This window comes from Clostridium sp. HCS.1, assembly GCF_047900555.1.
Lineage (GTDB): Bacteria > Bacillota > Clostridia > Clostridiales > Clostridiaceae > Clostridium.
In genome coordinates this window covers 2,210,829-2,326,171 of record NZ_CP170704.1, presented here as the reverse complement: position 1 = coordinate 2,326,171, position 115,343 = coordinate 2,210,829, and the positions used below count along the sequence as shown (strand labels likewise).

The 115,343-nt window shown below is 27.4% G+C and carries 114 protein-coding genes, 1 tRNA gene, 1 riboswitch and 3 other annotated features (2 of these 119 cut by a window edge); of the genes, 87 read left to right on the top strand and 28 right to left on the bottom strand.

Features of this window, described 5'->3' with window-relative positions; genetic code table 11:
• Positions 1-748 carry the 3' portion of an ABC transporter ATP-binding protein gene (locus tag ACFYH6_RS11080; RefSeq protein WP_416179940.1) on the top strand. Its footprint begins 104 nt before the window's first position, so only the last 748 of its 852 coding nucleotides appear in the window; its start codon lies off the left edge, out of view; it ends in the stop codon at positions 746-748.
• A gap of 1 nt (position 749) precedes the next feature.
• Positions 750-1,376 carry an ABC-2 transporter permease gene (locus tag ACFYH6_RS11075; protein ID WP_416179939.1) on the top strand — a complete coding sequence of 209 codons (627 nt, stop codon included), beginning with the start codon at positions 750-752 and terminating at the stop codon, positions 1,374-1,376.
• Between the two features lie 77 nt (positions 1,377-1,453).
• On the opposite strand, the gene ACFYH6_RS11070 is transcribed toward ACFYH6_RS11075, so the two are convergent.
• The 4 genes from ACFYH6_RS11070 to ACFYH6_RS11055 form a co-directional block, all read right to left on the bottom strand.
• The gene (locus tag ACFYH6_RS11070; protein ID WP_316344041.1) at positions 1,454-1,717 is read right to left on the bottom strand and encodes a DUF1294 domain-containing protein; all 264 of its coding nucleotides are present in this window, start codon (positions 1,715-1,717) and stop codon (positions 1,454-1,456) included.
• 66 nt (positions 1,718-1,783) lie between these two features.
• Positions 1,784-2,656, bottom strand: a complete 873-nt coding sequence (locus ACFYH6_RS11065) for a carbohydrate ABC transporter permease (protein ID WP_316344040.1) — start codon at positions 2,654-2,656, stop codon at positions 1,784-1,786.
• Positions 2,656-3,522 (bottom strand): sugar ABC transporter permease, encoded by an 867-nt coding sequence (locus ACFYH6_RS11060; RefSeq protein WP_316344039.1) that lies wholly within the window; start codon positions 3,520-3,522, stop codon positions 2,656-2,658. Before ACFYH6_RS11060 ends, ACFYH6_RS11065 begins: the two co-directional genes overlap by 1 nt.
• A gap of 70 nt (positions 3,523-3,592) precedes the next feature.
• On the bottom strand, positions 3,593-4,882 hold the full coding sequence (locus ACFYH6_RS11055) for an ABC transporter substrate-binding protein (protein ID WP_316344053.1): 1,290 nt from the start codon (positions 4,880-4,882) through the stop codon (positions 3,593-3,595).
• A 256-nt stretch (positions 4,883-5,138) separates the two neighbouring features.
• Here ACFYH6_RS11055 and ACFYH6_RS11050 point away from each other — a divergent pair, with 256 nt between their 5' ends.
• The 3 genes from ACFYH6_RS11050 to ACFYH6_RS11040 all read left to right on the top strand — a co-directional run bounded on the left by ACFYH6_RS11050 (position 5,139) and on the right by ACFYH6_RS11040 (position 8,193).
• The gene (locus tag ACFYH6_RS11050) at positions 5,139-6,458 is read left to right on the top strand and encodes an APC family permease (RefSeq protein WP_316344038.1); all 1,320 of its coding nucleotides are present in this window, start codon (positions 5,139-5,141) and stop codon (positions 6,456-6,458) included.
• A 175-nt stretch (positions 6,459-6,633) separates the two neighbouring features.
• Positions 6,634-7,413 carry an EFR1 family ferrodoxin gene (locus tag ACFYH6_RS11045; protein ID WP_416179938.1) on the top strand — a complete coding sequence of 260 codons (780 nt, stop codon included), beginning with the start codon at positions 6,634-6,636 and terminating at the stop codon, positions 7,411-7,413.
• Between the two features lie 117 nt (positions 7,414-7,530).
• Complete coding sequence (locus tag ACFYH6_RS11040; RefSeq protein WP_416179937.1) at positions 7,531-8,193, top strand: TIGR01906 family membrane protein; 663 nt, start codon at positions 7,531-7,533, stop codon at positions 8,191-8,193.
• 141 nt (positions 8,194-8,334) lie between these two features.
• On the opposite strand, the gene ACFYH6_RS11035 is transcribed toward ACFYH6_RS11040, so the two are convergent.
• Together ACFYH6_RS11035 and ACFYH6_RS11030 are read right to left on the bottom strand one after the other, a co-directional pair.
• Entirely contained in the window at positions 8,335-9,501 is a 1,167-nt protein-coding gene (locus tag ACFYH6_RS11035) for an iron-containing alcohol dehydrogenase (protein WP_416179936.1), read from the bottom strand.
• A gap of 79 nt (positions 9,502-9,580) precedes the next feature.
• Positions 9,581-10,957: an aldehyde dehydrogenase gene (locus ACFYH6_RS11030; protein WP_416179935.1), complete on the bottom strand. Its 1,377-nt coding sequence runs from the start codon at positions 10,955-10,957 to the stop codon at positions 9,581-9,583.
• A 153-nt stretch (positions 10,958-11,110) separates the two neighbouring features.
• Between ACFYH6_RS11030 and ACFYH6_RS11025 the strand changes: the two genes are divergently transcribed.
• From ACFYH6_RS11025 to ACFYH6_RS11015, 3 genes are all read left to right on the top strand, one after another.
• Entirely contained in the window at positions 11,111-11,383 is a 273-nt protein-coding gene (locus ACFYH6_RS11025; protein ID WP_316344902.1) for a metal-sensitive transcriptional regulator, read from the top strand.
• Between the two features lie 130 nt (positions 11,384-11,513).
• Positions 11,514-11,770 (top strand) — a binding site (T-box leader).
• A 46-nt stretch (positions 11,771-11,816) separates the two neighbouring features.
• Positions 11,817-12,830 carry an aspartate--ammonia ligase gene (gene asnA / locus ACFYH6_RS11020; protein ID WP_416179934.1) on the top strand — a complete coding sequence of 338 codons (1,014 nt, stop codon included), beginning with the start codon at positions 11,817-11,819 and terminating at the stop codon, positions 12,828-12,830.
• 160 nt (positions 12,831-12,990) lie between these two features.
• A complete protein-coding gene (locus ACFYH6_RS11015; RefSeq protein WP_316344900.1) occupies positions 12,991-13,179 on the top strand; it encodes a ferredoxin in 189 nt (62 codons plus the stop codon).
• Between the two features lie 41 nt (positions 13,180-13,220).
• Here the strand turns inward: ACFYH6_RS11015 and ACFYH6_RS11010 are convergent, their stop codons facing one another.
• Complete coding sequence (locus ACFYH6_RS11010) at positions 13,221-13,700, bottom strand: threonine/serine exporter family protein (protein WP_316344910.1); 480 nt, start codon at positions 13,698-13,700, stop codon at positions 13,221-13,223.
• Positions 13,701-13,714: 14 nt separating this feature from the next.
• On the bottom strand, positions 13,715-14,479 hold the full coding sequence (locus ACFYH6_RS11005) for a threonine/serine exporter family protein (protein ID WP_416179933.1): 765 nt from the start codon (positions 14,477-14,479) through the stop codon (positions 13,715-13,717).
• Between the two features lie 209 nt (positions 14,480-14,688).
• Between ACFYH6_RS11005 and glyA the strand changes: the two genes are divergently transcribed.
• The 4 genes from glyA to ACFYH6_RS10985 all read left to right on the top strand — a co-directional run bounded on the left by glyA (position 14,689) and on the right by ACFYH6_RS10985 (position 18,579).
• Positions 14,689-15,924: a serine hydroxymethyltransferase gene (gene glyA, locus ACFYH6_RS11000; RefSeq protein WP_416179932.1), complete on the top strand. Its 1,236-nt coding sequence runs from the start codon at positions 14,689-14,691 to the stop codon at positions 15,922-15,924.
• A gap of 74 nt (positions 15,925-15,998) precedes the next feature.
• Entirely contained in the window at positions 15,999-16,754 is a 756-nt protein-coding gene (locus ACFYH6_RS10995) for an exodeoxyribonuclease III (RefSeq protein WP_316343115.1), read from the top strand.
• 91 nt (positions 16,755-16,845) lie between these two features.
• Complete coding sequence (locus ACFYH6_RS10990) at positions 16,846-17,799, top strand: RsmB/NOP family class I SAM-dependent RNA methyltransferase (protein WP_416179931.1); 954 nt, start codon at positions 16,846-16,848, stop codon at positions 17,797-17,799.
• Between the two features lie 63 nt (positions 17,800-17,862).
• Positions 17,863-18,579: an N-acetylmuramoyl-L-alanine amidase gene (locus ACFYH6_RS10985; protein ID WP_416179930.1), complete on the top strand. Its 717-nt coding sequence runs from the start codon at positions 17,863-17,865 to the stop codon at positions 18,577-18,579.
• A 121-nt stretch (positions 18,580-18,700) separates the two neighbouring features.
• Here ACFYH6_RS10985 and ACFYH6_RS10980 read toward each other — a convergent pair whose 3' ends face one another.
• Positions 18,701-19,222, bottom strand: coding sequence for an excisionase family DNA-binding protein (locus tag ACFYH6_RS10980; protein ID WP_316343112.1), 522 nt, complete (start codon positions 19,220-19,222; stop codon positions 18,701-18,703).
• Positions 19,223-19,473: 251 nt separating this feature from the next.
• On the opposite strand from ACFYH6_RS10980, the gene modA reads away from it, so the two are divergent.
• Genes modA through ACFYH6_RS10965 form a run of 3 tightly spaced genes read left to right on the top strand, consistent with a single transcriptional unit; the run spans position 19,474 to position 22,018 of the window.
• Positions 19,474-20,259, top strand: a complete 786-nt coding sequence (gene modA / locus ACFYH6_RS10975; protein ID WP_416179929.1) for a molybdate ABC transporter substrate-binding protein — start codon at positions 19,474-19,476, stop codon at positions 20,257-20,259.
• A 9-nt stretch (positions 20,260-20,268) separates the two neighbouring features.
• The gene (gene modB / locus ACFYH6_RS10970; RefSeq protein ID WP_316343110.1) at positions 20,269-20,940 is read left to right on the top strand and encodes a molybdate ABC transporter permease subunit; all 672 of its coding nucleotides are present in this window, start codon (positions 20,269-20,271) and stop codon (positions 20,938-20,940) included.
• Between the two features lie 10 nt (positions 20,941-20,950).
• Positions 20,951-22,018 carry a sulfate/molybdate ABC transporter ATP-binding protein gene (locus tag ACFYH6_RS10965; RefSeq protein ID WP_416179928.1) on the top strand — a complete coding sequence of 356 codons (1,068 nt, stop codon included), beginning with the start codon at positions 20,951-20,953 and terminating at the stop codon, positions 22,016-22,018.
• A gap of 176 nt (positions 22,019-22,194) precedes the next feature.
• Here ACFYH6_RS10965 and ACFYH6_RS10960 read toward each other — a convergent pair whose 3' ends face one another.
• Complete coding sequence (locus ACFYH6_RS10960) at positions 22,195-23,316, bottom strand: amidase domain-containing protein (protein WP_416179927.1); 1,122 nt, start codon at positions 23,314-23,316, stop codon at positions 22,195-22,197.
• A gap of 152 nt (positions 23,317-23,468) precedes the next feature.
• Here ACFYH6_RS10960 and ACFYH6_RS10955 point away from each other — a divergent pair, with 152 nt between their 5' ends.
• Genes ACFYH6_RS10955 through ymfI form a run of 3 tightly spaced genes read left to right on the top strand, consistent with a single transcriptional unit; the run spans position 23,469 to position 26,120 of the window.
• Positions 23,469-24,413 carry a metallophosphoesterase gene (locus ACFYH6_RS10955; RefSeq protein WP_316343107.1) on the top strand — a complete coding sequence of 315 codons (945 nt, stop codon included), beginning with the start codon at positions 23,469-23,471 and terminating at the stop codon, positions 24,411-24,413.
• A 14-nt stretch (positions 24,414-24,427) separates the two neighbouring features.
• Complete coding sequence (locus ACFYH6_RS10950) at positions 24,428-25,360, top strand: dipeptidase (protein ID WP_416179926.1); 933 nt, start codon at positions 24,428-24,430, stop codon at positions 25,358-25,360.
• A 16-nt stretch (positions 25,361-25,376) separates the two neighbouring features.
• A complete protein-coding gene (ymfI, locus tag ACFYH6_RS10945; RefSeq protein WP_416179925.1) occupies positions 25,377-26,120 on the top strand; it encodes an elongation factor P 5-aminopentanone reductase in 744 nt (247 codons plus the stop codon).
• Positions 26,121-26,224: 104 nt separating this feature from the next.
• On the opposite strand, the gene ACFYH6_RS10940 is transcribed toward ymfI, so the two are convergent.
• A complete protein-coding gene (locus ACFYH6_RS10940; RefSeq protein ID WP_316343104.1) occupies positions 26,225-26,635 on the bottom strand; it encodes a hypothetical protein in 411 nt (136 codons plus the stop codon).
• Between the two features lie 190 nt (positions 26,636-26,825).
• On the opposite strand from ACFYH6_RS10940, the gene ACFYH6_RS10935 reads away from it, so the two are divergent.
• The 8 genes from ACFYH6_RS10935 to ACFYH6_RS10900 all read left to right on the top strand — a co-directional run bounded on the left by ACFYH6_RS10935 (position 26,826) and on the right by ACFYH6_RS10900 (position 41,713).
• Positions 26,826-29,021: a DNA topoisomerase III gene (locus ACFYH6_RS10935; protein ID WP_416179924.1), complete on the top strand. Its 2,196-nt coding sequence runs from the start codon at positions 26,826-26,828 to the stop codon at positions 29,019-29,021.
• A gap of 177 nt (positions 29,022-29,198) precedes the next feature.
• The gene (locus tag ACFYH6_RS10930; protein ID WP_416179923.1) at positions 29,199-30,746 is read left to right on the top strand and encodes a deoxyguanosinetriphosphate triphosphohydrolase family protein; all 1,548 of its coding nucleotides are present in this window, start codon (positions 29,199-29,201) and stop codon (positions 30,744-30,746) included.
• Between the two features lie 87 nt (positions 30,747-30,833).
• A complete protein-coding gene (locus ACFYH6_RS10925) occupies positions 30,834-33,917 on the top strand; it encodes a metallophosphoesterase (RefSeq protein WP_416179922.1) in 3,084 nt (1,027 codons plus the stop codon).
• A 498-nt stretch (positions 33,918-34,415) separates the two neighbouring features.
• The gene (locus tag ACFYH6_RS10920) at positions 34,416-36,473 is read left to right on the top strand and encodes an SPFH domain-containing protein (protein ID WP_416179921.1); all 2,058 of its coding nucleotides are present in this window, start codon (positions 34,416-34,418) and stop codon (positions 36,471-36,473) included.
• Between the two features lie 512 nt (positions 36,474-36,985).
• Positions 36,986-38,722, top strand: a complete 1,737-nt coding sequence (locus ACFYH6_RS10915) for an ABC transporter ATP-binding protein (RefSeq protein ID WP_416179920.1) — start codon at positions 36,986-36,988, stop codon at positions 38,720-38,722.
• The gene (locus ACFYH6_RS10910) at positions 38,723-40,510 is read left to right on the top strand and encodes an ABC transporter ATP-binding protein (RefSeq protein WP_416179919.1); all 1,788 of its coding nucleotides are present in this window, start codon (positions 38,723-38,725) and stop codon (positions 40,508-40,510) included.
• A 266-nt stretch (positions 40,511-40,776) separates the two neighbouring features.
• Positions 40,777-41,397 (top strand): hypothetical protein, encoded by a 621-nt coding sequence (locus tag ACFYH6_RS10905; RefSeq protein ID WP_416179918.1) that lies wholly within the window; start codon positions 40,777-40,779, stop codon positions 41,395-41,397.
• On the top strand, positions 41,390-41,713 hold the full coding sequence (locus ACFYH6_RS10900; protein ID WP_416179917.1) for a hypothetical protein: 324 nt from the start codon (positions 41,390-41,392) through the stop codon (positions 41,711-41,713). Before ACFYH6_RS10905 ends, ACFYH6_RS10900 begins: the two co-directional genes overlap by 8 nt.
• A 122-nt stretch (positions 41,714-41,835) precedes the next feature.
• Here the strand turns inward: ACFYH6_RS10900 and ACFYH6_RS10895 are convergent, their stop codons facing one another.
• Both ACFYH6_RS10895 and ACFYH6_RS10890 read right to left on the bottom strand, forming a co-directional pair.
• Positions 41,836-43,344: a sensor histidine kinase gene (locus tag ACFYH6_RS10895; protein WP_416179979.1), complete on the bottom strand. Its 1,509-nt coding sequence runs from the start codon at positions 43,342-43,344 to the stop codon at positions 41,836-41,838.
• Entirely contained in the window at positions 43,340-44,014 is a 675-nt protein-coding gene (locus ACFYH6_RS10890; RefSeq protein WP_316343097.1) for a response regulator transcription factor, read from the bottom strand. The genes ACFYH6_RS10895 and ACFYH6_RS10890 overlap by 5 nt, the downstream gene beginning before the upstream one ends.
• A 203-nt stretch (positions 44,015-44,217) precedes the next feature.
• On the opposite strand from ACFYH6_RS10890, the gene ACFYH6_RS10885 reads away from it, so the two are divergent.
• Genes ACFYH6_RS10885 through ACFYH6_RS10875 form a run of 3 tightly spaced genes read left to right on the top strand, consistent with a single transcriptional unit; the run spans position 44,218 to position 47,200 of the window.
• The gene (locus tag ACFYH6_RS10885; protein WP_416179916.1) at positions 44,218-45,459 is read left to right on the top strand and encodes a M16 family metallopeptidase; all 1,242 of its coding nucleotides are present in this window, start codon (positions 44,218-44,220) and stop codon (positions 45,457-45,459) included.
• A 13-nt stretch (positions 45,460-45,472) separates the two neighbouring features.
• On the top strand, positions 45,473-46,108 hold the full coding sequence (recX, locus tag ACFYH6_RS10880; RefSeq protein WP_416179915.1) for a recombination regulator RecX: 636 nt from the start codon (positions 45,473-45,475) through the stop codon (positions 46,106-46,108).
• 21 nt (positions 46,109-46,129) lie between these two features.
• Positions 46,130-47,200, top strand: coding sequence for a transglutaminase-like domain-containing protein (locus tag ACFYH6_RS10875; RefSeq protein WP_416179914.1), 1,071 nt, complete (start codon positions 46,130-46,132; stop codon positions 47,198-47,200).
• A 57-nt stretch (positions 47,201-47,257) separates the two neighbouring features.
• Here the strand turns inward: ACFYH6_RS10875 and ACFYH6_RS10870 are convergent, their stop codons facing one another.
• Positions 47,258-47,614, bottom strand: coding sequence for a tetratricopeptide repeat protein (locus ACFYH6_RS10870; protein ID WP_416179913.1), 357 nt, complete (start codon positions 47,612-47,614; stop codon positions 47,258-47,260).
• 225 nt (positions 47,615-47,839) lie between these two features.
• Here ACFYH6_RS10870 and ACFYH6_RS10865 point away from each other — a divergent pair, with 225 nt between their 5' ends.
• The 3 genes from ACFYH6_RS10865 to ACFYH6_RS10855 all read left to right on the top strand — a co-directional run bounded on the left by ACFYH6_RS10865 (position 47,840) and on the right by ACFYH6_RS10855 (position 51,962).
• Positions 47,840-48,784: a carbohydrate kinase family protein gene (locus ACFYH6_RS10865; RefSeq protein WP_416179912.1), complete on the top strand. Its 945-nt coding sequence runs from the start codon at positions 47,840-47,842 to the stop codon at positions 48,782-48,784.
• A 58-nt stretch (positions 48,785-48,842) separates the two neighbouring features.
• On the top strand, positions 48,843-48,968 hold the full coding sequence (locus tag ACFYH6_RS10860; RefSeq protein WP_316343091.1) for a CPC_1213 family protein: 126 nt from the start codon (positions 48,843-48,845) through the stop codon (positions 48,966-48,968).
• 53 nt (positions 48,969-49,021) lie between these two features.
• Positions 49,022-49,243, top strand: a binding site (T-box leader).
• 76 nt (positions 49,244-49,319) lie between these two features.
• Positions 49,320-51,962: a valine--tRNA ligase gene (locus ACFYH6_RS10855; protein WP_416179911.1), complete on the top strand. Its 2,643-nt coding sequence runs from the start codon at positions 49,320-49,322 to the stop codon at positions 51,960-51,962.
• A 127-nt stretch (positions 51,963-52,089) separates the two neighbouring features.
• Here ACFYH6_RS10855 and ACFYH6_RS10850 read toward each other — a convergent pair whose 3' ends face one another.
• The 3 genes from ACFYH6_RS10850 to ACFYH6_RS10840 form a co-directional block, all read right to left on the bottom strand.
• Positions 52,090-52,947, bottom strand: a complete 858-nt coding sequence (locus tag ACFYH6_RS10850) for an IS3 family transposase (protein ID WP_416246479.1) — start codon at positions 52,945-52,947, stop codon at positions 52,090-52,092.
• A gap of 11 nt (positions 52,948-52,958) precedes the next feature.
• Positions 52,959-53,285 carry a transposase gene (locus ACFYH6_RS10845; protein ID WP_316345662.1) on the bottom strand — a complete coding sequence of 109 codons (327 nt, stop codon included), beginning with the start codon at positions 53,283-53,285 and terminating at the stop codon, positions 52,959-52,961.
• A gap of 170 nt (positions 53,286-53,455) precedes the next feature.
• Positions 53,456-53,887, bottom strand: coding sequence for a hypothetical protein (locus tag ACFYH6_RS10840; RefSeq protein ID WP_416178620.1), 432 nt, complete (start codon positions 53,885-53,887; stop codon positions 53,456-53,458).
• 112 nt (positions 53,888-53,999) lie between these two features.
• Here ACFYH6_RS10840 and ACFYH6_RS10835 point away from each other — a divergent pair, with 112 nt between their 5' ends.
• The 5 genes from ACFYH6_RS10835 (at position 54,000) to ACFYH6_RS10815 (ending at position 58,992) form a co-directional block, all read left to right on the top strand.
• On the top strand, positions 54,000-54,893 hold the full coding sequence (locus ACFYH6_RS10835; RefSeq protein ID WP_416178619.1) for an ATP-grasp domain-containing protein: 894 nt from the start codon (positions 54,000-54,002) through the stop codon (positions 54,891-54,893).
• Positions 54,890-55,678, top strand: a complete 789-nt coding sequence (locus tag ACFYH6_RS10830; protein ID WP_416178618.1) for an ATP-grasp domain-containing protein — start codon at positions 54,890-54,892, stop codon at positions 55,676-55,678. Before ACFYH6_RS10835 ends, ACFYH6_RS10830 begins: the two co-directional genes overlap by 4 nt.
• Positions 55,679-55,680: 2 nt before the next feature.
• On the top strand, positions 55,681-56,994 hold the full coding sequence (locus ACFYH6_RS10825; RefSeq protein ID WP_416178617.1) for a bifunctional folylpolyglutamate synthase/dihydrofolate synthase: 1,314 nt from the start codon (positions 55,681-55,683) through the stop codon (positions 56,992-56,994).
• A 94-nt stretch (positions 56,995-57,088) separates the two neighbouring features.
• Positions 57,089-57,799 (top strand): purine-nucleoside phosphorylase, encoded by a 711-nt coding sequence (deoD, locus tag ACFYH6_RS10820; RefSeq protein ID WP_416178616.1) that lies wholly within the window; start codon positions 57,089-57,091, stop codon positions 57,797-57,799.
• A 251-nt stretch (positions 57,800-58,050) separates the two neighbouring features.
• Positions 58,051-58,992: a ribonuclease Z gene (locus ACFYH6_RS10815; RefSeq protein ID WP_416178615.1), complete on the top strand. Its 942-nt coding sequence runs from the start codon at positions 58,051-58,053 to the stop codon at positions 58,990-58,992.
• Positions 58,993-59,009: 17 nt separating this feature from the next.
• Here the strand turns inward: ACFYH6_RS10815 and ACFYH6_RS10810 are convergent, their stop codons facing one another.
• Positions 59,010-59,999 carry a DUF4003 family protein gene (locus ACFYH6_RS10810; protein ID WP_416178614.1) on the bottom strand — a complete coding sequence of 330 codons (990 nt, stop codon included), beginning with the start codon at positions 59,997-59,999 and terminating at the stop codon, positions 59,010-59,012.
• A gap of 167 nt (positions 60,000-60,166) precedes the next feature.
• Between ACFYH6_RS10810 and ACFYH6_RS10805 the strand changes: the two genes are divergently transcribed.
• The 21 genes from ACFYH6_RS10805 to ACFYH6_RS10705 all read left to right on the top strand — a co-directional run bounded on the left by ACFYH6_RS10805 (position 60,167) and on the right by ACFYH6_RS10705 (position 80,583).
• Positions 60,167-61,147 (top strand): ABC transporter substrate-binding protein, encoded by a 981-nt coding sequence (locus ACFYH6_RS10805; RefSeq protein WP_416178613.1) that lies wholly within the window; start codon positions 60,167-60,169, stop codon positions 61,145-61,147.
• Positions 61,122-61,889, top strand: coding sequence for an ABC transporter permease (locus tag ACFYH6_RS10800; protein ID WP_316343002.1), 768 nt, complete (start codon positions 61,122-61,124; stop codon positions 61,887-61,889). The genes ACFYH6_RS10805 and ACFYH6_RS10800 overlap by 26 nt, the downstream gene beginning before the upstream one ends.
• Positions 61,882-62,481: an ATP-binding cassette domain-containing protein gene (locus ACFYH6_RS10795; protein WP_316343001.1), complete on the top strand. Its 600-nt coding sequence runs from the start codon at positions 61,882-61,884 to the stop codon at positions 62,479-62,481. Before ACFYH6_RS10800 ends, ACFYH6_RS10795 begins: the two co-directional genes overlap by 8 nt.
• A gap of 195 nt (positions 62,482-62,676) precedes the next feature.
• The gene (locus tag ACFYH6_RS10790) at positions 62,677-64,761 is read left to right on the top strand and encodes a molybdopterin oxidoreductase family protein (protein ID WP_416178612.1); all 2,085 of its coding nucleotides are present in this window, start codon (positions 62,677-62,679) and stop codon (positions 64,759-64,761) included.
• Positions 64,762-64,772: 11 nt separating this feature from the next.
• Entirely contained in the window at positions 64,773-65,180 is a 408-nt protein-coding gene (locus tag ACFYH6_RS10785; protein WP_416178611.1) for a 4Fe-4S dicluster domain-containing protein, read from the top strand.
• Complete coding sequence (locus ACFYH6_RS10780; RefSeq protein ID WP_316342998.1) at positions 65,180-66,406, top strand: NAD(P)/FAD-dependent oxidoreductase; 1,227 nt, start codon at positions 65,180-65,182, stop codon at positions 66,404-66,406. Before ACFYH6_RS10785 ends, ACFYH6_RS10780 begins: the two co-directional genes overlap by 1 nt.
• A 338-nt stretch (positions 66,407-66,744) precedes the next feature.
• On the top strand, positions 66,745-67,242 hold the full coding sequence (gene mobB, locus ACFYH6_RS10775; protein WP_316342997.1) for a molybdopterin-guanine dinucleotide biosynthesis protein B: 498 nt from the start codon (positions 66,745-66,747) through the stop codon (positions 67,240-67,242).
• A gap of 6 nt (positions 67,243-67,248) precedes the next feature.
• Positions 67,249-67,384, top strand: a riboswitch (molybdenum cofactor riboswitch).
• 135 nt (positions 67,385-67,519) lie between these two features.
• The gene (locus ACFYH6_RS10770) at positions 67,520-68,722 is read left to right on the top strand and encodes a molybdopterin molybdotransferase MoeA (RefSeq protein ID WP_416178610.1); all 1,203 of its coding nucleotides are present in this window, start codon (positions 67,520-67,522) and stop codon (positions 68,720-68,722) included.
• 8 nt (positions 68,723-68,730) lie between these two features.
• Positions 68,731-69,294, top strand: a complete 564-nt coding sequence (locus ACFYH6_RS10765; protein ID WP_416178609.1) for a molybdenum cofactor guanylyltransferase — start codon at positions 68,731-68,733, stop codon at positions 69,292-69,294.
• A complete protein-coding gene (locus tag ACFYH6_RS10760) occupies positions 69,294-69,785 on the top strand; it encodes a MogA/MoaB family molybdenum cofactor biosynthesis protein (RefSeq protein ID WP_416178608.1) in 492 nt (163 codons plus the stop codon). Before ACFYH6_RS10765 ends, ACFYH6_RS10760 begins: the two co-directional genes overlap by 1 nt.
• 23 nt (positions 69,786-69,808) lie before the next feature.
• Positions 69,809-70,825, top strand: coding sequence for a molybdopterin-binding protein (locus tag ACFYH6_RS10755; protein ID WP_316342993.1), 1,017 nt, complete (start codon positions 69,809-69,811; stop codon positions 70,823-70,825).
• Between the two features lie 9 nt (positions 70,826-70,834).
• Positions 70,835-71,317, top strand: coding sequence for a cyclic pyranopterin monophosphate synthase MoaC (gene moaC / locus ACFYH6_RS10750; protein WP_316342992.1), 483 nt, complete (start codon positions 70,835-70,837; stop codon positions 71,315-71,317).
• A gap of 14 nt (positions 71,318-71,331) precedes the next feature.
• The gene (gene moaA / locus ACFYH6_RS10745; RefSeq protein ID WP_416178607.1) at positions 71,332-72,303 is read left to right on the top strand and encodes a GTP 3',8-cyclase MoaA; all 972 of its coding nucleotides are present in this window, start codon (positions 71,332-71,334) and stop codon (positions 72,301-72,303) included.
• Positions 72,304-72,308: 5 nt separating this feature from the next.
• Positions 72,309-72,764 carry an MOSC domain-containing protein gene (locus ACFYH6_RS10740; protein WP_294188122.1) on the top strand — a complete coding sequence of 152 codons (456 nt, stop codon included), beginning with the start codon at positions 72,309-72,311 and terminating at the stop codon, positions 72,762-72,764.
• 192 nt (positions 72,765-72,956) lie between these two features.
• Entirely contained in the window at positions 72,957-75,062 is a 2,106-nt protein-coding gene (locus tag ACFYH6_RS10735) for a molybdopterin oxidoreductase family protein (RefSeq protein ID WP_416178606.1), read from the top strand.
• Positions 75,049-75,462: a 4Fe-4S dicluster domain-containing protein gene (locus ACFYH6_RS10730; protein WP_294188129.1), complete on the top strand. Its 414-nt coding sequence runs from the start codon at positions 75,049-75,051 to the stop codon at positions 75,460-75,462. The genes ACFYH6_RS10735 and ACFYH6_RS10730 overlap by 14 nt, the downstream gene beginning before the upstream one ends.
• Complete coding sequence (locus ACFYH6_RS10725; RefSeq protein WP_416178605.1) at positions 75,462-76,685, top strand: NAD(P)/FAD-dependent oxidoreductase; 1,224 nt, start codon at positions 75,462-75,464, stop codon at positions 76,683-76,685. The genes ACFYH6_RS10730 and ACFYH6_RS10725 overlap by 1 nt, the downstream gene beginning before the upstream one ends.
• Before the next feature lie 16 nt (positions 76,686-76,701).
• Entirely contained in the window at positions 76,702-77,652 is a 951-nt protein-coding gene (locus ACFYH6_RS10720) for a TDT family transporter (protein ID WP_416178604.1), read from the top strand.
• Between the two features lie 284 nt (positions 77,653-77,936).
• Complete coding sequence (locus tag ACFYH6_RS10715) at positions 77,937-78,884, top strand: TDT family transporter (RefSeq protein WP_316342988.1); 948 nt, start codon at positions 77,937-77,939, stop codon at positions 78,882-78,884.
• Positions 78,885-79,146: 262 nt separating this feature from the next.
• Positions 79,147-80,073 (top strand): cysteine synthase A, encoded by a 927-nt coding sequence (cysK, locus tag ACFYH6_RS10710; protein ID WP_316342987.1) that lies wholly within the window; start codon positions 79,147-79,149, stop codon positions 80,071-80,073.
• Positions 80,074-80,151: 78 nt separating this feature from the next.
• Positions 80,152-80,583 (top strand): Rrf2 family transcriptional regulator, encoded by a 432-nt coding sequence (locus ACFYH6_RS10705; RefSeq protein ID WP_316342986.1) that lies wholly within the window; start codon positions 80,152-80,154, stop codon positions 80,581-80,583.
• A 71-nt stretch (positions 80,584-80,654) separates the two neighbouring features.
• Here ACFYH6_RS10705 and ACFYH6_RS10700 read toward each other — a convergent pair whose 3' ends face one another.
• Positions 80,655-81,278 (bottom strand): heme oxygenase (biliverdin-producing), encoded by a 624-nt coding sequence (locus ACFYH6_RS10700; RefSeq protein WP_416178603.1) that lies wholly within the window; start codon positions 81,276-81,278, stop codon positions 80,655-80,657.
• A 405-nt stretch (positions 81,279-81,683) separates the two neighbouring features.
• Between ACFYH6_RS10700 and ACFYH6_RS10695 the strand changes: the two genes are divergently transcribed.
• Positions 81,684-82,058: a hypothetical protein gene (locus ACFYH6_RS10695; RefSeq protein ID WP_316342984.1), complete on the top strand. Its 375-nt coding sequence runs from the start codon at positions 81,684-81,686 to the stop codon at positions 82,056-82,058.
• A 95-nt stretch (positions 82,059-82,153) separates the two neighbouring features.
• The gene (locus ACFYH6_RS10690; RefSeq protein ID WP_416178602.1) at positions 82,154-82,819 is read left to right on the top strand and encodes a peptidoglycan recognition family protein; all 666 of its coding nucleotides are present in this window, start codon (positions 82,154-82,156) and stop codon (positions 82,817-82,819) included.
• Positions 82,820-82,826: 7 nt separating this feature from the next.
• On the opposite strand, the gene ACFYH6_RS10685 is transcribed toward ACFYH6_RS10690, so the two are convergent.
• A complete protein-coding gene (locus tag ACFYH6_RS10685) occupies positions 82,827-83,075 on the bottom strand; it encodes a TIGR03905 family TSCPD domain-containing protein (RefSeq protein WP_316342982.1) in 249 nt (82 codons plus the stop codon).
• 170 nt (positions 83,076-83,245) lie between these two features.
• Here ACFYH6_RS10685 and ACFYH6_RS10680 point away from each other — a divergent pair, with 170 nt between their 5' ends.
• Positions 83,246-84,139, top strand: a complete 894-nt coding sequence (locus ACFYH6_RS10680) for a YncE family protein (protein ID WP_416178601.1) — start codon at positions 83,246-83,248, stop codon at positions 84,137-84,139.
• Here ACFYH6_RS10680 and ACFYH6_RS10675 read toward each other — a convergent pair.
• Positions 84,136-84,669, bottom strand: coding sequence for a DUF4364 family protein (locus ACFYH6_RS10675; RefSeq protein ID WP_316342980.1), 534 nt, complete (start codon positions 84,667-84,669; stop codon positions 84,136-84,138). The two genes, ACFYH6_RS10680 and ACFYH6_RS10675, sit on opposite strands and share 4 nt — an antisense overlap.
• Positions 84,670-84,798: 129 nt before the next feature.
• Between ACFYH6_RS10675 and ACFYH6_RS10670 the strand changes: the two genes are divergently transcribed.
• Positions 84,799-85,560 (top strand): polysaccharide deacetylase family protein, encoded by a 762-nt coding sequence (locus tag ACFYH6_RS10670; RefSeq protein ID WP_316342979.1) that lies wholly within the window; start codon positions 84,799-84,801, stop codon positions 85,558-85,560.
• A 106-nt stretch (positions 85,561-85,666) separates the two neighbouring features.
• Positions 85,667-86,332 (top strand): single-stranded DNA-binding protein, encoded by a 666-nt coding sequence (locus ACFYH6_RS10665; RefSeq protein WP_316342978.1) that lies wholly within the window; start codon positions 85,667-85,669, stop codon positions 86,330-86,332.
• A 41-nt stretch (positions 86,333-86,373) separates the two neighbouring features.
• Here ACFYH6_RS10665 and dapD read toward each other — a convergent pair whose 3' ends face one another.
• Positions 86,374-87,087, bottom strand: a complete 714-nt coding sequence (dapD, locus tag ACFYH6_RS10660) for a 2,3,4,5-tetrahydropyridine-2,6-dicarboxylate N-acetyltransferase (protein ID WP_316342977.1) — start codon at positions 87,085-87,087, stop codon at positions 86,374-86,376.
• Positions 87,088-87,240: 153 nt separating this feature from the next.
• Here dapD and ACFYH6_RS10655 point away from each other — a divergent pair, with 153 nt between their 5' ends.
• The 7 genes from ACFYH6_RS10655 to ACFYH6_RS10625 all read left to right on the top strand — a co-directional run bounded on the left by ACFYH6_RS10655 (position 87,241) and on the right by ACFYH6_RS10625 (position 94,965).
• Positions 87,241-87,777: a cob(I)yrinic acid a,c-diamide adenosyltransferase gene (locus ACFYH6_RS10655; protein WP_416178600.1), complete on the top strand. Its 537-nt coding sequence runs from the start codon at positions 87,241-87,243 to the stop codon at positions 87,775-87,777.
• Positions 87,778-87,794: 17 nt separating this feature from the next.
• Entirely contained in the window at positions 87,795-88,934 is a 1,140-nt protein-coding gene (locus ACFYH6_RS10650; protein WP_416178599.1) for a pyridoxal phosphate-dependent aminotransferase, read from the top strand.
• A 437-nt stretch (positions 88,935-89,371) separates the two neighbouring features.
• On the top strand, positions 89,372-90,292 hold the full coding sequence (locus ACFYH6_RS10645; protein WP_416178598.1) for an ABC transporter permease: 921 nt from the start codon (positions 89,372-89,374) through the stop codon (positions 90,290-90,292).
• Positions 90,293-90,306: 14 nt separating this feature from the next.
• Positions 90,307-91,266 (top strand): ABC transporter permease, encoded by a 960-nt coding sequence (locus ACFYH6_RS10640; RefSeq protein WP_416178597.1) that lies wholly within the window; start codon positions 90,307-90,309, stop codon positions 91,264-91,266.
• 12 nt (positions 91,267-91,278) lie between these two features.
• Positions 91,279-92,286: an ABC transporter ATP-binding protein gene (locus ACFYH6_RS10635; RefSeq protein WP_416178596.1), complete on the top strand. Its 1,008-nt coding sequence runs from the start codon at positions 91,279-91,281 to the stop codon at positions 92,284-92,286.
• Positions 92,286-93,269 carry an ABC transporter ATP-binding protein gene (locus ACFYH6_RS10630; RefSeq protein WP_416178595.1) on the top strand — a complete coding sequence of 328 codons (984 nt, stop codon included), beginning with the start codon at positions 92,286-92,288 and terminating at the stop codon, positions 93,267-93,269. Before ACFYH6_RS10635 ends, ACFYH6_RS10630 begins: the two co-directional genes overlap by 1 nt.
• Positions 93,270-93,324: 55 nt before the next feature.
• The gene (locus ACFYH6_RS10625; RefSeq protein ID WP_416178594.1) at positions 93,325-94,965 is read left to right on the top strand and encodes a peptide ABC transporter substrate-binding protein; all 1,641 of its coding nucleotides are present in this window, start codon (positions 93,325-93,327) and stop codon (positions 94,963-94,965) included.
• 43 nt (positions 94,966-95,008) lie between these two features.
• Here the strand turns inward: ACFYH6_RS10625 and ACFYH6_RS10620 are convergent, their stop codons facing one another.
• The 4 genes from ACFYH6_RS10620 to ACFYH6_RS10605 all read right to left on the bottom strand — a co-directional run bounded on the left by ACFYH6_RS10620 (position 95,009) and on the right by ACFYH6_RS10605 (position 97,919).
• Positions 95,009-95,173 carry a hypothetical protein gene (locus ACFYH6_RS10620; protein WP_316343016.1) on the bottom strand — a complete coding sequence of 55 codons (165 nt, stop codon included), beginning with the start codon at positions 95,171-95,173 and terminating at the stop codon, positions 95,009-95,011.
• Between the two features lie 104 nt (positions 95,174-95,277).
• Complete coding sequence (dapB, locus tag ACFYH6_RS10615) at positions 95,278-96,036, bottom strand: 4-hydroxy-tetrahydrodipicolinate reductase (protein ID WP_316343017.1); 759 nt, start codon at positions 96,034-96,036, stop codon at positions 95,278-95,280.
• A 9-nt stretch (positions 96,037-96,045) separates the two neighbouring features.
• Complete coding sequence (gene dapA / locus ACFYH6_RS10610; RefSeq protein ID WP_416178593.1) at positions 96,046-96,927, bottom strand: 4-hydroxy-tetrahydrodipicolinate synthase; 882 nt, start codon at positions 96,925-96,927, stop codon at positions 96,046-96,048.
• Complete coding sequence (locus ACFYH6_RS10605; RefSeq protein WP_416178592.1) at positions 96,927-97,919, bottom strand: aspartate-semialdehyde dehydrogenase; 993 nt, start codon at positions 97,917-97,919, stop codon at positions 96,927-96,929. The genes dapA and ACFYH6_RS10605 overlap by 1 nt, the downstream gene beginning before the upstream one ends.
• A 190-nt stretch (positions 97,920-98,109) precedes the next feature.
• On the opposite strand from ACFYH6_RS10605, the gene ACFYH6_RS10600 reads away from it, so the two are divergent.
• From ACFYH6_RS10600 to hslO, 3 genes are all read left to right on the top strand, one after another.
• Complete coding sequence (locus tag ACFYH6_RS10600) at positions 98,110-98,361, top strand: small, acid-soluble spore protein, alpha/beta type (RefSeq protein WP_316343020.1); 252 nt, start codon at positions 98,110-98,112, stop codon at positions 98,359-98,361.
• Between the two features lie 93 nt (positions 98,362-98,454).
• The gene (locus ACFYH6_RS10595) at positions 98,455-99,189 is read left to right on the top strand and encodes a class I SAM-dependent methyltransferase (RefSeq protein WP_316343021.1); all 735 of its coding nucleotides are present in this window, start codon (positions 98,455-98,457) and stop codon (positions 99,187-99,189) included.
• A 16-nt stretch (positions 99,190-99,205) separates the two neighbouring features.
• Positions 99,206-100,090 carry an Hsp33 family molecular chaperone HslO gene (hslO, locus tag ACFYH6_RS10590; protein ID WP_316343022.1) on the top strand — a complete coding sequence of 295 codons (885 nt, stop codon included), beginning with the start codon at positions 99,206-99,208 and terminating at the stop codon, positions 100,088-100,090.
• 50 nt (positions 100,091-100,140) lie between these two features.
• On the opposite strand, the gene ACFYH6_RS10585 is transcribed toward hslO, so the two are convergent.
• Positions 100,141-100,215: transfer RNA gene (locus ACFYH6_RS10585), tRNA-Cys, on the bottom strand.
• A 92-nt stretch (positions 100,216-100,307) separates the two neighbouring features.
• Between ACFYH6_RS10585 and ACFYH6_RS10580 the strand changes: the two genes are divergently transcribed.
• Entirely contained in the window at positions 100,308-100,973 is a 666-nt protein-coding gene (locus tag ACFYH6_RS10580; RefSeq protein ID WP_416178591.1) for an HDIG domain-containing metalloprotein, read from the top strand.
• A gap of 96 nt (positions 100,974-101,069) precedes the next feature.
• Here ACFYH6_RS10580 and ACFYH6_RS10575 read toward each other — a convergent pair whose 3' ends face one another.
• Entirely contained in the window at positions 101,070-101,771 is a 702-nt protein-coding gene (locus ACFYH6_RS10575) for a DUF6873 family GME fold protein (protein WP_416178590.1), read from the bottom strand.
• Positions 101,772-101,898: 127 nt separating this feature from the next.
• Here ACFYH6_RS10575 and ytxC point away from each other — a divergent pair, with 127 nt between their 5' ends.
• The 13 genes from ytxC to ACFYH6_RS10510 all read left to right on the top strand — a co-directional run.
• Positions 101,899-102,789, top strand: coding sequence for a putative sporulation protein YtxC (gene ytxC, locus ACFYH6_RS10570; protein WP_316343025.1), 891 nt, complete (start codon positions 101,899-101,901; stop codon positions 102,787-102,789).
• A 244-nt stretch (positions 102,790-103,033) separates the two neighbouring features.
• Positions 103,034-103,231: a 50S ribosomal protein L35 gene (gene rpmI, locus ACFYH6_RS10565; RefSeq protein ID WP_016206790.1), complete on the top strand. Its 198-nt coding sequence runs from the start codon at positions 103,034-103,036 to the stop codon at positions 103,229-103,231.
• A gap of 20 nt (positions 103,232-103,251) precedes the next feature.
• Entirely contained in the window at positions 103,252-103,611 is a 360-nt protein-coding gene (rplT, locus tag ACFYH6_RS10560) for a 50S ribosomal protein L20 (RefSeq protein WP_008679234.1), read from the top strand.
• A 107-nt stretch (positions 103,612-103,718) separates the two neighbouring features.
• Positions 103,719-105,059 carry a TrkH family potassium uptake protein gene (locus ACFYH6_RS10555; protein WP_316343026.1) on the top strand — a complete coding sequence of 447 codons (1,341 nt, stop codon included), beginning with the start codon at positions 103,719-103,721 and terminating at the stop codon, positions 105,057-105,059.
• 13 nt (positions 105,060-105,072) lie between these two features.
• Complete coding sequence (locus ACFYH6_RS10550) at positions 105,073-105,741, top strand: potassium channel family protein (protein ID WP_416178589.1); 669 nt, start codon at positions 105,073-105,075, stop codon at positions 105,739-105,741.
• 13 nt (positions 105,742-105,754) lie between these two features.
• Entirely contained in the window at positions 105,755-106,537 is a 783-nt protein-coding gene (locus tag ACFYH6_RS10545) for a TrmH family RNA methyltransferase (protein ID WP_416178588.1), read from the top strand.
• 67 nt (positions 106,538-106,604) lie between these two features.
• Positions 106,605-106,819, top strand: a binding site (T-box leader).
• Between the two features lie 70 nt (positions 106,820-106,889).
• The gene (pheS, locus tag ACFYH6_RS10540) at positions 106,890-107,909 is read left to right on the top strand and encodes a phenylalanine--tRNA ligase subunit alpha (RefSeq protein ID WP_291708399.1); all 1,020 of its coding nucleotides are present in this window, start codon (positions 106,890-106,892) and stop codon (positions 107,907-107,909) included.
• Positions 107,910-107,928: 19 nt separating this feature from the next.
• Positions 107,929-110,304, top strand: coding sequence for a phenylalanine--tRNA ligase subunit beta (gene pheT, locus ACFYH6_RS10535; protein WP_416178587.1), 2,376 nt, complete (start codon positions 107,929-107,931; stop codon positions 110,302-110,304).
• A 154-nt stretch (positions 110,305-110,458) separates the two neighbouring features.
• Positions 110,459-111,268 (top strand): DUF368 domain-containing protein, encoded by an 810-nt coding sequence (locus ACFYH6_RS10530; protein WP_316343030.1) that lies wholly within the window; start codon positions 110,459-110,461, stop codon positions 111,266-111,268.
• Positions 111,269-111,496: 228 nt separating this feature from the next.
• Positions 111,497-112,147: a cell division protein ZapA gene (gene zapA / locus ACFYH6_RS10525; protein ID WP_316342404.1), complete on the top strand. Its 651-nt coding sequence runs from the start codon at positions 111,497-111,499 to the stop codon at positions 112,145-112,147.
• Positions 112,148-112,290: 143 nt separating this feature from the next.
• Positions 112,291-114,642 (top strand): DUF3656 domain-containing U32 family peptidase, encoded by a 2,352-nt coding sequence (locus ACFYH6_RS10520; protein WP_416178586.1) that lies wholly within the window; start codon positions 112,291-112,293, stop codon positions 114,640-114,642.
• Between the two features lie 4 nt (positions 114,643-114,646).
• Positions 114,647-115,003, top strand: a complete 357-nt coding sequence (locus ACFYH6_RS10515; protein ID WP_416178585.1) for a hypothetical protein — start codon at positions 114,647-114,649, stop codon at positions 115,001-115,003.
• A gap of 15 nt (positions 115,004-115,018) precedes the next feature.
• Positions 115,019-115,343, top strand: the start of a protein-coding gene (locus ACFYH6_RS10510) for an endonuclease MutS2 (RefSeq protein WP_416178584.1). 2,033 nt of this gene lie beyond the right edge of the window; 325 of the gene's 2,358 nt are visible here — the first part of the coding sequence; it begins with the start codon at positions 115,019-115,021; its stop codon lies off the right edge, out of view.

Below are 115,343 nucleotides of genomic sequence, written 5' to 3'. Positions count from 1 at the left end.
ACCAAATGGATCAGGAAAAACAACTACAATTAAATCTATAATGAATATGGTTAAAGTTGATTCTGGAGAAATTTTAGTTCTTGGAGAGGATATTACTAATAATGTAAAGATTAAAGAGGAAGTATCTTTTGTTGGAGATACCTGTGGATTTTTAGAAGAGGCAAAGGTTAAAAGCATAAAAAAGTCTATTTCTAGATTTTATAAAAATTGGGATGAGGATCTGTATAATAAACTAATTAATAAATTTAATATTGATGAATCTGCAATTTATGGTAAGTTATCTAAGGGGAAAAAGAAACAATTTGAATTAGCTATAGCTTTGTCTAGAAAGCCAAAAGTATTAATTATGGATGAGCCTACAGCAAATCTAGATCCTATAGTTAGAAATGAATTTTTAGAGGTTTTACAAGAGGAAATGGAAAATGAAGATAACAGTATTTTTTATTCAACACATATAACTAGTGATTTAGAAAAATGCGCTGATTATATTATTTTCATTTATAAAGGTAAAATCATTTTAGAGGGAGAGAAGGATTTAATATTAGAAAATCACTCTATTATAAAAGGGAAAAGAGAATTATTAGATATAGATACAGAAAAATTCTTTATATCAATAAAAATAACTGGATATAATTTTGAAGGTCTTACTGATAATAGAATAAAAGCCTTTGAAGCCTTTGGAAATGAAGTAATATATGAAAAACCTACATTAGAAGATATAATGCTTTATTATACAGGGAGGGAATAATATGAGAAGAATTATTAATTTAATATTATTACAGTTTGAAACTGTATTTGCATTAAAAAAATATATGTTATTAATTACTGCTATAGCAATTTTTATGGCAATTATACAGCCTGATATGTTGCCTTTTGCAGGTGCTCTTTTTATAATGGCAACATGTTATAATGCTACATTTTATGAAGAAAAAAGTAAAATAAACTACTTAATATACTCATTACCAATAAGAGGTAAGGAATATATTTTATCTAAATATATATTTGTAGCTATAAATACTTTTATATCAATGGTTATTTCTGCAATTATATATATAGGTATGGTGTATTTTAATATATTAGATAAAACTACTATGGTTCCATTATGGGCATTTATGCTTATGTTATTAGGAATTGGAATATTTATGATGAGCATATTAACTCCATTAGAAATACTATTTGGTTTTGAAAAGGCAAGAATAGTATTAGTTTTTTTAACTGTTTTACCAGTTGTATTTTCAACTAATATAGTAAGTTTTTTACCAACTGTTAATTTAAATAATAATATATTTAAAGTTCTAATAGCACTTTGTGTAGTAACATTAATATTAGCATCATATTTTATTACTTCAAATATGTACGTAAAAAAAGATATATAATAGAAAAGGAATCAAGAAGCTATTTTCTATAGTCCTTGATTCCTTTTAATATTTATAAATTAGTTGTACTTTTACTATTATATATTTAAATAATATATAAGTAGAATTTGAACTATTAAAATAAAGGGAATTCCTAAGGTAAACTTTATATGCTTAGTTTTATGGCGAAAAGTATACATACCTATAAGAGTACCTAGGCTTCCTCCTATTATAGATATTAAAAATAAAGTAGATTCCCTTATCCTCCATTTATGCTTTATAGCTTTTTGCTTATCTATATAAATAATTATAAAAGCAATAATGTTAATTAAGAATAAATAATACAATAATATATTTTCCATAACAATCTCCTTAGTAGTCTTAATAAAATAATTATATAACGGATTAATTATTATAGAAATAAAAAATTATTTTATTGAACCTTGAACAATTCCTTTAATAATATATTTTTGTACAAAGAAGTAGAAAATAATAATTGGAATTATAGCTAATATTAATGCTGCCATGGCTAATTCCCATTGCTTAGAAAAGGCCCCAAAGAAGTTATTCATTGCAAGTGGAATAGTATTAATTTTACCGTTTATAGTTAGGAAAGGTAACAAGAAGTCATTCCATATCCATATCCCGTTTAGAACCATTACAGTTACAGTTATTGGTTTTAAAAGAGGTAAAACTATTTTCGAATAGAGTTGCCATTTATTGCAACCATCAATTATTGCTGCTTCTTCAACTTCTACAGGAATATTATTTATAAAGCCATGATATAAGAATATACTCATACTTGATCCAAAACCAATATACATAAAAATTAGGCCATAATGAGTACCTAGCATACTAAAATTAATAGATTCTATTCTCATTGAACCCATCCATTTAACTAAGGGAAGCATTACAGATTGAAATGGAATTATCATAGCACTTACAAATAAATAAAATATAACTTTACTTGTCTTTGTTTTATTTCTAGCTAATGCCCAAGCTGCCATAGAAGAAAATATTACTATTAAAAATATGCTTACTGCAGTTATTATTAAAGAATTAGTGAAAGCACTGCCAATATCCATTCTTTCAATAGCAGTAGTATAATTGTTAAAATTCCATTCAGTAGGAAAACCTATGGTATTAGAAAAAATTTCACGCCTTGTTTTAAAGGAATTTATTATCATAAGATAAAAGGGAATCATATAAATTAATAATAATAGCCAACCTAACACTTCCAGTATTCCAAGCTTATAATTATAACTATTTAATGTTTTTAATTTACTGCCTCTTAATTTCATTACATTTCAACCTCCCTTTTCTTAGTGAAATAAACTTGAGTTATAGATATAGCAGTTACAAAAATAAAGAATATTATTGCTTTTGCTTGTCCTACTCCCATGCTGTTTGAAACAAAGGCTTCTTTATATATATTTAAAGATAGCATTTCTGTTGTCTTTAAAGGAGTTAATGAGAAATTTAAATCAAATAATTTAAAGGAATTAGCAAGTGTTAAGAAAAGACAAATTGTAATTGAAGGTGCCACCATAGGCAGAGTAATATGTTTAAAGCTTTGAATTCCATTAGCTCCATCAATTCTACTAGCTTCAATTAAATCTGTTGGTACGTTTTCTAAAGCAGCCACATAGATAACCATAATATATCCAGCATATTGCCATGAAGAAACTATAAGCATAGCTATTATTGCTGTTGTTCTTTCTTGTAATAAAGAAGTAGATAATAGAGTAGAGCCTAGTTTAGAACCTACAGATGTAAAAACTGAGTTAAATAAAAATTGCCATATAAAACCTAAAATAAGTCCACCAATTAAATTTGGCATAAAGAAGCCAGTTCTGAGAAAATTCTTTGTTTTTAAATTTCTAGTAACAAAATAAGCTAAACCAAACCCTAATAGATTTATAGTAATAACACTAGCAATAGTATAGATTATAGTTATCTTAAAGGAATATATAAATTGCACATCTTTAAAGAGGTTAGCATAATTAGAGAATCCTACAAAATCGTAATTTGGATTAGCTCCATTCCAATTTGTAAAAGTATAATATATCCCTATAATAAATGGAATTAATACTACCATAATTAGTGCAAATAAAGAGGGAGCAATAAATAGCCAAAACCCTTTATTTATTTTTATTTTTTTCTTCATTTAATCAGCCCCTTTATAAATATGTAAATATCCACAGGTATTTATCCTGCGGATATTTAATTAACTTAAATTATTTTTTAGTCAATGCTTGTATTTCTTCAAGCATTTGAGTCTTATCAATTTCACCCTTAGCATATTTAGAGAAGATAGGTCCTATTTTTTCCATAGAGAATCCATCAGGTAAATTAGTAAATGCCCAAGGAATTGTTTTTCCAGCATTACTGAATTCTGTAATAGATTTTGCTAACTTATCATTAGTTTCAATCTTAAAGTTATTATATGCGGGAATCATTTTCATATCTTCGATTAATGCTTTTTGTCCAGTTTCACTAGTTACCATCCAATCAAGGAAAGCCTTAGCTTCAGTACTTACTGCTGAATCTTTATTTACTGTCCAATACATAGGAACACCAACTGGAATGCTTCCACTTACTTTAGTATCATTATTAATAGCTAGAGGAACAAAACCCATATCAAAATTTGCGCCTAACCCTTCTAAGTCACCAGCTACCCAGTTACCTTGGTGAAGAAATGCAGTTTTGCCTAATGCAAAGTTTCCAACTTGTGTACTATAATCAATTGTATCTAAAGCGGAACCTCCTCCATATTTAATTAATAAATCTACAAGATTCATCCAATCTTTAAAATTTTGATTATTAACAAGGTCAGCAGTACCATCAATATAACTCTTAGTAAATTCATCAGGTTTTTCTTGAGTAGCTAAACCAATATTAAAAGTATGGTTTCCTGTTACCCAAGTTTCCTTTGTAGTATATGAAATAACATTTTCTAAACCTAAATCTGCTTTCATAGAATCAAGTTTTTCTACAGCAGCTTTTAATTTATCAAAGGTATCAATGGATTTAGGATCAATTGATGCTTTATCTAATATTTCTTTATTATATGCTAATCCGTATCCTTCTATAGCAACCGGCATACCATATACTTTTCCATCTTTTTTAACTGTGTCTAAAGTACCTTCAAAGGCATTTGAAACCCATTTTTCTGATGAAAGATCATCTAGTTTATGTTGCCATACCTCTAAATCACCAGCTCCTTGAATCATGAATATATCCGGTTCTGTCCCTTTTTGGAATTCAGCTTTTAAAGCTGCACCATAGTCAGCACCGCCACCAACAGAAGTTACTTCAACTTTCACTCCAGTTTCTTCTTCATACTTCTTTGCAAGTTTTTGTAGAGCATCATTTATTTCAACTTTAAGTTGAAATACTTTTACCACTTTATTTTCATTATTTTTGGTATCGTTTTCTGTTTTTCCAGAATTAGAAGAACAACCCACAAATGTACCCACCATTAATGAAGCAGTTAAAATAGTAGCTAAAACTTTTTTCATTACAATTCCTCCCATAAAATAAAAATAATATTTAATTGCTAATGTAAGTATTTTACAAAACAAAAATAATAAATTCAATGAGTTTGTACAATGTGTATATAATAAGCACAAAAGTTTTGTACTTTTATACTAATTTAAATTTAAATAGTATAAAAAAAATATAAGTATTGATAATTTTTTGTTCTTATTTTTTAATTTATATGATATATTGGACATAGAATTTAGGAATTTTATATTATAACGTTAAAGATGAGGTGGAATAATGAAGAAGAACGAGTATGGTTTATTTACAGCCATAGGAATGATTGTTGGAATTGTAATTGGATCAGGTATATTTTTTAAAAGTGATAATATACTTGTAGCAACAAATGGTAGTATTAGTTTGGGAGTGATAGTCTTTTGTATAGCAGCTCTAGGTATTATTTTTGGAAGTTTAACTATTTCAGAGCTAGCATCTAGAGAATCAAAGGCCGGAGGAATAATATCTTATGCAGAATATTCATATAATGAATCCATTGCCTGTGCCTTTGGATGGTTTCACACATTTTTATATTATCCTACATTAATTGCTGTTGTATCATGGGTAGCAGGTATATATATATGTATGCTATTTGGGATTGAAGGTGGACTAGCCCTTCATACTATAATTGGTTTAGTTATAATAGTGTTGACTTACATATTAAATTTATTATCAGCTAAGCTAGGAGGGTATTTTCAAAATGCATCAACTGTTATTAAAGTTATTCCATTAATATTAATTGCATTTATTGGAGTATTTTTTGGTAATCCTACTTATATTAATGTAGGAGATGTTGTTCATATGGAATCAGCATCTTGGATAGCAGCTATTGCACCTATAGCTTTCTCCTTTGATGGATGGATAATTTCAACATCAATAGGTCATGAAATAAAGGATTCTAAGAAGAACTTACCTAAAGCATTAGTAATGGCACCTTTATTTATACTTTTATTATATGTGCTTTATTTTGTTGGAATAAGTATTTACCTTGGTCCAGAAAAGGTAATGGCATTAGGAGATGCCCATGTAGATTTAGCTGCTAATATGATATTTGGAGCTTGGGGAGCTAAAATTATTTTAACCTTTGTTGTAATATCTATTTTAGGTACAGTAAATGGATTAATAATGGGACATATAAGAATACCATATGCTCTTGCAATAAGAGATATGTTTCCGAATTCCAAAAAAATAAAAAAAGTGAACAAGTCTATAGAAATGCCAGTATATTCAGCTTTAGTTGCTTTTATAATTTCGTTAATTTGTTTATTAGCACATTATATAACTCAAAAGTATAACTTTTTACCAAATGGGGATATTTCTGAAATATCTATAACTGTTAATTATCTTTTATATATATTATTGTATTTTAAAGTATTAAGAATGGGTGTTAGTGGAGAAGTTAAAGGATTATTTAGAGGTAAAATTAATCCTATTTTAGCAACTGTAGGTTCTCTTATAATTTTCTTTGGTAGTTTATCAAATCCATTATTTTTTATTTACTTATTAATTTGCGGACTATTGCTTTTAAGTGCCATTTTATTTTGGAAATTAAGAAATAAGTAGAAAAAAAGATAAATATAAAAGTTTTGAAATTTATTTATCGAGTTAAGAGAGAAATAGAAAGAAAATGAATATATAAAATTATTCCCAAATTATTCCAAGTGGTTTATAATATTATTTAAAATGAACAAAAAGTAGTAATACATAATATTAGATTATTTAATTAGGAGGAATTATCTTGAAGGGAATAATTTTATATTTTAGTGGAACAGGGAATACTAAGTTTATTGCGAATAAAATTGGAGAAGAGTTTAGTAAAAATGGCTGTGAAATAGATATATATTCTATTGAAGAAAAAATTGAGTTAAAGAATTTGTCCTATGATTATTTAATTTTAGGATTTCCTAAATATTTTGAGTATATTCCAAAAATATTTATTGATTATTTAGAGGATAACTTATATGATTCTCCTAATGAAATTAAAACTATGATTTTTTCAACTGGTAAGGATAAATCAAAGACTTACTTTAATGAATTAGAAAAGAAACTTTTAAAAAAGAATTACAAGGTTATTGTGACTAAAAATTTTCAAATGCCAGATAGTTATACTTTAGCTAAGGGTTATAAAAAAAATACGCGTAAGGATATTAGAGAAATATTTGATAATTCTTTAGCAGAAGTAAAAAATGCTGTGGTGAATTTTTTAACTGATAATTATATGAAGGAAGAAGTAAATGAATTATCTGCTACCTTCTATAGGACTATGAATAAGATAAAGACAAAGGATTTTTATAAGAATTCTGTTAACTTTTCTGTAAATATGAATTGTGATAGATGTAATTTGTGTGTTAATATTTGTCCAGTAAAGAATATAGATAATATTGGCGGAGATATTAAGTTTAGAGATAATTGTATAATGTGTTGTAGATGCGTTAATGCATGTCCTAAAAATGCAATAATGTATAAAGAAAAAGAGCATAGTCAATATAAAGAAAATATAGATTTAATAGTTAGTTAAAAATAAATAATGTAAATTATAACTGAAAAAGAAGGCATAAGTCTTCTTTTTATATTTATATAATAGTTTTTATGTTATTATTAAAAATATAAAATTAAAATAAGGGGAAGAGCAGATATGAAAAGTATTTTTAATAATATAAATAAAATTATTTATGGAATGCTTATAGCAATATTTACTATAGGAATATCTACAATTGCTGTTTTAAATTCTAAGTTTATTTATTATTACTCAATAGATAAATACGGATTAGATAAGCTTGGGAATATTTCGAAGGAAATGCTAATAAAGGATTATAGTATCTTAATTAGATATTTACAAAATCCATTTATAGATAAATTAAATTTTAATAATTTTACTATGAGTGTAAATGGAGAAATTCATTTTTATGAAGTAAAGAAAATATTTTTATCTATTTATCTTATTACAATTTGTATAGGATTATTCTTTGCTTTATCCTTTATAATAAAAAAATTTAAAGGAAAGAAAATAAATCTTTATAAGAAACTAAATTATGGAGCAAATACATTATTAGTAATAATAATATCTTTATTATCTGCTATGTTCATAGATTTTTCTAAGGCTTTTGTTATATTCCATAAAATTTTCTTTAATAATGATTATTGGATTTTTGATGAAAGAACTGATCCTATAATTAAAGTGTTACCAGAAGAGGTATTCATGTTGTATTCATTAGTTATTGTAGCACTAGTTATAATAGCAGTAATAGTATATAAATTATATTATTACTATAAGAAGAAAAAACTTAAAAAGTATTAATATAGTCTAACTGTAAAACCTGCACTTATTCTTTGTATAGCTTTAGATAAGAAATTTGAAGAGATATTTTATTTCGATTAATAAGAATAATAAAACTAGAGCTTTTTTGGTAGCTCTAGTTTTATTATTAATTTAAAAATACTATAGAGCTAACTTAAGAATTTCTAAAGCTTCCTTAGCTCTTATTTCAACAAAGTTTCCTACATGGTCACAATGAGCAACAAGCTTTTTAGACATTTCATCAATACGCTCATCAGTAATATTAACATGGCTTAATCTTGTAGGTAGTTCTATTTTAGTAAAGAAGTTTTCAAGAGCTTCAATTCCCTTTAGGGCAGTTTCTTCAAGATTACTAAAATTAGTATCTATATTGAAAACTCTATTAGCAAATTGAACAAATCTGTTTAAGTCGTGCTTATAAACATATTTCATCCAAGCTGGGAAAATTATTGAAAGGCCAGCTCCATGAGCTATATCATAAATGCCGCTTAATTCATGTTCTATGTCATGAGTAGCCCAGTCACCAACTCTTCCCATACTTAGGGAGTCATTATGTGCAACCATTCCAGATAACATTATTTCAGCTCTGGCATTGTAATCATCAGGATTTATATTTAATCTTAAAGCATTTTCCATAATAGTTTTTAAGGTTGCTTCACATAATCTATCTGTTAAATCTACATTCTTTTCATTTGTAAAGTATCTTTCAAGTATATGAGCCATCATATCTGCTATACCACATGAAGTTTGGTATTTAGGTAAAGTAAAGGTAAGTTCTGGGTTTAAAATAGAAAATACAGGTCTTAAGGTTGGATGACCACAGCTTCTTTTGTACCACCCATCTTCATTAGTAATAACACAACCAGAGCTTGTTTCACTTCCAGCAGCAGGAATTGTTAATATAGTTGCAAGCTTTAAGCAAGTATGATTAATAGGAGTTCCTACAAATAAATCCCAAACATCTCCATCATAGTTTACTCCAGCTGCTATAGCTTTAGATGAGTCTATAACGCTACCACCACCAACTGCAAGTATGAAATCAATATTATGTTTTCTACAAAGTTCAATACCTTCTCTAACTAAAGATACTCTTGGATTTGGTTTAACTCCTGAAAGCTCAATAATTTCAATATTTGCTTCTTTTAGTGAAGAAACAACTTTATCATATAAACCACTTGCTTTTATGCTACCTCCACCATAATGAAGTAAAACCTTATTAGTATACTTTTTTATTTCTCTTCCAACCTTTTCTTCAGTATTTTTACCAAAAATAATTTCAGTTCCATTTTTATAATTAAAATTTCTCATAGATCCTCCTTAAAATATAAATATATATATTTTAATAATACTCTAAATATTGGAATCATTCAAATTATAATAAAGTTAATTATTTCATAAGCTTCTTTAAAAGAGATAACTTGTTTTTATATGGTGCATACCTAAAAGGAAGTTCTAGAAATGTGCCTCTTTCTATAACAGATTTATTATGGGAAAAAGTATCAAAGCTAGCCTTTCCATGGTATTCTCCAATTCCACTTAACCCAACACCACCAAAAGGAAGAGTAGATGAGGCAACGTGGATAATAGTATCATTGACTGTAGCTCCACCAGAAGAAACATTAGATAACACTTTATTTATTGAATTCTTATTTTCTGAAAAATAATATAAGGCTAATGGCTTTTCTTTAGAACGAATATAATTAATTGCATCATCTATAGTGGAATATTCAATAATAGGTAAAATAGGTCCAAAAATTTCTTCTTCCATAATTTTAGAATCATTTTTTATATTAGTTAAAATTGTTGGTTCCAAATATAAATCTTCGTCATTATAGCTACCACCAAAATATATGTCACCATCATTTAAATAGCTTTTAACTCTATCTAAGGAGGCTTTATTTATTAATCTAGGGAAGTCAGGGCTAGATTTAATATTAATTCCAAATTGCTTAATAATTTCAGATTTTAATGACATTAAAAAATAATCTTTAATACTTTTTTCAATTAAAATATAATCAGGTGCAACACATGTTTGTCCAGCATTTAAAAACTTTCCCCAAACAATACGTTTTGCAGCTAAATCTAAATTAGCTGTTTCATCAATGATACAAGGGCTTTTACCACCTAGCTCTAAAGTTATAGGAATAAGATTTTTAGAAGCCTTTTCAGCTATTATCTTTCCAACTTTTATGCTTCCTGTGAAAAATATATAATCAAATTTTAAGTCTAATAAATAGGATACAGTTTCCTTACCACCAAGTGGATTAACAACTTTAATATATTTTTCATTGAAGTTTTCATTAATTAACTTTTCTAAAAGTAGTGCAGTGTTAACACTATTTTCGGATGGTTTAATTATTGAACAATTACCTGCTGAAATAGCTCCTATTAATGGTGAAATAATTAATTGAAAAGGATAATTAAAAGGACCAATTATTAATGCAACTCCATAAGGTTCTTTGTATATATAGCTTTTGGCTGGAAAATGAATAATAGGAGTTTTCTTTCTTTCCTTCTTAGCCCAACTTTTTAATTTTTTTATATGAAGATTTAATTCATCGTATATAATACCTATTTCTGTTGCAAAAGCTTCAAAATCTGATTTTCTTAAATCCTTATATAAAGCTTCAATAATAAGATTTTCATTTTCTTTAATTATCATTTTAAGTTTTTTTAATGTATTAATTCTAAAATTAATATCTAGAGTTTCATTGTTATTAAAAAACTCTTTTTGCTTATTAAATATATTTAAAATTTCTTCCATAATACCCTCCGTAGTTAATTAAAATAATATATATATTATACCACTTTTATTCAATAAAATATTAATTAAAATCCTTTAATCAATTGAAAGACAGGTAAATAAATGATAAAATAAAGATACCCTATAGAGGTATATTAATATGGAGGAATAAAAATGGACGAAGAGAATGAAAAGCTGAGAAAAGATATAGTCAATAGACTTAGAAGAATTGAAGGTCAAGTTAAAGGTATTCAAGGTATGATGGAGAAAAATGTTTGTTGTTCAGATGTTTTAGTTCAAATTTCTGCTATTAGATCTGCCATAAATAGAGTTGGTGGTCTAACAATTGAATATTACGCCAATAATTGTTTAAATATAGAAGAAGGTTCAATGGAACAAGAAAGTTTAAAACAACTTATAAAGACAATTAATACTTTCGTAAAGTAAAACTTTTTAAAGTTATTTTTATTAAATAAGAATAATTTCTCAATATCATTTGAAAGTTTGATAAAATATTCTGAAGAGTATTTACAATTTTGCAATAAGGTGATATATTTATTTCAACAAAATAAAATTAATAAAAGCAATGAAGAGGATAAGTAAAATTAATGTATCTTCAAAGAGAGTTCTACCTTGGCTGAAAGTAGAATAAGAAAGTTGATTTGAATAACACCTCTGAGCTATACTCCGAAAGATAACAACTAGTAGGCAGTAATCAGGTTCACCTGTTATAGTGATAAGGTATATAAGTTTACTTATGTACTTGATAAGGTTATTAATGTAAATTAATAATAAATTTAGGTGGCACCATGGAATACTACTTTCATCCTTTTATAGGATGGAAGTTTTTTTATTTTAAAAATAATTAGGGGGAATTATCATGGAAATTCAAGGAATAATAATACCAGAAGGCTATAAAAGCAACACAACATTAATTGAAACAGAGGTCAATATTAAAAGGATTAAGGATTTTTTTGAAAGAGAATTAGCAAAAGAGCTTAATTTAACTAGAGTATCAGCACCATTGTTTGTAGATGCCAAAAGTGGCTTAAATGATAATTTAAATGGAATAGAAAGACCAGTAAAATTTGATTTATTATCTACTGGTGAAGATGTTGAAATAGTTCATTCCTTAGCTAAATGGAAAAGACTAAGCTTATATAGATATGGATTTAAAGTAGGGGAAGGCTTATATACTGATATGAATGCAATTAGAAGAGATGAAGAACTAGATAATTTACATTCAGTTTATGTAGATCAATGGGATTGGGAAAAAATAATTAATAAAGAAGATAGAAATGAAGATAAATTAAAAGAAGTAGTAAGAAGCATTTATAAAGTATTTAAAAGAACTGAGGAATTTGTTCATAAAGACTTAATAGAAGGTGAAGATATATTACCAGAAGATATATTTTTTATAACAACTCAAGAATTAGAGGATAGATACCCAAATTATTCAGCAAAGGAAAGAGAAGATGCTATATGCAAAGAACATAAAGCAGTATTTATAATGAAAATTGGGGATTTACTTAAATCTGGAGAAAGGCATGATGGAAGAAGTCCAGATTATGATGATTGGAATCTAAATGGTGATATTTTATTTTGGTATCCTTTATTAGAAAGAGCTGTAGAATTATCTTCAATGGGAATAAGAGTTGATAAAGAAGCCTTAGATTATCAGCTAAAAGTATCAGGAAATGATGATAGAAGGGAACTGGATTTTCATAAGATGCTTTTAAAGGATGAACTTCCATTTACTATTGGTGGAGGAATTGGACAATCTAGAATCTGTATGTTTTTTTTAAATAAAGCACATATCGGAGAAGTACAAGCTACTATTTGGGATGAAAAAAATATTAACTTATGTAGAAATAATGATATAAAACTATTATAAGCAATTTAATTTGATAAAATTAATATTAATGAAGGTTTTTAGACCTTGAGAAATATTGACAATATTTAATGATTATTTATAATAAATATATAAACATTATTAAATAAGAATAGTAACATTTAGTAAATTAAGTTTAATGTAAATATAAGGAGGCGGGTTTATGAAAACATTTGTTGATGAAAATACTTGTATTTCATGTGGTTTATGTGAAGGAATTTGTCCAGAGGTCTTCACTTTAGAAACAGGAGTTTCAACTCCAAAAGTAGACGAGGTTCCAGCAGAATATGCTGACGCAACAAGAGAAGCTTGTGAAAGCTGTCCAGTAACTGCAATATCAATTGAAGAATAGATATAAAGAAAGCCATACAATTTTCATTGTATGGCCTTTATTTACCTTTTATAATTTTTATTCTTAGATATTTTTTCTAATTCTCTAAATTCTCTCTTTTTCTTTGCTCTCATAAACAATCGTGTTAAAGTAGAAATGAAAATTATTCCAATAGCTAAGGAACCTGCATTAGAAATAGTATTTATACCTAGTTCTATAGATTGCATTATATTACCGTTAATAGCTTCATACATAGTATAATACATGCCACCACCTGGAACTAATGGTATTAAAGCACAAATTATTAGTGAAGTTACAGGGGTTTTTAAAACCCTAGCCATAATTTCAGAATAAATACTAAATACTATTGATGCAATAAAAAAGGAAGAAGTAGTATTAAGACCTAAGCTTTCGCAATATAGACTAATAAACCAACTTAAACCACCACCAAGACCAGCATAAAATAATTTGCTTCCTTTTATATTAAATAAGATACCAAATCCAATTGATGCAAAAAAAGCAAAAATAGATTGTATTAACATAGTTGAAATATCCATTATAAACCTCCAAAGGCAGAAATCCAAAAGCTAAGTACTGCACCAGTACCTATAGCAATTGATACTGCTACTAAAAAAGCTTCTACAGCTCTAGTGGAACCTGCAAGCAAATCTCCAGATATAGTATCCCTTATTGCATTAGTTATAGCAAGACCTGGAACTAAAAGCATTATAGATCCAATAATAGTTTTATCCATATCATTTATTAAACCTAATTTTAAGAAAATAATAGCCATAATAGCAGTTATACCTGCACAAATACTATTTATAAAAAATTGATTTATCTCGAGATCAGAGAATTTTATTGATAAAGATTTTATTATAAGACCAATAAAAAATGCAGCAATTGCTTCAGGTAATTGTCCTCCAAAAAGAAAAACGAAGCAGAAGGCTCCTAAAGCAGATATTATAATTGCTATTTTATTACTATATCTTTCTCCATTATTAATAATTTTAAGCTGTTCCTTTAATTCTGTAACAGTTAAGCCTCTACTAATAATATTTCTAGATAAGTCATTTACTTTATCTACTTTATCCAAGTCTATAGTTCTAGCAGAAACCCTTCTTATTAAAGAATATGTTTTGCCATTATGACAAATAGAAACCATGATACCTGTTGTAGTTACAAAACTTTCAGCTTCTTCAATACCATAGATCTTACATATTCTCCATATTATTTCTTCAGCTCTATAGGTTTCACCACCAGATTCTAACATGATTTTTCCAGCAAAAGTTGCTACGTGAAGTATTTCATTTAAATCCATAATATTATGCCCCTTACAAACTTAAAATTTCTGAGGGTATTATAACATACCATTATTATATAGTATACATTATTAAAAATAATTAATTATATGACATTAAAAATCTACATTTAAATAATAAATTATTACATATTTTCATTGATTATTATTGAGATTATATTTATAATTTATTAAAAGTATAAATTATAATAATATTTTGGGGTGATTAAATGAATTTTGAAAATCTTTCTAGGGAAGATAAAGTTATTGAAGAACTAATTAACAAGGAGTTAAAAAGACAGCAGGATGGAATAGAATTAATTGCTTCTGAGAATTTTACATCTAAAGCAGTAATGGAAGCTATGGGATCATATCTTACAAACAAATATGCAGAAGGGTATCCAAATAAAAGATATTATGGTGGATGCCATGTTGTAGATGAAGTTGAAGATATAGCAAGAGAAAGAGCTAAGGAATTATTTGGAGCAGAACATGCAAATGTCCAACCACATTCAGGATCACAAGCAAATATGGCAGTATATCTGTCAATATTAGAATATGGTGATACGGTATTAGGTATGGATTTAAGCCATGGAGGCCATTTAACTCATGGCTCACCAGTTAATTTTTCAGGGAAATTATATAATTTTGTTTCTTATGGAGTTAATAAAGAAACTGAAAAAATAGATTATGAGGAAGTTAGAGCTTTAGCTATAAAGCATAAACCAAAATTAATAATTGCAGGAGCAAGTGCATATTCAAGAATTATAGACTTTAAAACTTTTAAAGATATATGTGATGAAGTAGGAGCTTACTTTATGGTAGATATGGCACATATTGCAGGATTAGTAGCTGTAGGAGCACATCCATCACCAGTACCATATGCTGATTTTGTAACATCTACTACTCATAAAACATTAAGGGGACCTAGAGGGGGATTAATTCTTTGCAAGGAAAAGTATGCAAAGCAATTAGATAAAACTATTTTCCCAGGAATACAAGGAGGACCTTTAATACATACTATTGCAGCAAAGGCAGTATGCTTTAAAGAAGCCTTAGACCCATCTTATAAAGAATATATTAATAATGTTGTAACTAATTGTAATGTTTTATCAGAAGAATTAATAAAACATGGATTTAAGATAGTATCAGGTGGAACTGATAACCATTTAATTCTTGTAGATTTAAATAATAAAAATGTTACAGGTAAAGATGCAGAAAGTCTTTTAGACTCAATAGGAATAACTGTAAATAAAAATACAGTACCTAATGAAACTAAAAGTCCATTTATAACATCTGGTATAAGAGTGGGTACAGCCGCAGTAACAACTAGAGGATTTAATACTGAAGATATGAAAGAAATTGCTTCAATAATAAATGATACTCTTTCTATAGAAAATCCAAATATAGATAACTTAAAAACAAGAGTAAAAGCTTTATGTGAAAAACATCCTTTATATAATTAAATATAATAATTATTATGTTTTAATAAATATAATTGTTATAATATAAATAAAGTATAAATATAAAGGAGAAAAAAATGAAGTTAATATCATGGAACGTTAATGGAATAAGAGCTTGTGTTACTAAAGGCTTTTTAGATTTCTTTAATGAAGTTAATGCAGATATATTTTGTATTCAAGAAAGCAAACTTCAAGCAGGTCAAATAGATTTAGAATTACCTGGCTACTATCAATACTGGAATTATGCTGAGAAAAAAGGATATTCAGGTACTGCAATATTTACTAAAAAAGAGCCTTTAAATGTTTTCTATGGACTTGGAATAGAAGAACATGATAAAGAAGGTAGAGTAATTACATTAGAATTTGAGAACTTTTATATGATAACAGTTTATACACCTAATTCTAAAAATGAACTAGCTAGATTAGACTATAGAATGGTTTGGGAGGATGCTTTTAAAGATTATTTAATAGAATTAGATAAAAAGAAACCAGTAATAGTATGTGGAGATTTAAATGTTGCACATAAAGAAATTGATTTAAAAAATCCAAAGACTAATTTGAGAAATGCAGGATTTACCATTGAAGAAAGAGATAAGTTTACAGGCCTATTATCTGCTGGATTTACAGATACCTTTAGATATTTTTATCCAGATTTAACAGGAATTTATTCTTGGTGGTCCTATAGATTTAAAGCGAGAGAAAAGAACGCAGGCTGGAGAATAGATTATTTCCTAACATCAAATTCACTGCAAGAAAAATTAGAAGGTGCTAAAATACATACAGAAGTATTTGGCTCAGATCATTGCCCAGTTGAATTAGAAATTAATATTTAATTTAGAAAAGTTACTTTATCAAAAACAATGATAAAGTAACTTTTTACATTATTGGTAAATATAGTATAATAAGAGTGAGTGGGGTGATGCAGTGTCAATTAAAGAAGTCAAAAAATATTTACCAAAGGAGCTTATTGAAATATTAGAAAAAATATATTCAACTAAACAGTTAGATACAATCTATAGAAGTTTTTATAGTGGAAGAAGTACAAGTTTCAGAGTGAATAACTTAAGGGGAAATCAAAGTGAAGTTATGGAAGAACTTATGAGTAGTAAGATTAAGGCAGTAAATCATCCAATAATTAAAAATGCCTTTATAGTTAAAGATAAAAAAGAAAGTGCTTTAAGGAAATTAGAAGTATATAAATGCGGAAAGATATATCTGCAAAATATATCCTCAATGCTACCACCATTATTTTTAGATTTAAAAGAGGATAATGTGATTTTAGATATGTGTGCAGCACCCGGTGGTAAAAGCTTATATATGGCTGATTTAACTAATAATAAAGCTATTATTCTTGCAAATGATGTTAATGAAGTTAGAAGAGAAAGATTAAATTATAATATAGAAAAACAAGGTGCTTCTTCTGTTATAGCCCTTGGTTCAGATGGATGTACAATTGGTAAACGTTTAAATATGTATTTTGATAGAATATTATTAGATGCTCCATGCTCAGGTGAGGGTACAATAAAAATTAATTCAAATAAATATTTAAGCAGTTGGAGTAAAAGAAAGATAGAATTAGCATCAAAGCTACAAAAAAAGTTAGTAGATAGTGCATATAATGCTTTAAAGTCTGGAGGTATTATGGTTTATTCTACTTGCACATTAAATCCCTTTGAAAATGAAGAGATAATAAATTATGCATTAGGAAAATATAAGGATTTAACCTTAGAAAAAATAGATATTAATTTGCAAAATATTATAAGAGGGATAACAAGATATGATGGGAAAATATATAGTGATGAATTAAAAAAATCATTAAGGGTTATACCCAATGATCATATGGAAGGATTTTTCATAGCAAAATTGTTAAAAGCCTAAGAATAATTAGTTTAACTAGAGGAAACTATAATATAAGAATTAATTATAGCTTTGGAGGTTAAAATGAAGAAATTTATAGTAGGTATTATGGTATTAATATTTTTACTTAATATTAATAATGCTGTAATAAAGGCTGATAACAAAGAGAATAATAATTTTACAATTTGTATTGATCCAGGTCATCAAAAGAAAGGTGACAGTAAGCTAGAACCTACCTCTCCTAATTCAAGTAGTAAGAAACCTAGAGTATCTCAGGGTACAGAGGGAATAGGAAGTAAAAAAGCTGAGTATATAGTGAATTTAGAAGCATCACTTCTATTAAAAGATATTTTAATAGAAAAAGGATACAATGTAATAATGACTAGAGAAAGTCATGAAGCTAATATTAGCAATGCTGAAAGAGCAGAAGTTGCCAACAAAGCAAAGGCTAATATGACAATTAGAATTCATTGTGATAGCTTAAAGGATACAAGTAAAACAGGAGCTAGTATTTTAATTCCATCCAAGAACTCCAAGAATACTAAGTCTATATATGAAGAAAGTAATAAATTTGCTAATATATTAAAAGAAAACTTAAAAAATCAAGGTATAAAGGTTAATGGTATTTTTGAAAGAGAGGATATAACAGGTTTTAATTGGTCCACAGTACCAGTAGTTATCTTAGAGATGGGATTTATGAGTAACTATTGTGAAGATAAGATGTTATGTGATCCTTGCTATCAAAAGAAGCTAATGAATATAGTAGCAGATTCATTAGAAATTTATAAGGAAGAAAAATAGAAGTAGGAATTTTTTCCTACTTCTACTTTAATTACTATCTTCAGTTTTGAATTGCATCTATTAATTTTACCATGACTTGGAGCCAGCGGCGAAATAAGTAAAATTAAATAGATGTACTTTTTTATTTATAAACTCTTACGCACATTGTTTTAAAAATAGCGAAAAGTTCGGTTCCTTTTTCAATGGATAAATCTGATAGAGATTTTTTAGTAATTAAAGCAACTAGTGGAATTCCTATATCTAAAATAACCTTTGCACTATTACCATTTATAATAATATCAGAAACAATACCTTTATGAACATTTCTTGCACTACTTATAAATGAGCCCTTACTTAAGATAATATCTTCAGGCCTAATAGAAATTTTAACATTACCTGTAAACTCAGTATTAACTTGAATTCTTACTGATGAAACTTCTGCAAATACTTCATCATCTTCTTTAATTATATTTCCTTCATAAGTATTTTCGTAACCCTTAGCCTTTGAAAGATAGGCTTCATATTGTGAGTTAGATATACGAAGATGCTTTCCCATACGATGTGCATCTAAATCTCCACGTTTTATCATTTCATATACAGTACTTTTAGTTATCTTTAGTTTTTGAGCAATTTCTTCTGGAGTATATAAAACATCCTCATTCATTTTCTTCACCTTTTCATTTATTATTATAGAAATAATTTAACATAATATTTATATAATAACAAATAAGATATTATAAATATCTTAGAGATTTATATATGAATAAATTTCTAAATATAGAGAAGGTTATATAAATAATATGCATTTGACAGTTACTATATTTTTACATTATAATTAGGATTGTCAATTTTAGTTCTGTTTTGTTCTGTTTTATTAGGTTTTATTTCAAAAAAAATTTGTAAGGAGATTATATAATGAAAAAGAAATCAGTTTTAATTTTAACTTTAGGTTTATTAGGCACTTTATTTAGTGGTTGTGCTTCCAAGGAAGCTACAAAGAATTCAAATGAAAAAACTATTACTATTGCAGCAGCAGCAAGTTTAAAAAACTGTTTGGATGATAAAATAATTCCAATGTTTAATGATAAATATCCTAATATTAAGGTTCAAGCAACTTATGATAGTTCAGGAAAATTAAAATCTCAAATAGAAGAAGGTGCTGAAATAGATGTATTTATATCAGCAGCTACAAAGCAAATGAATGAATTAAATAATAAAGGATTAATAGAAGACAACTCCATAGTAGAGTTATTAGAAAACAAAGTTGTACTTATTGTACCAAAAGGAAATAGCAAAGAAATAAAATCTTTTGATGATATATTAAAATCTGATAAAATAGCAATAGGAGATCCAGCAAGTGTACCTGCTGGTCAATATGCAAAGGAGTTATTTGAAAATCTTAAAGTTTGGGATGAGGTTTCTAAAAAATCAAGTTTAGGAACAAATGTAACAGAAGTTCTAAATTGGGTAGCAGAAGGCAGTGCAGATTCAGGGGTGGTTTATTCTACTGATGCAGCTTCAAATGATAAAGTAGAAGTGGTTTTAGAAGCTCCTGAAGGAAGTGTTTCTAAAGTTATTTACCCAATAGGAATAATTAAAGCATCTAAGAATAAAGCTGAATCAAAAAACTTCGCTGACTTTTTACAATCAGGTGAAGCAATAAGGGTTTTTGAGACGTATGGATTTTCATCTAATAAATAGGAGAATAAAATGGATATATCACCAATAATAATATCTTTAAGAACTGCATTAATTTCAATGATATTCACATTTTTATTAGGACTTTTTATTGCAAAGTTTGTTGTAAATTTAAAGTGTGAAAAAGTGAAGATGATTTTAGATGGATTTTTAACCTTGCCCCTTGTCTTACCTCCAACAGTTATAGGATTTTTTCTTTTAATAATTTTTGGTGTTAATAGACCAATAGGTAAATTCCTATTAGACTTTATGGGGGTTAAGATAGTTTTTTCATGGTGGGCTACTGTATTAGCTTCTGTAGTTATATCTTTCCCACTTATGTATCGCTCTGCTAGAGGAGCCTTTGAACAAATAGATGAAAATTTGATTTTAGCGGGAAGAACTCTTGGAATGTCAGAGAGAAAGATATTTTGGCGTATTATTATGCCAAATGCCATGCCTGGAGTTGCTTCAGGTGGAATATTAGCCTTTGCAAGGGGACTTGGAGAATTTGGAGCAACAGCAATGATAGCTGGTAATATAGCAAATAAGACAAGGACACTTCCCTTAGCTATTTATTCAGAAGTAGCAGCAGGAAATATGGCATCAGCCCTAGACTATGTATTAATAGTAACTATAATTTCATTTATAGTAATTATTTTAACTAATTATTTCACTATCAAAGAAAGAAAGTTTTTAAAGTAGGTATGAAGAAATGAGCTTATTTGTAGATATTAAGAAAAAGTTAAAAGGATTTTCTCTAGATGTTTCTTTTGAAACCAAGGGTGATTATCTTGGGATTTTAGGAGCATCAGGCAGTGGTAAAAGTATGACTCTTAAGTGTATTGCTGGAATTGAAACACCTGATGAGGGGCTTATTGTTTTAAATGGAAAAGTACTATTTGATTCAAAAAATAATATTAATTTAAAGCCACAAGAAAGAAAGATAGGATATTTATTTCAAAATTATGCCTTGTTTCCAAATATGACTGTAGAGGAAAACATAGGTATAGCCTTGAAGGACTCGAAAGAGGAAAAAGCTAAAAAGGTAAGTGAAATAATAAAAAGCTTTCATTTACAAGGTCTTGAAAAAAAGTATCCAAGACAACTTTCAGGTGGACAACAGCAAAGAGTAGCCATAGCTAGATGCATTATATATAAACCAGATATTTTAATGCTAGATGAGCCTTTTTCAGCCTTAGATTCCTATTTAAAAGAAAAGCTTCAAAGAGAAGTATTAGAACTTTTGAATTTTTATCATGGAGAAGTGCTTATGGTTACACATAGCAGAGACGAAGTTTATAAATTTTGTAAAAATATTTCTATAATAGAGAAGGGAAAATCAATTTTACTAGGTGATACAAAGGAAGTATTTAAAAATCCAAATATAAAAGAAGCTGCAATTCTTACAGGTTGCAAGAATATTTCACCTTGCAAAGTTTTATCAAATAATAAGATACATGCCCTAGATTGGGATATAATATTAGAAACAGAGCCCCTAAATAATAAAAATATTAATTATGTAGGAATTAGAGCTCATAATTTTATTATTGTAGATAAAATTGAAAATAATTATTTAGAAAATATTATAGAATGTAAAATAGATAAAATAGAAGAAGAGGTTTTTGAATATAATATATTATTTGAAAATCAAAATTCTATAAAAAGTATAAATGATAACAAAATCTTATTTAAAGTTAAAAAAGAAGATTGGGAAAATAGAAAAAATAAAGAAAAATTAATTTTGAGAATTCCAAAAGAATACATTTTACCTTTAGAGTAAACTCTTACTTTTTCATAAAGATATTAAATACAAAGGGAAGTGTAGTAAATATAATTTTACTACATATCCCTTTATTTTTCATTAAGGAATGTATAAAAAGAAATAAACAACTAAAAGACTATAAAAATATATAGAATAGTTTTCATAATTCCGAATAAAATGAGGAATTATTACCTTCAGTAATGAACATGAATAAGATGGAATTTTATATTATCATTGCTCCAACCTAAATCATAAGGTACTAAAAGTCTATTAGTATTATGGCAGGTTACTAATGGATATCCTTTAGAGTCAAAGCCTGTAACAGTTGATACATGAGTTATTCTGCCTTTCTTTTCATATGCAACAAAATCTCCAGGCCTCATATTAAAGGCTGATTGATAAATTTGTTGGTAGGTTCCTTTTGCAATATAAGAGGCTCTACCACTATTAACCATATAGTTTTTAAATCCTTGGGCATTAAGCCAAGCTTTAGTACCTTCTTTTCCAGAATAATTCCATGCAGAATTTTTCTTAAAGGCTCCACTTTCAAAAAGAATTTGTGAAGCGAAGTTTGCACAGTCACCACCGTCTGGATTATGATCTTTGTATTTTGTATTATATTTAAAAGTGAAATTTTCATCTTCAGAAACACCACAGTACATATGAGCATAATCTATAGCTTTTTGTAATCTTTCGTTAGGTGAAAAACTAGGAGCATTTTGCTTTAATATAAAATTTTTAATTTCATCAGATTTTATATTATTTAAATCTAAGGAATCTGCAAAGGGATCTGTATACCACTCCTTTGTAATAATATATTTATCATCAATTTTCTTTAAATTTAAATAGTGATTAGTTCCAAGTCTAAAATGATTAATTATATCTGGTGAATCAATGTAATAATAATAAAAATCTGTAGCCACATCGCAAATTACTCCATAGAGATTGGGCTCTTTTTCTGCTACTTTTCTTATCTTTACAATAGATTTTATATCTTTAAACTTTACAGCTTGTTTTTCTGACCAGTTAATTAAATACTGAGTTTTCTTAGCTTCACTTTCATAAGCCCATAAGCTTACTTTAATCTTTAAATTATAAAAGTCCTTTAAAAGTTCTGTATCATTAGATACTATTGCTGTATTTCTTTGAGTAAATAGATTTTCAAGTAAATCTTTAAATTCTTTTTTTACTTCATCAGAAGAGTAATCTATTTTTGTGGTATTTGATTCATCCTCTAAAGCAAAGCAATGTGAAGCAGGAATAATATTAAATATAAGAAAAATAACTAAGGCTATATTAATTAATTTAAATTTCACAAATAAACTTCCCCTTTCTTAAATACTTACTTGTAGTTTGTACTAAAACTACAAAATTTATATATAAGTTATAAGTATTTAGATAGGATGTTTTTAGCAAATAAGTAATATTAACCATATAATATAAATAATTAATTTAAGAGGTTATATAAATGAAAAGGTTAAATTATTTATATGATAATGCTAAAGAAGTTAAATTTGATGATGGAGATAATATAGTTTTTATTTCTGATATCCATAGAGGAGATGGAACATATTATGATTCCCTTTTGCCAAACAAAAATATATATAAAACTGCTTTAGGGTATTATTTTAAAAAAGGATTTACCTATGTAGAAGTTGGAGATGGAGATGAACTTTGGAAAAATAGGTATTGCAATAATATTGCTTATATTTATAGTGATATTTTCAAGATATTAAATAAGTTTAAAGATGAAAATAGAATTTATCTTATTTATGGTAATCATGATATAATAAAAAATAGAGAAAATTTTTATACTACCCAATATAGAGCTTTTAGAAAATTGGGAGATAACTATGGAAAGAATTTTTTGAAACTTATTAAAGACGGTGATTTTTATGAAGCTATAAATTTTAAATATACTCCAATAAATGAGAAGTTTTTAGTAACCCACGGTCATCAAGTAGATTTAATGAATTCTAATTTTTGGATTTTATCAAGATTTCTAGTAAGATATGTATGGAAGTTTTTAAATGGTATTGCAGGATTTAATGATCCAACAAGTCCAGCTATAAATAATAAAAAAGGTAATAAGGTAGATAGAAAATTATTAAAATGGACTAAGGATAATGGTAAGATGATACTTTGTGGACATACACATAATAGTAGGATGCCAGAAATAAATGAACCTCCATATTTTAATGATGGATGTTGTGTATTGCCCTATGCAATAACTGCTTTAGAAATTGAAAAAGGAAGTATTTCTTTAGTTAAGTGGAATATAGAATCCCAAGAGTCAGGAGTTTTATGGGTTAGAAGGAAGGTAATAACAGGACCCTATAGATTGGAAAATTATTTATTGTGGGCAAGAGATGAAAGAATAAGAATGATAGAAGAGGAAAAGAAAAAGAAATAGGAGGAGAAAGTAAGATGTATTCAATAGATTTACACTGCGATACAGCTAGCAGATTATTATATGAAAATTTGAAATTAAAGGAAAGTATTTGTAAGGTAGATATAGAAAAATTAAAAAAAGCAAAGGCAAAAGCACAAGTATTTGCACATTTTATAGAATTAAATATTGTGGAAAATCCTTATACTGAATTTATTAATATGTATAATAATTTTATTAGTGAAATAAAGGAAAATGAAGGTAGTATAGAAATAGTAAGAAATTTAAATGAGTTAGAAAATGTTAATAATAAAGGTAAAATAGGAGCATTTTTATCAATAGAAGAAGGAGAAGTTTTAGAGGGAAAGGTAGAGAGAGTAGAAGAGCTTTATAATATGGGAATAAGGTTTATAACTTTAACTTGGAACTTTAAAAATAGTATAGGATATCCAAATGCAGGTTATAAATATAAAGATTATGGATTAACTGAAAAAGGTAAAGAAATAGTACTAGAAATGGAGAGAGTAGGTATAATACCTGATTGTTCTCACTTATCAGATGGTGGATTTTATGATTTAATTGATATATGTAAGAAGCCTTTTATAGCAACTCATTCAAATGCTAGAGCTATTACAGATCATTCAAGAAATTTAACTGATGATATGATAGTTAAGCTTGCGGAAAAAGGTGGAGTTATGGGATTAAACTTCTGTGCACCATTTTTAGGTAGCGAGAAAGTTCCTTCAATTAATTCTATGATTCAACATATTAAACATACTAGAAATGTTGGAGGAATAGATGTACTTGCTTTAGGAACAGATTTTGATGGAATAGGAAATGAAGTTGAAATTGAAAATATAGGTGAAATAGGAAGACTAAGAGATGCTTTATTAAAAGAAGGCTTCACAAATTCAGAAATTGATAAAATCTTTTATGGAAATGTAAAAAGAGTCCTTAAAGAGTGGATGTAAAAAACAGGAGTGAAAAATGGAACGTTTAGAAGGAAAAATAGCACTTGTTACTGGTGCAACAAGAGGAATTGGAAAGGCTATAGCTATTGAACTTATTAAAGAAGGAGCTACTGTAATTTTAAATTATTCTAAGGATGATTTATCTGCAGAGGAAACCTTAAAGGAAATAGAAGCCCTAGGAGGATATGCTAAATTATATAAGGGTAATATATCAAATTATGAAGTATGCAAAAATATGATGGATTTCGTAATTACTACTTTTGGGAAAATAGATATATTAATAAATAATGCAGCTGTTTCTTTTAGAGGATTGTTTATGGATTTTTCAGATAGAAATATCAACGATATATTTGGAATAAATGTATTAGGGGCTATGTATTTAAGTAAAGAAGCAATACCTCATATGTTAAGTAAATGCAGTGGAAATATAATAAATATTTCATCTATATGGGGGGAAGCAGGAGCTTCTTGTGAAGTTTTATATTCTAGTACTAAGGGAGCTATTAACTTATTTACTAAATCCTTAGCAAAGGAATTAGCACCTATGGGCATAAGAGTTAACGCTATAGCCCCAGGAGTAATAGATACTGAAATGAATTCATTTTTATCTACCGAAGAAAGAAAAGAATTAGAAGAAGAAATTCCATTTGGAAGATTTGGAAGTCCTGAGGAAATAGCTAAAATGATAATTTTCTTATGTAGTGATAAATGTAAGTATTTAACTGGGCAAATAATTAAAATTGATGGAGCAATGATTTAGTGCTAGCGCACAATTAAGAATGCATAATTAAGGTAAAAACTACTTACGTAGTTTTAAAATTACAGGATTTTAAATAAGGGGCTACTTTAAGTAGCCTCTTATTTTTATCTTTTATTATGTTTTGAGTATTTTTTATAAAGCAACTTTATTGCTATTATAATGAATTTAATTAATAAGTAAATTAAAAATATGTAAATAAAACCGTATAGACCATAGGCTATATCTGCAAATTCCATATTTCCTCTGTTTGTTAGCTTTTGTTGAATTTCTATAGCAAATACTATAACTATCATTACAGTTAGTGTATAAATAAAGGAAATAGCAGTAATGCTGTATTTTGATAATTTCTTAAATATAAGTTGAGTAAAGGCAAATATTATAATACCGATTAATGCCATAAATATAAAGTGAAGTTGTTTATCGTTTAATGGATATCCTGCAATACTTACAATATCTAATACTTTATCGTGTAAATCATTTATAAAACTTGCTACTAATTTTAATATTTCTACCATATGTTTGTCCCCCAATATCTTTATCGTTATTATATCATAAAATAACAATAAAACTAACTCTGTGTTATAATAGATATATTGAGTTTAGAAAATATATATAGTTATGGAATTGTTTAAGAAGGAAGAATATAAATGATATGTACTATTTTTATATATTTATCCTTGTTATGCAAAAGAAAGGAAATAAAATATGGGAAAAATACTAGTACTTGCAGAAAAACCATCTGTAGGTAGAGATATAGCAAAGGTTTTAAAATCTAATGTAAATAAGGGAGCTTATATAGAAGGAAACAAATATGTTGTAACTTGGGCTTTAGGACATTTAGTTGGATTACAAGACCCAGAAAGCTATGACGAAAAATATAAGCATTGGAGTATGGAAACTCTACCAATGTTACCTAAGCATATGAAGCTTACTGTTTTAAAGAAAACATCAAAGCAGTTTTATGAAGTGAAAAAACTTTTAAATAGAAATGATATAGAAGAAATAGTTATTGCAACTGATGCAGGACGTGAAGGGGAACTAGTTGCAAGATGGATAATAGAAAAGGCAGGAGTTAAAAAGCCAATAAAGAGACTTTGGATATCTTCACAAACTGATAAGGCAATACTTGAAGGTTTTAGAAATTTAAAATCAGGAAGTGAATATGAAAATTTATATAAGGCAGCAGTATGTAGGGCAGAAGCGGATTGGATAGTTGGACTTAATGCTACAAGAGCCTTAACTTGCAAATATAATGCACAACTTTCAGCAGGAAGGGTTCAATCACCAACCTTAGCTATGATAGTTAATAGAGAAGAGGAAATTAAGAATTTTAAACCTAAGACCTTTTACACTATAAATGCAAAGGGAAAAGATGTAAGTTTTCAATGGGTTAATAAGGATAATAATTTAAGGATATTCGATGAAGAGTTTGCAAATAAAATAATAAGTAAAGTTCAAGGAGAAAATGCAAAGATAGTATCAATAACAGAAACTCCTAAGAAAAAGTTCTCACCAGCTCTTTATGACTTAACAGAACTTCAAAGAGATGCAAATAAAATTTGGGGCTATTCAGCAAAGCAAACCTTATCTATAATGCAAAGACTTTATGAAAATCACAAAATACTTACTTATCCAAGAACTGATTCAAGATATATATCTACAGATATAGTACCAACTATTCCAGAAAGACTAAGAGCTATATCTATTGGAGAATATAGAATGGCAGCTTCTGAAATACTGAAGAATAAAATTAATTCAAATAAAAGCTTTGTAGATAATAGTAAGGTTAGTGATCACCATGCTATAATTCCAACAGAACAAAAGCCTAACTTAAGTAATTTAAGTTCTGAAGAAAGGCATATATATGATCTTGTTATTAAAAGATTTTTAAGTGTATTAATGCCACCTTTTGAATATATACAAACTAATATAAAAGCAGATATAAAAGGAGAAAGCTTTGTTGCTAAAGGAAAGGTAATAAAGTCAAAGGGATGGAAAGCCTTATATGATAAAGATTTTTCAGAAGAAGATTCAAAAGATGAAGATTTAAAGGATCAAGTTCTTCCTAAATTTATTGAAGGTGATTTAATAAATATTACTAAGCTTGAATTAAATAAGGGAGAAACTAAACCTCCTGCAAGATTTAATGAAGGAACACTTTTATCAGCTATGGAAAATCCTCAAAAGTATGTAAATGTAAATAAGGAAGCTGCTAAGACTTTAAATGAAACAGGTGGACTTGGAACAGTTGCCACTAGAGCAGATATAATAGAAAAATTATTTAATTCTTTTGTTATTGAGAAAAAGGGAAAAGAAATAGTTCCAACATCTAAGGGAAAACAATTAATAGATTTAGTACCTAATGAACTTAAGTCTCCACTATTAACAGCAAAATGGGAAAGTAGACTTGATGGAATTAGTAAGGGAAAAGATAATCCAAATGCCTTTATTAAAGAAATGAGAAATTATGCAATAGCCTTAGTAGAGGCGGTTAAAAATGATAATAGTAAATTCGTTCATGATAATAAAACAGGTAAAAAGTGCCCTAATTGCGGAAAATACCTTTTAGAAGTTAAGGGTAAAAATGGAGTTATGCATGTTTGCCAAGATAGAGAATGTGGATATAGAGAAAGTGTAAGTAGAACTACTAATGCAAGATGCCCAGAATGTAAGAAAAAGTTAGAAGTTAGAGGTCAAGGAGAAGGTAAGATATACGTATGTCCTAATACTAATTGTAACTTTAGAGAAAAGGCATCACAATTCGAAAAGAGATTTGATAAAAAAGGCAAAGTAGATAAAAGAGAAGTAAATAATATGATGAAGAAAATGAAAAAGGAAGCAGAGGGCTTTAATAACAATCCTTTTGCAGAGCTTTTAGGAAAGATGAATTTAAAAGACTAATGAAATAATTAAAATATAGGATATATAGTTAAATGACTATATATCCTCTGTTTTTGTACATTTTTATTATTATAAGAGATTAATTTCACATAACATTGATTTTATATACATCTTTATATTACAATATTATTGATAAAATGGGAAAAAATAATAATTATATGAAGGCTGGTATAAAATATGGGAGATAAATATTATTTCTTAGCAATTGATGATAATATTGCAAAAAGAATTAAAAAAGAAAAAAGTCATACTATAAGAAATGATTTTCAAAGAGATAGAGATAGAATAATGTATTCTAGAGCTTTTAGAAGGTTAAGTGGGAAAACTCAAGTTTTTTTAGCTGGGAATGATGATCATGCAAGAACAAGATTAACTCATACTTTAGAAGTAGCACAAATTGCAAGGACAATAGTAAAAGAATTAGGATTAAATGAAGAACTAACAGAAGCAATAGCATTAGGGCATGACATAGGGCATACACCTTTTGGACATGTTGGAGAGCGAATGCTTAATAGTATAATGAATGGCTGTTATGAAATTAGAGATTTTAATAATCCAACAGAGATACTGAATAATGTAAGAGGATTCAAACATAATTGGCAGGCTGTTAGGGTAGCAACAGATTTAGAAGATACTATGAATCTAACTGATTATACTTTATGGGGAATGCTAAATCATAGTAAATTGAACTACAAAAAGTGTAAAATGACTGATAAAACTAATAGATGTATGTTTAGACATGAAAAGGATAAAGAATGTAATGTTAATTTAGAAAAAGAAGAAGCTTTAAGTTTTTATAGAAATATTAAAGCTAAAAGTGTACCCTTATATGAAAGAATAAATGATAAATGGAGTTTTGAAGGGGTAATAGTTGCATTAGCAGATGAAATAGCCCAAAGACATCATGATATTGAAGATGCTTTAGAGTACCATATAATAAGTAAAGAGGAATTATATTATGAACTAAGTAAAATGTTTAGTTTTGATGAATATAGAGAAAATATTTTTACAGAAATAGAACAGTGTAAAATAAGTAATGGTGATGATTTTTTTAATGTAATAGAAGAACATAAGAAAAATTTTGAAAGCATTAACAAACCATCAGAGGATAGTATTGATATATATAAAGCTAAGGATAGTATTGATATATATAAAGCTAAGTTTTCTAAGTTTATAGTAAATTTATTAACATATGATGCAATTTTAAGTATTAAAGATAAATTTAATAAATTTACAAAAAAATATAATATAAATAATAAAGAAGATTTTTATAATATAAAGAATTCAATAACAGATTACGAAGATATAATTAGTTATAGTAGTTTTATAAGTAAAAAAGATAAAGAATTAGGGGAGTTTTTAATGAAGAGAATATTAAATTCTCATCAAGCACAGACGATGGATGGAGTTGGACAACATATAATAAAGGAGCTTTTTAAGGCGTATATTATTAGCCCACAACAATTACCTGACAAGACAATAGTAAAATTATTCAATAATTTGTATAAAGGAAATAAAGAACATATAAAACTAAATGATTTAGAAGATAATGTAGTAGGTAATTTAAGAAATCTAGTATCTGAATATCATTATAATAGAGAGAATAATATAATTGATTATAATTATTATAAAGTAACACTACTTAGAACTGTGTGTGATTATATCGCAGGCATGACAGATAAGTACGCTATAGAACAACATAGAAAATTGTATAATATTATTTAAGAAATTTAGTTATAATATATGGTTTAGTAAAGTTATTATTGAGATTGATAACAACTTTTTCTATAAAAATAATAAGGAGTAGTAGTTATGATAGGAATTATACATTTGAGCGATATTCATCTAAACAATAAAAATGATGGAGTTATTAGCAAGATAAAAAAGGTATTTGATGCAACTAAAAATCAATTAATTGATACAAAAGAAGTTATAATATTAATAAGTGGTGACATTGCAAATTATGGATATAAAGAACAGTATGAAGTAGCATTTGAAATAATTTTAGATCTGAAATATAGTTTAGCGGAATATTTAAATAAAAAAGTATCACTTATAATGGTCCCAGGAAATCATGATTGTGATTTTAGTGATGAATATAAAAATGAAGTAAGGAGTATTTTAATTAAAGATATAATTAAAAATCGAGATGTTAAAGAAAGTGTGATTGAGAATTGTTGCAATGTACAGAATAATTATTATGAATTTGAAGATACTTTTTCAGAAGATAACGTTTGTTATAAAGATAAACTAATAAGTATTACCAATTATAATAATGAAAATAAAAATATATATTTTGTTGGGATAAATACGTCGTGGATTTCTGAAAAAGAAGAATCACCAAATTTATTCTTTCCACTTGGAAAATATACGGATAAATTAAAAGAATTAGATGGTATTGTAATATCAATATTACATCATCCATCAAAATGGTGCCATCCAATAGATAGCAATGAATTTGATGATGGGTTAAATAAATATTCAAATATAGTTTTCCAAGGACACGAACATGACTCGAAAGCATATAATCATGAAGAAAAATGTACAAATACTATATATATTAAAGGGGGAGCACTTCAACCACATGGAAGTAGTAATGACAGTTCTTTTAATTTAGTCATTTTAGATTTAAAAAATTTAAGTTTATCTTTAACTGAGTATATTTATAAAAATAAACTCTATATAGAAACAGAATCTGAAATATTTAATATAAAATTAAAACATAGTGAAAAAAATTTTCAAATATTAGCCAACTTTAAAGAATATTTAATGGATATTGGTGCCAATATTACAAAAGGACAAAATATTAATTTGACATTAAATGATGTATTTGTTTATCCAGATTTAACTTGTTTATCAGAAAAGGAAATTATTAAGTCAGAAATTGATAAAGAAATTATTAAAAATTCAGAGCAACTATTAGATGGAGTAGGGAATAAATATATATATATAACTGGGCAAGAGAAAAGTGGTAAAACAAGTTTGGCTAAAATGTTATTTAAGGATTTATATAATGAAGGTAAAGTTCCGATATTTATTAATGGAAATAATTACAACTATGATAGTAAGGATAATATACGAAAAGAAATAGATAAGCTATTTTTGCAACAATATGATAAAAAATATTTAGAGGAATTTAAGCAACTGAATAAAGAGTCAATTATTATAATAATTGATGATTTTAATAATATAGCCCAATCTTATAAGACTAGAGAAAAAATGGTTAAAAATTTAGTTGAGAATTACGGGAGAATAATTATTTTGACTAATGATAATATCAATGTCAAAGAATCAATATCAAGTGGAATTGAATCAATATTTAATAGTAATTTTCAACACTATAAGATTAAAGAATTCGGATATCGTATGAAAAATAAAATAATTCATAAATGGAACACAATAGATCTAAGTGATAGCACTACTCCAAAAGAATTGTTGGAAAAAGATGATGAAGATATGAAGATAGTAAATGTAGTTCTTGGTAAAAATTATATTCCTTCTGTTCCATTTTATATACTCGTACTATTGCAGTCTATAAATGTAGGTAGCCCCAATAATTTTATTAATAGTTCATATGGATATTATTATGAATATCTTATCATGCAATCTTTAAGTAAAATAACTCCAGAACAAGGTGAATTAAGCGCAGTGAAAACTTTTATAGTTACATTAGCATATGAAATGTTTATTACATGTAATAAAGCTATAAGTAATATAAAACTAAGAAGGTTTCACTTAGAATACTGTGATAAATATGATATTAGTGATAGTTTCTCAAAGTTTATAAATTTTGAGAGTATTATTGATAAAATGGTTAAACATAATATTTTAAAAGTTACTAAGGATGATGAATATAAATTTTCTTATGAATATATTTATTATTATTGTGTAGGCATATATTTAGCAGAGAATATAGGGGATAATGAAACAAAGAATATTATTTCTAATATGGTTAATAAACTATATATTGAGGAATACGCTAATATATTGATGTTTATTGTACATCATACTAGGGATAAATATATTTTAAATGAAATTATAAAAAAAACTAAGAGTATTTTCGAAGATTTACCATATATAAACTTAGATAATGATTTAGGATTTGTTAAAGAAGTACAAATGAAATTAACCCCTTTAACAGTACAAAAATGTGATGTTTTTAAATCTAGAGAAGAAAGATTTACCAGAATGGATTCGCAAAAGGAAATGGCTATAAGTGCGACAGGGGTAAATGAAATTAAAGCCAAAGATATTTTAATAGAAGAAATACAGTTATCACCTATAGATAATTTAAATTTAGCATTTAAAAGTATGGAAATATTAGGGCAAGTTCTTAAGAATTATTGGGGTAAACTAGAAAAGGGCTTAAAAACTGAAATTGGAATGGAATTATATAAGGTAGGGTTAAGAGGATTAGCAGAAACTTATTATATTCTTAGAGATTCATTAGATGAATTATTGGAAAGAATAATTAGTGAAATAGAAGAAGATAATATTGTTAGTAGGGGTGATATTATCGATAAAACAGATATGATTATATTTACCTTAGTAGTATTATTTACTAATTCGTTTATATCTAAAATAGTATCTTGCGTAGGTGATAATAAATTATCTAAAACTTATGAAAGTATTTACGAGAATATGAAATGTAGTTCTGTAGAATTAATAAACTTATGTATAAAGCTTGATTGCTTTAATGGTAAATTTCCAAAAGATGAGGTAGAATCCTTTATTAAAAAGTGCAAGACAAATGAGATTAAATATATAATTTTAAGGTCATTTGTACAAAAATATTTATATATGTATTGTGAAGATAGAGCAGAAAGACAAATAATTTCAGATTTATTTAAAATAGATAATATGTCCCAAAAAAGAGCGCTGTTAAAACAAAAATAAATAAGTAACAAATATTATTTTAAATAGTGTTTAGAATTATGAGTTATACTATAAGTGAAAAGACTTGTATTATTTAGAAACTTTCATAACTATAAGAGTAAAATTTTGCAATTTCATATGAGATAAAGATAAATCAATATAGTTAGTTATAAGCATATAATTAATACTTTTCTATGTCAGTAGAGACATAAAAGAAAAGGCATCACAATTTGAGAAGAGATTTGATAAAAAGGGAAAAGTAGATAAAAGAGAAGTAAATAATATGATGAAGAAAATGAAAAAGGAAGCAGAAGATTTTAATAACAATCCTTTTGCAGAGTTTTTAGGAAAGATGAATTTAAAAGACTAATATAATAATTAGATAGGGAAAGGAACGAGTATTTTTACTTGTTCCTTTTGTCTTTTTTAAAGAAAATAGAAGCTATTTGGCGTAAAATCAAAATATATTTAACATCCAATATTTGGTATAATTTTTATATTAAATATGGGAGGCGCAGTATGAATGAAATAATTTTGCTTGGAATTAAAGTAGCAGTAATAATCCTAGGAGTAATAATATTATTTTGGATTATAGGCTTTAGAATAATTCCAAATGACAAGGTGGGAATTGTTGAAAAATGGTGGTCTACAAAGGGTTCTTTAAATGAACAAATTATTGCATTAAAAGGGGAGGCAGGATATCAACCAGCATTACTAAGAGGAGGTATTCATTTTAGAACTCCATTTATTTATAAAGTCCATATAGTTCCTTTAGTGACAATACCTCAAGGGAAAATTGCATATGTTTTTGCAAGAGATGGTAAGCCTCTTGAAGCTACACAAACTTTAGGAAGTGTGGTTAAAGAGGGAAACAACTTTCAAGATGTAAGAGGATTCTTAGAAAATGGAGGGCAAAAAGGTCCACAAAGGGGAATAATAAGAGAAGGTACCTATGCTTTTAACCTTGCACAATTTGTAATCATTACTGAAAATAAAACTTATTATTTGAAAATGGGAAATAGACAAGAACTAGATACTATATCGACTATGTCTAGATTAATTTCTGAGAGAAGAGGATTTGAACCAGTAATAATTGAGGGAAATAGTGATTTAGTAGGAATAGTAACGGTCCATGATGGACAATCTCTAGGATCAGAAAATATAATATGTCCTATAGTTGGTGATAATCATAATGATGAAAATTACCATAATAATTTTCAAGATATTGATGCATTTTTAAGAGCGGGTGGATATAGAGGTAGACAATATCAAGTTTTAGCAGATGGTACTTATTTTATAAATAGATTATTTGCAACAGTAGAATATATTCCTAAAATTATTATTCCAGTTGGATTTGTAGGAGTTGTTGTTTCATATACAGGATCAAAAGGGGAAGACTTTTCTGGAACTGACTATAAACATGGAGAACTAGTTAAGAAGGGCTATAGAGGAGTATGGAATGAAGCATTAATGCCTGGTAAATATGCATTCAACACCTATGCAGGTAATATAATTAAAGTTCCAACAACTAATGTAATATTAAAGTGGATTAGTAATCAAAATGGTAGTCATAAATATGATGAAAATCTTAAAGAAGTAAATTTAATTACTAAGGACGCCTTTGAACCAACATTACCACTATCTGTTGTATTCCATATAGACTATAGAAAAGCGCCTCTTGTAATTCAAAGATTTGGAGATATAAAGATGCTTGTAGATCAAACTTTAGATCCTATGGTATCTGCATATTTTAAGAATATAGGACAAACTAAGACATTAATAGAATTAATACAACAAAGAAATGAAATTCAAGCTCAAAGTTCATTAGAAATGAAGGGAAAATTTGATCACTATAATTTAGAATTAGAAGAAGTATTAATAGGAACTCCTGGAAGCTCTAAAGCAGATACAAATATTGAAACAATATTAACTCAGTTAAGAAGTAGACAAATTGCAAAGGAACAGCTTGAAACTTATGAAACTCAGCAAAGAGCAGCTGAAAAAGAAAAGGAACTTAGAGAAGCAGAAGCTATTGCAAAACAACAAACTACATTAACAGAATCAGATATTAATATTAGAATCCAAGAAAATCAAGGTAAAGCAGAACTTATGAAAGCTAAGCAAGATGCTGAAAAAATACAAAATCTTGCGGAAGCAGATGCTTATAAAGTTAAAAAGCAATCTGAAGCAGAAGCCTTTAAGATAAAAGTAACTGCAGAAGCAGATGCCGATAAGGAAGCAAGAGTAGGTATATCAAAGGCTATAGCTGCAAAAGAGCAGGTAAATGCTTATGGTGGACCACAATATAAAGTTATAAATGATGTTATGACTTCTTTTACAAATGCAATAAAAGAAGGAAAAATTGATATAGTTCCAAGAACTCTTATTAATACTGGAACAGAAGGGGAAGGTAAGGGAGCTAATGCTTTTGAATCTTTAGTTATGCTTCTACTTAGTGAAAAGCTAACTGCAATTGGAGAAAATAAAACTATTGAGGAATCAACTGATATATTAAGAATAAAGGAAGAAATAATGAATAATCTAAGAGAAAAAAATCCTACAGAGTTAGAAAGTTAATAATTGGTATTTTTTATAGGAGGGTGTTTACCCTCCTATAATTATTAAGAATAGTAAATTTATTATAAAATTTAGAAAAAATAAAAAATAAAAAAGTTAGGAATTTATTGACAATTTATATTGTAGAGAATATAATAATTGAGTAAGAAAAAATAAAGTAAAAAGGAGGTAGGAAAGATGTTAAATATGATAAATAGTTTTAGAGCAATAATTAAAAATCATATAATCCCAAAAAATAATTATATTAATAATCCTATCTCATTGTGTGAATTTAAGATTTAAAGAATTTATGCAGTTTTACTTTATAAAAACTACTTTTATTTAATTTAAAGGTGTAATTTTATAAGAAAAGTAATTAAGCCCAGGGTTATTACCAGGGCTTTTTGTTTTATTTAATTTTATATTAAATAGTAACAAAAGGCTATGGATTTCTTTGGGCTTTATATTTTTTTATTATAAGGAGGTTAAAAAACAAAAAATAAGCAATATATGAAGCAAAAGGGGGAAAATAAATGACTAGAATACTTAAATATGTTTCAAAGTATAAAGGATTATTATTCTTTGGAACTTTTGCAATGATAGCAGTAATTGGCGTAGATCTTTTTATGCCTTATCTTCAAAAGGTATTTATTGATGAAGGTATTATTCAAGGAAAATACAGTATTATAAAGAACATTTTAATAGCAATTTCAGCAATTACAATAACAAAATCAATTTTGGGGTATTTCAAGGAACTTCTTTATGACTATTTAAGCGTAAAGGTTCATGCAGATATTAAAAATGATATGTTTAATCATATTCAAAAATTAGAATTTAAATATTTTGACGAAATGAATACTGGGGAACTAATGTCAAGGATAGGTGAAGATGTTGAAAATATCTGGCAGACTCTAAGCTTCGGCTTTAGATTATTTATAGAAAATATAATTTATTTTGTTATATCTACAATAATTTTATTTTCATTAAATTGGCAATTAGCTTTAGCTTGTTTTGTTATTATGATTCCAATAGGCTTTATGGGAATTAGTTTAGAGAAGAAGTTTGGAGAGAATTATGGAAAATTAAGCGACCAAACAGCTGAAATTACAACTACTGCCCAAGAAAACATTGCAGGGGTTAGGCTTGTTAAGGCCTTTGCAAGAGAAAAGTATGAAATGAAAAAGTTCTTAAAAATGAACAGAAAATTTTATGATTTAAGCATGGAACAAGGAAATATAATTGGCAATTACTTTCCACCTATTGAATTTTTAACAAATATATCTTTAGTTGTAATGATAGTTTTAGGTGGTTTCATTGTTATGAAAGGTAATATAAGCATTGGGGTATTGGTAGCTTTTAGTGGGTATATTTGGAACTTAATATGGCCAATGAGAAATCTTGGTGAACTTTTAGACTTACTTTCAAGAAATACTGCTTCTGCAAAGAAAATTTTCGAAATAATGGATAAGGAACCTGAAATTCAAAATATAGATAAAACTTATAACCCTAAAGAATTAGTTGGAGATATTGTATTTAATAATGTTAGTTTTAAATATAAGGATGAGTATGTTCTTAAAAATATTAATTTAGATATTAAGGCAGGAAGTACAGTAGCTATAATGGGAACAACTGGATCAGGTAAATCTACTTTAATTAATTTAATTGGAAGATACTATGATGTAACTGAAGGAAATATAAAAATAGATAACGTGGATCTTAAGGATTATGACTTAAACTTTTTAAGAGAAAAAATGTCTATTGTTCCACAAGATACTTTCCTATTTTCAGATTCAATAATTAATAATATAAAATTTAGTAATGAAAATGCAAGCTTTGAAGAAGTGGTAAAGGCATCAGAATTAGCTTGTGCTTTAGAATTTGTAGAGGGATTAGAAGAAGGCTTCTATACAGAAATAGGAGAAAGAGGTATGGGTTTATCTGGAGGTCAAAAGCAAAGAATTTCAATTACTAGAGCTTTGATAAGACAAGCTAAAGTATTGATTTTAGATGATTCTACTTCAGCTTTAGATATGGAAACTGAATATAATTTATTAAAGAATTTATCTAATAGAGAAAATACTAGTACAACTTTTATTATAGCCCATAGGATTTCAGCTGTTAAAAATGCAGACCTTATAATCTATCTAGAGGATGGAGAGATAAAGGAAAAAGGAACTCATGAAGAATTATTAAAGCTTAAAGGAAAATATTTTGATATTTACTGTAATCAATTTAAAGACTTTAATCTTTTAGAAGAGGAGGTTATATAGATGGAAAATAATGCGATAAAAAAAGATGAAGAAATAATGAGAAGAAATAAAAGTGAAATAATAATAAAACTTTTAGCTTATTTAAAACCTTATAAATTAAAATCATTTATTGTTATTTTATTAATGATTTTTGTTATGATTTCTGGAATTGTGAATCCTCTTTTACTTAAAATAGCTATAGATGATTATATTGTAGATCAAAATGTTACAGCACTGATTATTATTGGTGTACTTCTAGTTGTATTAAATTTAGCAGCTTGGATAGTATCGAAAATTAGATGGACAATGATAACGTCAATAACTAATAATATTTTAGTTAATATAAGACATGAATTATATAGCCATATTCAATATTTATCCTTTGATTTCTTTGATGGAAGACCAGCAGGTAAAATCTTAGCTAGAGTAGTTGGAGATGTGAATTCTTTAAAGAATTTATTTTCACAAAGCATTCAATCCTTTATTCCTCAAATTTTAAATTTAATATGTGTTACTATAATTATGTTTATTCTTAATATAAAACTTGCTTTAGCCTGTTTAGCACTTTTACCTTTATTAGGAATTGCAATGTTTTGTATTGAAATTATTTCAAGAAGAAGATGGGAAATTTATAGAAATAAAAGATCTAATTTAAATGGATTTACCCATGAAGATTTTTCAGGAATAAAAGTAGTAAAGGGATTTGCTAGAGAAAAAGGAACTGAAAAAAACTTCAAATCTATGGTTAAAGAGCAAAGTGATACATTTATTGATGCAGTAAAAATTAATGATATGTTTTGGCCTTTAGTTGAATTATCTTGGGGGCTTGGAACTGTTATAGTATTTTTAATTGGATATAAATTAGTTATAAATAATGAAATTGAAATAGGTACTTTAATAGCATTTTCTATGTATGTTGGAATGTTTTGGAGACCTATAATGAACCTATCTAGTTTTTATAATAATTTAATTACAAACTTTTCAGCTGCAGATAGAATATTTGATATTTTAGATATAAAACCAATTATTAAAAACTCATTAAATGCAAAGGAAATTGGGAAAATTAAAGGTACAGTTGAATTTAAAAATGTATATTTTTCTTACGATGAAAATAGTGATGTTCTAAAGAATGTGAGTTTCAAGGTTAATAAGGGAGAGAAAATAGCATTAGTTGGAGCAACAGGAGCAGGAAAGACTACAATAGTATCTCTACTTAGTAGATTTTATGATCCAACTTCAGGTGAAGTTTTAGTTGATGGTAAAAATATTAAATATGTAGATTTAGAATCTTTAAGAAGTCAAATGGGAATAATGCTTCAAGATACCTTCTTATTTTCATCAACTATTATGGAGAATATAAGATATGGAAGATTAGATGCAACAGACGAGGAAGTTATAGAAGCAGCAAAGGCAGTTAATGCCCATGACTTTATAATGAAGCTAGAAAAGGGATATGAAACTGATGTAAATGAAAGAGGATCAAGACTTTCTTTAGGACAAAGACAACTTGTATCCTTTGCAAGAGCCTTACTTGCTAATCCTCGAATTTTAATTTTAGATGAAGCTACTTCCAATATTGATACACAAACAGAAAGATTAGTACAAGAAGGAATTGAAAAGCTTCTTCATGGAAGAACTTCCTTTGTTGTAGCTCATAGATTATCTACAATTAGAGATTGTGATAAGATTATGGTTATAAATGATGGACAAATTGAAGAAGCTGGGAATCATGATGAGTTACTAAAAAATAAAGGTAGTTATTATGATTTATATATGGCTCAATACAAATTCTTAAGTGAAGGTGTATAGATTATAAATTCCTAATTTAAAAGTTTTGCAAATAAGATTTACACTTGAAAAGACCTAATAAAAGAATAGATTTAATAATTATGTTATTAATAAAATTAAAGGTAATGGAAGCTAATAACCTCCATTACCTTTTAATATTTGTAAATAAGAAAGTAACTTCCTTTATTATTGAATTTTCAATAATAATATTCATATAATCAGCATAGAATTTAATAAAACATAACATAAGGATTAAAGGGTAATTTAAATTGAAGGGAGGAGAATTAGTGAATAAATTGGAGGAACTTATCCTTGATGATAATATATTCCTTATAAATGGAATAAAAGGATTTATTAAAGACCATGAAAAATTTAATGAAAATAAATATTTAAAAGAAAGCATTTATGCTAAAAAAATCTATGAATCTAAAAAAGACACTATAAGATTTATAAAAGCTAAGAGAAAAGAATATAAAGCTAAAATTCTATTAATAGAAAATAATATTAATGTATTATGTAACACTTTAAAGGATTTAGAATTTGAAAGAAATATAAGAGCTAACAGAATTAAAGATGATAAAACAAGTGATAGTGAATTTAAAGAAAGCTTAGAAGATATAGAAGAGGCTATAATGGAGACCAATAAAATTATATGTTCTGAAGAAAATAAAATTAAAAAATTACGAGAAGATTATAAAAAATTTAATGATACATCTTTGGAAGAAGAAAAAATAGTTTATATCTTTTTTAACTATATAAAAAGAGAATATATAAAATTTAGAAGAAATCTAGTTAAAGTTTTAAATTCTAATACTTTAGATGGTGAAGAATTAATTTTAACCTACGAATATCTTTTGATTATAACTAAAAGAATGATATGTATTGAGGAGGATTTATTAAGTGGATAATTATTTTAAGGAGGATTTACTAAAGGAAAATGTAAAAGAAAAAATTAAGCTACTTTATAAGGACATAGTAATAGAGGATATTAAAGAAGAAATAATAAAAAGCAAAGAAGAAGTTTTAGAAAATATAAATGACGGAAATAATAACAAAAAAATAAATAAGGACATACTTAATAAGTTAGATCAATTACTGATTATGGTAGATATGATTGAAAGTAAAGAAGAAAAAGATTTAAACTCCATAGCTAAAAATAATAAAGTAATTCTTATTTTAAACAGTATAATAATACTATTTTTATTAATTAGCTTTTTTATATAGGATCAAATATAGAGGCTGTTTAAACAGCCTCTAATTAAAAATATATCTTTTTATAAACTCTTTTAGGAGTTTATTTCTTAATTTTTAACTCTTCACTATTAATTCTTCACTTAAGGATTGTTTTATTCATAGCTTTCTTCATCATTAGCTTTTTTTAGAGTAAATTCAAATTTAACACCATCTTCAGTATTAAATAAAGAATAAGAACTCTCATGTAATTTTAAAATTCTCTTTACAATAGCAAGACCTAAACCATTGCTATTATTTGAAGAGTTTCTTACTTTATCTATTCTATAGAATTTGTTATATAAATTATCTATTTCCTCTTCGGGAATATAAGCACCTTTATTTTCAACAGAAATAGTAACAATTTCATCATCACTGTCTATATCTACAATAACTTTATTACCATTAGGTGTATACTTTAAAGCATTACTTAATAGATTAGTTATAACTTGTTCCAATTGAAAAACATCACCTAGAATATAACAATACTCTAAATTAGTATTAAATTCTAATATTATGTTTTTTGATTCAAATTCTAATTTAAAGCTTTTTATTATTTTTTGAATTAATCTTAAAATATTAAATCTTTCAATTATTAACTCTAAATTACCTGACTCTAATTTAGAAAGCTCTAGCATATTAGTAACTAACTTATTCATTTTATGAGATTCATCTATTATGGTTTCAAGATAAATTAAGGCATCTTTTCCAGTGGCTATACCATCCTTTAAGCCTTCAGCATATCCTTCGATAATTCCTATTGGAGTTTTTAAATCATGAGAAACACTTGCTACGAAATCTTTCCTCATTTCTTCAAGCTTACGCTCTTTTTCAATATCCTCTTCTAATTTTTTATTTTTATGTTTTAGATCTTCTAAAGCATTTTCTAAAGTAGAAGATAGAAAATTCAATGTGTTTGCAAGGTTTCCTATTTCATCATCAGAAGTTGTTTCTTCACATTTAACTGTAAAATCCATAGCTGACATTCTTTTAGCAACTTTATTTATGTTAACTAATGGCTTAGATATTAAATTTGCATAAACAGAAGAAAGAAAAATTCCAATTAAACTAAAGCCTAAAAATAAATAAAAATAAAATTCTCTTATTACATCAGTAGCTTCATTTATAGGTTGCATTGAGGATACTGTTACTATAATAGAATCATTTTTTTGATTTAAGGACATTGGAGTTAAAATGCCAATTTTTGTACTATTACTAAAAGCATTTTCAAAGACACTAGTTTGTGATTTTCCAGTTGTAAGAACCTTATTAATAAGGTATTTATCGTCTATTAATTCCTTACAGAAGGAGGTTAGTGTCTGAAAATCATCACTATTATTATAATTTAGCAGATATTTAAGGTTACCATCTGTAGAAAATATAGCGATTTTAGAATTTGTATTCTGTTCAAATCTAAATAAAGCTTCTGTTAGTCTATTTTGATCTGAAATATCATAAGAATACATATTACTGAACTTTATTGCTTCTTTAGTCATATCTTTAATTTTTTTATTTAAGTAAAAATCCTCAAAAAATAATCTTTGAAATAGCATACTAAATATTAAAACCATAAATATTAATCCAAAGGTTATAGAAAATAACTTTTTTGATAGACTAAATTTAATTTTTCGCTTCAAATCTGTATCCACTTCCTCTAACTGTAATAATATAACAAGCCTTTTCGCCAAGCTTTTCTCTTAATCTTTTTATATTAGTATCTACAGTTCTTAAATCCCCATAATAGTCTAATCCCCAAACATTATCTAATATGGTATCCCTTGATAGAGCTATTCCTTCGTTATCTGATAAATAGCATAAAAGTTCAAATTCCTTAGGAGAAAGATTAATAATTTCATCATTTATCTTAACTTCATGAGAAAGTTTATTTATAGTTAGTCCATCATATTCATTTAAACTTGAGAAGGTATCTTCAGAAGTTCTTTTCAGAAGAGCTTTTACCTTTGCAACTAACACCTTTGGAGAAAAGGGCTTAGTCATATAGTCATCGGCTCCCATTTCATAACCAAAAAGTTTATCCTCTTCTTGTCCCTTTGCAGTTAGCAAGATAACAGGAACTGCAGAAACCTTTCTTATAGTTTCTAAAACTGTTATTCCATCAACCTTAGGCATCATTATATCTAAAATAACTAAATCTATTTTGTTATTCATAAAGTAGTTTATTCCTTCATCCCCATCAGCAGCTTCTATAATAGCGAAGCCTTCTTTTAAAAAATAATCTCTAAGTAAAAATCTTATACGAGTTTCATCTTCAATTAATAAAATATTCTTTTTCATAAAAGCCCTCCTTTTTATTGTTACTATAATAATTATAAGTTCCAATAAAAATAAGGTAAAGTCTTATTACAAATAAATTAAATCAAAAAAGCTGTAATAATATAGATTATTACAGTAAACATAGATATAATAATATTGTTATATTTTTAAGATACTCATATTATATTTTTAAATAAGATAATGTGAGAGATGGGTGGGCTAGAATGTTTAAATTGAATTTTGATGTGAAAAAACATCTTTTAGATAATGGACTAGAAGTTGTAACTATAAAAAAAGATACTAAAATAACTTCTATAAATGTGGGAGTTAAGGTTGGATCTTTATATGAGAATATAAATGAAAAGGGAATTTCCCACTTTATTGAGCATATGCTATTTAAGGGCACTAAAGGTAGAACTTACGAGGAATTAAATGATGAGCTTGAGTTTTTAGGGGGAGAGTATAATGCCTATACTGATTATACTTCAACTGTTTATACTATAAGTTGTTTAGAAGAGGAATTAAATAATGCTATTGATATATTAGGAGATATGATAATTAATCCTGCTTTTGATAGTGATGAATTAGAAAAAGAAAGAGGAGTAATTCTTGCAGAAATGAGGGCTAGCAAGGATGATATAGAAGATTTAAGCTTTAAGAGAACAAATGAAGTAGCCTTTAAGAATAATCCCTTAAGATATGATGTTGCGGGGTTAGAAAAAAATGTTAAGACTTATAAGAGAGAGGATTTATTAGATTACTATAATAGATATTATTTACCTAATAATTCATTGATAACTATAGTATCTTCCTTAGAACATGAGGAAGCTTTTAAAAAAATTAAAGAAGTATTTTCTTCATGGAAAACTGGAGAAACAAAGGAAATAGTAATAAGCAAAGAAAATAATATTTCAAAATCAGTAACTACAATAAAAAAGAATATAGAACAAAATACTATAGTTTATTTATATACTTTTTATAACTTAAGTAAAGATTTAGAATTACCCCTTAGAATACTGAACCATAGACTAGGAGAAAGCTCTAATTCTTTATTATTTAGAGAAGTTAGAGAAAAAAGAGGACTTGCTTATGACATATATACTAGTATAGATATGACAAATAATGTTAAGACTTTATATATCTATACTTCTGTTGGAGAAGAAGACCTAGAAGCAGCTAAAAAAGCTATTGATGAAACTATAGCATCAGTTAAAAGTGGTGATTTAGAAATTGGAGAAAAGGATTTAGAGCTTATGAAAAAGGTTCATAAGACAGCAGTTATTTCTACTTTAGAAGACCCTTCAGAGCTTTGTAACTATATGTTACATCAAGGCTTAGACGGGGAAGATTTTTATGAGTTCCTAGAAGATATGAAGAGATTAAATAGTTTAGATATAAATAAGATTCATAAAGTGGCAGAAGCAGTCTTAAATAATCCAACAATTCATATACTTAAATCTAATTAATATGGAGAAATTTATGAATGTAATTACAAAAATTGAAGTACAAAAGAGAAACAAAGATAGATCTAATATATATATTGATAATGATTATGCATTTTCAGTAAGCAATGAGTTAGTTTATAAAGAAGGACTTAAAGTAAATGAAAAAATAGATATAGATAGAATTAACATCATTGCAAAGGAAGATAATTATTTGAAGTGTAAAACTACAGCTTTAAGGATAGTTGAAAGATCATATAAAAGTGAAAAAGAGTTAATAGATAAGCTTACTTTAAAAGGTTATGATAATGAAGCTATAGATAAAACTATGAATGTATTAAAAGAATACAATTTTATAAATGATGAAAATTATGTTAAAATGTACATTAAAGATAAAGTTAAGCTAGTTGGTAAGAAAAAGATTAAATACGATTTAGCTAAAAAAGGAATTAGCGATAAAATAATAGATAATGAAATTTATAATATTGATAGCGAAGATGAAAGAAATACAGCCTATGATTTAGCAATGAAAAAATACAATACTATAGATAAGAGAGAATCAGATAAATTTAAGCTATCACAAAAATTATACAGATTTTTATTGTCTAAGGGATATGGCTACGATATAGTTTCGGGTGTTGTAAAGGAAATTACAAAGGTAGACGATAACTAATATTTTAAAGGAGATGCATTAATGATTGCATATTTGCCACATATTATATGTGCCTTATTAATGATTTTTTCAATAAAAGATAGTATTCAAGGATCACTAGAAGATGAAAGCGCTAAATATTCACTAAATAGGTTAATATACTATTTTTCAATATTTATAACTTTTTTTCTTATGCTTTTAAATTTAGAAAAGATATATTTAATTATTTTGCAGTTTATTAGCAATAATCCTAATTTAATTATTTTTAATAATAATATTTTTAAAGCATTAATTTTAGGAATAGTTTTTCTTTTAATACAATCAATAATATATTGGATATTAAAGGCTTTAAATGAACCTCTAACAAAGGCATATAGTATATTATTAAGCAGAGGTAAGTTTAGGATAGTTTTATTTTCTACAATTTTTGGACTTCTAAAGGGTTTAGTAGTTATACTAATAATGTTTATGGGTATAATTGCATATAATACTACCTTTGGGAAAGAATTAAAAATAAACTTTTTCAATAGTATAAATGGCTATAGCAAGCTAGAAAGTATAGTTGCAGTAAACAAGCCTATTTTACCTTACAATGATTTTAAAGAATATTTACCTTCAAATGCTAATGTAATTATATACTATAATGGTGTTACTTTAGAAGAAGGAATAAAGTCATTGCCAGAGATAGATAATAAAGCAAAAGAAATAGTAAGCAATGCAAAAACAGATAGAGCAAAAGCACAAAGATTATATGCTTGGATTGGCTCTAATATAAGATATGATTATAATAAAGCTGAAAAGGCACTAAGTCCAGAAGGAGTTTCTAATAGTGGTTCAATTGAAGCTTGGAATAGTAGAAGTGGAATATGTTTTGATTATGCTTGCCTTTATGTTTCAATGTCTAGGGCAGTAGGATTAAAAACTAGAATAATTACAGGTGAGGCTTATGATGGTGAAAATTATGGACCTCATGCATGGAATCAAGTTTACTTAGAAGATGAAGGTAAATGGATTAATGTAGATCCAACTTTCTACTTATCAGGTAATTACTTTGATAGTGTCGATTTTCATAAGGATCACTTAAATTCAGAAATTGCTGGAGAATGGATGTAGTAAAAAAATTATATATAAATTTTAGAATTAAAGAAAAAGTCCTATTACCGAAAAAGGTTATAGGGCTTTTTTACTTTTAGAAAGTATTAACTTAATTGCTTTTTCACAATCTGTATCAGATGAATCTAAGGACCAAGCCATATTAAAATAAATTAAGGCCTTTTTAACATCTTCTTTCATTGCATAACAATAAGCTAAATTAAAATAATATTTACTTTCTTGTTGCATGGTTAAAGCTTTTTTTATCATTTCCATTGCTTTATCGAATTCTTTTAATTTTATAAAGCATACTCCACAATTATAATAAGAACATGCTATGTTTTCATTGTTTTCAATTGATAACTTATATAAATCTATAGCTTTTTCATAATCTTTAAGATTATAATATTTATTTCCTTCGTTGAATGATTGCATAGATACCTCCTGGATAGACTTTCTATTAATATAATTATTTCCTAATTAATTAATTATTATTCAATATATGAATTTTTAATATTCTGTGACAATAAATAATGTATACATAATTTACATAATACAATTCGACAAAGTTTTTCAAAAATTACTTTATTTTTTTACAGTTCTTTAATATAATGTACTTATGTTTTTTTAGAAAGGACAATATAGATCAGGAGAGATGGTATGTGTAAGAATAATCCTTATATTTTAGTATTAGGGGCATCAATAGTAGATATTATAGGTTTTAGTAGAAAGAAGTATTACCAAAGGGATTCAATACCTGGACAAATAAAGATTTCTTTAGGTGGAGTATGTAGAAACATTGCTGAAAATTTAGCAAGAGTTAATGTTAATACAGAGTTCATTTCTATTTTAGGTGGTGATGATCAAGGAAAGAATATATTAAATAACTCTATTAAGATAGGGTATAATATGAGCAATTCTTTGATTTTAGAAGATGAATATACTCCTACATACATGGCAGTTTTAAATGAAGATGGGGAAATGGAATCTGCTATAGTAGATATGGAGTGTTTAAATAAAATGGACTCCTCATTTATAGATTCAAAAGCAAGTATTATAGAAAATGCAGAATATGTTATTTTAGATGCTGATAATCCAGAACTTCTAGAATACATTTTAACTAAGTTTCAAGGAAAAACTAAATTTATTTTAGATCCTGTTTCTGCAACAAAAGCAAAAAAAGTAGAACATTTAATTAAATATTTTCATACTATAAAGCCAAATAGGTTAGAAACAGAACTTTTATGCGGATATAAAATAGAAAATGATGATGATTTAATTAAAGCTGCTAATTATTTTAGATCTTTAGGAGTAGAAAATGTATTTATTAGCTTAGATGCCGATGGAATATATTACAAAAACTCAACAGAAGAAGGAAAAATAAAAACTACTGCAGTTGAAGTTAAAAATGTAACAGGAGCTGGAGATTCATTTGTAGCAGGTGTTGGATATGGATATATGAATAATTTATCAATTAAAGATACTGTAAAATATGCCATTGCAATGTCTATAGTTACAATTACTCATGAAGAAACTATAAATCCAAGTATGAGTGAAGAGTTTATAAATGAGTTTATTAAAGATATGGAGTGGATTGAAGGCTAAGTACATAAAATACATTTCTTTTACATAAGCTAATGATACAAGCTTGGAGGTGAAAGAAATGAGTAAAAAGAGTAAAAATAGTCACAAAAAGAATATAAATCATAATCCACAAGTAGAAAGTGTAAAGGCAGCCTTTGGAGAACCGAAGGCTAAGGAACATAATCCAAAGGATTTTATAATTTAACATTATTGACAAAAATAATAATATATTATAAGATAGCTATACAAAATCATATATTAAAAGCAATGAGAAAGAGGAGTAAGGAATACTGTATATAAAGAGAATGAAGGTCACTGGCTGAAAGCCTTCTATATTAAAGTACCCTGAAGGTAGCTTTTGAGCATCTTTACTGAAACTAAGTAAGTAAAGGCGGCTGGTCTTAGTCGTTAATAAATAAAGAGCTTAATATATTTATTATATTAAGAATAAAGGTGGTACCGCGAGTCTTCGTCCTTTTATGACGAAGGCTCTTTTTATTTTATACAAATTTAATTGAAACTATCACTAGTTGATTAAATAAAGGAGGAAAATTATATGTCAGAAAAGAAAAACTTAGCGACAACTTATAGTCCCAAGGATTTTGAAGAAAGAATCTATAAAAATTGGGAAGAAAAAAAATATTTTACACCAATAATTGATAAAAGTAAGAAGCCTTTTTCAATAGTTATGCCACCACCAAATATAACTGGTAAGCTTCACTTAGGTCATGCTCTTGATAATACTCTTCAAGATATGCTTATAAGATTTAAGAGAATGCAAGGATATTGTACTTTATGGCTTCCAGGACAAGACCATGCTTCAATTGCTACTGAAGTAAAGGTTGAAAATGAGCTTTTAAAAGAAGGTTTAGTAAAAAAAGAAATGGGAAGAGAAGCTTTCCTAGAAAAAGTTTGGGAATGGGCAGATGAATATAGGGGTACTATAAGAAATCAGCTTAAGAAAATGGGAGTTTCTTGTGATTTCTCAAGAGAAGCTTTCACTATGGATGAAAACTTAAATAAAGCTGTTAGAACTGTTTTTGTTAAGTTATATAATGAGGGATTAATTTATCAAGGAAATAGAATAACAAACTGGTGTCCAAAGTGTACAACAGCACTTTCAGATGCAGAAATAGAATATGAAGAAAAAGAAGGTTTCTTCTGGCATATAAATTACCCATTAGCTGATGGAAGTGGATATTTAGAAATAGCAACTACAAGACCAGAAACATTACTTGGTGATACTGCAGTTGCTGTAAATCCAAATGATGATAGATTCAAAGCTTTAGTAGGAAAGATGATAAAGTTACCTTTAACAGATAGAGAAATTCCTATAGTTGCTGATGATTATGTTGATATGGAGTTTGGAACAGGTGCTGTTAAGATTACACCAGCTCATGACCCTAACGATTTCCAAGTTGGACTTAGACATAACTTGCCTCAAATTAGAGTTATGGATGACCATGGAATAATTAATGAACTTGGTGGAAAATATCAAGGCTTAGATAGATATGAAGCAAGAAAGCAAATGGTTAAAGATCTAGAAGACTTAGGCTTATTAGTAAAGGTTAAGCCTCATAATCATAATGTAGGTACTCATGATAGATGTGGTACTGTTATAGAGCCTATTATATCTAAACAATGGTATGTTAAGATGGAATCTTTAGCTAAACCAGCTATAGAAGCAGTAAGAAATAATGAAACTAAATTTGTTCCTGAAAGATTTGATAAGATTTACTTTAACTGGATGGAAAATATCCAAGACTGGTGTATTTCAAGACAATTATGGTGGGGACATAGAATTCCAGTTTGGTACTGTAATGATTGTAGAGAAATTATAGTTGAAGTTGATGCACCAGAAACTTGTCCTAAGTGTGGATCTAAACACTTACATCAAGATGAAGATGTTTTAGATACTTGGTTCTCATCAGCATTATGGCCTTTCTCAACTTTAGGTTGGCCAAATAAAACAGAGGATTTAGAATACTTCTATCCAACAAATGTTTTAGTTACTGGATATGATATTATTTTCTTCTGGGTTGCAAGAATGATATTCTCAGGAATACACAATATGGATAAGACTCCATTTGATACAGTTTTAATTCATGGTATTATAAGAGATTCAGAAGGAAGAAAAATGAGTAAATCTCTAGGTAATGGTGTGGATCCATTAGAAGTTATTGATGAATATGGTGCTGATGCCTTAAGATTTATGTTAGTTACAGGTAATGCACCAGGAAATGATATAAGATATATTCCAGAAAGAGTTGAAGCAGCTAGAAACTTTGCAAATAAAATGTGGAATGCTTCTAGATTTGTTATGATGAATCTTGATAAAGAAGTTATGGAAAAGTATGCTGATTGCAAGGAATATAGTTTAGCTGATAAATGGATTCTTTCAAGAATGAATACTTTAGTTAGTGAAGTAACTGAAAACATGGAAAAATATGAACTAGGAATTGCTCTTCAAAAAGTATATGACTTTATGTGGACTGAATTCTGTGACTGGTATATAGAATTAGTTAAGGGTGTATTATACAGTGAAGACGAAAAAGCAAAGGGAATAGTATATAATGTTTTAAATGAAGTATTACAAACAGGACTTAAGTTATTACATCCAGTAATGCCATTTATAACTGAAGAAATTTATACTACACTTACTGATGGAGATTCAATAGTTGTTTCAAATTGGCCAGAATACAATGAAGCTTTAAGAAATGAAAAAGCTGAGAAGGATATGGACTTTATAATTGAAGCAATTAAAGGCTTAAGAAATGTAAGAGCAGAAATGAATGTTCCACCATCAAGAAAGGCAAAGGTTATAGCTCATACTACAAGTGAAGCAAAAGAAGCCTTTGAAGCAGGAGTTAATTATATTGAAAAATTAGCATCTGCATCAGAAGTAGTATTTATAGCTGATAAAAATGAAGTTCCAGAAAATGCAGTTTCTTTAGTTGTTAAAGGTGGAGAATTATTTATGCCTTTACTTGACTTAGTAGATAAGGAAAAGGAACTTGAAAGATTAAATAAAGAAAAGAAAAAGCTAGAAGGTGAAGTAGAAAGAATTGATAAAAAGCTTTCTAACCAAGGTTTTGTAGCTAAAGCACCACAAGCGGTAATAGATGGGGAAAAAGAAAAGAGAGAAAAGTATCAAGAAATGCTAAATGCCGTTTTAGTTAGAATAGAAGCACTTAATTAATGAAAAATTAAAAATGAATAATGAAGAATTAAGGAAGTAATTTGTTCCAAATTACTGAGATTAGATTTATTAGAAAACTCCCGTTTTAAACTTGGCCCTGTCAAGTAGACAATAGGAAAAAGACTCTTTATGCGGCATGAGACTTATATTGAATAGGACTCATGCCATATTTTAGTTGTATTCGTTCATTGTTATAAAACCAAATATATTCATTGATTTCATTTATTATATTTTCCGCTCCTTGTGTTTTACTTAAGTATATTAATTCTGATTTTAAATGACCGAAGAATATTTCAATAGGAGCATTATCCCAACAGTTTCCACGACGAGACATGGACTGAGTAATACAATGCCTTTTTAAATCATCGCAATAAGCTTTTCTTGTATATTGAAATCCTTGATCTGTATGCAATATACATCCTTCTTTCAATTGTAGATCATATAGCTGCTCTAATGTATCATTAACTAGTTTTACATCATTTCGAGTACTCATGTTATAAGCAATAATTTGATTATTATATAAATCTTTTACTGCACTTAAATATAAAAATCGACGACTAGATTTATCTAGAGGAATATATGTTATATCCATGCATAACTTCGTTAACGGTCTAATTGCTGCAAAGTCTCTATTCAATATATTCTTCGCTACTGATGCAGGTTTAAACTTATGCTTATATACTTTTTTACGTATAACAGCTTTTATATTCATTTCATTCATTAGTCTATATACACGCTTATGATTGATTTCAATTCCTAATATATTATTAAGATAAATGCATATTCTCTTTCTTCCATAAGTTCCTCTGTATTTATTATGTATATCTAGTATATGGCTCTTAATTATTCTATCTTGGATATCCTTTTCTGTAACTATATCCTTACGTTTAAGCCACTTATAATAGGAGCTACGCGCTACTTTTGCCAATAGGCAAAGGCGAGAAATACAATATCGCTCTGATAATAAAAATATAATTTTGTAGATATTAATTCGCTTTATTCTTTTATCAGAGCTTGCAATTTTTTTAGGAATTCATTCTCCATTCTTAAATACTCAACTTCTTCTTCTATTGATGAAAATTTAGTTTTTGGTCGCCCTTTCCGTGAGCCATTAGCTTGAATTTTAGATTTTTTACCTCTATTTTCAATATCGAAAGCTTTATCACCTTCAGCTTGATATTTTTTTACCCAATCATAAACCCTCTTTTTTTCACTTAAACCTAATTCCTTTGCAATTGTATTTGCTCCTATATGTTTATTTAAATACATATCAACTGCTTTTAATTTAGTTTCTTTTGTATATTTTTTTTGAACCTTACTCATAAAAAATCCCCTCCATAGTAAACAAATATTTAACCTAATTATAAAGGTCTTTTTATATTTGTCTACCATAAGGGGATTATACTATTTAGGGAGTTTTTTACTTGAGTTTAGTTTTTTGTTTATAATAACTAATAAGGAGTTAGTATACTTTAATAGAATAATTCTTGATATTAAAATATTTGTAAGATAGTATTTGCTAAATTGCTATTTGGATTTTTATCAAGAACTTCTTCAGCTATTTTTATTGCATCGTAAGGCTTTAAAAATGGTTTTGGTAAGGTAGAAAAAATTAGAATCCATTCCTTATAGTCTATATTATCATCATATTTTAAAGCTTTTTCAATATGATAATAAGCTAATTCTTCATAAGCTAAAGGTGTTAAGACTATAAAGACATAATAGGACATTAAGTAATTAGCATAGGCTAACTCTTTGTAGGAATTTTTAGCTTCAAGAATATGTATTTTATTTATTAACCAAAAGTAAAAATTATTTCTTAAATAATAATCGCAGTTCTTTAATGTAACTAGTTTTTCTTCGTTTATTTCATAAATAGATATTTTATTTAAATCTAAGTCTAGAATTTCATTTAAATCATTCATCTTTAAGCTCCTTTGTTTACTTATGATAATTATAGTATAAAGGTTGACAAAGAAATTTAAAAGTGATAAAAATAGGTTAATTAATACTACATAATAAGAGAGTAGGTTGAATATGACAGGATGGATAATTTACAATGGAACATTAAATGTTCCAAAAATAAAAGAACTTGTAGATTCCTTAGTTAAGGATGCTAAGGAGCTAAATATAAATTTAGAAGCAATTAAAAATACAGAATTAATTCCTATGTACTCAAGTAAGGGAGAGGCTAAACTTATTCATATGAAAAGGGTAGAGGAACCAAGTTTTATTATTTTTTGGGATAAAGATGTATTACTTGCAAGGCATTTAGAAAAAATGGGTTATAGAGTTTTTAATTCTAGCACTGCTATTAAAAATTGTGATCATAAAGGACTTATGCATTTAATTCTTTCAAACAATAATATCAATATTCCTAGAACAATTTTATCTCCAATGATATTTGATTATTCTTTAAATAGTGAGGATTATTTAATTAACTGCTATGAAGCTTTAGGAGAAAGTGTAATAATTAAAGAATCTATGGGTTCCTTTGGAATGCAGGTTTACTTAATAAATAATAGGGAAGAATTTATTAATAAAGTTAAGGAATTAAATAAGAATAAAATAGACTTTATAATTCAAGAAAATATAAAAAGCAGCTTTGGAAGAGATATAAGAGTTAATATTATAGGAAATAAAGTTGTAGGAGCTATGCTTAGAGAATCAGAAACAGATTTTAGAGCTAATATCTCTCAAGGGGGTAAGGGTACCTTAGTAGAGTTAAATAAAGAACAAGAGGAAATTGCACTTAAGGCTCATAAGGCACTTGGACTTGATTTTTCAGGAGTGGATTTATTGTTTGGAGAAAATGATAAACCTTTGCTTTGTGAGGTAAATTCAAATTTAAATTTTTTAAGCTTTGAAAAAATATGGGGTAAAGGCTTTGGTAAAAAAATATTAGAATATATTTTAGGGGAAATTTTATGATTAATGGTATTTTAATTTACAATGAAAAAGATGTAGAGAAAAATAAAGCTTATATAAATTGGCTTATTGAAGAAGGAAGAAAAAGAAATCTTGATATAAAGCTTTTCTTAGATAAAAATATTGATTCTTTAAAATATAACTTTAAATTTGCAATAAATAGATCTAGAAATTTTAATATTACATACAAGTTAGAGGAAGAAGGAATTAAGGTTTATAATAATTATAAATTTTGTATTTTAGGCAATGATAAATTAATTGCTTATGATTATGTGGAAAGTCTAGGAGTAAAATATCCAAAGGTTTATAGAAGTTTAGATAATAGCTTTAAAGAAAAAAAAGTTATTGAAAAACCTAAAAATGGTCATGGTGGCTCTGGCATTAGAATAGTTGAAGATTATAAGAATTTAAATTTTAGTAAAAATGTTTATCAAGAATACATAGAGGATTATATTGGGGATATAAGATTTTATGTGGTAAACAATAGAATTGAACATGCAGTAATTAGAATTCCAAGAAAGGATAGTATTATATCTAACTTTACAAAAGGTGGAGAAGTACGAATTTATAATTATTCTAACAAAGAAGAAGAAATTATAAATAAAATATTAGAAAATATAAGAATAGATTTTGGCGGGATAGATTTTTTACTTTTAAAAAATGGAAATATTTTATTTAATGAATTTGAAGATGCTGTTGGCAGCAGAATGCTTAGTCATTTAGGAATAAATGATACAATGGATAAGTTTTTAAATCATATTTCAAAGGAAGTCAAAGGGATGGTATAAAAATGAAAGATTTAGATACATTAAAATATTTAGAAGAACTACGAGTACTAGGTTCAAATTATGGCCTTGAGCGTACAGAAAGATTATTAGAATTATTAGGTAATCCACATAAAAGCTTAAAGCTCATACATATAGCTGGTACCAATGGAAAAGGTTCAACATCTGCAATTTTAGGAAAAATATTAATGGAACATGGATATAAGATTGGTTATTTTAATTCTCCACATTTATATGAAATTGAAGAAACTATAAGAATAAATGAAGAAAATATAAAAGAAGAGGAATTTATAACCTTAATAAATGAAATAAAACCCTTTGTAAATCAAGTAGTTAAGGAAGGCTTTAATCATCCAAGTGAGTTTGAAGTTTTAACTTGCATAATGTTTTTATATTTATATAGACAAAAAGTAGACTTTGGAGTTATAGAAGTTGGGTTAGGAGGAAGGCTTGATTCAACAAATGTATTAACTCCAATTTTATCAGTTATTACTTCTATTGGTTTAGATCATATGAATATTTTAGGTAATACAATAGAAGAAATAGCTAGAGAAAAAGCAGGAATAATAAAAAGAGGAGTACCTATAATTACATGTAATCAAAAGGATGAAGCAATAAAAGCTATTACAGAAAAGTCTCTTAAAGAAAGCTCAAATTTAATAATAGTAAATCCTAATAATTATAAGCTCTTAGAAATTAATAAAAATGGTACTATAAATCAAAGAGTTTTAGTAAATATTAATGGTAAAGAAGAAATTATAAACTTATCTTTATTAGGAGAACATCAAATTATTAACTTATCTTTAGCTATTGAAGCAATAAAGGAATTAGATACATTAAATTATATTAATTTAGATATAAATAAATTAAAGATAGCTACTAAATCAGTAAAATGGAAGGGAAGATTAGAAATCTTAAAGGAAAATCCATATATTGTTGTTGATGGTGCTCATAATGTAGATGGAATTATATATCTAAAAAATAATATAGAGAAGTACTTTAAATATAATGATTTATATTTAATTTTAGGTATTTTAGCTGATAAAGAAGTGGAAAAAATGTTGGAAATAATTGCACCTATGGCTAAAGAAATTTATACAGTTACATCTAATTCAATTAGAGCTACTAGTGCAGAAAATTTAAAAAATGAAGTTTTAAAATATAATAAGAATACTTTAGCTTTTGAAGATTATGAAGAAGCAGCCAATTATGCAATAAAAAAAGCTAAGAAAGAGGATTTAGTACTAGCTTCTGGATCTTTATATATGATCGGGAAAATGAGGGAAATAATTAATGAAATAATAAATAATAATTATTAACAAGGATTAAGATAACTCTTTTTAAAAAGAGAATATGAGTATATAATAATATTTGAATAACAAAATATAAATATAACTTAAGGAGGCTTTTAATATGGCAAAGCATTTACACATAATGGCTAGTGAAGGAGCAATAGCAGAAACAGTACTATTACCAGGAGATCCACTAAGAGCAAAATTTATTGCTGAAACTTACTTAGAAAATCCTGTTTGTTATAATACAGTTAGAGGAATGTATGGTTATACTGGTACATACAAAGGAAAAAGAATATCAGTACAAGGAACAGGAATGGGATTACCATCTCACTCAATTTATGTAAATGAATTAATTAGATTTTATGGTGCTAAAAGACTTATTAGAATTGGGTCAGCTGGTTCAATAAATGATAATGTAAACGTAAGAGATATAGTAATAGCACAAAGTGCATCTACTAACTCAGCAATAAATAACAGAAGATTCCTAGGAATGGATTATGCTCCAACAGCAAACTTTGACCTTTTATTAGAAGCATATAATAAAGGAAAAGAAAAAGGAGCCAACATAAAAGTTGGTAATGTTTTATCTTCAGACTTATTTTATGATGATACAAACGTTGGCGGTTTAAATTTATGGGCAGAATATGGTTGCTTAGCTGTAGAAATGGAAACAGCAGAATTATATACACTAGCAGCAAAATATAATGTAGAAGCATTATCAATATTAACAATTTCAGATCATATATTTAAAGGAATAGAAACAACACCAGAAGAAAGACAAGAAAGCTTTACAGAAATGATGGAAATTGCTTTAGAACTAGCAAAATAATGAAAAATGAAATAATGAAAGAATGAAAAAATTAAGGAATAAACTCCTTAGGAGTTTAAAATATATTTTTAGAAACTCCGAAAGGAGTTTCTTCTATAATTAATTGCTTCATTTTTTCATTTCGATTTTGCGAATGCAAAAGGGAATCTTCATTCTTTAATTCTTAAAAACTCCAAAAGGAGTTTTTTCAATAATTCTACATTTTACATTCTACATTTTACATTGTGCGAAGCACATAAGGTGGTGTTTTTTTGATAGATTTAACTTTACTTGGATGTGGTGGAGGAATGCCTATGCCTAATAGACATTTATCATCACTTATGCTTAATTTTAGTGGAAGAAAAATATTGATAGATGTTGGGGAAGGAACTCAAGTTGCTATAAGAAAAAATAGGTTAGGTTTTAAATCTATAGATATAATACTTATTACTCATGCCCATGGAGACCATATAGTTGGATTACCTGGACTTCTTGCAACTATTGGCAATAGCGGTAGAGAAGAGCCATTAACTATTATTGGTCCTCCTGGAATAAATAATGTTATAAATGGAGTTAGTGTGTTATTTCCATATTTACCTTATGAATTAAGGATAGAAGAAAATATAAAGGAATTGGGATTTACTTTAAGCAAAACAAATTTAAATTTATGTGATATAAATAAAGCTGAGGTTATTCTAAAAACAGAAGAACTTGATCATTCAGCACCTTGTTTGGGTTATAGTATTTATTTTAAGAGAAGAAGAAAATTTAATTTAGATAAAGCTATAGAAATGAAGGTTCCTAAAATTTTATGGAGTAAATTGCAAAAAGAAGAAGTGGTTGATTTTGAAGGAATAACTTATGATAGTTCTATGGTTCTAGGGGATGAAAGGAAAGGTATAAAGTTAAGCTATATTACTGATACTAGACCTAATGAAAAGATAATAAGTTTAATTCAAGATAGTGATTTATTTATATGTGAAGGCACTTATGGAAGTGATGAAGATATAAATAAAGCTATTAAGAACAAGCATATGACTTTTAGGGAAGCTGCAACCTTAGCCAAAGATTCAAATTCTAATGAGTTATTACTTACACATTTTAGCCCTGCTATGAATGAACCTAAAGAGTACATAAATAATGCTAAAGAAGTTTTTAATAATACAATAATTGGTGAAGACGGAATTACAAAAGTCTTAAAGTTTATAGATTAAACTTTAAGACTTTATATTTAGTTACTTGAAGCAGAGGCGGCTGCAGCAGCACTAGCAGCAGATGCTGCTGCTATTTGCATAATTATTACTACATTTAATGTAATGTTATTTGCAGTATCTATAACCTTGTTCTTAATTAAAGAATCAATATTTTCAATAGATTCTAATGAAAGTAATGAAGCTACTATCATATTTCTAACAACAGAATTTAAAGAAAAGCTTCCAAATCCATTTTGTTTTCTTAAATATTTATTTAATGAAGTAAGTTCTTTAGCAAAGCCTTCATAGTCGCTAATAGTTAAGGCGGAAACTCCTAAAATAGGTAAAGAATAACTTGTTAAAGGAGTTGAATATTTTTTTAATATCTTATTTAACAGAATTACTTTATTGCATTTTTCTTCTGAAGATCCTTCAAAAAGGGAAAGTATATGGGTTAAAGCTTGTAGATTATTTCCAGCCCAAAAACCATTTTCCCTTAAAATATCATAACATCTTTCCATATCTTTAAAGGTTTCATTTAAATTGCTAGAGGTTACAGCAATTAATGCAGCAGAACTTATATCTTCTTGACCAGTTAAAAATAAGTGATTTTCCTTCATAAGATCATATGCTTTTCTTGTATTTATTACAAGGAAATCTATATCATTAGTTCCTTTATAGCTATAAATTATTTGAGCAGCTAAAACTAAAAATTCATTAGTAAAAAATTGTTTTTTAAGTTTATTATATATACTCATAATTTCTTCAAAGCTTTCTTCTGGATTTGTTTGAATTGATAAATTAACAGCAGTAGTAAGTAAGTTATTTCCTCTAAAATTTGAGAAAAAGCTAGAATTACTTCTAATTAAATCTATACAGTTATTAATCTTATTTACATCTGCATGAACTCCTCTAATAGTCAAATTAAGAGCATTACATCTTTTGAAAGTACCCATTCCAAAAGTAGATTTTACATGGTCTAAGGAATTACTATTTCTAATTAATAAATCTAGTTTGCTTTCTATCATATTCTCAACCCTTTCAAATATTATATATATAGTATAAAGATTATATTAACAAAAGTCAATAAGAATAACCTATTAAATGGTATTTAATAACTTATAATTTGATTTCGGTGATTTATTTTATAAATATAATAAAAATGATATAATTTATAGGTAGGAGGGGAGAGAATATGAAGAAAAATAGTAAAATTATATTCGTTTTATTAGTAATATTTAGTGTAACATTCGGATTTGTAGGGTGTAACAACAAAGAAGATATCAATACATGGAAAAAAGAAATATCTTTTGTTGTACCTAATGGAGTTCCAGCAACAGCTATATCTAAGATGATTAAAGAAAATATTCAAATAGATGATAATTATAATATTATTTATTCTATTGAAAATACATCTGATACCTTAGCTACAGCAGTTATGAAGGGGGAACCAGATATAGCAATAGTTCCATCAAATTTAGCAGTCCAAGCCTATAATAAGGGGATAGGATATAAGTTAGTAGGAACTACAGGCCTTGGTGCTTTATACTTAGTATCAACAGAAGGAGATATAGCATTAAATGAATTAAGTGGTAAAGAAGTTTATAATATTGGAAGTGGTTTAACACCAGATATAGTTTTTAAAGCACTTTTAAAAGAAAGTGGAATAAATGATGTAACATTAAGCTATGTTGGAGGAACAACTGAACTAGCACCAGCTATTCTTGGTGGAAAAGCAAAATATGCAGTTGTACCAGAACCTGCATTGACAACTATATTAAGTAAGAATCCTAATATCAAGGTAATAGCTAGTTTAAATGATTTATGGAAGGAAAAGTTTAATAGTGAAAGTGGATTTCCTCAAGCAAGTATAATTGTAAAGGAAAGCTTAATAGATGAAGATAAAGATTTTATAAATAATTTAATAGAAGAAGTTTCTAACTCAATTAATTGGGTAAATAAAAATAGTAAGGATGCTGCAGCTTATTCTATTGAAAATGGATCACAAGTTGATGAAGCTATAATAGAAAAATCAATTCCTAATAGTAGCATTATTTTTATAGAAGCAAAAGATAATAAATCTGATTATATGGATTATTATAAGGTTTTAGAAAGAGAAAATTCAAAATCTATAGGAGAGAAATTACCAGATGAAGAATTCTTCTATGAAGGATAAAAGACTTATTTTAGTATCTTTAATTATTATTATAGTCATATGGATTTTATTAGCTAATATAATAAATAATTCTATATACTTACCTAAATTAACTGAGGTATTTATAGAATTAATTGATATAGTAACTGAAAATAACTTTTTAAAATGTATTATATCTTCTTTAATTAGAGGAGGACTTAGTTTTTTAATAGCTATTATATTTTCAGTTATACTAGGTATTATATCTAGCTTTAATAAGATATTCTATAATTTCTTTTATCCTATTAATTCAGTATTAAAATCAATACCAACAATAGCTTTTATTCTTATAGCTTTAATTTGGCTAAATAAAAATTATGCGACCTATTTAATTGGAATAATTATTTCTTTTCCAATTTTATATGAAAGTACCTTGAATTCTATACTAAATTCAAATGAAGATTTATGTGAAATGCTTGATTCATTTAATATTAATTATATGGATAAACTATATAATTTATATCTTCAATCAATTTTAATAAGTATTTCTCAAATTGCAACATCAACATTTTCTTTAGTTTTAAAAGTAGTAATAGCTGGAGAGGTTTTTGGACAACCGACCTTTGGAATAGGAACAGCAATACAAGGAGCAAAAATAAATTTTAATACTGCGGGAATATTTGCTTGGATAATTATTGTGGCAATATTATGTTTTATATCAGATAAGATAATTAATTTTTTAGGTCATAGACTTTTAAAAGGTGGTAGATATTTAATTGATTAATTTTGATAATATAAATATATCCTTTAATAATAAAGTACTATATAAAGATTTTTCTATTAGTTTTAAGGAAAATAGTATTAATTTCATAATGGGAGAATCAGGAGTAGGTAAGACTACTTTAATAAAATATTTAAAGAATGAACTATTATCTAAAAATAAAAAAGTGAGTACAACTTATCAAGAAAGCAGATTGCTACCTTGGAAAAGTGTATATAAAAACTTAGAATTGGTCATAAAAAATGATTACTGCAAGGAAAAAAGAGGAAGTATTATTAAGGATGTTTTAAAAAACATGAACTTATCAGGAGCAGAAGAATTATTTCCTTATGAATTAAGTGGTGGAATGAAACAAAGGGTTAGTATAGCAAGATCAATTATATATAATGGAGATATTTTTATAATGGATGAGCCATTTAAGGGGCTAGATATAGAAAATAAGAAACAAATAATAGAATTCTTAAAAAGTTATTTTATTGAAAACAATAAAACAGTAATAGTAGTAAGTCATGACATTAATGAGGTTAAAGAGTTTACAAGAGATTACATATTGCTTAAAGACAATCCAGTTACTAAAGAAATAGTATATTTTTAATTCGAGGCTGTTGAACAGCCTCTTTTTTGTTATTAAATTTTTAAAGAAATAGAATGTAATATCTACATTTTATTGTGAATTTTATAACAAAAAGTAACTATAACGTGATTATTATCACAGTTTATAGAGATTATTAATGATAAAATAGAATGGCTTAAATAAATTTCTATTATTAGAAGTTGAGATGTATATAATATGAGAAAGATTCAATCAACTTGTAACTTATGTGCTTTAGCATGTAATGTAGACTTTCATGTTGAAGGTGGAGAAATAAAGAGAGTTTCGCCTACTAAGGACTATCCTGTTAATAAAGGATTTTGTTGTATAAAAGGTTTAAACTTAGATAAGCAACAAACTAAAATAAAGGCAAGAAAGTCTCCATTATTAAGAGATGAAAATGGAGAAATGAAAGAAGTATCTTGGGAAGAAGGAATTAAGGTATTTGTAGAAAAAATGACAAATATCCAAAATAAATATGGAAAAGAAAGTGTTGCATATATTAGTACAGGCCAAATGACTACTGAAGAAATGGCTTTATTAGGTCATGTTGGTAGAAACTATATGGGGATGCATGGGGATGGAAACACAAGATTATGTATGGCTACATCCGTTGTAGCTCATAAGCAAAGTTTTGGATTTGATGCTCCTCCATATACTTTAAATGACGCTGAACTTTCAGATACAATAATTTTAATTGGAGCTAATCCTGTAATTGCGCATCCAGTATTCTGGGGAAGAATAAGAGGAAATAAAGAAGCAAAAATAATTACAATAGATCCAAGAAGATCAGAAACAGCATTAAATTCAGATTTATGGATAGACATTAAACCAAAGGCTGACTTAGTTTTAATGTACACATTAGCTAATGTAATAATCGAAAATAATTGGATTGATAAGAAATATATTGAAGAACATACTGAAGGATTTGAAGAGTTTAAGAAGCATGTTTCTAAATTTACTTTAGATAATGTAGAAGAAGTAACAGGAATATCTAAAGAAAGAGTTTTAGAACTTGCAGAAATAATACATAATGGAAAAAGAGTATCTTTCTGGTGGACAATGGGAGTTAACCAAGGATACCAAGCAGTTAGAACAGCTCAATCTATAATAAACTTAGCTTTAATTACTGGAAATATAGGAAGACCAGGAACAGGAGCTAACTCATTAACAGGCCAATGTAATGCAATGGGTTCAAGAGCATTTAGTAATACTGCAGGACTTTATGGTGGTGGAGATTTCGATAATCCAGTAAGAAGAAAAGCAGTTGCCGAAGCTTTAGGTGTAGAAGAAGATGTTCTTATAACTAAGCCTACATTGCCATATAACGTTATAATAGAAAAAGCTATTGCAGGAGAAATTAAAGGATTATGGGTAATTTGTACAAATCCAAGACATTCATTTACTAATAATAAGCAATTTTTAGATGCTGTTAAAAACTTAGATTTCTTGGTAGTTCAAGATATATATGAAGACACAGATACAGCTAAGCTTTGTGATTTATACTTACCTTCTGTACCAGCAATTAAAAAAGAGGGAGTACTTATAAATACTGAGCGTAGATTATCAAAGGTTAATTCTGTTATAGCTAAGGAAGAAGGAGAACTTTCTGACTTTGAAATATTCTTCAAAATTGGTGAAGAATTAGGAATGGGAAGCTTATTAGATAACTGGAAGACTCCAAGAGATACTTTTGAATTATTAAAGAAGTGTTCTAAGGGAATGCCTTGTGACATTACTGGTGTTACTTATGAAATGTTAGAAGGAGAAAATATGAGTGGCTCTAGAGGAGTTCAATGGCCATTTAGAGAAGGACAAGTATTGGAAGCGGATGAAAGAAGATTATATGAAGATGGAAATTACTATACACCATCTAAGAAAGCTAAGATATTCTTTGAAGATATAGCGGAAAATCCAACAAAGACTTCAGAAGAGTTCCCTTATATATTTAATAGTGGAAGAGGAACAGTAGGTCAATGGCATACTCAAGTTAGATCAAGAGAAATAGAACACAATAAGATTTATAGCAAGGAATCTTATGTATTAATGAATCCAGAATTAGCTAAAGAATTAGATATAGAAGAAAATGAAAGAGTAAATATTACTTCTCAAAACGGAAAGACTAGTGAATTTAACGTTGTATATTCAGAAAATGTAAAGAAAGATCAATTATATGCACCTATTCACTATATAGAAACAAATTCACTTACTCCTTCAGTTTATGATCCTTACTCAAAGGAACCATCATTTAAAACTGTAGCAGTAAATATTTCTAAGAAATAGGAGATTTAAATATGAAGAGAATTAAAATAGATAGATCTAAATGTGTTGGATGTTTAACATGTACAACAGCATGCATAGTATCTCACAATTCAGAAGATACAAGAAGTAGAATTACTATAGACAGTAATGGAAAGTATGCTCCGATATTCTGTAGACATTGTGATAGACCAGAATGTGTATATACTTGTATGACAGGGGCTATGAGTAAGGATAAAAATACAGGAAAAGTTACTTATGATAAGGAACGTTGTGCAAGCTGCTATATGTGTATAATGGCATGTCCTTATGGAGTTTTAAAGGCTGATAGTAGAACTCAAAAGGAAATTATGAAATGTGATGGTTGTGAAAATGATGGATCACCACAATGTGTAGAAAGATGTCCAATGGCAGCTATTACATTAGAGGAGGTATCTAATTAATGAGATATGTAGTTATAGGAGCATCTGCAGCTGGAATTAGCGGTGCAAAAACATTAAGAGAATTAGATAAAGATGCTGAAATTATATTAATTTCAAAGGATACTGAAGTATATTCAAGATGTATTTTACATCATTATATATCAAATCATAGAAGTATTGAAAAGTTGGACTTTACATCTACAAACTTTTTTGAAGAATACAATATAAACTGGATTAAAGGTATAGAAGTTGTAGCTTTAAAAGATGAAGAAAAGGTATTAAAGCTTTCAAATGGCGAAACTATTAATTATGATAAATTAATGATTTGTAGTGGTGCATCTGCTTTCATTCCTCCAGTAGAAGGTTTAAGAGAAGGTAAAAATGTAGTAGGTCTTAGAAATTTAGAGGATGCAATTTTAATAAAAGAAGAAGCTGCTAAGGTGAAGAATGTTGTTGTATTAGGAGCTGGACTTGTTGGAATAGATGCTATAAGTGGACTTATAGATACTGGGGTTAATATTTCTTTAGTAGAAATGGGAGATAAAGTACTTCCTATTCAATTAGATAAATATACTTCTTCAGTATATGAAAGCAAATTTGTAGAAAAGGGTGTTAATTTAAAATTAGGAGTTAAAGCAGAAAAGTTAATACTTGATGAAGAAAATAATCCTAAGGCATTATTAATAAACACAGGGGAAGAAATACCATGCGAATTAGTAATAGTTGCAACTGGTGTAAGATCTAATATTGGATTCTTAGCTGATAGTAATGTTGAATGCGATAGATTTGGGTTAATAATAGATGAAAAAGGAAAAACTAATATTGAAGATATATATGGTGCTGGTGACGTTACTGGTAGAAATCCAATATGGCCAACTGCAGTAAAAGAAGGAATAATAGCTGCTCATAACATGTTAGATAAAGAAATGATAATGACAGACTTCTTTGGAAGCAAAAATACAATGAACTTTGTAGGAATTGCTACTATGTCATTAGGAGATGTAGAACCTAAGGATGATACTTATAAAGTTGAGATAAGCATAGAGAAAGATAATTATAAGAAGATAATCCATAAAGAGGGCAAAATATACGGAGCTATAATTCAAGGAGATTTATCATACGCAGGTATTTTGACTCAATTAATTAAAGAAAAAATAGATATATCAAAGGTTACTAAAGATATTTTTGAAATAGACTATGCTGATTTCTTTAACTTAGAAAAGAATTTTGAGTTTAGTTATAAATAAAATTATTTATATGGAAGTTAGTATGCTAATTTCCATATAAATTTATTTTTTATTCTTTAGAAAATTATATAGTTAAATAAGCTATGTAGTACTTTAATAATTAATAAATATAAAGAAAGAATAAGCTAAAGAATAAAACATTAATATAGAGATTGCTTAGGTAGTTTTTTTTAGGGAAAGTTCAATAAATAAGATTCAAAAAAAATTGACTAATTGAAAGTAACTTAATAATATTTTTATTGGTTAAAATGATTAAAAGGATTATAATTATAAGTATAGAAAAAGATTACATAGAATAGTTATTAAATATTAAAAGTAAAGTTGAAGGATGAAGTACTATGCCTAAAGTTATAAATATAGTCGGAGATAAATCTAATGTAGGAAAAACCTTTGTTATGGAAGGTATTATTAGAGAACTTAAAAAAAGGCATCTTACTGTTGGAACTATTAAACACGATGTTCATGGTTTTGATATTGATAAAGAAGGTAAAGATACATATAAACATAGAGAAGCAGGATCTGAAACTGTAATTATATCTTCTCCTAAGAGATTTGCATTAATAAAGGAAGTTAAGGAAGAAATCCCTTTAGAAAAAATTATTAATTTGGCAAAGGATAAAGATGTAATTTTAGTGGAAGGCTATAAGAAGAGTACTTTGAGGAAAATAGAAGTATATAGAAAGGGTTTTAGTGATGGAATTATTTCACCAAAAGAAAACCTAATTGCAATTGCTAGTGATGAAGACTTAAATTTTGAAGATATTTTAGTAGTAAAAAAAGATGACTTCAAAAAAATTGTAGATTTAATATTACAAGAAAAAGATTATAAAATTTAATAATATAATCAATCAAGTTTTCTAGAGTATTAGTTTCCTAAGGAATTTCTATGGAACTTATACCTGAATTTAAATTCACAGGGTACATATTTGAAAAAATAGTATCTCCACATTTATGGGAAGGAAAATAAGTTGATTTAAATATCAATATAAGATTTAGCTTATTAAAAACTAAATCTAATTTAAGACTATTTATAGTTATTAAATATATTTAAATTTAGACTTATTATTCACAAAGATATGAATAATAAGTTATTTTATTTTTAGGAGGAATACTGTGAGATCCTTTATTTCTTTAGAAGAAGCTTTAGAGATTTTAAATGATAATATAGAAAGTTTAGATATTGAGGAAGTACCTCTATTAAATGGATTAAATAAGGTTTTAGCAGAAAGTGTATACTCTAAAATAAATAATCCTCCATTTAATAAATCAGCAATGGATGGATATGCACTTATTGCTGAAGATGCCTTTATAAATAATAAGATTGAAGTAATAGATAAAGTTTATGCTGGAGGATTTAGTAAAAAAACAGTTACTAAAAATACAGCAATAAAAATAATGACTGGAGCACCAATACCTGAAGGTGCAAATGTAGTGATAAAACAAGAAGATGTAATTATAGAAGATAATAATATAGTTATAAGAAAAGAAGTTTCAGAAAATCAAAACATTTGCCCTATAGGTGAAGATATCTGTAAAGGAGATTTACTTGTTGAGGCTAATAAAAAACTAGATTATTCAGATATTGGAATTATAGCTAGCTCTGGTATTAATAAAATTAAGGTATATAAAAAGCCTAGAATTGCTTTTTTTAGTACTGGGGATGAAGTTAGTGATTTAAATGAAGAACTTAAATATGGCAAAATTTATAATAGTAATAAATTTTCAATTATTTCAAGACTTATAGAACTTGGATATGAAGTAAATAAGGTTAAGCATATAAAAGATAATTATACAGAAATAGGAAAAATAATAAAGGAAGCCTCTAAAGAAACAGATATAATTATTACTACTGGTGGTGTATCTGTTGGAGAAAAAGATTTATTAAAAGATGCAATTAAAAGCATAGATGGCGAAATATTATTTTGGAAAATAACTATTAAACCGGGTTCAGCAGTTTTATGTAGCAAAATTAATAATTGTATTATCATTAGTTTATCTGGAAATCCAACGGCTGCATTAACTACCTTTGAACTATTAGTAAAAACTTCTCTTAATAAGCTATCAGGAGAGAAAGATGTTAGAATTATTAGAGATAAAGCTATATTAGCAGATGGAATTATAAAAAAAGATTTTAAACATAAATTTTTAAGAGGATATTTTGAAATAGATAATTGTAAGCAAAAGGTTTATATTACACAAAAAAAATCAGGCAATGGAATATTAAGATCAGCACTAAATTCAAATTGCATTATTGAAATTAATCCTAATAATGAAGAAATGAAAACAGGAGATTTAGTAGATATTATAAAACTTTAGGAGGAAAAATGATTAATAAGACTTTAGCAATATTAGCTGGTGGAAAAAGTAGCAGAATGAATTATAAAAATAAGGCATTATTAATATATAAAGAAAAAACTTTTATAGAAAATATAATAAATTCAGGAAAAGAATTTGATGAAATAATAATAATAGCCAATAACATAGAAGATTATAAAAGTTTAAATTTAAAAGTTTATCCTGACATATATAAGGGAAATGGACCTTTATCAGGAATTCATTCAGCACTTAAAAATGCTAAAAATAATAAAGTTTTATGTATAGCTTGTGATATGCCATTAATATCTAAAAAAACTTTAGATTTAATTGGAAATATAGAAGGAGATTATGAGGTTTTAGTTCCTAGAATTAATGATAGACTTCAACCTATGTGTGCTATATATTCTAAAAGTTTAATTCCTAAAATTGAAAAGTCATTATTTAATGGTGAAAACAAGCTTCAAAAGTTTATACTATCTACAAAATATAAAGTATTAGAAAATAATTTATCCCTAAAGGATTTTTCAAATATAAATACAGAAAAAGAATATAAATTACTGGAGGAGATTTAATGTATACTGTTGGAATTATTACTAGTAGTGATAAAGGATATGCAGGTGAAAGAGAAGATAAGAGTGGAGCAGTTATAAAAAGGATAATGGATGAAAAAGGGCTTAAAGTCGAAAGACAAATTGTTTTACCAGATGAAAAGGAAATCCTTAAAAAAGAGTTTATTTATATGAGTGATGAATTAAATTTAAACTTAGTTTTAAGTACTGGAGGAACAGGGTTTTCCAAACGAGATATTACTCCAGAAGCTACTAAAGAAGTAATTGAAAGAGAAACTCCAGGAATTTCTGAAGCTATAAGAATGTTTAGTTTAGAAATAACTAAAAGAGCAATGTTATCAAGAGCAGTATCTGGCATAAGAGGAAATACTTTAATAGTGAATTTACCAGGAAGTCCAAAGGCTTGTGAGGAAGCTTTAGATTTTATATTAGATGAACTAATACATGGTTTAGGAATTTTATTAGGTACAGAAAAGGAATGTGCAAGAAAATAATCATAATATAGGAGATGTTTCATATGAAGATGATTAGTGTATATGACTCAGTTGGATGTATTTTATCCCATGATGTAACACAAATAATACCTGGGGAATTTAAAGGTAGGCTATTTAAAAAAGGTCATATTATTAAAGAAGAAGATATAGAAAAACTTTTATCTATAGGAAAAGAGCATATATATGTATGGGAGCCTAAAGAAGGCGAATTGCATGAAAATGATGCTGCCATAAGACTAGCAAATCTTGTTCTTGGTGAGGGAGTAAGTAAATCCCCTGAAATTAAAGAAGGAAAAGTAGATTTTTTTGCAGAAAGAGATGGAGTATTAAAAATTAATAAAGATGAATTATTTAAGTTAAATAGTTTAGGAGAAATTATAGTATCAACATTACATAACAACACTCCAATTAGAAAAGGTGAAAAGATAGGGGCTACTAGAGTTATTCCTTTAATAATAGAAGAAGAAAAAATAATTAAAGCAGAAGAGTTAGTAGAAAGAAATATAATTTATGTAGAAGAAATAAAGCCTAAAAAGTGTTTGCTTATAACTACAGGAAATGAAGTTTATAAAGGTATAATAAAAGATGCCTTTTTACCTGTAATAAAGTCTAAGCTTGGATATTATGGTAGTGAAGTTACAAGACAAGTTATTTTACCAGATTCTAAGGAAAGAATAATTGAAGAGATACAAAAGGGATTAGATGAAAAGGTAGATATGATAATTTGTACTGGAGGAATGTCAGTAGATCCTGATGATGTTACACCAACTGCAATTAAGGAATGTGGTGGTGAATTAGTAACCTATGGATCACCAGTATTACCAGGAGCTATGTTCTTGTTAGCATATTATAATAATATACCTATATTAGGGGTTCCAAGTTGTGCTATGTATTCTAAAAGAACAGTATTAGATTTAGTACTTCCAAGAGTTTTAGCAGATGAAAGATTGACTTTAGAAGATATAGCTTCTTATGGTCATGGTGGATTATGTTTAGATTGTAATGTTTGTACATTTCCACATTGTTCTTTTGGAAAGTAGGAGGTTTTTATGGATAACAAATTAACTCACTTTGATAATAGTGGAAATGCTAGAATGGTAGATGTTTCTGAAAAAAATAAAACTGAAAGAGTTGCTATTGCAGTTTCAAGAATAAGAGTAAGTGAAGAAACATTATCCCTTATAAAAGAAGGGAAGATAGGTAAGGGGGATGTACTAGGAGTTGCTAGAATTGCTGGAATTATGGCAAGTAAACAGACATCAAATTTAATTCCTATGTGTCATCCTTTAATGATTTCAAGCTGTAATGTAGATTTTGAAATAAATGATAAGGAAGTTTGCATTGATATAAAGGCTACAGTAAAAATAGTTGATAAAACTGGAGTAGAAATGGAAGCTTTAACAGCAGCAACTATAGCAGCATTAACTATATATGATATGTGTAAAGCTGTTGATAAGAGGATGGTAATTGAGGGGACTCATTTACTTAAAAAAACAGGAGGAAAGAGCGGAGAATTTAATTTTTATGAATAGCTCTTTAATTAATAATGAAAGATAAGTATGGAAGAGAAATAGATTATTTAAGAATTTCATTAACTGATAGATGTAACTTAAGATGCATTTACTGCATGGAAGAAAAAGAAAATGATTTTTTTAATGATGAAGAAAAGCTTTCAAAGGATGAAATATGTAAGATAGTTAAGGCTTGTTCAAAACTTGGAATAAAGAAAATAAGATTAACTGGTGGAGAACCTTTAGTAAGAAAAGATATTGTTGAATTAATTGAAGAAATCAATGAAATTGAGGGTATTGAAGAGATATATCTTACAACAAATGGAATACTATTAGAGGATAAAATACATATGTTAAAAACAGCAGGTTTAAAGGGTGTAAATATTAGTTTAGACTCGTTGAAAGTTGGAATGTTTAATAAGCTAACACGCCTTGGCGATTTAAAGAAAGTCTTAGGAGCTATAGATAAATGTTTGGAACATGGAATTAAAGTTAAGATTAATTCAGTTATGATAAAGGGCATGAATGAAGATGAAATATTAGATTTTGTAAATTTAACTTTAGATAAAAATGTAGATGTTAGATTTATAGAACTTATGCCAATAGGAGTTGGTAGTAAGTTTAAAGGGGTAAGCAACGAAGAAATCATAAAGTTAATTAATGAAAATTATAGTTATATAGAAGAAGTAAATAAAAACAAAAATGGTGGACCAGCGACTTATATTAAATTAAAGAATGCTAAAGGTAAAGTTGGCTTTATAAGTGCTATTAGTAATTGTTTTTGTGAGGAATGTAATAGAATAAGGCTTACATCAGAAGGATTTTTAAAACAATGCCTTCACTACAATTATGGTATTGATTTGAAAAAATTACTTAGAAATGGTGCAAGTGACGAAGAAATATTAAATGTAATAAAAGATAATATTTATAATAAACCAGAAAAACACTTATTTATGAGAAAAAGTGAAAATAAAGAATTAAAGTTTATGAATCAAATTGGAGGATAATTAATATGTGCAAGGTATTAGCTATATGTACAAGTAAGCATAAGGGGACATTAAAAGAAGAAGTTAAGGAAGCAAACTTCATTGAAGACTTTGGAATAGAAGGGGATGCTCATGCTGGAAAATGGCATAGACAAGTTAGTTTATTAGCTTTTGAAAAAATAGATGAATTTAGAAAAAAAGGTGGAGATGTTGATTTTGGAGCCTTTGGAGAAAATTTAGTAGTTGAAGGCTTTGAATTAAACAAATTACCAATAGGACAAAAATTAGAAGTTGGGGAAGTATTATTAGAAGTAACTCAAATAGGTAAGGAATGTCATGATAAGTGTGCAATTTATTATCAAGTTGGGGAATGTATAATGCCTAAAAATGGTATATTTACAAGAGTTTTAAAAGGTGGAAAGGTTAGAGTAGGAGATAAATGTAAGCTTATAGAAAATGAGAAGAGAACATTTACTCTATAAAAAATATTATTTTTATTATTAAAGAAGATATTTATTATATTTGAAACTTGGATTTTATAAATTCAAAAGAAATATAATATATATCTTCTTTTTTATTATTTGAAGAAATTATAAATTATTACTCTGTGAATAACTTAAGTAAATCCTTGTAATACTAAATATGAAAAGAATATGAAATAAAGGAGAAATATTATGAAGGTTGTAAGATCCACTTGTAATTATTGCTCAATAGCTTGTAATTTTGATTTTCATGTAGACGATAAAGGATTTATTGAAAGAGTTAAACCATCTGAAGATTATCCAATTAATAGAGGCTTTTGTTGTGTGAAAGGGTTGAATTTAGATAAACAAAATACAATATATGAGAATCCGGTTTTACCACTATTAAGAAAAGAAAATGATGAATTTGAACATATATCTTGGGAAGAGGCTTTTAAAATTTTCGCTGAAAATGTAAAAAGGATTCAAGAAAAACATGGGAAAGAAAGCTTTGCGTTTTTAAGCACTGGACAACTTTTAAGTGAAGAAATGGCATTGGCAGGGCATATTGGAAGAACATTTTTAGGTGGAAATGGAGATGGGAATACTCGCCTTTGCATGGCTACTTCAGTTGTAGCTTATAAGCAAAGTTTTGGATTTGATGCTCCACCGTATACTTTAGAGGATTTAGAACATTCAGATGTAATGATATTTGTTGGATGTAATCCAGTAGTAGCTCATCCTATTTTATGGGGTAAGGTTATAAAAAATAAAAATGAAAACAAAAAGGTTATAGTAATAGACCCTAGAAAGAGTGAAACTGCATCAAGAGCTGATATGTGGATAGATATTAAAGCTAAATCAGATATTAGACTATTCTATACATTAGCCAATGTATTAATAGAAAAAGGATGGATAGATACAGATTTTATAAGAAGTAATACGGAGGATTTTGAAGGCTTTAAAAATCATGTTAAAAAATATGATATTAATGATGTTGAAGAATATACAGGAATATCAAAGGGAAGAGTTCTAGAACTTGCAGAAATAATTAATAAGGGGAAGAGAGTTTCTTTTTGGTGGACTATGGGAGTAAATCAAGGCTTTCAAGCTGTAAGAACTGCACAGTCAATTATTAATTTGGCACTTATGACAGGAAACATAGGAAAGCCAGGAACTGGAGCAAATTCTATAACAGGTCAATGTAATGCTATGGGTTCAAGACTTTTTAGTAATACCACAGGTTTTTATGGTGGTGGAGAATATAGTGATGAAAAGAGAAGAAAAGTAATAGCTGAAGTATTAGAAGTAGATGAAGATAGTTTACCTAAGAAAGCAACAAAACCATATAACGAAATAGTTGATGGAATAAATAATGGTGAAATTAAAGCACTATGGGTTATAGCAACAAATCCTTTAGTTTCTTGGATTAATGATTTAGAGTTTAAAAAAGCAGCAGAAAAATTAGAATTTTTAGCAGTTCAAGATATATATTCTGATACTCAAACTTGTAGATATGCTGATTTAATACTTCCATCAACTAGCGGATTGAAAAAGGAAGGCCTTATTATTAATACTGAAAGAAGATTGTCTAAAGTACTACCAGTATTAGAAAAAAAAGAAAATGAATTAACAGACTATGATATTATGCTTGGAATAGGAGATGCCTTAGGTATGGGAAGTTTATTAGATAAATGGAGAACTCCTAAGGATGCATTCGAAATTTTAAAGAAATGTAGTAAAGGTATGCCTTGTGATATAACTGGAGTGGATTATGATGCTTTAGATGGTTCTAAGGGAATACAATGGCCATATAAAGAAGGCGAAGAAAATGTTCAGCTAGAAAGACGATTATTTGAAGATGGAAAATTTTTCACACCAAATAAAAAAGCTAAATTTATTTATGAAGATATTCTAAATCCACCATTTGATAGATCAGAAGAATATCCTTATATTTTAAATACAGGTAGAGCAACTGTTGGTCAATGGCATACACAAACTAGAACAAGAGAAATACCAGATGTAGAAGCAATAATAGTAAAAGAAGGATATATAAATTTTAATACTGATTTAGCAGAAGAGTTAGGTATTAAAGAAAATGATAAAGTTAAAGTAAGTTCACCAAATGGTATAACTAACACTTTTTTAGTTAAATTAAGTAGAAGTGTGAAAAGGGGCGATGTTTATGCGCCAATGCACTATATAGAAACCAATTCTGTATTAACTTCAGTTTTTGATACTTATTCGAAGGAACCTAATTATAAATATGTACCAGTAAAGATAGAAAAGATAAAAGGTGATAACTATGAAGAGAATTAAAATTGATAGAAAGAAATGTATTGGCTGCTTAACTTGTACTACAGCTTGTAAGGTTTCTCATGGTTGTAGAGATACAAGAGGTAGAATAGTAATTAATAGTGAAGGAAGATATGCTCCAATTTATTGTAGACATTGTACTAGACCAGAATGTGTCTATGCTTGCCCAACTGGGGCCATGAGAAGAGATGATGAAACTGGATATGTAATTTATGATAAGAGTAGATGTGCTACTTGCTATATGTGTATTATGGGATGTCCATATGGGGTATTAAAGATGGATTATCAAACTAATAGAGAAGTTATGAAGTGTGATATGTGTATCTCTCTAGAAAGTAATTATCCACAATGTGTGGCTAATTGTCCTATGGATGCATTAACCCTACAGGAGGTAGAAGAATAATGAAATATGTAATTATAGGGGCATCAGCAGCAGGAATAAATGCAGCTAGAACTCTTAGGCAGTTTAACAAAGAATGTAAAATAGTATTGGTTTCTAAAGATGAACAAGTTTATTCTAGGTGTATACTTCACCATTTCTTAGATGGTAGAAGAGAAATAGAAGCATTAGATTTCACACCAGATAATTTTTTCGATATGTATGATATAGAATGGATTAAGGGAGTGGAAGTAGTTGGAATAAAAATTAAAGATAAAAAAATAATTTTAGATAATGGAAGTAATATAGATTATGATAAATTGTTATTATCTACAGGTGCTTCATCATTTTTACCACCAATAGAAAACCTAAGGACTGCCAATAATGTTATTGGTTTAAGAAACTTAGATGATGCCATTAGGATTAAAGAAATAGTAACAAAGGTAAGAAATATAGCTATATTAGGAGCAGGGCTTGTAGGGGTAGATGCATTAGCAGGATTGTTAGGATATGACGTTAATTTAACATTAATAGAAATGGGAGACAGATTACTTCCATTACAATTAGATAAGTATGCTGCCAGTAAGTATGAAGAAAGATTAATGAAAGAAGGGGTTAAATTAAAATTTGCAGTAAAAGCAGAAAAAGTAATTGTTGATGATGATAATAATCCAGTTTCAATAATGCTAAATACTGGAGAGGAGGTTCCTTGTGAGTTAATTATTGCCTGTGCGGGAGTAAGAGCAAATGTTGGCTTTTTAAAAGACACTGGAATTGAATGTGATAAGTTTGGATTAATAATTAATGAAAAAGGAGAAACAAATGTTAGAGATATATATGGAGCAGGAGATATAACTGGTAGAAGTCCAATATGGCCAATAGCTGTTAAAGAAGGAATGATTGCGGCGAATAATATGGTAGGAAAAGAAACTTTTATGGAAGATTTTTTTGCCACTAAGAATACTATGAATTTTTGTGGCTTAGCAACTATGTCTCTAGGTTTAGTTACTAAGCCAGACGATACTTATGAAGAAATAATAGATATAGATGGTAAGGATTATAAGAAAATAATATATAAAGATGGAGCTATTTATGGAGCTATAGTTCAAGGGGATTTATCTTATGTTGGTGTGTTGACTCAATTAATAAAACAAAAAATAAATGTTGATAGAGTTAAAAAGCCTTTATTTGATATAGATTATTCTGATTTCTTTAATGAAACACAAGACTTGCAGTTTGTTTATTAAAAAGTAGGTGAAAGGATTGGAAAATAAAAGTATAATAAAAAAAATTAAGAATATGCCAGTACCTATTTTACCTACTATGGTAGGAGCAGCAACATTATCTAATGTATATCAGATATTAGGCTACAATTGGATTAGACATATTACTATGATAATTACTACTTTAATTTTAATCGCATATATAATTAAGATAACATTATATTTTGATACTTGTAAAAGTGAATATAGTAATACAGTACCAGCAAGTCTTTATGCAGCATTTACAATGCTATTAATGATTTTGGGGTCCTATTATTTTAGTTATAATAAAGTATTAGGAAAAGGCTTATGGATTATAGGAATAGTATTACATGCAATTCATATAGTAATATTTACATATAGAAATGTATTTTTAGGAGTTAAAAAAGAAACTTTTGTACCTAGTTGGTTTGTAACTTACAATGGAATTATGGTTTCTACAGTAGTTGGAAAGCCTATGAATGAACCTTTTATAGGGAAGATTATAGTTTATTATGGGATAATAGTATTTATAATAATATTACCTTTTATGATTAGGAGATTAAGAAGGGAACCTATAAATGAAGCTTTATTTCATACACAAGCAATTTTACTTGCACCATCAAGCCTTTGTTTAGTTAGTTATTTAAATTATATAAATAACCCTAATAAGATCATAATTGGAATTTTATATATAATAATACTGCTAACACTATTATTCATAATATATATGCTACCTAAGTTTTTTTCCTATACATTTACACCAGGCTTTGCAGGTTTAACATTCCCTATGGCTATAGGAATAGTTGCTTCTATAAAAGCATCTTCATTTTTTGAAAGTATAGGATATAAATCATTATCTTATATAGCAAAAGAAATAAGTGGTATTCAAATTTATATTACTACTACAATAATAGCTTTTGTTTTATATAATTTTCTGCATATGTTAGTTAAAAGCTATAAAAGAAGTTAATATTATATTTTAATATAAATTTTACATATATCAGATATAATTATTGGAATAACCTTAAAGTAAGTATTTAACTTTCTTTAGGGTTATTTCTCTTAAAAGAAATAATTATTTTTAATTTTTTACTATAAAAAACTAAAACTGTGATAATAATCACAGAAATATAATTGGTATAAAGTATAATTGAAGAGAAAGTTTGTTTAATTATAAACAATCAAGTGAAATAATTAACATAGTAACGGATGAAAAGTTAATTTAGTATTCTTAAATTAATTTAGGAGGTAGAAATGAAAAATAATTTACTGAAAAAAATCGAAAATATTCCTGTACCATTATTACCGACAATGGTTGGAGCTGCAACATTATCAAATGTTTATTCTACATTAGGATATAGCTTTGTAAGGCATTTAACTATGTGGGTAGCTACTATAATTTTAATGGCTTACTTAGTTAAAATTATAGCATTTACAAATACATGTAAAAAGGAATATTCAAATACTGTTCCAGCTAGTTTATATGCAGGTTTTACAATGATTACAATGATTTTAGGATCATATTATTTTGATTATAATAATTTTTTAGGAAAAGCATTATGGTCTATAGGATTAATATTACATACAATACATTTATTAATTTTTATATATAGAAATGTAATTAAAGGTGTTAATAAAGATACTTTTGTACCAAGCTGGTTTGTAACATTTAATGGAATAATGGTTTCTGTAGTTGTTGGTTCTGCAATGAATGAGCCTCTTATTAGTAAAATAGTATTATACTATGGAATTTTAGCTTTAGTAATTATAATGCCATTTATGGTAATAAGATTAATAAAATATCCATTAAAAGATGCTTTTTATCATACGCAAGCAATATTACTAGCACCATCTAGCCTTTGTGTAGTTTCATATTTAAATGTTGTAGAAAATCCTAATAAAGTAGTTATTTCTTTATTATATTTAGTTGCTTTTGTTACTTTATTATTTGTATTGTACAAGCTACCAGGATTTTTCTCATTTGAATTTACTCCAGCCTTTGCTGGTTTAACATTCCCTATGGCTATAGGTATTGTGGCTTCAATAAAAATGTCAGGATTCCTAATTAGTAGTGGAAATGAGGTTCTAGGTAATATAGTGAAACAAATATCTGGAATTCAAATATATGTAACAACAGCTATAATAGCATATGTTTTATTTAATTTCTTTAAAATGTTCATAAAAGCTATAAAAACTAAATAAAACTTGAACTTTCGCACAATGTAAAATTAATAATGAAAAATGTGAAATTCAGGAATAAACTCCTTCAGAAGTTTATAAAAAATATATTTATAGTGATTTAAAATAAATCACTTCAATAATTTTTGGTTTTTAAAATAAGGTTGTTTAGACAGCCTTATTTTTTTTTTGAAATAAATATAAAAAAGTATTCACAAATTATATAAAATGGAGTATTATTATATTATAAAAACATATCGGAATAGTAGGAAAAGGAGAGAGAAATATGAAAATTGCAAAAAGTTTAGTTCAATTAATAGGAAATACACCATTACTTGAACTTGAAAATTATAATAATGAAAAAAATGTTTTAGGAAAAATTATTGGAAAGTTAGAATATTTTAACCCAGGTGGCAGCGTAAAGGATAGAATTGGATTTGGAATGATAGAAGCTGCAGAAAAAGAGGGGCTATTAAACAAAGACACAGTTATCATTGAACCAACTAGTGGAAATACAGGAATAGCTTTAGCTTATATTTCAGCTGCAAAAGGATATAGATTGATTTTAACAATGCCTGAAACAATGAGTATGGAAAGAAGGAGTTTATTAAAAGCATTAGGAGCTGAATTAGTATTAACTCCAGGAGCAGAAGGAATGAAGGGTGCTATAGCAAAAGCTAATGAACTTAAAGCATCAATTGAAAATTCTATAATACTTCAACAATTTGAAAACCCAGCAAATCCACAAATCCATAGAGTAACAACTGCAGAAGAGATTTGGAATGATACAGATGGACAAGTAGATATAGTAGTTGCTGGAGTTGGTACAGGGGGAACTTTAACAGGAATAGGTGAAGTTTTAAAGGCAAGAAAATCTGATGTAAAAATTGTAGCCGTTGAGCCAACAAATTCACCAGTTATTTCAGGTGGAAATCCAGGACCACATAAATTACAAGGTATAGGAGCAGGATTTATACCAAAGAACTTAAATGTATCAATAATAGATGAAGTTATAAAAGTTGAAAATGAAGATGCATTCAAAGCATCAAAGGATTTAGCAAGAACAGAAGGATTATTAGTAGGGATATCATCAGGTGCAGCAATAGTTGCAGCTACAGAATTAGCAAAAAGAGAAGAAAATAAAGATAAAAATATAGTAGTTATTTTACCAGATACAGGAGAAAGATATTTATCTACTGATTTATATAAATAATTTATTATTAAGTCATTGCTATTTTTAGTGATGACTTTTATTATATAAACTATAGAATAAATAGAAAAAGGTGATTAAGTGAAGATTTCAACTAAAGGAAGATATGGATTAAGGGCTCTAATTGACCTATCTATTAATATGGATTCTGAAAATGTTACGATTAAAGCTATATCAGAACGACAAAATATATCTGAAAGATATCTAGAACAAATTTTTTCATTGTTAAGAAAAGCTGGTATTATAGTAGGTAGAAAAGGCGCACAAGGTGGATATAGTTTAGGTAAAGATATAAGAGAATTAACTATACTAGAAATCTTAAAGATTCTAGAAGGTGATAATATTTTTATAGATATAAATGATAAGGAAGAAAATGAATTAGAAGAGTTTATAAATAAGAATTTGTGGAAAGATATAAATAATATTATTAAAGATTATTTTTCTTCAATAACTTTAGAAGATCTAGTAGATAATTATAAAAAATCAAAAGATACAATTATTTATTATATATAAAAAATACACCTCCAAATGTTAGATATAGTGTCTGACATTTGGGGGTGCACATCATTCAAGTTCCTTTATTCCTAGAAGTATTTAGCATCTAATTCATTGGATATTGAAATGTTGTAAATATAAGCATTAGATACTTCAATAATAAATTGTTTTTGTTCTTCTTCAGTAAGCTTTAGATTAGCTAACATCATATGATATTTCATAACATAAGTTTTTATCTCACCTAAATTTTCATAAGCATAATAGTTAAGAGCTTCATCTGAAACATGGTACTCTTCTTTTAATAGAGAATAGAACATTCTACCTCCAAATAAATCGGCTAAAAATCTTATATACCCATGAGCTATTAATAATTTTGGATTATTCTCAGCAACAGTATTTATCTTATCTACATAAGCTAAAGTTGAAGAAAGAACTTCTAAATCTTTATTATTTCCTAGAGCTCTTACGTCATTTCTAATTGCTTCTGTTCTAAAAAGTTCAGTTGTAACAAAAAGTTTAACTTCATCTAAATCCTTATATTTATTTAAATTTGTTTCAATAGCATCATATACAAAAGATAAGTTATAAATATATTCTGTATAGCTTTCTAAGTTTGCACCTTTAGCAAGAAATCTATGTGTAAAGCCTGAATTTTCAGTTGCTTTATGAAGAAGATTACTTTTGTTTCTAATATCATTCATGAAATTATTCATATAAACACTCCTTTAATAATTATTATCGATTAATATTAATTTAATACTACTCTTTGAACTATGAAATATCAAATTTTATTTAGGATTAAATTATAAGGTTTTTCTCGTAAATGCTTTAAATATTATCAAATTTTGAAGTTTTTTGAACAATGTTCATTTTATATATAAAATATATTAAAGAAAAGAAAGAAAATTATAAATTTAGGAAATCGATAAATTTAAATGTCTTTCATTAAATATAAAAAATATCATTGGTTATTAGATGATATTTTTTATAAAAAACATAGTTAAACTTTAAAAAATTAGTAATTAAACTAGCTTTAGAAGAAGGTAGTAGATATTGTAATAAATCCGCATAAATGCTAATATGTAAATGATATCAGAGAAAGGTGGATGATGGTTCTTATGATAAAAAATAAATCTAAAAGCTTAAGAAAATTTATATTAATTTTTATTGCTAATTTAGTATCTTTATTTCTAATTGCAGGAGTAATTTCTAGCTTAAGAGGATTTCACTTAAAGGATGTACTTTTCATTGAAGGAATATTAATATTGATGATAGTATTATTTTCTTCAATAAGTGGAAGCAATCAAAGCTTATCGTTACAAGAGTTTGGCCAAGTTAATCCACAGTATTTTGCAAATATAGTTTTAGAAAATAACATTGCTGAAAAAGAAAGAATAGTTTCAGCTTCTAATATTAAAATTAATATGGATTTAATTAGTTCTTCCATATTAATAGGATCTATTGTAGTTTTAATAAGTAGCTATTTATTATAATAAGTAAATTTCTAAGTAAGTATTCTAAAATAAGAATACTTACTTTTTTTTGCAATAAATTATAAGTATAGGATTGATTTAGGAGATTGGTTTGTTTGATTATTATTATAAGAGTAAAAAAAGTATATATCTATATTTTATTATTTTTAGTCCTTATTTTTTCTTTGGCTATATTTTTCAAAGATAGTATAAGAGAATACTTTAAAATAAGTTATAGAAAATACTATAATATTCACATTTCAACTGCTGAAATAAATGAAATGGAGAAAAGTTTAAATATTATGAAGGTTGATTATAACTGGAAAGAAAATTTAAATATGAATAATAAACCAAATAAAATTATTATTCATCATACTGCTTTAGCAAAGGCTTCTCCCGAAGAAATTAATGAATTTCACAAGTCGAAAGGATGGAAGGGAATAGGATATAACTTTTACATAAGCAAGAATGGTACTATATATGAGGGGAGACCTGAAGGTTCAGAAGGAGCTCATACTTTAGGTGAAAATAGTAGTTCTATTGGTATTTGCTTAGAGGGTAATTTTGAAGATGAAGAAGTGAAAGAAGCACAATTAAAGAATTTAATAAATTTATCATTATATATTTCTTTAAAATATGATATTTATAAGATTATTGGGCATAAAGAAGTATATAGTACTCTTTGTCCTGGAGAAAAATTTCCTTTAGAGGAAGTGAGAAAAATGATAGTAAAGAATATAAAGAAATATAAAAGATTAGAAATAAAATTAGGAGCTGTGTGACAGCTCCTTAAGCACTTAGTTTATATTCTTCTAAAGCCTTTGATAATTGATCAGGGCAAGAAGTGCCTTTATTACGGCAATCTATTCCTCTAAGTTTATTTATTGCATCATCAATATTCATACCAGCCACTAATGCTGATATTCCTGTTAGATTTCCTTGGCAACCTCTAATAAATTCTACACTCTTAATAGTATCATTTTCAATATCTAAGTGAATTTCTGTTGCACATACCCCTTTAGTCTTATAAATAAACATCTAATATACCTCCAAAATTTATTGCAAGATTATTATATAATCATATTAATTAAAAATAAAGTAATTTGTAGAATTTTAAGTGAAAAGATAAAATTATGGTCCGAAAAAATAGCTTAAACATATAATATAAATGTATATATTATAATAAGAGAAATAAAAGGTGGGATAGGATGAACTCTTTGATTGTATGTAATACTGGCAGTGATTGTATTAGTAAAATGTCATTGGTAAAGTCACTTGATCTAAGTGTAGATTATAAAGAAATATTACTAACTATAGGGGAAAAACCACTAGGACCAAATGGGATTTATATCAAAAATAATATAGCTTATGTAGTTAATAGTTATAGTAATTCTATTTCAATATTAAATATGGATACTTTAAAGGAAATAGACTCTACTTATGTTGGAGAGCATCCAAATGATTTAATTGGCTATAATAATAATTTGTACATTGTATGTTCTGAATCTAATTCTGTTGTTGTTTATGATATAGAGGAAAATAAAATGATATTAGAAATAAAAACTAATAATTGGCCCTATAATATTGAGTTAAGCAAAGAATTAGGGCTAATTTTTATCACTAATTTTCAAAGTAATAATATATCTGTAATTGATATAGTATCTAATAATATAATAGGAGAATTGACTACATTAGAATATCCTACTAAGGTTAGGGTATCAAAGGACGGTAAACTATTATATGTTTGTGAAAGTTATATGGGTGATGAAAATAATGGATATATAGAAGTTTTTGATTTAATTACATTAAAATCATTAAGGAAAATAGGAGTAGGCAAAGTACCAATAGACATTATTGAAGAAGAAGATATATTATATATATGTAATTTAATGGATGGTAGTATAACACTGATAGATAAGTTAAATTTAAATAAAGTAACTGAAATAATAGTAGGTGGTATGCCTAGATCTATAGTTAAATATAGAAATATACTATATATTGGGGACTATTTTAATGGAAGAGTGATATGCTTAGACTTGCGTAATAATAATACAAAAGCCATAACAGTAGGGAAAGAACCTAATGCTATGACTTTATATTAGTTTGAATCATTAAATAAAGAGTTCATAATTTTATTATATATATCAGAAGGGTTATCCTTCCACCTATTGCATAGAGATACTGCTTGTTTTTTTGTAGGTACTGAAACTTTTAGAGATATTAGTAAATTATCATTTTCTAAAGCCTGTAAGTCTACAATAAAGGAGTCATCTTCTCCAAGGGTATAATCACTATGAATAGTTAATTCTTTTTTTATAGAGTCTACTATTGAAAGAAGGTAATCGTCGATTATCTTCTTTTTAATTGAAGAAATCCTATCAGAAAAGAATGAAAGGGTATTGGTACCTTTTTCAGTAATACGAATAAGATTCTTTTCATTAACTGTTTCATATCTTAGAAAATCTGAAGTTATTAGTTCACTAATATACTGTTGAAGAGTAAAGTAATTTATAAAATTATTTTCTAAGATAATTTCTGTTAATTGAGTATTCGTAATAGGATGTTTTAATGAATCAATTACATATAATACTAATAATTTATTTTCTGCTAATTCAGCTGAGTTTTCGTACATATTAAACCTCCATTTAGAAAGTATAGATTTATTATAACATAATATTTAAAAATTTCATAACTACATATTATTGTCATTAATATAAAAAAACAGAATATAAATTAAATGAATCACTTATTAGGAGAATTTATGAATAGAAGGTATAGGGTTGGATTAAGTTTACTATTATTAATTTCAACAATAATAGTATCTATATTATTTACTGAAAAAGCTAAACTTAGCTTAGCAGAAATTAAAAATGATAAGCCTATATATAGGGTTAAAACAGAAGAAAAAGTTATAGCTATTACTTTTGATATAAATTGGGCTGAAAAAGAAGAATTATATAACATATTAGAGGTACTAGATAAATATAATGTAAAGGCAACCTTTTTTATAATGGGAGGTTGGGTTAATTATAGTGATGAAAACAGAGAAAAACTTATAAAAATAAAGGAGGGAGGTCATGAAATAGGAAATCATAGCTATAAGCATCCCATGTTTAGTAAAATTACCGAAGAAAAGATGAAGGAAGAACTTGATAAGACTAATAAAATTATTAAGGATGTAACTGGTGAAGAGATAAAGCTATTTAGATTTCCAAGTGGAGATTATAATAAAAAAGCATGTGAATTTATATATAATCAAGGAATGATTAGTATTCAGTGGGATGTAGATTCTGTAGACTGGAAGCAAAGTAGTGCAATTGAAGAATATAGCAGAGTTATGAAGAAAGTTGCTCCTGGATCAATACTATTATTTCATAATAACGCTAAATATACTCCTGGAAATTTAGATAAGATAATTGATGAATTATTAAAAGAAGGTTATAAATTTGCTAAAGTAGGTGAAATCATTTACTATGGCGATTATTTTATTAATGAAAATGGAGAACAAATAAAAAATAATTAAAAAATATTGAAAAATGATGATATAATGTATTATAATGGAAATGTATCCATAAAGATTAAAAAAGCAAAGGAATAAAAATTATTACTAAGGGAGAGAGGGGTTAGTGATGGACAACTTGATGTTAAATAACAAGATTTATTTAGAGGGAAAGGTAATATCAGAATTAGAATTCAGTCATGAAATGTATGGGGAAGGGTTTTATACATTTTCTATGGAGGTTATGAGACTTAGTGACTCAGTTGATATTTTAAATATAACTGTATCAGAGAGATTAATAGCAAATATGGATTTATCAATTGGGAAAGAGATAATTGTAGATGGTCAACTAAGATCTTATAATAAATTCGTAGACGGATCTAATAAATTAATATTAACAGTTTTTGCTAGGAACATAGAACCGTGTATTGAAAGAAGTAAGAATCCTAATGAAATTTTCTTAGATGGATATATATGTAAGGAACCAGTTTATAGAACAACACCATTTGGAAGAGAAATTGCTGATGTATTATTAGCTGTAAATAGAGCTTATAATAAATCAGATTATATTCCTACTATAGCTTGGGGAAGAAACTCTAGATTTTGTCAAAGCTTAGAAGTAGGAGATAATATTAGAGTTTGGGGTAGACTACAAAGCAGAGAATATCAAAAAAAGGTTAGTGATACTGATGTAATAAAGAAAATTGCTTATGAAGTATCAGTTTCAAAGATGGAAAGAGTTCAAGAGGAACAAGTAGACCCTGTTAATGAAGTTAATGAACAAGAAGTTATGTAATAAATAAGGAGCTGGTAACAGCTCCTTATTTAATATGTATTTTATTTTCTTAGATCTTCTAGAATTTTTGTTTTATCTTTTGTGTGCTCATCTACAGATTTTATAATTTTAGCTGGACTACCTGCAACAACAACTCCAGATGGAACATCCTTTGTTACAATAGAACCTGCAGCAATGACAGCTCCATTACCAACACGAACACCTTCTAAAATTACTGCATTGGCACCTATTAATACATCATCTCCTATTTCACATGGAGATTTACTTGGTGGTTCTAAAACTCCAGCCACTACAGCACCAGCACCAATATGAGATCTTTTTCCTATTTTAGCTCTAGCCCCAAGGACTGCATTCATATCTATCATAGTACCTTCACCAATTTCAGCACCTATATTAATAACAGCACCCATCATAATAACAGCATTTTCTTCTATCTTTACTCTATCTCTTATTATTGCACCAGGCTCGATTCTAGCGTTAACTTCTAGAAGGTTTAACATAGGAATAGCAGAATTTCTTCTATCATTTTCTATTCTAAAATGATTTATTAAAGATTTATTTTTTTCTATAAATTCTTTAAGTATATTTGATTCTCCAAATAAAATATAAAAATTATTGCTTCCATACCATTCTATATTATTGAATTCAACTCTGCTTAAGTCCCCATTTATATAGGCTTTAACAGGTGTTATCTTTACAGAATCTCTTATAAATTTTGCAATTTCATAAGGATCGGTTAAATCGTTATAATTCATAAATAAATCCTCCCCAAATTAATATTAATTTGAAGAAATTATATCAATATATTGGAAGGATAGCAAGTGTTAGGAAATATAAAATACAAATAATAATATTATTTGCAAGTAAATTATACTTAATGTAAAATCTATAAAAAGGAGTTGATAAAATTGAAATTAGAAAAAGGATTAATTCAAGTTTATACTGGAGAAGGTAAAGGAAAGACAACTGCAGCTATTGGCCAAGGAATTAGAGCTTATGGTAATGGGTTAAAAGTTTATATGTTGCAATTCTTAAAGGGAGGCAAAACTGGTGAACTTAAAACCATAGATGAACTTGGAGATAATTTTAAAATATTTAGATTTGAAAAGCCAAAGGATTTTACATGGAACTTAACAAAAGAAGAATTAGAAGAATTAAAACTAGAAATTAGAGATGGATATAATTTTATACTAGAAGTTATTAAGGAAAATAAATGTGATGTACTGATTATTGATGAAATTATGGCTGTATTGTCAAATGAATTTCTTAGTGTAGAAGAAGTTATGTATATATTAGATAATAAACCTGAATCTATGGAAATAATATTAACAGGAAGAAACGTTCCTAAAGAAATAATAGAGAAAAGTAATTTAGTTACAGAAATGAAGTGTATTAAGCATTATTTTGAAGAAGGAGTTCCAGCTAGAGAAGGAATAGAATTTTAAGCAATAGGGGGCAAAAAATGAATGAGAATTTAAATGAGATAAAAATGTCTGGAATAAGAAGGTTTTTTAATAAGGTAAAAAATGTTGATGGGGCTATATCATTAACCTTAGGGCAACCTGATTTTAAGACACCTAAAGAAATAAAAAATGGAATGATAAAAGCAATAAAAGAGGATAAGACTGTATATACAGATAATTTTGGGCTTTTAGAATTAAGAAAAGAAATATCAAAGTATTTAAAAGCTAAGGGAATTAATTATGAGCATGATGAGATTTGTGTTACTGTAGGTGGAAGTGAAGCTTTATTTTCATCTTTAGTTTCTATAATAAACAAAGGGAATAAAGTTTTAATTCCTACTCCAGCTTATCCAGCTTACGAAAATATTGTTAAAATAATAGGCGGGGAAGTTATAAATTATAAACTAAAGGATGATTTTTCTTTAGATTTTGAAATGTTAAAAAGATTAATAAAAGAAGAAAATATCAAGTATATGATTTTGTCATATCCATCTAATCCAACTGGAGCTATATTAAGTAAGAGTGAATATAACAATTTATTAGAAATTATAAAAGAAAATAAATTAACTATAATAAGCGATGAATTATATGAATCTCTTTGTTACGATGAATATTATAGTATTGCTATGAATGAAGATGTTATAGATAATGTAATATATATTGGCGGCTTTTCTAAAATGTTTTCTATTACAGGTATTAGAGTAGGATTTGTTGCAGCAAAAAAAGAGAAACTTGATGAAATTGGAAAAGTACATCAATATAATGTGTCTTGTACTAATTCAGTAGGGCAGTATGGAGTTGTAGAAGGTCTTAAATATGGACTTTATAATGTAGATTATATGAAAGAAGAATTTATAAGAAGAAAGGCTTATATAGAAGATAGGCTTAGAAAGATGAATATGGATTTTGTTTCGCCTAAAGGAGCCTTTTATATATTTCCTTCTATAAAGAAATATAATTTAAAATCTGAGTTGTTTTGTGAAAAGCTATTATATGAAGAAAAAGTTGCCTGTGTTCCAGGGGATGCCTTTGGAGTTGGAGGAGAAGGATTTATTAGAATATCTTATTGTTACTCTCATAAGGAATTAAAAGAAGCCTTAAATAGAATTGAGAAATTCATAAATAGATATAGTAATTAAAAAACACCCACTAATAGAATTTTATTCATATTGGTGGGTGTTTTTATGAATAAATATGCTAATAAGTTCTTTTAAATATGTAACTAAGACTATTAAATTTGTTCGCTTACAGTGAACAAATAAAGCCTAATGTCCATATAAGTTTATTATAAAAGAATAAAATAATTTAAAAAATTAATATATTAATAAAAATTAGAAAAAATGAAGGATTAATATTTATACTTGCATAAAAGCAGAAATATAGGGGGTGTAAGCGTTTTCTAGAAGGACTCAACACCTTTTAACAATTGGGAAAAAAACTATAATTTTATTGATATATTATCAAAATAGGACATGTTATTTTAAAATGTTAATTGACAATTTCTTATAATATAATATAATTATTAATATCTACAAATTGGAATGTGCGTAGAATAATGAATGGGGGTTGAACACAAATGGTAAAGTATATAGGAAAGAGACTTTTAACTAGTTTAATTACTATTTGGGCAGTAGTTACTATAGTTTTCTTTCTAGTAAGGATGATGCCGGGTGGTCCATTTGACGGAGAAAAAACTACACCTGAGATGAAAGCTCAATTAAATGAAAAATATGGATTGGACAAGCCGGTTGGAGAACAATATGCAATTTATATGAAGAACCTATTAAAGGGTGACTTTGGTAAATCAATGAAGTATAAAGGAAGAGATGTTTTAACAACAATAAAGAAAAGCTTCCCTAATTCAGCCAAAGTTGGAGCGGTATCAATAGTATTTTCTGTAATAGTAGGAGTATCATTAGGAATAATTGCTGCATTAAAGGCAGGAAAATGGCCAGATCATGTATGTATGATATTAGCTACAATAGGAATAACAATACCAAGCTTTGTAATGGGAACTTTCTTAATCTATATTTTTACGGTGCAGGCGAAAGGATTATTGCCAGCAACTGGATTAAGTAAGCCTAAAAACTATATAATGCCAGTACTTGCGCTTTCAGGAAGTTCTATGGCATTTATAACAAGATTAACAAGAAGTAAATTAATGGACGTATTAAAGTCAGATTATATAAGAACAGCAAAAGCTAAAGGCTTAAGTGGAAAAACAATAATTTTTAAACATGCATTAAGAAATTCATTAATTCCAGTAGTAACTTATTTAGGACCATTAGTTGCAGGAGTTTTAACTGGATCTTTTGTAGTAGAAAAAATATTTGCTATTCCTGGACTAGGTAATGAATTTACATTATCAATAACTAATAGAGATTATACTTCATTATTAGGAGTAACAGCATTTTATTGTACATTAATAGTAATATGTAATCTTTTAGTTGATATTGTTTATGTATTAATAGACCCAAGAATTAAGCTTGAAGGTTAATAGGGGGTAAAGAAATGGAAAATTTAAAAGTTGACTTAAACATTGATAAAGAATTATTTACTCCTTTAAGTGAAGAGGAAAAAAAGTTTGAAGAAGTTGTAAGACCTAGCGTTGGTTATTGGGCTGATGCTTGGAGAAGATTAAAAAATAATAAAGTGGCATTATTTTCATTAATTTTGATTGTAGTAATTGTTATCTGTGCATTTTTAGGGCCAATTTTTATGGAAAAAGTTCTAGGATACACATATTATGATACAAATTTACAAGCAACAGATTTAAGACCAAGCTCACAGCATTGGTTTGGAACAGATAATTTAGGTAGAGATTTATTCGTAAGAGTAATGTATGGAACTAGATATTCACTAATAATAGCTATATCTGCTGCGGCAATAAATTTAATTATTGGTGTATTATATGGTGGAGTCGCAGGATTCTTTGGAGGAAGAGTAGACAATATAATGATGAGAATAGTAGATGTTTTATACTCTATTCCTACTCAAATATATGTAATTATTTTAATGGCAACATTTAAAAAAGAAGGATCTACTGGGCTTGTAACAATAATTTTAGCTATGGCAATATCCTATTGGGTTGGTATGGCTAGAATAGTAAGAGGGGATATCCTTCAATTAAAACAACAAGAATTTGTTCTTGCTGCTAAAGCTTTAGGAGCTTCAAAGACAAGAGTATTGTTTAGACACTTAATTCCAAACTGTATTGGATCTATTTTAGTTACATTAACTTTATTTGTTCCTCAAGCAATATTTACTGAAGCGTTTTTAAGCTTCATTGGATTAGGTATTAATGCACCACTTGCATCTTTAGGAACTTTAGCAAATGATGCTAGTGGATTACTAAGCACAGCAGCATACCAATTATTATTCCCAGCAGGGGCTATTTGCTTAATAATTTTAGCATTTAACTTATTTGGTGATGGCTTAACAGAAGCTTTAGATCCTAAGAATAAGAAATAGGAGGAATGACGAATGAGTAAGTTATTGGAAGTAAAAAATTTGAAGACCTCCTTTAGAACACATATAGGTGATGTACAAGCTGTTAGAGGAGTTTCTTTATATCTAAATAAAGGAGAGGCTTTAGGAATTGTTGGAGAATCTGGTTGTGGTAAGTCAGTTACTATGATGTCAATTATGAGATTGTTAGCAGATAACGCAATTATTGAAGCTGATGAAATAGTATTTAATGGAGAAGATATAACAAATCCAACTGAAGATGATATGCAAGAAATTAGGGGAAATGAAATAGCAATGATATTCCAAGACCCTATGACATCTTTAAATCCATTATTTACAGTTGGAGAGCAATTAACAGAGCATTTAATAAAACATAAAAAAATAAGTAAAAAAGAAGCTAACAATTTAGCAATCAAAATGTTAGATATGGTAGGAATTCCTAGCCCAGAAAGCAGGCTAAAACAATATCCACATGAATTTTCAGGTGGTATGAGACAAAGAGTTATGATTGCTATGAGCTTAATTTGTGATCCAAAGCTTATAATTGCAGATGAACCAACTACAGCATTAGATGTTACTATACAAGCTCAAATATTAGATTTAATGAAAGATCTTAAAAATAAAATAAATACTTCTATAATATTAATAACTCACGATTTAGGTGTAGTTGCAGATCTTTGTACTAGAATTAATGTTATGTATGGTGGAATAATTGTAGAAGAAGGTTCAGATGAAGATATATTCTATAATGGAAAGCATCCATATACATGGGGATTATTAAATAGTGTGCCTAATCCTAAGAGTGAAATAAAAGAAAAATTAACACCAATAGAAGGACAACCACCAGATTTATTAAAACCACCAGTTGGATGTCCATTTGCAGCAAGATGTAAATATGCAATGAAGGTTTGTTTAGAAAAGCAACCTCCATTATTTGAAATTTCTGATGGACATAGAGCTGCATGTTGGTTATGTCATGAAAATGCACCAAAGGTAGAAGCACCAATAAGGAGGGAAGAATAATGGAAAAAAATAATGATGTTATTTTAGAAGTTAAAAATCTTTGTAAGTACTTCCCTGCAAACAAAGGCCTTTTTGCTAAAAAAAGCTTTGTAAAGGCTGTTGATAATGTTTCTTTTGAAATAAAAAGAGGAGAAACATTAGGGTTAGTTGGTGAATCAGGTTGTGGGAAGACTACTACAGGAAGAACAATATTAAAATTATATGAACCTACTTCAGGACAAATTATCTTTAATGGTGAAGATATTACTAATTATAGTGAAAAGAAGATGGTTTCTTTAAGAAAGAATATGCAAATGATATTCCAAGATCCATATGCATCATTAAATCCTAGAATGACTGTAGGAGATATTATTGGTGAAGCTATAGATATTCATGGATTATATAAGGGTGAAGAAAGAACTAAAAGAATAAGATATCTTTTAGATAGAGTAGGACTTAATGGAAGTCATATAAATAGATATGCTCATGAATTTTCAGGTGGGCAAAGACAAAGAATTGGTATTGCAAGAGCACTTGCAGTGCAACCAGATTTTATAGTATGTGATGAGCCTATATCAGCATTGGATGTATCTATTCAAGCTCAAGTTATTAATATGTTAGAAGAGCTCCAAGAAGAATTCGGACTAACATATTTATTTATAGCTCATGATTTATCAATGGTTAAGCATATATCGACACATATTGGGGTTATGTATTTAGGTCAAATGGTTGAAAAGGGGCCAGCTGATGCTGTGTATTTAAAGCCTAAGCATCCATACACTCAAGCATTACTTTCAGCTGTTCCTATAGCAGATCCTAAAGTAGCTAAAAATAATAAAAGAATAGTTTTACAAGGTGATATACCATCACCAATAGATCCAGCTCCTGGCTGTAGATTTAAAGGTAGATGTAAATATGCTATGCCAATCTGTGCTGAAGTTGATCCAGAACTTAAGGAAGTAGAACCTGGTCACTTTGTATCATGCCATTTATTTAATAAATAGTTAGCTATTGCATTAAGCAATTTCTATAAATAAATATATTAAGGGGGAAAAAACAATGAAGAGCAATAAGCTTAGAAAAATTTGTGCAGTTGCACTAACACTTGCTCTTGGAATGTCTGTTTTTGCAGGATGTGGAAATAGTAGTTCAGGAGATAGTGGAAGAAAATTAATTTATAATTTAGGAGAAGATCCTGAAACAATCGATCCTACATTAAATACTTCATCAGGAGCTGGTTCAATAATTGACAATGCTTTTGAAGGATTAATGAGACTTGATGAAAATGAAAAAGCAATTCCTGGAGTTGCTGAAAAAATGGAAGTATCAGATGATAATTTAGTATATACTTTTACTTTAAGAAAAGATGCTAAATGGTCAGATGGACAAGCAGTTACTGCAAAAGATTTTGAATATTCATGGGTAAGAGCCTTAACTAAGGAAACTGCTGCTGAATACAATTATCAATTATTCTATATTAAGAATGGTGAAAAGTTCTATAATGGAGAAGCTACTAGAGATGAGTTAGGTATCGAAGTTGTTGATGATCAAACACTTAAAGTTACTTTAGAAGCTCCAACAGCTTATTTCCCAGAATTAACTGCATTTACTACTTATATGCCACTTAGAGAAGATATAGTTTCAGCTGATCCAGATGGATGGGCTACTGAACCAGAAACTTATGTTTCAAATGGGCCTTTCAAACTAGTTCAATGGGATATGAAAGATCAATTAGTATTTGAAAAGAATGAAGAATATTGGAATGCTAAAGAAATAAAGCTTCCAGGTGTTGTATATAAATTAGTTACTGATACAAATACTGCATATGCTTCTTTAAAATCTGGAGAATTCGACATGGTTGATACAGTACCACCAGCAGAAATTGCAGGAGGTAAAGAAGAAGGATTAGTTACAATATATCCAAACCTTGCTACTTATATGTTAGTAATAAACGTTGGTAAACAATCAACTTTACCTGAAGATGTTAAAAAAGCTTTAAGTAATGAAAAGGTAAGAAAAGCTTTAGCTATATCAATAGACAGAAAAGCTATTACTGAAAATGTTACTAAATCTGGACAAGTTCCTGCATATAGCTTTGTTCCAAAAGGAATTTTAAATGAAAACGGAGAAGATTTTGCAGATAGAGAATACTATGATGCAAATAAAGCTAACGTTGATGAAGCTAAGAAATTATTAGCTGAAGCTGGATATCCAAATGGTGAAGGTCTTCCTACTTTAGAATTTATGTATAATACTGAAGGAGATCACAAATTAATTGCTCAAGCTATACAACAAGACTGGGCTAAGATTGGCGTTAATGTTGAATTAACTAACCAAGAATGGAAAGTATTCTTAAATACTAGACAACAAGGACAATATGAAATTGCTAGACATGGTTGGTCAGGAGACTATGTTGATCCAATGACATTCTTAGATTTATGGGTAACTGGTGGCGGAAATAATGATGCTGGATATTCAAATGCTGAATATGACAAATTAGTTGCTGCTGCTAAGAGTGAAGGGGATCAAGATAAGAGATGGGAAATCATGAAGCAAGCTGAAGATATATTAATGAATGATATGCCTATTATCCCAATCTATTACTACACTAAAGTTAAAGGAGCTAAGCCAGAAGTTAAAGGCGTTAGAGTTTCTACTTTAGGACATGTATTCTTCGATAAAGCTTATATTGAAGAATAGTAAAATTATTATAAGAAAAGAAGAGTTTTTGACTCTTCTTTTTTTAATTTCCAGCTCTATTAAAATGTTCACTAGAGAAGCCTTCTCGTTTTATAGATTTATGTTTTGCATTTGGATTATGATTATGACCTTCTTCTGTTATTGGCGTTTGATAATTACACTTTTCCATTCTAGCTTTTTTATTATCAGGTTGGCTATCTTTAGGCATTTGCAATCCTCCTTATTTATATTTATATTATATCTTTCCACCTAATTAAATATTTAAACTGGAAATTGATACATTAATAAAGGAGCTGCTGCGGCAGCTCCTTCTTATCTAATTCCTAGAACATCTTCCATATTATAAAGTCTTGGTAATATTATATGGCTCATAAATTCTGCAGCCTTTAAAGCACCTACAGCGAATACTTCTCTTGACAAAGCTTTATGACTTAGTTCAATAATTTCACCAGAACCAGCAAAAATAATATCATGATCGCCAACTATAGAACCGCCTCTAACGGCATGAATTCCAATTTCATTTTTTTCTCTTTTAGCAATACCTTCTCTACCATATATATATTTTATTTCATTTGATAGTGAATCTTTTATTGTATCAGCTAATAAAAGTGCTGTACCACTTGGAGAATCTATTTTTTGGTTATGATGTTTTTCGATAATTTCTATATCATAGTTTCCATATAAAATTGGGACTATTTTTTTTAGTAAAGAATTTATTAAATTAATTCCTAGAGACATATTAGCAGATTTGAAAATTGGTATTATATTACTCTTTTCTGAAATTAATTTTAAATCATCTTCATTATATCCTGTTGAACATAAAATTATAGGCTTATTTTTGGTTATTGATAAATTAAGTAAATCTTTTAATGCTTCAGGTCTTGAAAAATCTATTAATACATCATAATCTATATTAACTTCATTTACATTATTAAATATTTTAAAATCATTTTTGTCATTAGGATACTTATCTATTCCAGCAACTATTTCTATATTAGGGAAACCTTTGGATGACTCTACTATTATTTGTCCCATTTTTCCGCAACAACCATTTAATAATATTTTTACCATAGTTCCTCCTTAAATTAAATCATATTTTTTTAAAGTTTCTTTTAATAAGATAAGATTATTATTATCCATTTCATATAAAGGCAATCTAAAACCACCTACATTTTTACCCATAAGGTTTAAAGCCGTTTTAACTGGAATTGGGTTAGTTTCTTTAAATAGTATTTTAATTAAGCTTATAGAGTTTAATTGAAGATTTAGTGCTTTATTTATATCACCATTTAAATAATTGTATGCCATATCATGGACACTTTTTGGATATATATTAGCAAGTACAGATATTACTCCTTTTCCTCCTAGGGACATTATAGGTATTATTTGATCATCATTACCTGAATAAATATCTATAGTGTCTTTACATAAAGCTTTCATTTCTGCAATTTGACTTATATTGCCACTGGCTTCTTTAATAGCAACAATATTTTTTAACTTACTTAATTCTAGTAATTCATTGGGACTTATATTAACACCTGTTCTACTTGGTACATTATATAATATTATAGGTGTACTAACTTCATTATTAATTGCTTCATAATGCTTAAATAAGCCTTTAGAATTAGTTTTATTGTAATATGGTGTTATTAATAATAATCCATCTACTCCAACTGATTCAGCATATTTACTCATTTCAATAGATGCTTCAGTATTATTACTACCAGTACCAGCTATAACAGGGATTCTTTTATTAACTATATCAACAGTAAATTTAATAGTTTTTTCTTTTTCTTCCTTACTCATAGTACTTGCTTCTCCAGTAGTACCACAAATTACAATGGCATCAGTTTTTTCTTCAATTTGCCATTCTATTAGTTCTTTTAACTTTTCATAATTAACTTTGTTATTTGAAGTAAAAGGCGTTATGATGGCTACTGCAGAGCCTTTAAAAATTGCCATTAATTATCACTCCCTATTAATAGTTCAGCTATTTGGACTGCGTTTAAAGCAGCTCCTTTTCTAATATTATCTGCAACTACCCATAGGTTTAACCCATTATCTAAGCTATAGTCTCTTCGAACACGACCTAGGAAAACATCATCCTTACCACTAACAAAAAGTGGAGTAGGATATTTGATATTTGATATATCATCATAAAGAGTTATTCCTTCAGTATTATTAAATAAATTTAAAACATCTTTTAAATCAAAAGGATTTTCTAATTCAACATTAATACTTTCACTATGGCTATTTAAAACAGGAACCCTAACAGCAGTTGCTGTAATTTTTAATTTAGAATTATGAAGAATTTTCTTTGTTTCTTCTATCATTTTAATTTCTTCCTTTGTATAACCATTTTCTAAAAATACATCTATATGAGGCAAGCAATTTCCAGCTATAGGATAAGGAAATTTTTTAGGCTCCTCACCCTTTAGACCATTTTCTAAATCCGATATTCCTTGCATACCTGCACCTGACACAGCTTGATAAGTAGAGTAGATTATTCTTTTAATTCCATAGTTATCTAATAAAACCTTTAATGGAAGCATAGCTTGAATTGTAGAACAATTTGGATTAGCTATTATACCATTATGCCATTTAACATCTTCAGGATTTACTTCTGGAACAACTAATGGAACGTTTTTGTCCATTCTAAAAGCGCTAGAATTATCAATAACGACAGCACCATATGAAGAAAAAATTGGTGAATATTTTAAGCTTGCATCTCCACCTGCTGAAAATAAAGCAAAATCAATTTTCTTATCTTTTATATTTTCTTCAGATGTTTCTTCAACAACAAATTCCTGACCTTTAAATGTAAGTTTTGAACCAGCAGATCTTTTTGATGCAAAAAGATATAGGTCCTTTATTGGGAAATTCCTTTCTTCTAGAATTTCTAAAAATTTTCTACCTACGTTACCAGTAGCCCCAACTATAGCAACATTGTACATAAACTTTTCCCCCTTTTTATTATAATAAGCATAAAATATGCTTACTAATAACTATAGTTAAAATATTCAAAAATTTCAATACTTTATTATAATATATAAATTTTATACTTAGATAGTGATTAATTATTTTAAAGGTATATTGATAAGTATTTTGGGGAAAATATAAATATCAAATATAGGGGGTATAATAATGAGTAAAACACCTTTAAAAAAAATAATTAAATCTAAAATTAAATCAAATAAAGAATTAAGTGATGCAGAAATTTTAAGAGAAAAAATTAAATATGAAATTGCCGAAGAACTAGGATTAAAAGAGAAGGTCGATTCTTACGGATGGGGAGGTCTTACTGCTGAAGAAACAGGTAGAATTGGAGGTATAATGACAAAAAGAAAAAGGATGCTTAAAATACCAACCAACGACGAAATATTAGGAAGAAAATAATTTATTTTCTAATCCTTTTATATGTAGCATTGACTAAAGGAAAATTTACCTTTAATATAGTTTTAGAAAAGTATTAAAGTGGGGGGGATTACTTTGGCATATGGAGATTTTGCTGAAATTTACGATGAACTAATTTATGAAGATATAAATTACGATTCTATGTGCTCAAGGGTAATTGATATATGTAATAAAGAAAAAATTACATTTAATAATTATTTAGACATTGCTTGTGGAACAGGAAATCTAACTTTAAGACTGGCTAAAAATTTCAATGAGTCTTTTGCTGTTGACTTATCAGAAGATATGTTAAGAGAAGCTTTCAATAAATTAAAAAAAGAAAAAATAAGATGTAAAATTATTTGTCAGGATATGAGTGAATTAAGTTTAAATCGAAAATTTGATTTAATAACTTCAGCCTTAGACTCAACTAATTATATAATTGAAGAAGAAAAACTTTTAAGCTATTTTATAAAGGTTAAGGAACATCTAAATGATAATGGATTATTTATTTTTGATATAAATTCATACTATAAGCTTTCAAATATTTTAGGAAATAACATATACACTTATAGTGAAGAAGAGGTTTTTTATACTTGGGAAAATGTTTTTGAAGAAGATTTATTAAGTATGTATTTGACTTTCTTTGTTAAGAGAGATGAGTTATACGAAAGATTTGAAGAAGAACATTTAGAAAGAGCTTATACAGAAGAATTTATTGAAGAAAAATTAAAAATTGCTGGATTGAAAATAGTAGAAAAATTTGATGGGTATACTGAAAAACAAGTAAATGACAAAACAGAAAGAATTGTATATGTAGTAAAAAAATAAAAATGGAGGGTTTTCAATGGATAAAATTATAAGAGCTACAGCAAAGGATGGAATGATTAGAATTATTGCTGGTGAAACAACAAATTTAGTTAATACGGGGACAAATGTTCATGAATGTACTCCTGTTGCAGCAGCAGCTTTAGGTAGAATGTTAACTGCTGGATCTTTAATGGGAGTTACTTTAAAATCAGATAAAGAAGTTATAACTTTAAAAATAAATGGTGGTGGAGAAGCAAAGGGTGTTACTGTAACAGCATACCAAGGAGGAATAGTTAAAGGATTTATAGGAAATCCTTATGGTAATTTACCATTAAACTCTAAGGGTAAGTTAGATGTAGGCGGATATATTGGAATTAACGGTGAATTTACTGTTATAAAAGATTTAGGTATGAAAGACCCTTATGTTGGTCAAGTTCCTATTTATACTGGAGAGATAGGTGAAGATTTAGCTTATTATTTCACAGTATCTGAACAAACACCTTCTGCAGTTGCATTAGGAGTATTAGTTGATAAAGATTATACAATAAAGACAGCTGGTGGTTTTATAATTCAAATGATGCCAGATGCAGATGAATTGCTTTCAGATTTACTTACATATAGATTAGAAGAAATACCATCAATAACGACTATGTTATTAGAACATGGAAGTATTGAAAAAGTTTTAGAGTATATATTTGATGGTATGGATTTAAATATATTAGAAGAATTAACACCAGAATTTAAATGTAATTGTACTAGAGAAAAAGTTGAATCAGTATTAATATCTATAGGTGAAAAAGACTTAGAAGAAATATATAATGAAGGAAAAGAAGAAGAAATAAAATGTAATTTCTGTAATGCAGCATATAAATTTACTAATGAAGAAATTGGTGAAATATTAAATAGAGCAAGACAAAAATAATATAAAAAAGGCACTGATAGTATAACTTTTCAGTGCCTTTCTTTGTTTTTTGGAGGCACCACCCAGATTTGAACTGGGGAATAAAGGTTTTGCAGACCTCTGCCTTACCACTTGGCTATAGTGCCCAATATATTTTTATTTTATGTTTATAATTTGATTTTGATACATAAAATAAAAATTAATTTATTTGAAATAATATATCTTGGAGGTGATAAAAATGGATGTATATAATAAGTTAAATAAAATTTTAATAAATGAAGAAAAACCTTCAATACAGTTAGAAATTTTAATGAGTAAGGATATTTTTAAAGAAAGTGAATTTAATATTTTAAATAAGCTTAAAAATATTCCTCAAGATAAAAAGTTCCATCCAGAAGGGAATGTATGGAATCATACTAAATTAGTTATAGATACTTCTGCTAAGGTTAAAGGTTTTGCAATAAATACTGAGGCATTTATGTGGGCCGCATTATTTCATGATATTGGGAAAATAGAAACTACTAAATTCATTAAAGGAAGATATAGATCTTACAATCATGATAAGGTTGGTAAAGATATAACTTATAAAATACTTATTAATTATATAGATAAAGAAAAGGCAGAAAAGATATCTGAAATAGTGAGTTTCCATATGCATCATATATATATATTGAAAGACTTACCTTTTTCTGATATTCCAGCACTTATTAATAGTAGTTGCTATAATGATATAATACTTCTCTTTGTTTGTGATAAATTAGGACGAGGAAACCAATCATTAGAAGAAAAGGAAAAAGCTTTATTAGAAGTAAATAAAATATTAGATAAGTTATGTATAGAAAATAAACTAATTAACAAAGATATTATAAAGAAAATTCAACAAATTAAAGATATTTTAATATAATAGTAAAAACTTAATTAGGAGCTGCTTAGCGGCTCCTTTATATATAATTTATAAAATTAGAAACATTTATATTAATTAAACGTATTATATAAAAGACTAAAGCACAAATAGACTACCTCTATCATGTAATTTCATATTGCTTAAGTATATAGGGGTAACATTATGCTTTTTTAAAAAGGCTTTAACTTCATTACCGTACTTATAATACTCTAAGTTACCGAAGAAGGCTATTGTGTCATCATTAATTAAACCACCTGTACCACCTATAAAGCCATAGTCTAAGCCTTCTAAAATAATATCTCCTGCAGGTAATAATAATATATCGAAGTTATAATTAGATAAGATTTTATAAATGCCTGTATCATTAGTTATGATAGCGTTTTTAGAGACAGGTAAACATGAACATTTTGTATAACCTTGTTTTACGTTAATTAAAGTTTTATCCTTTTGAAAATTTAATAGATTTTTATCTGTAAACTTTAAGTTGTGTACAAAGTAGTCATCAAGTATTAAAGCGTTTAAAAAAATATTGTTAGGATAAGAAGATTCTAGATATTTTTCGCTTTCTACAAACTGTATATTTAATTTAGATAAGTTTTCTTTGAAGTTTTTATCCATATTTCTATTAATTATTACCTTTTTTGACTTTTTATCTAATATATTTAATTGAATATCTACATGACCATTTATAGCTGTATATACATCATTAGATTTTGGGATTTCTATAACTTTTAGATTTAGTGAAGATAAAACATCTTTTTCTCTTTGTGTTGCTCTGTAATCAATAAAGCAAATCATATAAACCTCCTATTTTATTTTTAATTTATTATAAAATATTAATATTTATTTGTCGATTACTAAGAAATAATTTCTGAATATAGATAAATTTTTTATACATACTATTATTAGAAAGGGAGTGTAATCCATGCTTGTATTAAAACTTGTTTACAATAGCGATTTGGATTTTGTATATGAAATACAAGATTTAAGGTTAGTTCTTAGGAAAAAAGACATAAAAATAGGAGTTGTAGAAAGTGTGGAATTAGATAATCATATAATAAAAATATTATGTGATGATAATAGTTACAGTGAAAGAGTTAGAGATATTATAAATTTATATATAAGTAATACATTATATAAAGTTGTTTTAAATGAATATAAAGAAAAAGAGATGTTAGGATATTTAACTGAAAATTACTTCTTTCTAAAACAGGAGGAAATAATAGAAGTTGAAGAAGAAATAATGAAGGTATTTCTGGAAAATAAATCTTTAAATTTTGATAACTTAATATATTGCTTAAATAAAGTGAATAACATTATAGAAAAAATAAAGAGCTGTTTAGAGGAAAATTCAGAAATTAATATCGATGGCTTTATAAGATTTAGGATGAAGGAATTAAGAGAGGATATAGAAGATATTATAGATAAAGTAATAGAAACTTATATGGTAGAAAAAGAATATAAGGAATTTATAAAATTACTAAAATATTTTGTAGAGATTCAAGATAGCAAAATAGAAGAAATAAATATTGTTATAAGCGAAGCTGGAGATTATTCTATTATTGATAGTAATAAAAATGATATATTTAACGAATTTATGAAGGAGCTTATAGAATGTAAATTAGATAATGATGTAAAAATGGAAGATATAATTATAAGTGGATTAATAACTAACTCTCCTAAAAGGATAATTATTCATGGAAAAAATAATTGCGTAAATAAAGAATTTATGGATACTATAGAAAAAGTTTTTGAAAATAAGGTGATACTCTGTAAAGGATGTATATTATGCGTAGAAAAACAAGTTAAATTATAATTTATTATTGACAAGTTTTTTACCTGATAATATAATTACTATTGTTAAGAAGGAACATAGCCGTTTCTCACCTTACGGCGAAGCTTAGTAAGGTATTATATTCTATTTTTATTAATTTAGAAAATAAATTAGAAATATGAATATTATGAGGACGGCGTAATGCTGTCTTTTTTATTTTATAAGCTTTTAAGTGAAGTTATTCTTAAGCTTATTATTAAGCATAATTTGAGAGGAGGATTTTATTATGCCAAAAATGAAAACACACAGAGGTGCAGCAAAAAGATTTAAAAAGACTGGAACTGGAAAGTTAAAAAGAGCTAAAGCGTTTAAGAGTCATATATTAACTAAAAAAAGCTCTAAGAGAAAGAGAAACTTAAGAAAAGCAGCTTATGTTTCAACAACTCAAGAAAAAGCAATGAAAAAGTTATTACCATATTTATAAGATTATAGGAGGATTGAAGCATGGCAAGAGTTAAAAGAGCGGTTAATTCACGTAAGAATCATAAAAAAGTATTAAAGCTTGCGAAGGGTTACTATGGTGGAAAGAGCAGATTATTTAAAACTGCTAACGAATCAGTAATAAGAGCTTTAAGAAATGCATATGTTGGAAGAAGATTAAAGAAGAGAGATTTTAGAAGACTTTGGATAGCTAGAATAAATGCAGCTACAAGAATGAATGGTCTTTCATATTCAAAATTCATAAATGGAATCAAATTAGCTGGTATAGATATGAACAGAAAGATGTTATCTGAAATAGCTATAAATGATCCAAAGGCATTTGCAGATTTAGTAGAAGTAGCAAAAAGCCAATTAAACAAGTAACATACTGCGACCTTAAGGTCGCATTTTTTGTAGATTTATATAAATAATATATAGAAAAATAGTGTATAATATGTTATATAAATTAAGGGTATCTACGAGGTGAAGATATGCAGATTGCGTTTAAAAATAAAATAAAATTAAATGGGGTACAAATTCTAGCATTAGGATTTATAGCTGTAATTATTATAGGCTCTGTTATATTATCATTACCTATATCATCAAGAAGTGGTGAATCAACTAATTTCTTAGATGCAATATTTACATCTACTTCTGCAGTATGCGTTACTGGTTTAATAACACTAGATACTAGCACTCATTGGAGTACTTTTGGTCAAACTGTTATAATGACTCTTATTGAAATTGGTGGATTAGGGTTTATGTCCTTTGCAGTATTAATTTCATTAATTTTAGGAAAAAAAATAACCTTAAGAGAAAGATTAATAATGCAAGAAGCTATGAATACATATTCTATTCAAGGTTTAGTTAAAATGGTAAAATATGTTTTGGTTTTTACTGTTTCTGTACAGTTTTTTGGAGCTTTATTACTGTCTACTCAATTTGTTCCTGAGTATGGAATTTCAAGAGGATTATTTTATAGTGTTTTTCATTCAATATCTGCATTTTGTAATGCAGGATTTGATTTGTTTGGAACAAGCCTAGTAACTTATTCAAGTAATAATGTAGTAATTTTAGTAATTAGTGCATTGATTATTATAGGCGGTTTAGGATTTACAGTATTACTAGAATTATATGACTTTAAGGGGATAAAAAAATTATCTATTCATGCTAAGCTTGTTATTATAACAACTTTAATATTAATTTTTGGTGGTACTATATTAATGTTGCTTTTTGAATTTAATAATGCTGAAAGTATTGGCAATATGAGTATAAATGATAAATTATTAAATTCATTTTTTGCATCAGTAACTCCTAGAACAGCTGGATTTAATAGTGTTGATACAAGTGGAATGACATTAGCAAGTAAAATATTAACTATTATATTAATGCTTATAGGTGGATCTCCAGGGTCTACGGCAGGTGGTTTAAAAACAGTAACATGTGGAATTTTGGTACTTACTATAATTTCAGTTATTAAAGGAAGAGAAGACACAGAAGTATTTGGTAGAAGATTTACAAAGGAAATAGTTTATAAGGCATTTACTATTGTTTTTATTGGAATATCTTTAGTAATTGGTGTAACTATGATATTATCATATACAGAAACTGGAGCAAATTTTGTTGATTTACTTTATGAATCATCATCAGCTCTTGGTACAGTAGGTTTAACTCTTGGTCTTACTCCAAATTTAACTCCAATAGGGAAAATACTTATAATGATTATGATGTATTTAGGAAGAGTTGGTCCACTTACTGTAATGTTAGCACTAACAAGAAAACGTAAAAAGTCAGGCTATAAATATCCAGAAGGAAAAATATTAATTGGTTAAGGAGATGAATAGGGTGTCAAATAAACAATTTATAATAATAGGACTTGGTAGATTTGGTTCATCAATAGCAAAAACTTTATACTCTTTAGGCAATGATGTATTAGCTATAGATAGAGATGAAGATGTAGTTCAAGATATAGCAGATAGTGTAACTCATGCAGTTCAATTAGATGCAACTGATGAAAATGCATTAAGATCCTTAGGAATAAGAAATTTTGATGTAGCAGTTGTTACTATAGGAGATAATATTCAATCTAGTATAATGGTTACACTATTAGTTAAAGAGCTTGGTGTAAAATACATTATTGCTAAAGGACAGAGTGAATTACATGCAAAGGTACTTTATAAAATAGGTGCTGATAGAGTTATTCTTCCAGAGAAAGACATGGGAATTAGAGTAGCTCATAATTTAGTTTCTGCTAATATATTAGATTACATAGAACTTTCAGAAGATTATAGCATTATGGAAATTCAAGCCTTAAATGAATGGTCAGGAAAAACACTAAATGAATTGAAACTTAGAAGAAAATATGGCATAAATGTTATGGCTATAAAAAGAGGAGATGAAGTTAATTTATCTCCAGCAGCTGATGATATAATTAAAGAAAATGATATTATAGTAGCTATAGGCTCAGCTGAAGACTTAAATAGATTAGAAGGCATGATAGTTAAATCAAAGTAATGAGGTGCTTATTTTGATATATATAGAAAGTAAGGATAACAACTTATTTAAGAACATAAAAAAGCTTAAAGAGAGAAGATTTAGAGATAAGGAAGGCCTATTTATCCTTGAAGGTTTTCGCTTAATAGAAGAAGCTATAAAGGCAAAGATGGAAATAGAAAATATTATTATTTCAAAGGATTATGAGCAAAAGTTTCAAGAGTTTTTATTAAATAATATTGATTTAAATAAAAAAACTTATTTTTTAGCTAATAATTTATTTATGCAGGTTGCATCCACAGAAAATCCCCAAGGAATAATTGCTGTGGTTAAGAAAAAAAATAACCAAAAGACTTTAAAGGGAGATTTTTATCTAATTTGTGATAAGGTTCAAGATCCAGGGAATTTAGGAACTATAATTAGAACTGCACATGCAGCAGGAGTAAATGGAATAATATTAACAAAGGGAACTGTAGATATATATAATGATAAGACCATTAGATCTACTATGGGATCAATTTTTTATATTCCAATTTTTTATGATGATGAGAATTATAGTATTATAAGATCATTAAAAGAAGATGGATTTAGTTTAGTTGCTACATCCTTAGCAGAGTCAAAAAATTTCTTTGAAGAGGATCTTAAGGGGAAAACTATACTAGCTGTTGGAAATGAAGGAAATGGAATAAGTAATGAGCTTTTTGAATTAGCAGATAAAAAAGTTAAAATACCTATGCCTGGTGGGGCAGAATCATTAAATGTATCTATTGCTACATCAATAATTTTATTTGAAAAGGTAAGACAAAATTTGATTTAGTAATAAATAGAAAGTTACTATTGAAATTAATTAAATTTATTTGTATAATGAATTGTAAATTAAATATATAAAGACTGTGAATGAGAAAGTAAATATAAAGGACTTTTCAGGGAGAAGTAGCCATAGACTGAAAGCTATTTTATAGAAATTTATATTGAAGTTCCCTCAGGAGTCCTAGAAGTGAAATAATAGTAGTTTCTAGCGGTTTTTCCGTTATTTAAATTAAGTTGGGTTAAGTTTTCTTAACCAATTAGGGTGGTAACGCGACACTTCGTCCCTTTCAGGGGGGCGAAGTTTTTTTGTTATTTAGAAAAGTATATTTTCTAATTTATATCATAAGGGAGGAAAGAACATGCAAGAAAAGTTAATGTCTATTAAAGAAAGTGCATTTAATGAATTAACAAATGCAGATAGTAGCTCAAAGTTAGAAGAAATAAGAGTAAAGTATTTAGGTAAAAAAGGAGAACTTACTACTATACTAAGAAGTATGGGGGGATTATCTAAAGAAGAAAGACCAGTAGTTGGAAAGCTTGTTAATGAAGTTAAAAAGGAAGTAGAAGATAAGATAGAAGAAAAGCTTAATACAATTAAGGAAAAAGAAAAAAATGATAAGCTAGCTTCTGAAGTTATAGATATATCTATGCCAGGAAAGAAAAATATCATTGGTAAGAGACATCCTCTTGATTTAACTTTAGAAAGTATGAAGGATATATTTATATCTATGGGATTTACAGTAGAAGAAGGTCCAGAAGTAGAACTAGATTATTATAATTTCGAAGCTTTAAATATACCTAAGAATCATCCAGCAAGAAGTGAACAAGATACATTTTATATAAATGATAATTTAGTATTAAGAACACAAACTTCACCAGTTCAAATAAGAGTTATGGAAAATCAAGCACCTCCTATAAAGATGATAGGACCTGGTAAGGTGTATAGATCAGATGCAGTTGATGCAACTCATTCACCTATATTCTATCAAATGGAAGGCTTAGTAATAGATAAGGGAGTAACTTTTGCAGATCTTAAAGGAACTTTAGAACTTTTTGCTAAGAAAATGTTTGGAGATAAGGTTAAGACCAAATTTAGACCTCATCATTTCCCGTTTACAGAACCTTCAGCAGAAATGGATGCAACTTGCTTCGTTTGTGAAGGTAAGGGATGTAGAGTTTGTAAGGGAAGCGGCTGGATAGAATTATTAGGATGTGGAATGGTTCACCCACAAGTTCTTAGAAATTGTGGTATAGATCCTGAAGTATATAGTGGTTTTGCCTTCGGATTTGGTGTAGATAGAATGGTTATGCTTAAGTATGGCATTGATGACATCAGATTATTATATGAAAGTGATATGAGATTCTTAAATCAATTTTAATTAACAGGAGGTAAAAGATATGAAAGTACCATTTAATTGGCTTAAAGATTATGTTGATGTAAATATAGATGCGAAAGAGCTTGGTGATAGATTAACTCTATCAGGTTCAGCCTTAGAAGAGGTAATTACTCAAGGTGATGTAATTAAAAATATTGTTACAGGTAAAATAACAGAAATAACACCACATCCAGATGCAGATAAATTAAAAGTTTGTCAAGTTGATATTGGAAAAGAAAGAATACAAATAGTTACAGCAGCAACTAATATGAAGGAACAAGATATAGTTCCTGTTGCACTTCACAAATCAATTTTAGCAGATGGAAGTGAAATTAAAAAAGGTAAACTTAGAGGTGTAGTATCTAATGGTATGTTTTGTTCTGAAGAGGAACTTGGAATAGCTGGAGATGAACCAGTACATGGTCTTATGATATTACCAGCTGATGCTCCTCTTGGAATGGATATAAAGGAATATTTAAATCTTAACAAATCAATATTAGATTTTGATATTACTTCAAATAGACCAGATTGCTTAAGTATAGTTGGTATGGCTAGAGAAACAGCAGCTACTCTAGGAACAACTTATAAAATGCCAAATTTAAATTATGAAGTAAAGAGTAATGAAAATATAAATGATAAAATTACTGTAGAAGTAAGAGATTCACTTTGCAGAAGATATATGGCTAGAGGTGTTAAAAATGTTAAGATTATGCCTTCACCAGGTTGGATGCAAGAAAGATTATTAGAAGCAGGGGTTAGACCTATAAATAATATAGTTGATATTACTAACTTTGTTATGTTAGAAATTGGTGAGCCTATGCATGCTTTTGATGCAAGAGAAATCAAAAGTGGGAAAATAGTTGTTGAAAGAGCAAAAGATGATGAGTTATTTGTTACTTTAGATGAAATTGAAAGAAAGTTGGATTCATCATTTTTATGTATAAAGGACAATGAAACATCTATAGGATTAGCTGGGATAATGGGTGGATTAAACTCAGAAATTCAAGAAGATACTACAGAAGTTATATTTGAAGCTGCAAACTTTGATGGAACTAATATTAGAGTGAATTCTAAGAAGTTAAACTTAAGAAGTGAAAGTTCAGCTAGATTCGAAAAAGATATAGATCCAAATCTTGCAGAATTAGCTATAAATAGAGCTTGTGCATTAATATGTGAGCTTGGTTGTGGCGAAGTTATGGAAGGAACTATAGATATATATAACTCTAAAAAAGAAGAGGGAAATATTACTGTAGATTATAAATGGATAAATAAATTCTTAGGAACAGATATTCCAGCAGAAGATATGAAAAAATATCTTGATTTATTAGAATTAAAAACTGAAATAAATGGAGATAATTTAGAAATAAGAATACCTACTTTTAGAATTGATATAGCCATAAAAGAAGATATAGCTGAAGAAGTTGCAAGAATTTATGGATATGATAAGATTCCTACAACAATATACAGTGTTTCAACAGGTAGAGAACCTAAATATAAAGGTGAATTATTAAGAGATTTAATGGTTAAAACAATGGTAGCTAGCGGATTAAATCAATCTATAAGTTATTCATTTATTTCACCTAAGGTATTTGATAAAATTAATTTACCAATGGATAGTGAATTAAGAAAAGTTATAAAAATCAAGAATCCATTAGGTGAAGATTATTCTGTAATGAGAACTACTACTATTCATTCTATGATGGAATGTTTAGGAAGAAATTACTCAAGAAATAATGACTATGCAAGATTATTTGAAATAGGTAAAATTTATATCCCTAAAGAGGATGAAACAGAGCTTCCAATTGAAAAAAATATCCTAACTATAGGTATGTATGGAAATTGTGATTATTTAGACTTAAAGGGAATAATAGAAAATGCTCTAGAAACTCTTGGCTTAAGCAAGGTTATGTTTACTAGAGAAAGCAATAATCCAAGTTATCATCCAGGTAAGACAGCAGCTTTAATGATAGGAAATACTAAGGTAGGTGTATTAGGAGAAGTACATCCAGATCTTTCAGAAAATTATGGAGTAGATGTAAATTGCTATTTAGCAGAACTTAATTTAGATTTATTATTTGAATATGCTAAAATAGATAGAAAATATAAAGCTTTACCTAAGTTCCCAGCAGTTACTAGAGATATTGCATTACTTGTAAATGACGAAGTTTTAGTTCAAGAAATTGAAGAAACTATCAGAAAAGCTGGAGGTAATTTAGTAGAAAAGGTAGAATTATTCGATATCTACAAAGGAGCTCAAATACCAGAAGGCAAGAAGAGTATAGCATATGCAATAGCATATAGAGATGAAAGAAAGACCTTAACTGATAATGATGTTAACAAAGTTCATGATAAGATTTTAAGAAGTCTTGAATATAAGCTTGGAGCTACATTAAGATAAAAAATTAAATTTATTAAAAATTAAATGGTGCTGTCGCAAATTAGAAAATAAATAATGAAAATATAATATTTATTAATATTATATTGTACATTTTTAAATTTTAGTTATTTGCGACGGCTCTATTATTTTAATTACAATTGCTAAAGGAGATTATATGAAATACATAATTGATTTACTAAAAGGGATGGTCATAGGTGTCTCTAATATTATTCCAGGAGTTAGTGGTGGAACTATGGCTGTTGTTATGGGAATATACGATAAAATAATATATTCCGTTAATAATTTTTTTAAAGATATAAAGAGGAATATTTTATTTTTAGGAATATTAGCTATTGGAGCAGCTATTGGAATTTTATTATTTACTAATGTAATTGATTATTTAATTAAAAATTATAATGAACAAACTAATTTTTTCTTTATTGGATTAATAATTGGAACAGTACCTTTATTATATAAAAGAGCTACGAAAACAAGAATAAAAGGTGGAAATCTTACAGGTTTAATTTTAGGGTTTGCTATAGTGGCAGCTTTAGGAATATTAGAAAAAGTAAATCCAGAGGCTGCATTTTTAAGTGCTATTTTTAAACCTAATGCAATTGGATTTTTTGTAGCAGGATTTATAGCAGCTGCAACAATGATATTACCAGGAATAAGTGGTTCTTTTGTATTGCTATTAATTGGTTTATATGAACCAATTATAGAGTCTGTTAAAAGCTTTCATTTAATAAATATTGGATTGGTTGGCACAGGGGTGCTTGTTGGATTTTTATTAATGACAAAGTTAATAGAGAGAATATTTAATAAGTATCCTCAAACAGCTTATTGTATTATATTAGGATTAGTTATAGGTTCAGTATTTGTTATATATCCAGGTTTTACATTTGGAATAATGGGTATAGTATCTATACTAACACTTATTTTAGGATTTTTAGTAGCTTACTTTATAGGTAAAAATGAAAATTAAATATTAAAAGCTTTAATTTATAAAATAATTATTATATGAAATAAATTAGAAATTATTATATTAAATTATAAGTAGATAAATACTATATTAAAATGATTTGAATGGAATAATATAGTATTTATCTCTTTTTTTTATTAGATTTATAATTAGATTATATTTTCTTATACATACTATGGTATATTTATGATAAAATTAAAGTAACTAATTATTATGTTAATGAGGTGTGTTATGAGTACAGTTACTATAAATATAAATGGAATGGATTATAATTTAAGAGGAAGAGAAAGTGAAGAATATTTAGCAGAAATAGCTAAGTATGTAGATGGAAAAGTTAAGGATATTATGGCAAGCAATAGAAAGTTAAGCACTACTGCAGGGGCAACCTTAGTTGCTTTAAATATAGCAGATGAATTATTTAAGGCTGATGAAGAAGTAGAATCATTAATGAAGAAAAATACTTCATTAGAAGAGAGAAATACTACTCTTAAAGAGCGTCTAAAAGAACTAAGGGACGAAACAGAAAATATTGAAGTGCTAAAGAAAGTTATAGAAGATATAAAAAGTGAAAATATAGTTCTTAAAGAAGAAATTGAAAATTATTATAAAGAGCTTGAAGAAGTTAGAAATAATACTTTATTAAAAGAAGCTGAAGATGAATATAAAGAAAAATTTATAAAATTAAGTGAAGAATATAAAATAATGGAAGAGGACTATAAAAAAATTAAATCTCAAAGGGAAAATCTTAAGAGGATAAATAAAGACACTAAATTTCAATTACAAAATTTAAAGTATAAGGTATTGGATTTAGAAAAGAAATTAATGGATTCTCAAGTTGAACTTGCTGTAGAAAAAAAGAAAGGAAATTTACTTTTAAAGTAAATTTATAAGAAATAAATTGTAATATAAACTTATTGTATATTTATTACAGTTATCTAATTATACCATAGAAAAAAATCTATAATTATGTTATATATTATAATAAAGTTTTTAGATTACTATACTAAAGTTTAGGAGAAGTATTTATGAAAAAAGTTGAAATTTTAGCTCCAGCTGGGAGCATGGAAAGCCTTATTGCAGCTATGAATAAGGGAGCAGATGCTATCTATTTAGGTGGTAATAAGTTTTCAGCAAGGGCATATGCCTCTAATTTTGATAATGATAATATGATAAAAGCAGTAGATTATGCACATAGCTATGGGGCTAAAGTTTATGTAACATTAAATACTATTTTAAAAGAAAATGAAATTGAAGAAGCTGTAAGGTATGTTGGCTTTTTATATGAAATAGGAGTAGATGCTATAATTATACAAGATTTAGGCTTGTTTAAAAGAGTAAAAGAAGACTATCCTGATTTTGAAATTCATGCATCAACTCAAATGACAATACATAATGGTGAAGGTGCTTTGTTTTTCAAGGAAAAGGGATTTCATAGAATAGTTTTATCTAGGGAATTATCCTTAGATGAAATTAAATATATTTCTACAGATTTGGGCATAGAAACGGAGGTATTTGTACATGGAGCTTTATGTGTATCTTATTCAGGACAGTGTCTAATGAGTTCTATGATTGGTGGAAGAAGTGGAAATAGAGGAAGATGTGCGCAGCCTTGTAGAATGGAGTATACTTTAAAAGGTGAAAATTCAGGCGAAAAGAAGGCATATTTATTAAGCCCTAAAGATACCTGTACAATTGAAAGTATTGGAGATATTATAAATTCAGGGACATATTCACTAAAGATCGAAGGTAGAATGAAAAGACCAGAATATGTAGCTGGTGTAGTTGATAATTACAAAAAGGCAGTGGAAAAAGAATTATATAAGACTGAATATAATGTTGCTAAAGGAAAGAGAGAATTATTACAATTATTTAATAGAGGAGGATTCTCAACTGCCTATTTACATAAAAACTTAGGTAAGGATATGATGAGCTTTAATAGTCCAAGAAATACTGGTTTACCTTTAGGTAGAATTGAAAAAAATGGTGAGATATTATTAAAAGAGAATATTAATATAGGCGATGGCTTCAGATTTAGAGAAACTGGATATAATATTAATAAGATTATAAAAAATGGAAAAGAAGTAAAAGAAGCAAGTAGAGGAGAAAGAGTTAAGATATTTCCAACTGCATATAAAATTGGTGATGAAATCTTTAAATCTTCAGATAAAATGCTTTTTGACTCCTTAGAAGACTCATTAATCCCTTTTAATAGAAAGATTAACATTAAGGCAGAAGTTAGCTTTAAAGTATCCGAACCTATAAAGTTAATTATTAATTACCAAGATAAAGAATATGTATTTTTAGGAGAAAAAGTAGAAAAAGCAGAAAAGAAACCTCTAAGTAAGGAAAGAATAATTGAGTCATTAATTAAATCTTCTGAAAGTGCTTTTAAGATTGAAGAGGTTGAGTTTATTGACTTTGAAGATGGATTTTTAAAGGTAAGTGATTTAAATAGTTTAAGAAGAGATGCTTTAGAGGGACTTCAAAAGGCTATAACTAAATCTTTTAGAAGAAGAAGACCAGAAAAAAACATAAAAATAAATGAAGAAATTAATAAATCTATAGATTTAGATATATTGTATCAATGCGTAACTAAAGAACAATTAAAAGCTCTTTTAGATGAAGGAATTAAAGATATTGCTATTGATGTATTTAATAGAGATAAAGATGCTTTGAAGGTTACTGACATAAAAAATATAGCTAATATTGATGGATTAAACATATATTTAAAAGTGCCTAATATAATAAAGAGTGAATTTAATAGTGTTGTTAATATAATTGAAAAAGTTAAGAATAATATAAAAGGAATAGTTACAGTTAATGTTGGTATTATAAGAAAGTATCAAAAAGAGCTTAATATAATTGGTGACTATAAGCTTAATATAATAAATTCTGAGGCTTTAAAGTTTTATCAAAAAGAATTAGCTATTCCAACCCTTAGTCTTGAATTAAATAGAAAAGAAATAAAATCTTTACTAAAAAATAACACTGGTAATGCTCAAGGAATTATTTATGGTAAAACTGAGCTTATGATAAGCGAATATTGTCCTATTGGAAGTACCTTTGGAGAAAAGTCTGCTTGTAAAGAGTGCAATATAGCTTGCTCTAGGGATAAGTTTACTTTAGTTGATAGAATGAAGGAAAAATTTAGAGTAATGACAGATATATTTTGTAGAAGTTATATATTAAATCCAAAACCAATAAATCTTATAGACGAAAAAGAAGATTTAAGTAGTCTTGGAATTAACTCATTTAGAGTTGAATTTAGAGATGAAAATTATGAAGAAGTTAAAAAGATTTTAAGAATGATTAAGGGTGAAGAGTTAATAAATTCTAAAGAATATACTAAAGGTCATTATAGAAGAGGAATAGAATAGATATATGAGTTTATTAATAAGTATTATTTTTATTATTGCTACTATAGTAATAAATTTTATATTTATATTTTCAACAAAAAAATATAAATGCTATAAACCAGTAATAGAGCTAGGGCATAAAGCTAAAATAGAATGTATCACTTTATTAAATGGATTTTGGAAAAAGGAAATTCTTATAGTAGCTATAGGAATTACATTATGCTTTTTATCAATATTCATTGATACTAATAATAAGATTATATTAGGAACATTTTTGTGCTTAAGTATTTTATATAGTTTTATTGCCATTATATCAGGAATTTATAATTATAAAAGCTTTAATAAAAGTATTAGTAATTTACTTAATAAAATTAGTAAATAACAAAAAGGAGAGAATATGCAAGAAAGAACCCTTAAAGTATTAGAATTTAATAAGATTAAAGATAGATTAAAAGAATATGCTATAACTACTAGCAGTAAAGAGATTATTGATAAATTAGAACCTTACGAAACAGTTTATGAAGTAAAAAGAAAGTTAAAGGAAACAGATGAAGCACTAGATCTTTTAATTACAAAAGGAAATCCTCCTTTTGAAGGCTTACATGACGTAAAAGAAGGTGTTGAAAGAGCAAAAAAAGGTGGGATATTATCTGCAGGACAATTATTAAAAATAGGTGGCATGCTTAAATGTTCAAGAAGATTTAAGGATTATATATCTAGAA

Coding starts and splice junctions, on each gene's coding strand:
- ACFYH6_RS11075 (WP_416179939.1), top strand. CDS start 750: ATGAGAAGAATTATTAATTTAATATTATTACAGTTTGAAACTGTATTT.
- ACFYH6_RS11070 (WP_316344041.1), bottom strand. CDS start 1,717: ATGGAAAATATATTATTGTATTATTTATTCTTAATTAACATTATTGCT.
- ACFYH6_RS11065 (WP_316344040.1), bottom strand. CDS start 2,656: ATGAAATTAAGAGGCAGTAAATTAAAAACATTAAATAGTTATAATTAT.
- ACFYH6_RS11060 (WP_316344039.1), bottom strand. CDS start 3,522: ATGAAGAAAAAAATAAAAATAAATAAAGGGTTTTGGCTATTTATTGCT.
- ACFYH6_RS11050 (WP_316344038.1), top strand. CDS start 5,139: ATGAAGAAGAACGAGTATGGTTTATTTACAGCCATAGGAATGATTGTT.
- ACFYH6_RS11040 (WP_416179937.1), top strand. CDS start 7,531: ATGAAAAGTATTTTTAATAATATAAATAAAATTATTTATGGAATGCTT.
- ACFYH6_RS11035 (WP_416179936.1), bottom strand. CDS start 9,501: ATGAGAAATTTTAATTATAAAAATGGAACTGAAATTATTTTTGGTAAA.
- ACFYH6_RS11030 (WP_416179935.1), bottom strand. CDS start 10,957: ATGGAAGAAATTTTAAATATATTTAATAAGCAAAAAGAGTTTTTTAAT.
- ACFYH6_RS11025 (WP_316344902.1), top strand. CDS start 11,111: ATGGACGAAGAGAATGAAAAGCTGAGAAAAGATATAGTCAATAGACTT.
- asnA (WP_416179934.1), top strand. CDS start 11,817: ATGGAAATTCAAGGAATAATAATACCAGAAGGCTATAAAAGCAACACA.
- ACFYH6_RS11015 (WP_316344900.1), top strand. CDS start 12,991: ATGAAAACATTTGTTGATGAAAATACTTGTATTTCATGTGGTTTATGT.
- ACFYH6_RS11010 (WP_316344910.1), bottom strand. CDS start 13,700: ATGTTAATACAATCTATTTTTGCTTTTTTTGCATCAATTGGATTTGGT.
- ACFYH6_RS11005 (WP_416179933.1), bottom strand. CDS start 14,479: ATGGATTTAAATGAAATACTTCACGTAGCAACTTTTGCTGGAAAAATC.
- glyA (WP_416179932.1), top strand. CDS start 14,689: ATGAATTTTGAAAATCTTTCTAGGGAAGATAAAGTTATTGAAGAACTA.
- ACFYH6_RS10995 (WP_316343115.1), top strand. CDS start 15,999: ATGAAGTTAATATCATGGAACGTTAATGGAATAAGAGCTTGTGTTACT.
- ACFYH6_RS10985 (WP_416179930.1), top strand. CDS start 17,863: ATGAAGAAATTTATAGTAGGTATTATGGTATTAATATTTTTACTTAAT.
- ACFYH6_RS10980 (WP_316343112.1), bottom strand. CDS start 19,222: ATGAATGAGGATGTTTTATATACTCCAGAAGAAATTGCTCAAAAACTA.
- modA (WP_416179929.1), top strand. CDS start 19,474: ATGAAAAAGAAATCAGTTTTAATTTTAACTTTAGGTTTATTAGGCACT.
- modB (WP_316343110.1), top strand. CDS start 20,269: ATGGATATATCACCAATAATAATATCTTTAAGAACTGCATTAATTTCA.
- ACFYH6_RS10965 (WP_416179928.1), top strand. CDS start 20,951: ATGAGCTTATTTGTAGATATTAAGAAAAAGTTAAAAGGATTTTCTCTA.
- ACFYH6_RS10955 (WP_316343107.1), top strand. CDS start 23,469: ATGAAAAGGTTAAATTATTTATATGATAATGCTAAAGAAGTTAAATTT.
- ACFYH6_RS10950 (WP_416179926.1), top strand. CDS start 24,428: ATGTATTCAATAGATTTACACTGCGATACAGCTAGCAGATTATTATAT.
- ymfI (WP_416179925.1), top strand. CDS start 25,377: ATGGAACGTTTAGAAGGAAAAATAGCACTTGTTACTGGTGCAACAAGA.
- ACFYH6_RS10940 (WP_316343104.1), bottom strand. CDS start 26,635: ATGGTAGAAATATTAAAATTAGTAGCAAGTTTTATAAATGATTTACAC.
- ACFYH6_RS10935 (WP_416179924.1), top strand. CDS start 26,826: ATGGGAAAAATACTAGTACTTGCAGAAAAACCATCTGTAGGTAGAGAT.
- ACFYH6_RS10930 (WP_416179923.1), top strand. CDS start 29,199: ATGGGAGATAAATATTATTTCTTAGCAATTGATGATAATATTGCAAAA.
- ACFYH6_RS10925 (WP_416179922.1), top strand. CDS start 30,834: ATGATAGGAATTATACATTTGAGCGATATTCATCTAAACAATAAAAAT.
- ACFYH6_RS10920 (WP_416179921.1), top strand. CDS start 34,416: ATGAATGAAATAATTTTGCTTGGAATTAAAGTAGCAGTAATAATCCTA.
- ACFYH6_RS10915 (WP_416179920.1), top strand. CDS start 36,986: ATGACTAGAATACTTAAATATGTTTCAAAGTATAAAGGATTATTATTC.
- ACFYH6_RS10910 (WP_416179919.1), top strand. CDS start 38,723: ATGGAAAATAATGCGATAAAAAAAGATGAAGAAATAATGAGAAGAAAT.
- ACFYH6_RS10890 (WP_316343097.1), bottom strand. CDS start 44,014: ATGAAAAAGAATATTTTATTAATTGAAGATGAAACTCGTATAAGATTT.
- ACFYH6_RS10885 (WP_416179916.1), top strand. CDS start 44,218: ATGTTTAAATTGAATTTTGATGTGAAAAAACATCTTTTAGATAATGGA.
- recX (WP_416179915.1), top strand. CDS start 45,473: ATGAATGTAATTACAAAAATTGAAGTACAAAAGAGAAACAAAGATAGA.
- ACFYH6_RS10875 (WP_416179914.1), top strand. CDS start 46,130: ATGATTGCATATTTGCCACATATTATATGTGCCTTATTAATGATTTTT.
- ACFYH6_RS10870 (WP_416179913.1), bottom strand. CDS start 47,614: ATGCAATCATTCAACGAAGGAAATAAATATTATAATCTTAAAGATTAT.
- ACFYH6_RS10865 (WP_416179912.1), top strand. CDS start 47,840: ATGTGTAAGAATAATCCTTATATTTTAGTATTAGGGGCATCAATAGTA.
- ACFYH6_RS10860 (WP_316343091.1), top strand. CDS start 48,843: ATGAGTAAAAAGAGTAAAAATAGTCACAAAAAGAATATAAATCATAAT.
- ACFYH6_RS10855 (WP_416179911.1), top strand. CDS start 49,320: ATGTCAGAAAAGAAAAACTTAGCGACAACTTATAGTCCCAAGGATTTT.
- ACFYH6_RS10845 (WP_316345662.1), bottom strand. CDS start 53,285: ATGAGTAAGGTTCAAAAAAAATATACAAAAGAAACTAAATTAAAAGCA.
- ACFYH6_RS10840 (WP_416178620.1), bottom strand. CDS start 53,887: ATGAATGATTTAAATGAAATTCTAGACTTAGATTTAAATAAAATATCT.
- ACFYH6_RS10835 (WP_416178619.1), top strand. CDS start 54,000: ATGACAGGATGGATAATTTACAATGGAACATTAAATGTTCCAAAAATA.
- ACFYH6_RS10830 (WP_416178618.1), top strand. CDS start 54,890: ATGATTAATGGTATTTTAATTTACAATGAAAAAGATGTAGAGAAAAAT.
- ACFYH6_RS10825 (WP_416178617.1), top strand. CDS start 55,681: ATGAAAGATTTAGATACATTAAAATATTTAGAAGAACTACGAGTACTA.
- deoD (WP_416178616.1), top strand. CDS start 57,089: ATGGCAAAGCATTTACACATAATGGCTAGTGAAGGAGCAATAGCAGAA.
- ACFYH6_RS10810 (WP_416178614.1), bottom strand. CDS start 59,999: ATGATAGAAAGCAAACTAGATTTATTAATTAGAAATAGTAATTCCTTA.
- ACFYH6_RS10805 (WP_416178613.1), top strand. CDS start 60,167: ATGAAGAAAAATAGTAAAATTATATTCGTTTTATTAGTAATATTTAGT.
- ACFYH6_RS10800 (WP_316343002.1), top strand. CDS start 61,122: ATGAAGAATTCTTCTATGAAGGATAAAAGACTTATTTTAGTATCTTTA.
- ACFYH6_RS10790 (WP_416178612.1), top strand. CDS start 62,677: ATGAGAAAGATTCAATCAACTTGTAACTTATGTGCTTTAGCATGTAAT.
- ACFYH6_RS10785 (WP_416178611.1), top strand. CDS start 64,773: ATGAAGAGAATTAAAATAGATAGATCTAAATGTGTTGGATGTTTAACA.
- ACFYH6_RS10780 (WP_316342998.1), top strand. CDS start 65,180: ATGAGATATGTAGTTATAGGAGCATCTGCAGCTGGAATTAGCGGTGCA.
- mobB (WP_316342997.1), top strand. CDS start 66,745: ATGCCTAAAGTTATAAATATAGTCGGAGATAAATCTAATGTAGGAAAA.
- ACFYH6_RS10765 (WP_416178609.1), top strand. CDS start 68,731: ATGATTAATAAGACTTTAGCAATATTAGCTGGTGGAAAAAGTAGCAGA.
- ACFYH6_RS10760 (WP_416178608.1), top strand. CDS start 69,294: ATGTATACTGTTGGAATTATTACTAGTAGTGATAAAGGATATGCAGGT.
- ACFYH6_RS10755 (WP_316342993.1), top strand. CDS start 69,809: ATGAAGATGATTAGTGTATATGACTCAGTTGGATGTATTTTATCCCAT.
- moaC (WP_316342992.1), top strand. CDS start 70,835: ATGGATAACAAATTAACTCACTTTGATAATAGTGGAAATGCTAGAATG.
- moaA (WP_416178607.1), top strand. CDS start 71,332: ATGAAAGATAAGTATGGAAGAGAAATAGATTATTTAAGAATTTCATTA.
- ACFYH6_RS10740 (WP_294188122.1), top strand. CDS start 72,309: ATGTGCAAGGTATTAGCTATATGTACAAGTAAGCATAAGGGGACATTA.
- ACFYH6_RS10735 (WP_416178606.1), top strand. CDS start 72,957: ATGAAGGTTGTAAGATCCACTTGTAATTATTGCTCAATAGCTTGTAAT.
- ACFYH6_RS10730 (WP_294188129.1), top strand. CDS start 75,049: ATGAAGAGAATTAAAATTGATAGAAAGAAATGTATTGGCTGCTTAACT.
- ACFYH6_RS10725 (WP_416178605.1), top strand. CDS start 75,462: ATGAAATATGTAATTATAGGGGCATCAGCAGCAGGAATAAATGCAGCT.
- ACFYH6_RS10715 (WP_316342988.1), top strand. CDS start 77,937: ATGAAAAATAATTTACTGAAAAAAATCGAAAATATTCCTGTACCATTA.
- cysK (WP_316342987.1), top strand. CDS start 79,147: ATGAAAATTGCAAAAAGTTTAGTTCAATTAATAGGAAATACACCATTA.
- ACFYH6_RS10700 (WP_416178603.1), bottom strand. CDS start 81,278: ATGAATAATTTCATGAATGATATTAGAAACAAAAGTAATCTTCTTCAT.
- ACFYH6_RS10695 (WP_316342984.1), top strand. CDS start 81,684: ATGATAAAAAATAAATCTAAAAGCTTAAGAAAATTTATATTAATTTTT.
- ACFYH6_RS10685 (WP_316342982.1), bottom strand. CDS start 83,075: ATGTTTATTTATAAGACTAAAGGGGTATGTGCAACAGAAATTCACTTA.
- ACFYH6_RS10680 (WP_416178601.1), top strand. CDS start 83,246: ATGAACTCTTTGATTGTATGTAATACTGGCAGTGATTGTATTAGTAAA.
- ACFYH6_RS10675 (WP_316342980.1), bottom strand. CDS start 84,669: ATGTACGAAAACTCAGCTGAATTAGCAGAAAATAAATTATTAGTATTA.
- ACFYH6_RS10670 (WP_316342979.1), top strand. CDS start 84,799: ATGAATAGAAGGTATAGGGTTGGATTAAGTTTACTATTATTAATTTCA.
- ACFYH6_RS10665 (WP_316342978.1), top strand. CDS start 85,667: ATGGACAACTTGATGTTAAATAACAAGATTTATTTAGAGGGAAAGGTA.
- dapD (WP_316342977.1), bottom strand. CDS start 87,087: ATGAATTATAACGATTTAACCGATCCTTATGAAATTGCAAAATTTATA.
- ACFYH6_RS10650 (WP_416178599.1), top strand. CDS start 87,795: ATGAATGAGAATTTAAATGAGATAAAAATGTCTGGAATAAGAAGGTTT.
- ACFYH6_RS10645 (WP_416178598.1), top strand. CDS start 89,372: ATGGTAAAGTATATAGGAAAGAGACTTTTAACTAGTTTAATTACTATT.
- ACFYH6_RS10640 (WP_416178597.1), top strand. CDS start 90,307: ATGGAAAATTTAAAAGTTGACTTAAACATTGATAAAGAATTATTTACT.
- ACFYH6_RS10635 (WP_416178596.1), top strand. CDS start 91,279: ATGAGTAAGTTATTGGAAGTAAAAAATTTGAAGACCTCCTTTAGAACA.
- ACFYH6_RS10630 (WP_416178595.1), top strand. CDS start 92,286: ATGGAAAAAAATAATGATGTTATTTTAGAAGTTAAAAATCTTTGTAAG.
- ACFYH6_RS10625 (WP_416178594.1), top strand. CDS start 93,325: ATGAAGAGCAATAAGCTTAGAAAAATTTGTGCAGTTGCACTAACACTT.
- ACFYH6_RS10620 (WP_316343016.1), bottom strand. CDS start 95,173: ATGCCTAAAGATAGCCAACCTGATAATAAAAAAGCTAGAATGGAAAAG.
- dapB (WP_316343017.1), bottom strand. CDS start 96,036: ATGGTAAAAATATTATTAAATGGTTGTTGCGGAAAAATGGGACAAATA.
- dapA (WP_416178593.1), bottom strand. CDS start 96,927: ATGGCAATTTTTAAAGGCTCTGCAGTAGCCATCATAACGCCTTTTACT.
- ACFYH6_RS10605 (WP_416178592.1), bottom strand. CDS start 97,919: ATGTACAATGTTGCTATAGTTGGGGCTACTGGTAACGTAGGTAGAAAA.
- ACFYH6_RS10600 (WP_316343020.1), top strand. CDS start 98,110: ATGAGTAAAACACCTTTAAAAAAAATAATTAAATCTAAAATTAAATCA.
- hslO (WP_316343022.1), top strand. CDS start 99,206: ATGGATAAAATTATAAGAGCTACAGCAAAGGATGGAATGATTAGAATT.
- ACFYH6_RS10580 (WP_416178591.1), top strand. CDS start 100,308: ATGGATGTATATAATAAGTTAAATAAAATTTTAATAAATGAAGAAAAA.
- ACFYH6_RS10575 (WP_416178590.1), bottom strand. CDS start 101,771: ATGATTTGCTTTATTGATTACAGAGCAACACAAAGAGAAAAAGATGTT.
- ytxC (WP_316343025.1), top strand. CDS start 101,899: ATGCTTGTATTAAAACTTGTTTACAATAGCGATTTGGATTTTGTATAT.
- rpmI (WP_016206790.1), top strand. CDS start 103,034: ATGCCAAAAATGAAAACACACAGAGGTGCAGCAAAAAGATTTAAAAAG.
- rplT (WP_008679234.1), top strand. CDS start 103,252: ATGGCAAGAGTTAAAAGAGCGGTTAATTCACGTAAGAATCATAAAAAA.
- ACFYH6_RS10555 (WP_316343026.1), top strand. CDS start 103,719: ATGCAGATTGCGTTTAAAAATAAAATAAAATTAAATGGGGTACAAATT.
- pheS (WP_291708399.1), top strand. CDS start 106,890: ATGCAAGAAAAGTTAATGTCTATTAAAGAAAGTGCATTTAATGAATTA.
- pheT (WP_416178587.1), top strand. CDS start 107,929: ATGAAAGTACCATTTAATTGGCTTAAAGATTATGTTGATGTAAATATA.
- ACFYH6_RS10530 (WP_316343030.1), top strand. CDS start 110,459: ATGAAATACATAATTGATTTACTAAAAGGGATGGTCATAGGTGTCTCT.
- zapA (WP_316342404.1), top strand. CDS start 111,497: ATGAGTACAGTTACTATAAATATAAATGGAATGGATTATAATTTAAGA.
- ACFYH6_RS10520 (WP_416178586.1), top strand. CDS start 112,291: ATGAAAAAAGTTGAAATTTTAGCTCCAGCTGGGAGCATGGAAAGCCTT.
- ACFYH6_RS10515 (WP_416178585.1), top strand. CDS start 114,647: ATGAGTTTATTAATAAGTATTATTTTTATTATTGCTACTATAGTAATA.